The organism is Pseudomonas sp. NFACC14, assembly GCF_900106885.1.
Taxonomy (GTDB): Bacteria; Pseudomonadota; Gammaproteobacteria; order Pseudomonadales; family Pseudomonadaceae; genus Aquipseudomonas; species Aquipseudomonas fluorescens_AA.
This window is the reverse complement of record NZ_FNOA01000017.1, coordinates 1-115343: the sequence shown is the minus strand read 5'-3', so window position 1 is coordinate 115343 and position 115343 is coordinate 1. Positions and strand designations below refer to the sequence as shown.

At 62.7% G+C, this 115343-nt stretch carries 102 protein-coding genes and 3 pseudogenes (1 of these 105 running past the window's edge); 52 read left to right on the top strand and 53 right to left on the bottom strand.

Annotation, left to right across the window (positions count from 1 at the left end; translation table 11 throughout):
- The 3 genes in view from BLU85_RS22355 to selO are tightly spaced (at most 37 nt apart) and all read left to right on the top strand, a layout consistent with a single transcriptional unit that may run on beyond the window.
- On the top strand, positions 1 to 727 hold the final stretch of the coding sequence (locus BLU85_RS22355) for a potassium/proton antiporter (protein WP_092203455.1). The gene continues 1016 nt to the left of window position 1, outside the view; the window shows 727 of its 1743 coding nt (coding positions 1017-1743); the start codon falls outside the window, past its left edge; the stop codon is at positions 725 to 727.
- 34 nt (positions 728 to 761) lie between these two features.
- Positions 762 to 4124 carry a mechanosensitive channel MscK gene (mscK, locus tag BLU85_RS22350; RefSeq protein ID WP_092203453.1) on the top strand — a complete coding sequence of 1121 codons (3363 nt, stop codon included), beginning with the start codon at positions 762 to 764 and terminating at the stop codon, positions 4122 to 4124.
- A gap of 37 nt (positions 4125 to 4161) precedes the next feature.
- Entirely contained in the window at positions 4162 to 5625 is a 1464-nt protein-coding gene (gene selO, locus BLU85_RS22345; protein WP_092203451.1) for a protein adenylyltransferase SelO, read from the top strand.
- 244 nt (positions 5626 to 5869) lie between these two features.
- Here selO and BLU85_RS22340 read toward each other — a convergent pair.
- The 3 genes and pseudogenes from BLU85_RS22340 to BLU85_RS22330 form a co-directional block, all read right to left on the bottom strand.
- A pseudogene (locus BLU85_RS22340) lies at positions 5870 to 6082 on the bottom strand (type II toxin-antitoxin system HigA family antitoxin); the annotation flags it as partial.
- 69 nt (positions 6083 to 6151) lie between these two features.
- Complete coding sequence (locus BLU85_RS22335) at positions 6152 to 6430, bottom strand: hypothetical protein (protein ID WP_092203449.1); 279 nt, start codon at positions 6428 to 6430, stop codon at positions 6152 to 6154.
- Between the two features lie 266 nt (positions 6431 to 6696).
- Complete coding sequence (locus BLU85_RS22330; RefSeq protein WP_218130103.1) at positions 6697 to 7602, bottom strand: LysR family transcriptional regulator; 906 nt, start codon at positions 7600 to 7602, stop codon at positions 6697 to 6699.
- Positions 7603 to 7809: 207 nt separating this feature from the next.
- On the opposite strand from BLU85_RS22330, the gene ycaC reads away from it, so the two are divergent.
- Both ycaC and trxC read left to right on the top strand, forming a co-directional pair.
- On the top strand, positions 7810 to 8436 hold the full coding sequence (ycaC, locus tag BLU85_RS22325) for an isochorismate family cysteine hydrolase YcaC (RefSeq protein ID WP_025211469.1): 627 nt from the start codon (positions 7810 to 7812) through the stop codon (positions 8434 to 8436).
- Between the two features lie 174 nt (positions 8437 to 8610).
- On the top strand, positions 8611 to 9033 hold the full coding sequence (gene trxC, locus BLU85_RS22320; RefSeq protein WP_092203447.1) for a thioredoxin TrxC: 423 nt from the start codon (positions 8611 to 8613) through the stop codon (positions 9031 to 9033).
- Between the two features lie 3 nt (positions 9034 to 9036).
- On the opposite strand, the gene BLU85_RS22315 is transcribed toward trxC, so the two are convergent.
- From BLU85_RS22315 to BLU85_RS22280, 8 genes are all read right to left on the bottom strand, one after another.
- Complete coding sequence (locus BLU85_RS22315; protein ID WP_092203445.1) at positions 9037 to 10233, bottom strand: ABC transporter substrate-binding protein; 1197 nt, start codon at positions 10231 to 10233, stop codon at positions 9037 to 9039.
- Positions 10233 to 11237 (bottom strand): CobW family GTP-binding protein, encoded by a 1005-nt coding sequence (locus BLU85_RS22310; RefSeq protein WP_092203443.1) that lies wholly within the window; start codon positions 11235 to 11237, stop codon positions 10233 to 10235. Before BLU85_RS22310 ends, BLU85_RS22315 begins: the two co-directional genes overlap by 1 nt.
- A complete protein-coding gene (locus BLU85_RS22305; protein WP_092203441.1) occupies positions 11234 to 11533 on the bottom strand; it encodes a hypothetical protein in 300 nt (99 codons plus the stop codon). The genes BLU85_RS22310 and BLU85_RS22305 overlap by 4 nt, the downstream gene beginning before the upstream one ends.
- 14 nt (positions 11534 to 11547) lie before the next feature.
- Positions 11548 to 12297 carry an SDR family NAD(P)-dependent oxidoreductase gene (locus BLU85_RS22300; protein WP_092203439.1) on the bottom strand — a complete coding sequence of 250 codons (750 nt, stop codon included), beginning with the start codon at positions 12295 to 12297 and terminating at the stop codon, positions 11548 to 11550.
- 70 nt (positions 12298 to 12367) lie between these two features.
- Positions 12368 to 13129 (bottom strand): SDR family NAD(P)-dependent oxidoreductase, encoded by a 762-nt coding sequence (locus tag BLU85_RS22295; RefSeq protein WP_092203436.1) that lies wholly within the window; start codon positions 13127 to 13129, stop codon positions 12368 to 12370.
- Positions 13130 to 13140: 11 nt separating this feature from the next.
- Positions 13141 to 14481, bottom strand: coding sequence for an MFS transporter (locus BLU85_RS22290; RefSeq protein ID WP_092203434.1), 1341 nt, complete (start codon positions 14479 to 14481; stop codon positions 13141 to 13143).
- Positions 14482 to 14508: 27 nt separating this feature from the next.
- Complete coding sequence (locus tag BLU85_RS22285; RefSeq protein WP_060739506.1) at positions 14509 to 15390, bottom strand: polysaccharide deacetylase family protein; 882 nt, start codon at positions 15388 to 15390, stop codon at positions 14509 to 14511.
- A 34-nt stretch (positions 15391 to 15424) separates the two neighbouring features.
- Positions 15425 to 16786, bottom strand: coding sequence for an amidase (locus BLU85_RS22280; RefSeq protein ID WP_092203432.1), 1362 nt, complete (start codon positions 16784 to 16786; stop codon positions 15425 to 15427).
- A gap of 347 nt (positions 16787 to 17133) precedes the next feature.
- Here BLU85_RS22280 and BLU85_RS22275 point away from each other — a divergent pair, with 347 nt between their 5' ends.
- A complete protein-coding gene (locus BLU85_RS22275) occupies positions 17134 to 18135 on the top strand; it encodes a GntR family transcriptional regulator (RefSeq protein ID WP_060739507.1) in 1002 nt (333 codons plus the stop codon).
- Positions 18136 to 18159: 24 nt separating this feature from the next.
- Here the strand turns inward: BLU85_RS22275 and BLU85_RS22270 are convergent, their stop codons facing one another.
- The gene (locus BLU85_RS22270) at positions 18160 to 18927 is read right to left on the bottom strand and encodes a ParA family protein (RefSeq protein WP_063323262.1); all 768 of its coding nucleotides are present in this window, start codon (positions 18925 to 18927) and stop codon (positions 18160 to 18162) included.
- A 359-nt stretch (positions 18928 to 19286) separates the two neighbouring features.
- On the opposite strand from BLU85_RS22270, the gene BLU85_RS22265 reads away from it, so the two are divergent.
- From BLU85_RS22265 to BLU85_RS22170, 20 genes are all read left to right on the top strand, one after another.
- On the top strand, positions 19287 to 20006 hold the full coding sequence (locus BLU85_RS22265) for a beta-ketoacyl synthase chain length factor (protein WP_092203430.1): 720 nt from the start codon (positions 19287 to 19289) through the stop codon (positions 20004 to 20006).
- On the top strand, positions 19982 to 20791 hold the full coding sequence (locus BLU85_RS22260) for a lysophospholipid acyltransferase family protein (RefSeq protein ID WP_092203428.1): 810 nt from the start codon (positions 19982 to 19984) through the stop codon (positions 20789 to 20791). Before BLU85_RS22265 ends, BLU85_RS22260 begins: the two co-directional genes overlap by 25 nt.
- Complete coding sequence (locus tag BLU85_RS22255) at positions 20772 to 21029, top strand: phosphopantetheine-binding protein (protein ID WP_014336216.1); 258 nt, start codon at positions 20772 to 20774, stop codon at positions 21027 to 21029. The genes BLU85_RS22260 and BLU85_RS22255 overlap by 20 nt, the downstream gene beginning before the upstream one ends.
- A 9-nt stretch (positions 21030 to 21038) precedes the next feature.
- Positions 21039 to 21293 carry an acyl carrier protein gene (locus BLU85_RS22250; RefSeq protein ID WP_030140951.1) on the top strand — a complete coding sequence of 85 codons (255 nt, stop codon included), beginning with the start codon at positions 21039 to 21041 and terminating at the stop codon, positions 21291 to 21293.
- Positions 21290 to 21835 carry a COG4648 family protein gene (locus BLU85_RS22245; protein ID WP_092203426.1) on the top strand — a complete coding sequence of 182 codons (546 nt, stop codon included), beginning with the start codon at positions 21290 to 21292 and terminating at the stop codon, positions 21833 to 21835. The genes BLU85_RS22250 and BLU85_RS22245 overlap by 4 nt, the downstream gene beginning before the upstream one ends.
- Entirely contained in the window at positions 21832 to 23511 is a 1680-nt protein-coding gene (locus BLU85_RS22240; protein ID WP_092203424.1) for an ApeI family dehydratase, read from the top strand. Before BLU85_RS22245 ends, BLU85_RS22240 begins: the two co-directional genes overlap by 4 nt.
- 206 nt (positions 23512 to 23717) lie before the next feature.
- A complete protein-coding gene (locus tag BLU85_RS22235; RefSeq protein WP_092203422.1) occupies positions 23718 to 24452 on the top strand; it encodes a glycosyltransferase family 2 protein in 735 nt (244 codons plus the stop codon).
- Complete coding sequence (locus BLU85_RS22230; protein WP_092203420.1) at positions 24449 to 25393, top strand: LpxL/LpxP family acyltransferase; 945 nt, start codon at positions 24449 to 24451, stop codon at positions 25391 to 25393. Before BLU85_RS22235 ends, BLU85_RS22230 begins: the two co-directional genes overlap by 4 nt.
- Entirely contained in the window at positions 25374 to 26918 is a 1545-nt protein-coding gene (gene hutH / locus BLU85_RS22225) for an HAL/PAL/TAL family ammonia-lyase (protein ID WP_092203418.1), read from the top strand. The genes BLU85_RS22230 and hutH overlap by 20 nt, the downstream gene beginning before the upstream one ends.
- The gene (locus tag BLU85_RS22220) at positions 26911 to 27336 is read left to right on the top strand and encodes an acyl-CoA thioesterase (protein ID WP_060739517.1); all 426 of its coding nucleotides are present in this window, start codon (positions 26911 to 26913) and stop codon (positions 27334 to 27336) included. The genes hutH and BLU85_RS22220 overlap by 8 nt, the downstream gene beginning before the upstream one ends.
- Entirely contained in the window at positions 27333 to 27926 is a 594-nt protein-coding gene (locus BLU85_RS22215; RefSeq protein WP_092203416.1) for an outer membrane lipoprotein carrier protein LolA, read from the top strand. The genes BLU85_RS22220 and BLU85_RS22215 overlap by 4 nt, the downstream gene beginning before the upstream one ends.
- Positions 27910 to 30249: an MMPL family transporter gene (locus BLU85_RS22210; RefSeq protein ID WP_092203413.1), complete on the top strand. Its 2340-nt coding sequence runs from the start codon at positions 27910 to 27912 to the stop codon at positions 30247 to 30249. Before BLU85_RS22215 ends, BLU85_RS22210 begins: the two co-directional genes overlap by 17 nt.
- A gap of 23 nt (positions 30250 to 30272) precedes the next feature.
- Positions 30273 to 31532, top strand: a complete 1260-nt coding sequence (locus BLU85_RS22205) for an NAD(P)/FAD-dependent oxidoreductase (protein WP_092203410.1) — start codon at positions 30273 to 30275, stop codon at positions 31530 to 31532.
- Complete coding sequence (locus BLU85_RS22200) at positions 31529 to 32257, top strand: class I SAM-dependent methyltransferase (protein WP_092203408.1); 729 nt, start codon at positions 31529 to 31531, stop codon at positions 32255 to 32257. Before BLU85_RS22205 ends, BLU85_RS22200 begins: the two co-directional genes overlap by 4 nt.
- A complete protein-coding gene (locus BLU85_RS22195; protein ID WP_092203406.1) occupies positions 32254 to 32736 on the top strand; it encodes a DUF3261 domain-containing protein in 483 nt (160 codons plus the stop codon). The genes BLU85_RS22200 and BLU85_RS22195 overlap by 4 nt, the downstream gene beginning before the upstream one ends.
- The gene (locus BLU85_RS22190; RefSeq protein WP_092203404.1) at positions 32733 to 33929 is read left to right on the top strand and encodes a beta-ketoacyl-[acyl-carrier-protein] synthase family protein; all 1197 of its coding nucleotides are present in this window, start codon (positions 32733 to 32735) and stop codon (positions 33927 to 33929) included. The genes BLU85_RS22195 and BLU85_RS22190 overlap by 4 nt, the downstream gene beginning before the upstream one ends.
- On the top strand, positions 33926 to 34393 hold the full coding sequence (locus tag BLU85_RS22185; protein WP_092203402.1) for a hotdog family protein: 468 nt from the start codon (positions 33926 to 33928) through the stop codon (positions 34391 to 34393). The genes BLU85_RS22190 and BLU85_RS22185 overlap by 4 nt, the downstream gene beginning before the upstream one ends.
- Positions 34390 to 35118, top strand: a complete 729-nt coding sequence (locus BLU85_RS22180) for a 3-ketoacyl-ACP reductase FabG2 (RefSeq protein WP_072407283.1) — start codon at positions 34390 to 34392, stop codon at positions 35116 to 35118. The genes BLU85_RS22185 and BLU85_RS22180 overlap by 4 nt, the downstream gene beginning before the upstream one ends.
- Positions 35118 to 36344, top strand: a complete 1227-nt coding sequence (locus BLU85_RS22175) for a beta-ketoacyl-ACP synthase (RefSeq protein ID WP_092203400.1) — start codon at positions 35118 to 35120, stop codon at positions 36342 to 36344. The genes BLU85_RS22180 and BLU85_RS22175 overlap by 1 nt, the downstream gene beginning before the upstream one ends.
- Before the next feature lie 42 nt (positions 36345 to 36386).
- Positions 36387 to 36833, top strand: a complete 447-nt coding sequence (locus tag BLU85_RS22170) for a hypothetical protein (protein ID WP_003197008.1) — start codon at positions 36387 to 36389, stop codon at positions 36831 to 36833.
- Positions 36834 to 37146: 313 nt separating this feature from the next.
- On the opposite strand, the gene BLU85_RS22165 is transcribed toward BLU85_RS22170, so the two are convergent.
- The 10 genes from BLU85_RS22165 to BLU85_RS22120 all read right to left on the bottom strand — a co-directional run bounded on the left by BLU85_RS22165 (position 37147) and on the right by BLU85_RS22120 (position 48093).
- Positions 37147 to 37698 carry a hypothetical protein gene (locus BLU85_RS22165; protein WP_256572875.1) on the bottom strand — a complete coding sequence of 184 codons (552 nt, stop codon included), beginning with the start codon at positions 37696 to 37698 and terminating at the stop codon, positions 37147 to 37149.
- 232 nt (positions 37699 to 37930) lie between these two features.
- A complete protein-coding gene (locus BLU85_RS22160; RefSeq protein WP_092203398.1) occupies positions 37931 to 38929 on the bottom strand; it encodes a 4-hydroxyproline epimerase in 999 nt (332 codons plus the stop codon).
- A 12-nt stretch (positions 38930 to 38941) separates the two neighbouring features.
- Positions 38942 to 39793, bottom strand: coding sequence for an ABC transporter permease (locus BLU85_RS22155; protein WP_092203396.1), 852 nt, complete (start codon positions 39791 to 39793; stop codon positions 38942 to 38944).
- The gene (locus BLU85_RS22150; protein ID WP_092203394.1) at positions 39790 to 40638 is read right to left on the bottom strand and encodes an ABC transporter permease; all 849 of its coding nucleotides are present in this window, start codon (positions 40636 to 40638) and stop codon (positions 39790 to 39792) included. The genes BLU85_RS22155 and BLU85_RS22150 overlap by 4 nt, the downstream gene beginning before the upstream one ends.
- Positions 40635 to 41753 carry a quaternary amine ABC transporter ATP-binding protein gene (locus BLU85_RS22145; protein ID WP_092203392.1) on the bottom strand — a complete coding sequence of 373 codons (1119 nt, stop codon included), beginning with the start codon at positions 41751 to 41753 and terminating at the stop codon, positions 40635 to 40637. Before BLU85_RS22145 ends, BLU85_RS22150 begins: the two co-directional genes overlap by 4 nt.
- A 78-nt stretch (positions 41754 to 41831) precedes the next feature.
- Positions 41832 to 42680 carry a glycine betaine ABC transporter substrate-binding protein gene (locus BLU85_RS22140; RefSeq protein WP_092203390.1) on the bottom strand — a complete coding sequence of 283 codons (849 nt, stop codon included), beginning with the start codon at positions 42678 to 42680 and terminating at the stop codon, positions 41832 to 41834.
- Positions 42681 to 42750: 70 nt separating this feature from the next.
- Entirely contained in the window at positions 42751 to 44097 is a 1347-nt protein-coding gene (locus BLU85_RS22135) for an NAD(P)/FAD-dependent oxidoreductase (protein ID WP_092203388.1), read from the bottom strand.
- On the bottom strand, positions 44094 to 45611 hold the full coding sequence (locus BLU85_RS22130) for an aldehyde dehydrogenase (RefSeq protein WP_092203386.1): 1518 nt from the start codon (positions 45609 to 45611) through the stop codon (positions 44094 to 44096). Before BLU85_RS22130 ends, BLU85_RS22135 begins: the two co-directional genes overlap by 4 nt.
- Positions 45604 to 46515, bottom strand: a complete 912-nt coding sequence (locus BLU85_RS22125; RefSeq protein ID WP_092203384.1) for a dihydrodipicolinate synthase family protein — start codon at positions 46513 to 46515, stop codon at positions 45604 to 45606. Before BLU85_RS22125 ends, BLU85_RS22130 begins: the two co-directional genes overlap by 8 nt.
- Positions 46516 to 47139: 624 nt before the next feature.
- Complete coding sequence (locus BLU85_RS22120) at positions 47140 to 48093, bottom strand: LysR family transcriptional regulator (RefSeq protein WP_092203382.1); 954 nt, start codon at positions 48091 to 48093, stop codon at positions 47140 to 47142.
- Between the two features lie 318 nt (positions 48094 to 48411).
- Between BLU85_RS22120 and BLU85_RS22115 the strand changes: the two genes are divergently transcribed.
- Entirely contained in the window at positions 48412 to 49389 is a 978-nt protein-coding gene (locus BLU85_RS22115) for an alpha/beta fold hydrolase (protein WP_256572874.1), read from the top strand.
- Between the two features lie 137 nt (positions 49390 to 49526).
- A complete protein-coding gene (locus BLU85_RS22110; RefSeq protein ID WP_092203380.1) occupies positions 49527 to 53615 on the top strand; it encodes a dermonecrotic toxin domain-containing protein in 4089 nt (1362 codons plus the stop codon).
- Between the two features lie 31 nt (positions 53616 to 53646).
- On the opposite strand, the gene BLU85_RS22105 is transcribed toward BLU85_RS22110, so the two are convergent.
- The gene (locus BLU85_RS22105) at positions 53647 to 54540 is read right to left on the bottom strand and encodes a LysR family transcriptional regulator (RefSeq protein WP_060739538.1); all 894 of its coding nucleotides are present in this window, start codon (positions 54538 to 54540) and stop codon (positions 53647 to 53649) included.
- Positions 54541 to 54761: 221 nt separating this feature from the next.
- Here BLU85_RS22105 and BLU85_RS22100 point away from each other — a divergent pair, with 221 nt between their 5' ends.
- Positions 54762 to 55931, top strand: coding sequence for an MFS transporter (locus tag BLU85_RS22100; protein WP_371914252.1), 1170 nt, complete (start codon positions 54762 to 54764; stop codon positions 55929 to 55931).
- A gap of 209 nt (positions 55932 to 56140) precedes the next feature.
- Here BLU85_RS22100 and gspM read toward each other — a convergent pair whose 3' ends face one another.
- The 24 genes from gspM to BLU85_RS21975 form a co-directional block, all read right to left on the bottom strand.
- Positions 56141 to 56596, bottom strand: coding sequence for a type II secretion system protein GspM (gspM, locus tag BLU85_RS22095; RefSeq protein WP_092203376.1), 456 nt, complete (start codon positions 56594 to 56596; stop codon positions 56141 to 56143).
- A complete protein-coding gene (gspL, locus tag BLU85_RS22090; protein WP_092203374.1) occupies positions 56596 to 57699 on the bottom strand; it encodes a type II secretion system protein GspL in 1104 nt (367 codons plus the stop codon). The genes gspM and gspL overlap by 1 nt, the downstream gene beginning before the upstream one ends.
- Positions 57699 to 58544, bottom strand: a complete 846-nt coding sequence (locus BLU85_RS22085; protein WP_092203372.1) for a type II secretion system protein GspK — start codon at positions 58542 to 58544, stop codon at positions 57699 to 57701. The genes gspL and BLU85_RS22085 overlap by 1 nt, the downstream gene beginning before the upstream one ends.
- Positions 58541 to 59074 carry a type II secretion system protein GspJ gene (locus tag BLU85_RS22080; protein WP_092203370.1) on the bottom strand — a complete coding sequence of 178 codons (534 nt, stop codon included), beginning with the start codon at positions 59072 to 59074 and terminating at the stop codon, positions 58541 to 58543. The genes BLU85_RS22085 and BLU85_RS22080 overlap by 4 nt, the downstream gene beginning before the upstream one ends.
- A complete protein-coding gene (gene gspI, locus BLU85_RS22075; protein ID WP_092203368.1) occupies positions 59067 to 59453 on the bottom strand; it encodes a type II secretion system minor pseudopilin GspI in 387 nt (128 codons plus the stop codon). Before gspI ends, BLU85_RS22080 begins: the two co-directional genes overlap by 8 nt.
- A complete protein-coding gene (gene gspH / locus BLU85_RS22070) occupies positions 59446 to 59913 on the bottom strand; it encodes a type II secretion system minor pseudopilin GspH (protein ID WP_092203366.1) in 468 nt (155 codons plus the stop codon). Before gspH ends, gspI begins: the two co-directional genes overlap by 8 nt.
- A 2-nt stretch (positions 59914 to 59915) precedes the next feature.
- Positions 59916 to 60374, bottom strand: a complete 459-nt coding sequence (gene gspG, locus BLU85_RS22065; protein WP_092203364.1) for a type II secretion system major pseudopilin GspG — start codon at positions 60372 to 60374, stop codon at positions 59916 to 59918.
- A gap of 3 nt (positions 60375 to 60377) precedes the next feature.
- Entirely contained in the window at positions 60378 to 61586 is a 1209-nt protein-coding gene (gene gspF, locus BLU85_RS22060) for a type II secretion system inner membrane protein GspF (protein WP_092203362.1), read from the bottom strand.
- Between the two features lie 4 nt (positions 61587 to 61590).
- Positions 61591 to 63054: a type II secretion system ATPase GspE gene (gspE, locus tag BLU85_RS22055; RefSeq protein ID WP_092203360.1), complete on the bottom strand. Its 1464-nt coding sequence runs from the start codon at positions 63052 to 63054 to the stop codon at positions 61591 to 61593.
- Positions 63051 to 64976, bottom strand: a complete 1926-nt coding sequence (gene gspD / locus BLU85_RS22050; protein ID WP_170847615.1) for a type II secretion system secretin GspD — start codon at positions 64974 to 64976, stop codon at positions 63051 to 63053. The genes gspE and gspD overlap by 4 nt, the downstream gene beginning before the upstream one ends.
- An 8-nt stretch (positions 64977 to 64984) precedes the next feature.
- A complete protein-coding gene (locus BLU85_RS22045; RefSeq protein WP_092203356.1) occupies positions 64985 to 65512 on the bottom strand; it encodes a type II secretion system protein N in 528 nt (175 codons plus the stop codon).
- Positions 65509 to 66054, bottom strand: a complete 546-nt coding sequence (locus BLU85_RS22040; RefSeq protein ID WP_092203354.1) for a cytochrome b — start codon at positions 66052 to 66054, stop codon at positions 65509 to 65511. The genes BLU85_RS22045 and BLU85_RS22040 overlap by 4 nt, the downstream gene beginning before the upstream one ends.
- 66 nt (positions 66055 to 66120) lie before the next feature.
- Positions 66121 to 67587 carry an N-acetylglucosamine-binding protein GbpA gene (gene gbpA / locus BLU85_RS22035; RefSeq protein WP_092203352.1) on the bottom strand — a complete coding sequence of 489 codons (1467 nt, stop codon included), beginning with the start codon at positions 67585 to 67587 and terminating at the stop codon, positions 66121 to 66123.
- 338 nt (positions 67588 to 67925) lie between these two features.
- A complete protein-coding gene (gene hemE / locus BLU85_RS22030) occupies positions 67926 to 68993 on the bottom strand; it encodes a uroporphyrinogen decarboxylase (protein WP_092203350.1) in 1068 nt (355 codons plus the stop codon).
- 253 nt (positions 68994 to 69246) lie between these two features.
- Positions 69247 to 70665, bottom strand: coding sequence for an FAD-dependent oxidoreductase (locus tag BLU85_RS22025; protein WP_003196992.1), 1419 nt, complete (start codon positions 70663 to 70665; stop codon positions 69247 to 69249).
- A 33-nt stretch (positions 70666 to 70698) separates the two neighbouring features.
- The gene (gene gltB, locus BLU85_RS22020) at positions 70699 to 75147 is read right to left on the bottom strand and encodes a glutamate synthase large subunit (protein ID WP_092203348.1); all 4449 of its coding nucleotides are present in this window, start codon (positions 75145 to 75147) and stop codon (positions 70699 to 70701) included.
- A gap of 350 nt (positions 75148 to 75497) precedes the next feature.
- The gene (locus BLU85_RS22010; RefSeq protein ID WP_092203346.1) at positions 75498 to 77081 is read right to left on the bottom strand and encodes an AAA family ATPase; all 1584 of its coding nucleotides are present in this window, start codon (positions 77079 to 77081) and stop codon (positions 75498 to 75500) included.
- 10 nt (positions 77082 to 77091) lie between these two features.
- Positions 77092 to 78192 carry a 3-dehydroquinate synthase gene (aroB, locus tag BLU85_RS22005; protein WP_092203344.1) on the bottom strand — a complete coding sequence of 367 codons (1101 nt, stop codon included), beginning with the start codon at positions 78190 to 78192 and terminating at the stop codon, positions 77092 to 77094.
- 179 nt (positions 78193 to 78371) lie between these two features.
- Positions 78372 to 78890, bottom strand: a complete 519-nt coding sequence (aroK, locus tag BLU85_RS22000; protein WP_060739556.1) for a shikimate kinase AroK — start codon at positions 78888 to 78890, stop codon at positions 78372 to 78374.
- Positions 78891 to 78894: 4 nt separating this feature from the next.
- Positions 78895 to 80982, bottom strand: coding sequence for a type IV pilus secretin PilQ (gene pilQ, locus BLU85_RS21995; protein ID WP_092203342.1), 2088 nt, complete (start codon positions 80980 to 80982; stop codon positions 78895 to 78897).
- Positions 80979 to 81527: a pilus assembly protein PilP gene (locus BLU85_RS21990; protein WP_092203340.1), complete on the bottom strand. Its 549-nt coding sequence runs from the start codon at positions 81525 to 81527 to the stop codon at positions 80979 to 80981. Before BLU85_RS21990 ends, pilQ begins: the two co-directional genes overlap by 4 nt.
- A complete protein-coding gene (gene pilO / locus BLU85_RS21985; protein ID WP_092203338.1) occupies positions 81524 to 82147 on the bottom strand; it encodes a type 4a pilus biogenesis protein PilO in 624 nt (207 codons plus the stop codon). Before pilO ends, BLU85_RS21990 begins: the two co-directional genes overlap by 4 nt.
- Positions 82144 to 82710 (bottom strand): PilN domain-containing protein, encoded by a 567-nt coding sequence (locus BLU85_RS21980; RefSeq protein ID WP_092203336.1) that lies wholly within the window; start codon positions 82708 to 82710, stop codon positions 82144 to 82146. The genes pilO and BLU85_RS21980 overlap by 4 nt, the downstream gene beginning before the upstream one ends.
- Positions 82710 to 83774, bottom strand: coding sequence for a pilus assembly protein PilM (locus BLU85_RS21975; protein WP_092203334.1), 1065 nt, complete (start codon positions 83772 to 83774; stop codon positions 82710 to 82712). The genes BLU85_RS21980 and BLU85_RS21975 overlap by 1 nt, the downstream gene beginning before the upstream one ends.
- A gap of 207 nt (positions 83775 to 83981) precedes the next feature.
- On the opposite strand from BLU85_RS21975, the gene BLU85_RS21970 reads away from it, so the two are divergent.
- Entirely contained in the window at positions 83982 to 86426 is a 2445-nt protein-coding gene (locus BLU85_RS21970) for a penicillin-binding protein 1A (protein ID WP_170847617.1), read from the top strand.
- Between the two features lie 229 nt (positions 86427 to 86655).
- On the opposite strand, the gene BLU85_RS21965 is transcribed toward BLU85_RS21970, so the two are convergent.
- The 3 genes from BLU85_RS21965 to rpmE all read right to left on the bottom strand — a co-directional run bounded on the left by BLU85_RS21965 (position 86656) and on the right by rpmE (position 89159).
- Complete coding sequence (locus BLU85_RS21965) at positions 86656 to 87924, bottom strand: malic enzyme-like NAD(P)-binding protein (protein WP_072407352.1); 1269 nt, start codon at positions 87922 to 87924, stop codon at positions 86656 to 86658.
- A gap of 186 nt (positions 87925 to 88110) precedes the next feature.
- A complete protein-coding gene (locus BLU85_RS21960; RefSeq protein ID WP_092203330.1) occupies positions 88111 to 88893 on the bottom strand; it encodes a thermonuclease family protein in 783 nt (260 codons plus the stop codon).
- Positions 88894 to 88934: 41 nt separating this feature from the next.
- The gene (rpmE, locus tag BLU85_RS21955; RefSeq protein WP_053117645.1) at positions 88935 to 89159 is read right to left on the bottom strand and encodes a 50S ribosomal protein L31; all 225 of its coding nucleotides are present in this window, start codon (positions 89157 to 89159) and stop codon (positions 88935 to 88937) included.
- Between the two features lie 287 nt (positions 89160 to 89446).
- On the opposite strand from rpmE, the gene BLU85_RS21950 reads away from it, so the two are divergent.
- The 10 genes from BLU85_RS21950 (at position 89447) to BLU85_RS21905 (ending at position 102657) form a co-directional block, all read left to right on the top strand.
- Positions 89447 to 91666, top strand: a complete 2220-nt coding sequence (locus BLU85_RS21950; RefSeq protein WP_092203328.1) for a primosomal protein N' — start codon at positions 89447 to 89449, stop codon at positions 91664 to 91666.
- Positions 91667 to 91928: 262 nt separating this feature from the next.
- Entirely contained in the window at positions 91929 to 93665 is a 1737-nt protein-coding gene (argS, locus tag BLU85_RS21945) for an arginine--tRNA ligase (RefSeq protein WP_092203326.1), read from the top strand.
- A gap of 1 nt (position 93666) precedes the next feature.
- Positions 93667 to 94362, top strand: a complete 696-nt coding sequence (locus BLU85_RS21940) for an SPOR domain-containing protein (protein ID WP_092203324.1) — start codon at positions 93667 to 93669, stop codon at positions 94360 to 94362.
- Positions 94363 to 94638: 276 nt separating this feature from the next.
- Positions 94639 to 95169 carry an ATP-dependent protease subunit HslV gene (hslV, locus tag BLU85_RS21935; RefSeq protein WP_003196958.1) on the top strand — a complete coding sequence of 177 codons (531 nt, stop codon included), beginning with the start codon at positions 94639 to 94641 and terminating at the stop codon, positions 95167 to 95169.
- A gap of 50 nt (positions 95170 to 95219) precedes the next feature.
- Entirely contained in the window at positions 95220 to 96557 is a 1338-nt protein-coding gene (gene hslU, locus BLU85_RS21930; protein WP_072407360.1) for an ATP-dependent protease ATPase subunit HslU, read from the top strand.
- Between the two features lie 168 nt (positions 96558 to 96725).
- On the top strand, positions 96726 to 97103 hold the full coding sequence (locus BLU85_RS21925; RefSeq protein ID WP_092203322.1) for a gamma-butyrobetaine hydroxylase family protein: 378 nt from the start codon (positions 96726 to 96728) through the stop codon (positions 97101 to 97103).
- Between the two features lie 278 nt (positions 97104 to 97381).
- Positions 97382 to 99061 carry a class II poly(R)-hydroxyalkanoic acid synthase gene (gene phaC, locus BLU85_RS21920; protein WP_092203320.1) on the top strand — a complete coding sequence of 560 codons (1680 nt, stop codon included), beginning with the start codon at positions 97382 to 97384 and terminating at the stop codon, positions 99059 to 99061.
- A 261-nt stretch (positions 99062 to 99322) separates the two neighbouring features.
- On the top strand, positions 99323 to 100180 hold the full coding sequence (phaZ, locus tag BLU85_RS21915; protein ID WP_003186648.1) for a poly(3-hydroxyalkanoate) depolymerase: 858 nt from the start codon (positions 99323 to 99325) through the stop codon (positions 100178 to 100180).
- A gap of 113 nt (positions 100181 to 100293) precedes the next feature.
- Positions 100294 to 101976 (top strand): class II poly(R)-hydroxyalkanoic acid synthase, encoded by a 1683-nt coding sequence (gene phaC, locus BLU85_RS21910; RefSeq protein ID WP_092203318.1) that lies wholly within the window; start codon positions 100294 to 100296, stop codon positions 101974 to 101976.
- A gap of 60 nt (positions 101977 to 102036) precedes the next feature.
- A complete protein-coding gene (locus BLU85_RS21905) occupies positions 102037 to 102657 on the top strand; it encodes a TetR/AcrR family transcriptional regulator (protein ID WP_092203316.1) in 621 nt (206 codons plus the stop codon).
- Between the two features lie 207 nt (positions 102658 to 102864).
- Here the strand turns inward: BLU85_RS21905 and BLU85_RS21900 are convergent, their stop codons facing one another.
- The 3 genes from BLU85_RS21900 to BLU85_RS21890 form a co-directional block, all read right to left on the bottom strand.
- Positions 102865 to 103764, bottom strand: a complete 900-nt coding sequence (locus BLU85_RS21900) for a phasin family protein (protein WP_092203314.1) — start codon at positions 103762 to 103764, stop codon at positions 102865 to 102867.
- Positions 103765 to 103774: 10 nt separating this feature from the next.
- Entirely contained in the window at positions 103775 to 104197 is a 423-nt protein-coding gene (locus BLU85_RS21895; RefSeq protein WP_092203312.1) for a phasin family protein, read from the bottom strand.
- Positions 104198 to 104463: 266 nt separating this feature from the next.
- Positions 104464 to 104739 (bottom strand): polyhydroxyalkanoic acid system family protein, encoded by a 276-nt coding sequence (locus BLU85_RS21890; RefSeq protein WP_060739573.1) that lies wholly within the window; start codon positions 104737 to 104739, stop codon positions 104464 to 104466.
- Between the two features lie 155 nt (positions 104740 to 104894).
- Here BLU85_RS21890 and ubiE point away from each other — a divergent pair, with 155 nt between their 5' ends.
- From ubiE to BLU85_RS21835, 12 genes and pseudogenes are all read left to right on the top strand, one after another.
- Positions 104895 to 105665, top strand: a complete 771-nt coding sequence (gene ubiE, locus BLU85_RS21885) for a bifunctional demethylmenaquinone methyltransferase/2-methoxy-6-polyprenyl-1,4-benzoquinol methylase UbiE (protein WP_003196937.1) — start codon at positions 104895 to 104897, stop codon at positions 105663 to 105665.
- A pseudogene (locus BLU85_RS21880) lies at positions 105665 to 106289 on the top strand (SCP2 domain-containing protein). The gene ubiE and the pseudogene BLU85_RS21880 overlap by 1 nt, the downstream one beginning before the upstream one ends.
- Positions 106286 to 107890 carry a ubiquinone biosynthesis regulatory protein kinase UbiB gene (gene ubiB, locus BLU85_RS21875; RefSeq protein WP_092203308.1) on the top strand — a complete coding sequence of 535 codons (1605 nt, stop codon included), beginning with the start codon at positions 106286 to 106288 and terminating at the stop codon, positions 107888 to 107890. The pseudogene BLU85_RS21880 and the gene ubiB overlap by 4 nt, the downstream one beginning before the upstream one ends.
- Before the next feature lie 81 nt (positions 107891 to 107971).
- Positions 107972 to 108370, top strand: coding sequence for a phosphoribosyl-AMP cyclohydrolase (gene hisI / locus BLU85_RS21870; protein WP_092203306.1), 399 nt, complete (start codon positions 107972 to 107974; stop codon positions 108368 to 108370).
- Positions 108363 to 108695: a phosphoribosyl-ATP diphosphatase gene (locus tag BLU85_RS21865; protein ID WP_003186671.1), complete on the top strand. Its 333-nt coding sequence runs from the start codon at positions 108363 to 108365 to the stop codon at positions 108693 to 108695. The genes hisI and BLU85_RS21865 overlap by 8 nt, the downstream gene beginning before the upstream one ends.
- 24 nt (positions 108696 to 108719) lie before the next feature.
- Positions 108720 to 109007: a twin-arginine translocase TatA/TatE family subunit gene (locus BLU85_RS21860; RefSeq protein WP_060739575.1), complete on the top strand. Its 288-nt coding sequence runs from the start codon at positions 108720 to 108722 to the stop codon at positions 109005 to 109007.
- Between the two features lie 10 nt (positions 109008 to 109017).
- On the top strand, positions 109018 to 109437 hold the full coding sequence (tatB, locus tag BLU85_RS21855) for a Sec-independent protein translocase protein TatB (RefSeq protein WP_092203304.1): 420 nt from the start codon (positions 109018 to 109020) through the stop codon (positions 109435 to 109437).
- On the top strand, positions 109434 to 110231 hold the full coding sequence (gene tatC / locus BLU85_RS21850) for a twin-arginine translocase subunit TatC (RefSeq protein WP_092203302.1): 798 nt from the start codon (positions 109434 to 109436) through the stop codon (positions 110229 to 110231). Before tatB ends, tatC begins: the two co-directional genes overlap by 4 nt.
- The gene (locus BLU85_RS21845; protein WP_092203300.1) at positions 110228 to 110935 is read left to right on the top strand and encodes a 16S rRNA (uracil(1498)-N(3))-methyltransferase; all 708 of its coding nucleotides are present in this window, start codon (positions 110228 to 110230) and stop codon (positions 110933 to 110935) included. Before tatC ends, BLU85_RS21845 begins: the two co-directional genes overlap by 4 nt.
- 199 nt (positions 110936 to 111134) lie before the next feature.
- Positions 111135 to 112196, top strand: a pseudogene (locus BLU85_RS31830) (methyl-accepting chemotaxis protein); the annotation flags it as partial.
- Positions 112188 to 113051, top strand: coding sequence for a methyl-accepting chemotaxis protein (locus BLU85_RS31825; protein WP_371914251.1), 864 nt, complete (start codon positions 112188 to 112190; stop codon positions 113049 to 113051). The pseudogene BLU85_RS31830 and the gene BLU85_RS31825, both read left to right, overlap by 9 nt.
- Before the next feature lie 134 nt (positions 113052 to 113185).
- Entirely contained in the window at positions 113186 to 115102 is a 1917-nt protein-coding gene (locus tag BLU85_RS21835) for a methyl-accepting chemotaxis protein (protein ID WP_092203296.1), read from the top strand.
- The last annotated feature ends 241 nt before the right edge of the window (positions 115103 to 115343 follow it).

Here is a 115343-nt window from a genome sequence, read left to right as displayed (position 1 = left end):
CCTGCGCGGCGCGGTGCCGATCATCCTGGCCGTGTTCCCGTTGATGGCCGGCCTGCCCCACGCCCAGCTCTACTTCAACCTGGCGTTCTTTATCGTGCTGGTCTCGCTGCTGGTGCAGGGCACGAGCCTGCCGTGGGTCGCCAAGTTGCTGCACGTGACCGTCCCGCCCGAACCGCTGCCGATTTCCCGGGCCGCACTGGAAGTGCACGTCACCAGCGAGTGGGAGCTGTTCATTTATCGCCTGGGCGCGGAAAAGTGGTGCATCGGCTCGCCCCTGCGGGACCTGAAAATGCCCGAAGGCACCCGCATCGCCGCCCTGTTTCGTGGCCAGCAACTGCTCCATCCGTCGGGTAGTACGGTGTTGGAAGTCGATGATTTGCTGTGTGTTATCGGCCACGAACACGATTTGCCGGCCCTTGGAAAACTGTTCAGCCAGGCGCCGCAACGGGGCCTGGATCTGCGCTTCTTCGGCGACTTCGTACTCGAAGGAGACGCCCAGCTGGCCGCGGTTGCCGCGCTGTACGGGTTGAAGCTGGACGGCATCGATCCGGACATGTCCCTGGGCCGCTTCATCGCCCAGAAAGTGGGCGGCGCGCCAGTGGTCGGCGACCAGGTGGACTGGAACAACACCCTGTGGACCGTTGCGGCCATGGACGGGAACAAGATCGGCAAAGTGGGCGTCAGATTCCCCGAAGGAAGTCGCCCGGGTCCCGGCTTGTTCCTCTAAACTGCTCCCACTCTCATTTGCTTGACCGGTCTCTATGCCTACCCTGCGCTCCTTTTTCGCCACCGCCCTGCTGGGCCTGAGTCTCTCCATCTGCACGCTGCAAGCCGCTGATCTTCCCACCAGCGCTTCGGTGCAGGCCAGCCTGGACAAGATCGCCGACCGCAAACTGCCGGAAGCCGACCAGAAAGCCCTGCAGGCCGTCTTGCAGAGCACGCTGACCCAGCTCAACAACAAGGCCGACTACGAACAGAAGCTGCAGGCGCTCAAGCAGCAACTGGCCACTGCGCCCAAGCAGAACATCGAGAACCAGCGCGAACTGGCGCGGCTCAAGGGCACCACGGTGGTGCCGGTGGCGCAGCGCTACGCCAACCTGCCGATTCCCCAGCTCGAGCAAATGCTCACGGATCGCTCCACCCAGCAGGGTGATCTGCAAAAAGCCCTGGCCGATGCCAATAGCCTGGTCATCACCGCCCAGACCCGTCCCGAACGGGCCCAGGCGGAAATTTCCAGCAGCCAGACCCGCATCCAGCAGATCAATGCCATCCTCAAGGCCGGCCGCGACGCCGGCAAGACCCTGAGCGGCGAGCAACGCGACCAGCTCAACGCCGAGTTGGCGGCGCTCAATGCACTGATCCCACTGCGCCGCCAGGAACTGGCCGGCAACAGCCAACTGCAGGACCTGGGCAACGGCCAGCACGATCTGCTGATGGAAAAAATCGCCCGCATGGAGCAGGAAATCCAGGACCTGCAGAACCTGATCAACCAGAAGCGCCTGGCCCAATCCCAGGAGACGGTGACCCAGCAATCCATCGAAGCCCAGAAGGCCGGTGGCAGCAGCTTGCTGGCGACCGAAAGCGCGGCCAACCTGAAGCTCTCCGACTACCTGCTCAAAAGCACCGACCGCCTCAACGAGGTCACCCAGCAGAACCTGCAGACCAAGCAACTGCTGGACAGCGTGACCCAGACCGACGCGGCCCTGGACGAGCAGATCAGCGTGCTCAAGGGCAGCCTGCTACTCTCCAAGATTCTCTACAAGCAGCGCCAGACCTTGCCGCGCCTCAAGCTCGACCAGAACCTGGCCGACCAGATCGCCGACATCCGCCTGTACCAGTTCGAAGTCAGCCAGCAACGTGAGCTACTGAACAACCCCAGCGCCTACGTCGACAGCCTGCTGGCCTCCCAGCCTTCGGAACAAGTCACCCCGCAACTGCGCAAGGCCTTGCTGGAACTGGCCCTGACCCGTGTCGACCTGCTGGAACGGTTGAACCGTGAGTTGAGCGCAGTGCTCAACGAATCGATCACCTTGCAGCTCAACCAGAAACAACTGCTCAGCACCGCCCAGAACCTGCGGGCGACCCTCGAAGAGCAGATGTTCTGGATTCCCAGCAATAAACCGCTGGATTTCGAATGGTTGCGTGCCGTACCGACGCGCCTGGAAAAACAGATCGACTCGTTGCCCTGGGCCTCCAGCCTGAGCGAGCTGGCCGATGGCCTGACCCAGCGACCGCTGCTGTTCCTGCCCCTGGCGCTGCTGATCGGTGCGCTGTTGTGGCGACGCAAGCATCTCTATGCTCGTCTGAACAAGGTTCACCAAGACGTTGGCCACTTCAAGCGCGACAGCCAGTGGCACACACCCCAGGCGATCCTGATCAATATCCTGCTGGCCATGCCGGTGGCCCTGGCGCTGACCCTCTGCGGCTATGCCTTGCAGATCGACGCCCGCGGTCAGAACGCCAACCTCGGCGCGGCGCTGCTGCAGATCGGCCAGGCCTGGCTGGTGTTCTACACCGCCTATCGAGTGTTGTCGCCGGGCGGCGTGGCCGAGTTGCATTTCCGCTGGGAGAAACCCCAGGTCGAATTCCTCCAAGGCTGGATCCGCCGGCTCGGGCTGGTGGTGCTGGCGTTGGTGGCCGTGGTGGCCGTGGCCGAGTTGCAACCCGCGACCCTGGCCGATGACGTACTCGGCATGCCGGTGGTGCTGACCTGCTACGCGCTGATGGCGTGGTTGCTCAGCCGCCTGTTGCTCAGCAGCCCGACGCACAGGAACACTTCGCTGTTCCGCAAGGCCGTCGGGGTGCTGTTCACCGCGCTGCCAATCGCGCTGTTCGTGGCGGTTTGCTTTGGCTACTACTACACCGCGCTGAAACTCAGCGACCGCTTGATCAATACCCTGTACCTGCTGATGTTCTGGCTGGTGATCGAGGCGACCTTCGTCCGCGGCCTGTCGGTGGCGGCACGGCGCCTGGCCTACCAGCGCGCCCTGGCCAAGCGCCAGGCGGCCAAGGAGGCCGGCGATGGCGAAGCGGTGGTCGAGGAGCCGACGCTGGACATCGAGAAGGTCAACGAACAGTCCCTGCGCCTGATCCGCCTGGCCCTGCTGGGTGGTTTCATCGCCGCGCTGTATTGGGTCTGGTCGGACCTGATCAGCGTGTTCTCGTACCTGGACAACATCACCCTCTACGAATACACCAGCGGCACCGGCGCCAACATGAGCATGGTGCCCATCAGCATCGGCGACATGCTCGGGGCGCTGATCATCATCGGCATCACCTTCGCCCTGGCGCGAAACCTGCCAGGCCTGCTGGAAGTGTTCGTGCTGTCGAAGCTGAACCTGGCCCAGGGCAGTGCCTATGCCACCACCACGCTGCTGTCCTATGTGATCGCCGGCGTCGGTTTCGTCACCACCCTGTCCACCCTGGGCGTGAGCTGGGACAAACTGCAATGGCTGGTGGCCGCGCTGTCGGTGGGCCTGGGCTTCGGCATGCAGGAGATCTTCGCCAACTTCATCTCCGGGATCATGATCCTGTTCGAGCGCCCGGTGCGCATCGGCGACACCATCACTATCGGCAATCTGTCGGGCACGGTGAGCAAGATCCGCATTCGCGCGACCACCATCACCGACTTCGACCGCAAGGACATCATTGTCCCGAACAAGACGTTCATCACCGGGCAACTGATCAACTGGTCGCTGACCGACACCGTCACCCGGGTAACCCTGAAACTGGGCGTGGACTATGGCTCGGACCTGGACCGGGTGCGTGAGTTGCTGCTCAAGGCGGCCCGCGAGAACCCACGGGTGCTGAAGGAACCGGAACCGATCGTGTACTTCCTGAACTTCGGTGAAAGCACCCTGGACCACGAGTTGCGCATGCACGTACGCGACCTCGGTGACCGTAACCCGGTGCTGGACGAAATCAACCGCTTCATCAATCGGGAATTCAAGAAGGAGCACATCAACATCTCCTTCCGGCAGATGGAAATCTATCTGAAGAACATGCAAGGCCAGGAATACAAACTGGTGCCTGCCGAGCCCGACAAAAAGACCATCACGCCCGTGCCGTCGGCTGTCGCCAGCATCAAGCCGGTGCCTGAGCCGCCGCAAGGCACACTCGACTGATCGCGGGTTGCCTGCGGGCGTCCCGCCGGAGACGGCCATGAAAACGCTGGAAACCCTGACCTTCGATAACCGCTTCGCCCGCCTGGGCGACGGTTTCTCGACCCACGTGCTGCCCGAGCCCATCGACAACCCAAGGCTGGTGGTCGCCAGCCCGGCGGCCATGGCGTTGCTGGACCTGGACCCGGCGCAAGCCCAGGCACCGCTGTTCGCCGAGATCTTTGGCGGCCACAAGCTCTGGGCCGAAACCGAGCCACGGGCGATGGTGTATTCCGGGCATCAGTTCGGTCACTACAACCCACAACTGGGCGACGGTCGAGGATTGCTGCTGGGCGAGGTGTACAACGAGGCTGGCGAGCACTGGGACCTGCACCTCAAGGGTGCCGGCCAGACGCCGTTCTCACGGATGGGCGACGGGCGCGCGGTGCTGCGCTCCTCGATCCGCGAATTCCTCGCCTCCGAAGCCCTGCACGCCCTCGGCATTCCCACCACCCGGGCCTTGTGCGTGATCGGCTCGGACACCCCGGTGTGGCGGGAAAAGCAGGAGCGCGCCGCCATGGTGCTGCGCCTGGCCCCCAGCCATGTGCGCTTCGGGCATTTCGAATACTTCTACTACACCAAGAAACCCGAACTGCAGGCGGCCCTGGCCGAGCACGTGTTGAACCTGCATTTTGCCGAGTGCCGCGAGCAGCCGGAGCCGTACCTGGCGATGTTCCGCGAAATCGTCGAGCGCAACGCCGAGCTGATTGCCAAATGGCAGGCCTACGGTTTCTGCCATGGCGTGATGAACACCGACAACATGTCGATCCTGGGCATCACCTTCGACTTCGGACCGTTCGCCTTCCTCGACGACTTCGATGCCAACTTCATCTGCAACCACTCCGATGATCAGGGGCGCTATTCCTTCAGCAACCAGGTGCCCATCGGCCAATGGAACCTCAGCGCCCTGGCCCAGGCCCTGACACCCTTCATCAGCGTCGATGCCCTGCGCGAGACCCTCGGGCTGTACTTGCCGCTGTACCAGGCCCATTACCTGGACCTGATGCGCCGCCGCCTCGGCCTGACCCGCGCCGAAGAAGACGACCAGAAACTGGTGGAGCGCTTGCTGCAATTGATGCAGAACAGCGGCGTCGACTACAGCCTGTTCTTCCGCCGACTGGGCGACCAGGCGCCCGAGCAAGCCGTGACCACCCTGCGCGATGACTTCGTCGACCTCAAGGGCTTCGACGCCTGGGGCGAATTGTATGTTGCCCGCGTCAATCGCGAAGGCCCCGTCGATCAAGACCAACGCCGCGCGCGCATGCACGCCGTCAACCCGCTGTACGTGCTGCGCAACTACCTGGCACAGAAAGCCATCGACGCCGCCGAATCAGGCGACTACGAAGAAGTCCGCCGTCTGCACACCGTGCTGAGCAAGCCGTTCGAAGAGCAACCGGGCATGGACAGCTACGCGCAACGTCCGCCGGAGTGGGGCAAGCACCTGGAAATCAGCTGCTCGTCGTAACGCGGCGCCACGGCTGAAATCACCTTCCCGCCCAACACATAACTGTTCGGGGGCATGGTTAACCCTGTGGCGAGGGAGCTTGCTCCCGCTGGGCTGCGTTGTAGGAGCTGTCGAGTGCAACGAGGCTGCGATCTTTCCAAGACACTGGAGTCTCAAGCGAAAGATCAAAAGATCGCAGCCTTCGGCAGCTCCTACAGAACCGAGCGGGAGCAAGCTCCCTCGCCACGATGAGCGTGCCTAGCCATCAAATGAAGGTTTCCACCGATACACCGAAGCGCTCGGCCAACCAGCGGATCTGCCTCAAATTGAGCTGACGCTTACCGCTCAATACCTCCGATACCACCGACTGGGTACCAACGCTTGGCAACTCGCTCTGGCTCATACCATGTTCACGCATTAGGTAACGCAGCGCCTCGACGCCGCTCGCCTTGGGCATTGGCCGGTGCTGCTGGTCCCACGGGCGTTTTAGCCTAGCCAGCCAACCCTTAAGGCTTCGGTAAAAAATGTGAACAGATGTGAGCCCAGCTCACCCCACCTTATCGTTCCCCTGCTCGGGCGTCTCGATGCCCGGCTCCGCTTCGGCAGTGTCCTTGTCAGTCGGTTTTGCCGGTGGTTTTTCCTCGGGATAGCCGGGCATGCCGCGGGCGTCTTCGGGGGTCAGCTCGTCCCGGTCGTGGCGGCGGTCGATGGCGTAGGCCGGGGCGGCGTTGGGGTCTTCGTCGCGGCCGGCGGTGCCGAGGACGAAGCCGTCGTCATTGGGGTTGTCCACCGCCTGTGGGGTGTCTGGGTCTTGAGGATTGCTCATGGGACCTCCGGGTTGCGAACAAGTACGTTGTGATTTTTTTGAGGGCCTGTTGGGCGTTGAGTGCAACGCACCTGATGAATGGCAGCCTGGGTGGCTAATGCCGGTCAGTTAAGGATCAAACGACACAAAACCTGTGGGAGCGAAGCTTGCTCGCGATGGCGGCAGCCCCGTCAATGGCGTAGTCGACTGCTCACCCCAATCGCGAGCAAGCTTTGCTCCCACGGGCTTGAGGCTTAACTGACTCGCATAAACCAACGGGCCCGGCCCTACGCCATGTCGCTGTGACTGAATTCCTCGGCCAGAAAATCGATCAGCGTGCGCACCGACGGCAGCAACCCGCGTCGTGAGGCAAAGATTGCGTGGACGATCCCGCACTTGGGCGTCCAGCCCGGCACCAGTTCCACCAGCCGGCCAGCCGCGATGTCTTCACGTACCACCACGGTGGGCAAATGGGCGACGCCGATGCCGGCCAGCACGGCGTGCCGCAGGGCCAGCAGGTCGTCGGTGACCATGCGCGGTTCATGGCGGATCAATGCGCGGCTGCCGTCCGGGCCGAACAATTCCCACTGGTATTCGCGCTGCGCCCCACCCCAATGCACGCTCGGCAGGCCGTTGAGGTCCGCCGGCGAAGCGGGTGAAGACAAGCGCTCAAGGTAAGCCGGGCTGCCCACCAGGCATTGGGTGCTGTTGCTCAGCACCTTCATGACCATGTCGGTGTTTTCCAGCGGCGGAAAGCGCACCCGCAAGGCGATGTCGAACCCTTCGTGAATCAGGTCGACCCGGCGATTGGTGCTCTCGATGAACAACTCAACCCGGGGATACTTAAGCATGTAGCGGGTCAGCATCGGCCCGACCCAACTATTGAGCAGCGCCGTCGGGCAACTGATACGCACCAGCCCCTGGGGCTCGGAACGGTTGCGCTCGATCACTTCCGCCGCGCTCTCGGCCTCGACCCGCATCGCCAGGCAGCGCTGGTAGTAGGCCTGGCCGATCTCCGTCAGCGTGCAGTGGCGGCTGGTGCGATGGAGCAAGCGCACCCCAAGCCGATCTTCCAACTGGGCGATACGTCGGCTGAGCTTCGACTTGGGCATGTCCAGCGCCCGGCCGGCAGCGGCGAAGCCACGGTGTTCCACGACTTGGGTGAAGTAGTACAGCGTATTGAGGTCTTCGATGATCGTTCTCCAAATAGAACGCTAAGGCGAATTTTTGCAGTCTAGCGCATCAAAGGTGCCAGTTTTAATCTACACCCATCGAAACGCAACACGGATTGACGCCGGAGCGCTTCGACCGGATGAGTCACCCATCAATCGCTACACCGACATTAAAAACCTTGACCACGCCGAAACCTTCGGCAAACAAAACTTAATGAGGGCTACGCCATGACCACTTCCTACAACCGTCTCGACAAAGATAACGCCGCCGTTCTGCTGGTCGATCACCAAGCCGGCCTGCTGTCCCTGGTCCGCGACATCGACCCGGACCGCTTCAAGAACAACGTGCTGGCCCTGGCCGACCTGGCGAAGTACTTCCAACTGCCGACCATCCTCACCACCAGCTTCGAAACCGGCCCCAACGGCCCGTTGATGCCAGAACTCAAGACGCTGTTCCCGGACGCGCCGTACATCGCTCGCCCTGGCCAGATCAACGCCTGGGACAACGAAGATTTCGTCAAGGCGATCAAGGCCACCGGCAAGAAGCAACTGATCATCGCCGGCGTGGTCACCGAAGTCTGCGTAGCCTTCCCGGCACTGTCGGCCCTGGCCGAAGGTTTCGACGTGTTCGTGGTCACCGATGCTTCCGGCACGTTCAACGAACTGACCCGTCAATCGGCCTGGGACCGCATGTCGTCCTCCGGTGCGCAACTGATGACCTGGTTCGGCCTGGCCTGTGAACTGCACCGCGACTGGCGCAACGACGTGGAAGGTCTGGCGACCTTGTTCTCCAACCACATCCCGGACTACCGCAACCTGATGACCAGCTACAACACGTTGACCAACGCCAAGTAACAGCCTCACCGATGTACCCTGTGGGAGCGAGCTTGCTCGCGATAGCGGTCTGACAGTCGATGCAGTATTGACTGATAAACCGCCATCGCGAGCAAGCTCGCTCCCACAGGGTTTTGTGGTGGTTTATGTATAGTGTTCAATCTGTGCCAATGATTTTTCCGGGAGACCGACCTGATGCTGATCCCCTGCCCCCATTGCAACGGGCTCAACCGCATACCCGCCGAGCGCCTGGGCGACCAGCCCAAGTGCGGGCGCTGCAAGGCCCAGGTGTTATTGAGCAAACCGTTCGAACTCAAGCAAGGCGACTACGCCAGCCAGATCAAGGGCGACCTGCCGTTGTTGGTGGACGTCTGGGCCGATTGGTGCGGACCGTGCAAATCCTTCGCCCCGGTGTTCGAACAGGCCGCCGCGCAACTGACGGGCAAATGCCGCTTGGCCAAGCTCGACAGCGAGGCCAACCAGCAACTGTCGGCACAGTTGGGGATCCGCTCGATTCCCAGTCTGATTCTGTTCAAGGAAGGCCGGGAAGTGGCGCGTCAGAGCGGAGCATTGCCGTTGCCGCAATTGATGAGCTGGTTGCGCAGCCAGGGGATTTGATGCTCAGCGGCCTTTGTTGGCCGCACGCAGAAAATCCCCCCAACGCCGCACCAGGTAGTTGTGCTCGTCCATCACCGAGTTCCACACGGCGATATGGCCCATGCGTTGCTCATACGAACCGCCGTCGCGCATTTCGCCGATGTCGATCAGCGGTTCACCATCGCTGCCTGGCAACACTTCCCGGGCCGGTTTGCCGGCGTACCAATAGTCCCATTCGGCATCGCTCAAATGATCACGGCTGCGGGGCGGGTTGCTGATGTAATACCCCTGGCGCGCCATGACCGCGCCGGGCCATCCCGAGAGCCACCAATTAAGGAACGCATAGGCGGCATCCAGCACCGCTCCCCGGGCATGGCGTGACACCGACAACCCACCGAACCAGGCGCGATAACCTTCACGGGGCACGGCAAGGCGGTACTTGATCCCGGCCCGATGCAGGCGCATGAGGGTCGGCGACCAAAGGCTCTCGATGTCGATGGTCGGGCTGAGCATCAGTTGCGCCGCCTGTTCGTCATCCGACCAGAACGCCGCGAAATGACCTTCGCGCTGCTTGCGCACCAACACGTCGGCCAAGTTGTCGATCTCTTCGATGCTGAGATTGCCGATGTCCTTGAACGACGCCAAACCCATGCCCTGTATCGCCAGCGCCGCGTCGATGGCGCCAATCGCCGCGTCGCTTTGCAGCGCGGTACGTCCGCTCCAGGCCGGATCGAGCAGCCAGCCCCAACTCTCGTTGTCACGGGAAAACCCCGTCGGCAAGCGTTCCGGGCGATAGGCAAAACTGTCGGCGTTGTGGGTCAACGGCAACATGCTGATGTAGTCGCTGACGGTGCTGCCCAGGCTGCCGTCGTGTTGCACATACAGGCGCTCATTGGGCACGCTGCCGCTGACCGGGCGATCCGTGGCGGACAACCGGCCGCGCTTGGGCAGGTCGTTGATCTCGTGCCACAGCGCGATGCGCCGGGTATCGATGGGCTGGATCGCTCTCGCCGGCCAGACGAAATCAACGTTGTGAAACCACTGGTCGTACAGGTCATAGCTGTCCGGTTGCATCACCGCGATGCGCTGGGCCTGCTCGACACTGTGGACCTGATAGACCAGGCGAATGCCCAGGTCCTGTTCGGCGCGAACCCGCAGGGATTCGAGCAAGGTGACGGAGGTGCCAAGCACCCGCAACGTGATGGGTGAGCCGCTAGGCATCAGGCACTCACCTCAGCCGCCGGGGCGAAGCAACGGGCGAAGACATCGAACGAATGCCGCAACCGCTCCGGGTCCAGGCCCCTGAGGATAAATACCAAGCGCGATTGGCGCTCGGCACAGGGCCAGTGGGGCAAGTGTACCGGCGCGTGCAGGCAATGCTGCACACCATGGATGACGACTGGGGCCTGGAGGCTGTTCACGTTGAGCAATCCCTTGACGCGAAGAATGCGTTCGCCGTGGCATCTTAGCAGCATCGACAACCAGACCCCGAAGCCGATCCAGTCCAGCGGCTGATCGAAGGTCAGGCAGCACACCTGGGCATCGCCGTGCGGCGTGGCCTGGCCGTGCGGACGATGCAGTTGCCAACGGGCCACCTCGACTTCAGGCGTGGCGCCACGCAGGCCTTCGCCCAACAATAATTGATCGCCACTGAGCACGTCGTGGGTGTCGAGCAGCGGCACCCCCGGGTTCAACGCTTGCAGCCGCTGACGCAACGCGCTGACAGCCGGCGCAGTGGCCTGATCGGTCTTGCTCAGCAGCAGGCGGTCCGCGGCGGCCACCTGGGCCAGCCACTCTGGATGGATGCGCGCCTGCAACTCGGCGTGACAGGCGTCGACCAGCGTCACCACCAAGCCGACATGGAAGCGTCCGCGCAATTGCACGTCGTTGTTGAGTGTCGCCAGGATCGGCGCCGGATCGGCCAGCCCGGTCGTCTCCAGGATCACCCGTCGAAAGGCCGGGATCTCGCCCCGGTCACGCCGCGCCAGCAGATCGAGCAATGCCTCTTTCAACTCGCCGCGGATGGAACAGCAGACGCATCCACTGGGCAACAGCACCGTGTCCGGCGCCACCTCCTGGACCAACAAGTGATCGATGCCGATATCGCCGAACTCATTGATCAGCAGCGCTGTGTCACCGAGGCTTTCGTCTTGCAGCAGACGGTTGAGCAAGGTGGTCTTGCCACTGCCGAGAAACCCGGTCACGACGTTCAGGGCGATGCTCATGAGGCCGACTCCAAAGACTGGAGCAGGGCCGGATCGAGAGGATCCGCCGCGCGGCCCGCCATCGACTCGGCCAGGCTCCACAGCTGGTCGAGCCCACTGGCCAGTTCCTGCCGCCCGGTAGCGCCCAGCAGCAGATACGCCGTGCCCTGGAAGTCTTCGACCTTGAGCCGTAACGGCGCCAGCACCCGGTTAATCGCTGAAATCCGCCGCAATCGCTCGCGACGACGGGGCAGCCCGTCACCCAGCGGATCGCTCCAATGCACGTCTTCGCCCAATAGACCGCACAAGCCACACATGCTTCAGCACTCCTTCATGGCATGACGTCGCCGGCATTCGGTCCCAGGGTTTGCCCCACGAACAGGTTGCCTCCCGGGTCACTGGCCAGCAGCACGGCGGTGGGCGCCACTTCCGTGGCCAGGCCGAAGCGTCGCAAAGGCAGTTCGGCGGACTTGGCCTGTTTCCAGCTTTCACTGATGCCGGCCACCAGCGGTGTTTCGATCGGTCCGGGGGCGATGGTATTGACCAACACGTTGTCGGCAGCCACTTCCAGGGCCAGCGACTTGGTAAAGCCGATCACCCCGGCCTTGGCCGCCGCGTAGTGGCTGAGCTCGGCCCCGCCTTTGATGCCCAATTGCGAGGCGACGTTGATGATCCGCCCCCATCGCTGCGCCAGCATGTGGGGCAAGGCTCGCTGGCTGGCGATGAACACGCTGGTCAAGTCGACCCGGAGCATGTCGTTCCACATGTCGATGCTCAGCTCGGTACAACGCGCCTGGGTCAGCATGCCGGCGTTGTTGACCAGGATATCGATACCGCCGAACCGCTCGACGCACGCATCGACCCCAGCCTGGGCCCCTTCGACCGTGCCGACATCGGCCACGCACTCGTACACCTCGACCGCCAGCGCGCGACAGTCGTTTGCGGTGGCGGACAAGCGCTCGGCATCGCGATCTGCCAGCACCAGGCGCGCACCTTGCGCGGCATAAGCCCGCGCGATGGCGGCACCGATGCCGCTGCCGGCGCCGGTGATCACGGCGCGGCGGTTGAACAGTTGTCGCATGGGACAATCCTCCAGATCCAGGGCAAACAGGGATGGCCGTCACTGAAAACAAAACCCGTGACGCCCGGCGTCAATCCGGCCAACGTACCGTCAGGCCGCCGTCGATGATGATGCTCTGGCCCGTCAGGTAGCTGGACTCATCGCCGGTCAGGAACCGCACCAGCGACGCCACCTCATCGGCGCGGCCGACTCGCCCCAGCGGAATCGCCCGGGCCGCCTTGGCCAGGCCTTCGGGGCCGAGGGAGTTTTTGCTGTCCAAGGACTGCGGCGTCTCGATCAGGCCCGGGATCACCGCATTGCAGCGAATGCCCTGCCCAGCCAGCTCCACCGCCAGCGAACGGCATAGCCCTGGCACACCGGCCTTGGCCGCGGCGTAATGAGAATGGTCCTGCCAGCCATACACGCCGCCGGCGATCGAAGAAATCGCCACCAACGCACCGCCCTCGGTCATGTAGCGAACGCTGGCGCGGAAGGTGCGCATCACCCCGGTCAGATCGACATCGAGCATGGCGTTCCAGGCCTCGTCGCTCATTTCCAACAGCGGCGCACGGCGCAGCAGGCCGGCGTTGGCCACCGCGTAATCAAGGCGCCCGAAAGTGCTGAATGCCTGCTCGGCCAGGTTATCCACCGAACGACTGTCGGTGACGTCCAGTGGCAGCATCAGGCATTCGCCACCCAACGCCTCGATCTGCTGGCGGGTGTCTTGCGGGTCGTGGGGGTCCGCCGGCAAGTAGCCCGCGGCCACGGCCACACCGTGACGGGCATACGCCACGGCCAGCGCTTGGCCGATGCCGCTGGCGGCACCGGTAATCAATGCAACTCTACGGGTCATGAGGGGCCTCCTTATTTCACGGTTTCCGGACGGACGTGGCGCGCCGCGAACATCAGCGCACCGGAGAGGAAACAAGGCAGCGCGCCGAAGTACAGCGCCGAGGTCTGCCAGTTGCCACCTGCCGCCAGCACCTGGGTGGCACCGAACCCGGCCACCACCGCGCCGATCGGCCCCATGGCATGGATAATCGCGCCGCCCGTGGCGCGGATGCTGGTGGGGAAACTCTCGCCGATGAAGAACAGCGCCGCCGAATAGGGCCCGATCAGAAAGAACAGGCCCAGGCTGTAGAGACCGACCACCATCGGCAGGTTGCTCGGCCCGTAGAGCATGCCGGCAAACGACAGCCCACCCAGCATCCAGCCCAACGCGATGACATTGCGCCGGCCGATCTTGTCGCCCATCCAGCCATGGCTCAGGTAACCGCAGTAGCCCACCAGGTTGGAGAGCACCAGGATGATCAACGAGTTTTCGAAGGAAATATGGTGCACGCTGACGATCACCGTCGTGCCGAGCACGCTGAACACCTGGATCGCCGCCCAATTGAGCAGGATCGCCGCGCCGATCACCAGTGTCGCGCGCCGCGACGTGCCGCGAAAGGCCGACGCGAGGCCGGCCTTGCTGTGTTCCTCATAGTCGACGCCGTAGGTGGACGCCACTGCCTGGGCGTCGGCGACCGCGCCGCTTTTGCGCAACTGGCCGATACGCTGGTGGATCTGGAACTGCGGGCTTTCCTTGAGCTTGCGCGCCATGATCGCAATGACGATGGCCGGGATCGCCGCAAAGATAAAACAGCCCTGCCAGCCGACGGTCGGCAGCAACACGGCGGTCAATCCGGCGGCGGTCAGCGCGCCCACCGGCCAGCCACCCTGCACCAGGCTGTAGATGAAACCACGGCGCTTGGCCAGCCTCGGGTCATCGGAGGCAGCGTAGAGCTCGCTCAGATAGGTGGCATTGACGGTTTCTTCCGCGTAACCCAACCCGCCGAGAGAACGGATCAGGATCAACGGGGACTTGCCCCAGGCACCGCCGATGGCCGTCAGCGCCGAACAGATCGCCGCGCCGCTGACGGTGAAGATGATCCCCATGCGCCGGCCCAAGCGGTCCACCAGGGGGCCGATGGCCAACGCCACCACCGCCGTGCCGACCGCCACCCAGGTGGCGATTTCGGCTTGCTCGACTTCGCTCCAATTGAAGTGCCGGCCGATTTCCGGCAACAACGTGCCGAACAGAATGAAGTCGTAGACCGCAAACACCCAGGCAAAAAAAGCGATCCAGGTGGCAAAGCGCACCTGGGCCGAGGTCAATTGCTCGGGCTTCCAACCAGTCAGGTCGAGTTTGTTGTAGATGGACATGAGAACACGCCTCGAATAAATGCCGGATCAGCGGCTGCGGGGGTTGCGGCGAATGAAGTCGTCGGCAATTTCATCGAACGTGACGAAGCGCACGCCGGCATGGCCCTGGATGTGTTCGATCAGGCGCTCCAGCATCAGCAGCACCTGCGGGCGCCCGGAGACGTCGGGGTGGATCGTCATGGTGAACACGGCATGCTCGTGTTCGCGATAGACCCAGTCGAACTGGTCGCGCCACATCTCTTCGAGGTGCCGCGGGTTGACGAAACCGTGGCTGTTGGGCGACTTCTTGATGAACATCATCGGTGGCAGGTCGTCGAGGTACCAATTCGCTGGGATTTCCACCAGATCGGTTTCCTGGCCACGCACCAGCGGTTTCATCCAGGTGTCCGGGTGCTGGCTGTAGTCGATCTTGGTCCAGCTGTCGCCGACGCGAACGTAGTAGGGATGGAAGTCGTTGTGCATCAGGCTGTGGTCGTACTTGATGCCTTTCTTGAGCAGCAGCTCGTTGGTCACTTTGCTGAATTCCCACCAGGGCGCGACATAGCCGGTAGGCCGCTTGCCGGTCACTTGGGTAATCAACTCGATGGATTTATCGAGCACCGCCTCTTCCTGCTGTGGGGTCATCGCGATGGGGTTTTCGTGGCTATAGCCGTGCACGCCGATCTCGTGGCCCGCATCCGCCACGGCTTTCATCTGCTCGGGAAAGGTCTCCAGGGAGTGCCCGGGGATAAACCAGGTGGTACGCAAACCGTAGCGCTCGAACAACTTGAGCAGCCGCGGCGAGCCGACTTCACCGGCAAACAGGCCGCGGGAAATATCGTCGGGTGAGTCTTCACCGCCGTAGGAGCCGAGCCAGCCCGCCACGGCGTCGACATCGACCCCAAATGCACAAAGAATATCTTTAGCCATGATCGGCCTCCGGTTGTGGTGGTTCAAACATCAATCAGGGATTGGCCAGCGTCGCCTCGACCGAGCGCGCGACTCGCAGGAGCCGGGCATCCTCGCCTTGAGGCACGCTGAGCAGCAGGCCGGTGGGCAGCCCCTGGCTGTCACGGCCGCTGGGCAGGTTGACGCCGGGCATGTCGAGCAAACTGCCGGGCATCGTCAGGCTCAGGGTCGCGAGATTGGTACGGACAAACAGTTCGTCGTCAGTCTCCAAAGGCGCCAGCGGCGGGGCGACATGGGCCACGGTCGACGTAATCAGCACCGCGCCGTCGAGTTCCTCGACGAGTTGGCGTTGCAAGGTCGATCCCGCGTCGTAAAGCTTGAGCACCTGGCTGGCGGTCATGGGCCGCGCCGCTTCGAGACGCCGGCGTACCCGCGGGTCGAGACGTTCGGCATCGGCGCTGTCGAGCAAGGCCTCATGCAAGGCGAACGCCTCGGCGGCCCCCAGCCAGCCGTGGTCGCGGATCAGCGCGAGGCTGGCCTGGAAAGCCGGCAATGGCCGAATCTCCACCAGCGCCCCAGCGGTGCGCAGCGCCTGGACACCGGCCAGCAAATTGGCCCGCACCGCGGCCTCGACACGAGCATCCTCCAACACCGCTTGCTCGACCCAGAAACGCTGCCCGGCCAGGCTGCGCACCGGTGGCGCTTGCCGTGGGTCGCGACCCTGAAGCAATTCGTCGATCATCCAGGCGTCACGCACACTGCGAGTCAGCGGGCCGATGCTGTCGATGCTGTGGGCCAGAGGAAATACCCCATCGCGACTGTAACGACGGGAGCTGGCGCGAACCCCCACCAAAGCGTTGAAAGCCGCCGGGATACGGATCGAACCGGCGGTATCGGTGCCCATGGCGATCGGCACGATGCCCGCCGCGACCGCCACCGCCGAGCCGCTGGAGGAGCCGCCGGGGATCCGCGGTTGTGCATCGCTGAACGGGTTGACCGGCGTGCCGAAGTGCGGGTTGAGGCCGAGCCCTGAATAGGCGAACTCGCTGAGGTTGGTCTTGCCCAGGCAGACCATGCCGGCCCGGCTGAGCAGGCTGACACTGGCCGCGTCCAGCAACGCGGGCGGTGCGTTCCGGCGCACCGCCGCTGCCGCGGTGGTGACACTGCCGGCCACATCGAACAAGTCCTTCCAGGCCATCGGCACACCGTCGAAGCCGCTCAACGGTTGCCCGGCACGCCAGCGCGCCGCCGAGGCCTGCGCTTCACGCCGGGCCCGGGCCTCGGTCAACGACACGAACACGTGTTCGGCGCGAGCGGCTTGCTCCAGCGCTTGTTCCAGCACCTGGACCGGATCGGTGCGCCCTGACGCGAAGGCTTCGGCCAGTGCAATGGCATCCAGCGAGGAAAATGGGCTCATGGGCTGCGGCATCCAAAAAACGTATCTATTATTAAAATGTACATTTTGTATGGAGCAGATTCCGTGCCAGCTACGCTTATACAATCCATAGCTGCCGAACGCCAAAACGCCCAGAGGGGCTGGAACCATCGGCTTAGAGCTGCGTGGATGACTTGGATGAGCGGGGCCCTGGCCAACATCCAGATGACAGGCTTATCTAATGTATATTTTTATAAAAGATACATTTAGGTGCATAAAAGTAACGTTTTGATGGAGCGAGCCCCACGAAAGGGCGCGCCAATGTGACCCTCAGTGACACAGGACACTGTGAGAGAATCCCTCCATCGCCGTCATGCCCAGAGGAATCGATGAAAGCAGCGCCAGCCCAAGACCCGCGTACCGCGTCTCGCTACGCAATGATTCATCAGGTATTGCGCGATGCAATCACCGAGGGCACCGCACTGCAGGGCTTGGTATTACTGGAAGCACCGCTGGCGGAGCTGTTCGGCACCAGTCGTGTGCCGGTGCGCAAGGCGCTGGATCTGTTGCACGAGGAGCGGTTGATCAGCCGTTTTGACGGGCGTGGGTACTTGATCAATCCCCTGGGCTTGGACATCGAGCCGCTGCGCCTGCCCTTGAGCCATGTTCACCTTGGCCTGGCGCGTGGCGAAGAACGGGTGGACACGCGACCACTGGGCGAGCGGATCCACGAAGAAATCGGCAGCGCGCTGCTGACCTGTATTACCTTCGGCCACTACCGCCTCGATGAACAAGCCGCCGCCGAGCACTACGGCGTGAGCCGGGCCGTGGTGCGAGAAGCCTTGATGCGCCTGAGGGACCGGGGCTTGCTGGAAAAAGAGCCCTACTCACAGTGGCTGGCCGGCCCGCTCACGGCCCGGGAAGTCACCGAAGATTATGAGTTGCGCGCCTGCCTGGAGCCCGAGGCGCTACGTCAAAGTGCGCCAGGGCTGAGCCGCGAACAACTGCAAGCCATGCTGGAACGGGTAACCCAGGCGCAACAGGCTGAGCATTGCCCGGAAGAGACGATCCAGCGCATCGAGGAAGACCTGCACCAGCACTGCCTCAGCGGCCTGCAGAATCGCAAAATGGCAGCGCTGATTCGCCAGGCCCAAAGCCCGATGATCATCAGCCGGATTTTTTCCCGGCTGCTGGGAATCGGCGCGGACCCCGCCATGCTGGCCGAGCACCGCCTGATCCTGGAACTGTTGCTGCACGGTGCCTTCGACGCCGCCGCGCTGAACCTCAAGGAGCATTTGCAACGCGCCCGGCAACGGATGTTGCAACGCCTCAAGGTGCTATCGGTCGTGCCGGAGCAGGACTTGCCACCCTACCTGAGCAAAATCAGCTGATCGCCCACGGACAGCGACCAGCCCTCAGCTTTCCAGCAATCCATGCAATTCCACGAACTGCTGGGTCAGCTTGTGCCGCGGGTCAAGGTGGATCAGCGGCAGGCTGGCCTGGTGGGATTCGCGCATGCGCACCGAACTGCTCAAGTACACCGGCAATACCGGCAGGCCTTCGGCGATCAGTTCGTCGAGAATCTGCTGCGGCAGGCTGGCACGGGCCTGGAACTGGTTGACCACGATGCCTTCGACTTCCAGGCCTTCGTTATGGTCGTCCTTGAGTTCTTCAATTTCCGCCAGCAGGCCGTACAAGGCCTGACGGGAGAAGCTGTCGCAGTCGAACGGAATCAGCACCCGATCAGCGGCGATCAACGCTGAAACCGCATAGAAATTCAGCGCTGGCGGGGTGTCCAGGTAAATCCGGTCGTAATCCTCCTCCAGTTCTTCGAGCAATTTGCGCAGCTTGTTGATCTTGTGCTTCGCCTCGAGCTTGGGCTGCAGGTCCGTCAGCTCCGCCGTGGCGGTGATCACGTGCAGGTTGTCGAACGGCGTTTCGTAGATATCCACCTTGTTCTTTTTCGAGAAAGGCCCGGACGACAGGGTCTGCTTGAAGAAGTCGGCGATGCCCATGGGGATATCGTCGCCGGTCAGGCCAGTCAGGTATTGAGTGGAATTGGCCTGGGCATCCAGGTCCACCAACAGCGTGCGATAGCCCTCGCTGGCGCTGACTGCCGCCAGATTGCAGGCGATGCTGGACTTGCCCACGCCACCTTTCTGATTGAACACCACACGCCGCATGTCAAAACCTCCGTGTATCAAAGATTCCCGAGTGTAGTAGGCCGCGACACTGCTTAGCTACCTTCTGCGTAGAAGGACTACAGCAACAGTGGCTTTTCCAACGATTCAGACGTCAATCGTGCCCGGATAAAGACAGAAACAACCGACAGACACGCCCGTGACGATCGCGATAATGGTCCAAGCCAGGCATCGAGTGGACCGACTCGTACATTTTGCTGGGCAAAATGTAACCAGTATTTGCTACAAGCCAACCGCACCGGGATAATGCGCGCCACTTGGGTCGCAAGGCCATGCAGGGTAGGACGCGGGTCAAACCACTGAACCGTGACAATAAAAGCCCCGCAGGGGTGGGATGAGTCTTGATCAATTTCAATATCGCCCAATGGCGCGCGTGGGCCCCTGGGCTCGAAAGCGTGGACGACTGGCAGGCCTGGAGCCGACAGCCGGTTGTATTGCCGGCCAGCGATGCCGCCCCCGACGTATCGTTCCTGCCTGCCATGCAGCGTCGTCGCCTCAGCCGCCTGGCGCGGATGGCCTTCAGTGTCGGCTGGCCACTGGCCGAGGGCCAGCCGGGCCTACCGTTGGTCTTTATTTCCCGCCACGGCGAAACCCCGCGCACGTTCGAGATTCTCAAGGACCTGGCGGCCAACCAGCCCTTGTCGCCAACCCAGTTCAGCCTGTCGGTGCACAACGCCGTGATCGGCCTGTGGTCGATCATGCGCGGCGAAACCAGCGAAATGACCGCCCTGGCCGCCACCGGCGACGGCTTGGAGCACGGCGTGCTGGAGGCCGCCGCCTTGTTGAACGAAGGCTCGCCGGCGGTGTTGCTGGTGATCACCGAAGAACAACCGCCGCAGGTCTACGCACCGTGGGTCGATGACGTGCCTTTCCCCTATGCCGTGGGCCTGCTGCTGACGCCCGGCGACGACTGGCGATTGGACCTGTCCGCGCAGGCCGGCCAACGATCCGGCGGCGACTGGCCCCATGCCCTGGACCTGTTGCGTACCCTGCTGAACAACGAAACCACCTGCCAACATGCCTGGAAGAATCGTGTATGGAACTGGCAACGCAACCGGTGACCGGTAAACATCGCGACGCCTATTACTGGCGCCTGGTCGCGACCGCCGCAAGCTTCGCCCTGTTCGGGCTGGGCGGCCTGTGCCTGCGCTTGCTGGTTTTTCCGTTGCTGGCCTGGCTGCCCGGCGATGCCCAGGCCCACCGACAGAGGGCTCGACGCACCGTCGGGCGGTTGTTCCGGTTTTTTATCCGGTTCATGGCCCGTACCGGCGTGCTCACCTACCAGATCGATGGCGCCGAACGGCTCGGGCGCCCCGGGCAGATGATCATTGCCAATCACCCCTCGCTGATCGACGTGGTGTTCCTGATCGGGCTGGTGCCCAACGCCAACTGCGTGGTCAAGCAAAGCCTGTGGGACAACCCCTTTACCCGTGGTCCATTGCGTTCAACCCAGTACATCAGTAATGACGGCAGCATGGACATGCTCGATGCCGCCAGCGATACCCTGCAAGCTGGCCAGACGCTGATCGTGTTTCCCGAAGGAACGCGCACCCAGCCAGGCCAGGTGCCGGCCTTTCATCGGGGGGCCGCGGCCATCGCCCTGCGGGGTGCGAAAATCCTCACGCCCGTCACGATCAAGGTCAACCCCACGACCCTGACCAAAGCCGAACCCTGGTATCGCATCCCCCGGCGCCGCGTGCACTTCAGTTTTCACGTCGGGGCCGATATAGATCCACAGGCGTTCGCCGCGCTCGGCCCGCCGCCCCAGGCTTCGCGCAGGCTCAACGATTTCTTGCATCACTATTTCATCAAGGAGCTCGCCGAAGATGAGCGATCTGCACCGTGACATCAAACAGCTGATCATCGACGCCCTCGGCCTGGAAGACATCGGCATCGACGACATCGGCGACCACCAGACCCTGTTCGGCGAAGGCCTGGGCCTGGATTCGGTGGATGCCCTGGAGCTAGGCCTGGCGATCCAGAAGGAGTACGGCATCAAGATCGACGCCGACGCCAAGGACACTCGTAACCATTTCAGCAATGTGGCAAGCCTTGCGGCCTTCGTCACTGCAAAACGCCCCTGAGACCGGACCATGCAAACTCGTGACGACATTTTCAACACCCTGCGTGACGCCCTGGTCGAGCTCTTCGAGCTGGACCCGGAGCGCGTGACGCTGGAATCGAACCTGTACCAGGACCTGGAAATCGACAGCATCGATGCGGTTGACCTGATCGACCACATCAAGCGCCAGACCGGCAAGAAAATCGCCGCCGAAGAGTTCAAGTCGGTGCGCACCGTCAATGACGTGGTCGAGGCGGTCTATCGACTGGTTCAACCGGCCGCATGACCCGGCTGATTGGCCTCGGCCTGCTGCTGGCGGGCCTGCTGTACCCCTTTGCGGTGTATTTCGGCATGGAGCATTTCGCCCCGTGGCAGTTCGGGCTGCTGCTGGGTAGCCTGTGGCTGGCCCGGGCGTTGCTAGGCAAGGGCGGTGACGGCAGCCGCTGGATGGCGACCACGGCGATCGTGTTCTGCGTGTTGCTCGCGCTGTTCGACAGCCCGCTCCTGCTGCGTTGGTACCCGGTGCTGATCAGCGGGTTCATGCTTGGGCTGTTCGCCCTGAGCCTGAAATACGGCCCGCCAATGATCGAACGCCTGGCCCGCCTGCGCGAACCGCAGCTGCCGGCCAAGGCGGTGGTCTATACGCGTCAGGTCACGGTGGCCTGGAGTGTGTTTTTCCTGTGTAACGGTTTGCTCGCCGCCGCCCTGACCCTCTGGGCGCCGCTGAGCTGGTGGATGTTGTACACCGGCCTGATTTCCTACGGATTGATGGGGCTGCTGTTTGTCATTGAATGGCTCATACGACAACGGGTAAGAGGCCGCCCATGAATTGGATAACACTTGAGCGGATGTTGCTCAGGGCTCAGCCGGAACGCGCCGTCGCGGTCGCTCCGGCGCTGGATCATTCGCAACTGCGGGACGCGGCGTTGCGCCTGGCGGCGGGCCTGCAAGCCCGGGGCGTACGCCAGGTGGCGGTGCACCTGGAAGATGCAGCCGACCTGGCCATCGCCCTGCTCGGTGCCTGGCACGCCGGCACGCGCGTCCTGCTTCCCGCCGACCTGCAAGCGCAGACACGCCAGCGCTGGGCGTCGGAGGTGGACCTGTGGCTGACCGACCAGCCCGGCGACACCCATCCCGACGACTTGCGACACGCGCCGATGGACGCCGCCGAACTGGACCTCGATCACTGCTGGCTGAGCCTGTGCACCTCCGGCTCCAGCGGCGAGCCCAAGCGCATCGAGAAAACCCTGCGGCAGTTGAGTAACGAAGTCCAGGCCCTGGAACAGCTGTGGGGCGCCGACCTGGGCCCGGCCTGCATGATCGGCAGCGTTGCCACCCAACATATCTACGGATTGCTGTTCCGAGTGCTGTGGCCGCTGTGTGCCGGGCGTCCGTTCGGACGCAGGCAATTGGCGTTCCCCGAAGACCTGCAACGCGCCAGCCGCGAGCAACCGGTGTTCGCCTGGGTCGCCAGCCCGGCGTTGCTCAAGCGCATGGGCGATAACCTCGACTGGCCGGCCCTGAGCAGCGTGCGCCGGGTGTTCTCCTCCGGCGGTGCCTTGCCAGCCGAGGCCGCGCAAAGCTTGCAGCGACGGCTGGGACAATGGCCGACGGAAATTTTCGGCAGCTCGGAAACCGGCGGTATCGCCTGGCGCCAGGGTGACTCATGGTGGCAGCCCTTTGCCGACGTCGAGCTGAGCCAGGACAGCGACGGCGCCTTGCTGATCGCTTCGCCCTACCTGCCCGCCGGGCATGTGGAACACACCGCTGACGCAGCGCGAATCGCCGCAGATGGACGCTTCGAGCTGCTCGGGCGACTGGACCGTATCGTCAAGCTCGAAGAGAAGCGCATCTCCCTGCCCATGCTCGAACAGGCGCTGGTGGCCCATGATTGGGTCAGCGAAGCGCGGCTGGGCGTGGTGCAGGAGAATCGCGCCTCCCTCGGCGCGCTGCTGGTGCTGAGCGAAGCTGGCCTGCGAGCCTTGCGCAACCAGGGTCGGCGGGCCGTGACCGAGGGCCTGCGCCGTCACCTGGGCGAACATTGCGAAACCCTGGCCCTGCCACGGCGCTGGCGCTGGCTGCGGCAGTTGCCGCTCAACGCCCAGGGCAAACTGCCCCAGGCCGAAGTCGAGGCGCTGCTGATGGCGCCACGCCCCAAAGCCCCCGAGGTGTTGGAGCAAGTCGAAACCGACGGTGAGTGGAGCCTGCGCCTGGTCGTGCCGCCTGACCTTGCGTACTTCAGCGGTCACTTCCCCACCGCCCCGGTATTACCCGGCGTGGTGCAGGTCGACTGGGCCTTGAGCATAGGTCGCCAACTGCTGGACCTGCCGCCGCGGTTCGTCGGCATGGAGGTGCTGAAATTCCAGCAACTGGTGCGCCCCGGTGACGACATCCAACTGCACCTGCGCTTCGACCGCGAGCGCGGCAAGCTGTACTTTGCCTACCGCAATGCCACGGCGGCCTGTTCCAGCGGGCGGATTGTGTTGGGGATGGCGAATGATTAATGCTCACACTGCCCTCCTGTGGCGAGGGAGCTTGCTCCCGCTGGGCGGCGTAGGAGCTGAGGAGTGCAACGAGGCTGCGATCTTGTCCCAGACAGTTGAGTCGCAAGTGAAAGATCAACATCAAAAGATCGCAGCCTTCGGCAGCTCCTACAGCGGGAGCAAGCGCCCTCGCCACAAAATGCACCTTAGCCACCGAGACATGCCGCATGCATAACCCCTGCGCCGTCATCCCGGTCTACAACCACGAAACCGCCATCTCGGCGGTGGTCCAGGCGTTGCTCGCCAACGGCCTGCCCTGCGTGCTGGTGGATGACGCCAGCAACCCGGCATGTGCCGCCGTACTGGAACGGCTGGCCGAAGGCGAGCAGGTGCATCTGGTCAGGCTCGCCGTCAACCAGGGCAAGGGCGGCGCGGTGATGACCGGCTTGCGCGAAGCGTCGCGCCTGGGTTTCAGCCACGCCTTGCAGGTGGACGCCGACGGGCAGCACGACCTGGACGACGTGAAGACCTTCATCGAGCAATCCCGTGCCCACCCGGACGCAGTGATCTGTGGCTATCCGCACTACGACGCCAGCGTGCCGAAAGGTCGCCTCTACGCGCGCTACCTGACCCACGTCATGGTCTGGATCAACAGCCTGTCCCTGCAAATCCGCGACTCGATGTGCGGCTTTCGGGTCTATCCCTTGGCACCGACCCTGGCGCTGATCGACTCGGCCAATATCGGCAAGCGCATGGATTTCGACTCGGACATCCTGGTGCGCCTGGCCTGGCGCAATCAGCCGATGCACTGGCTGCACACCCGGGTCCATTACCCTCGGGACGGCGTTTCGCATTTTCGCCTGTTCCACGACAACGTGCTGATTTCCAGCATGCACACCCGGCTGTTCTTCGGCATGCTGGTGCGCGCGCCCCTGATTCTCTGGCGACGGTGGCGGGCATGAGTCTTCAGGCAGACAAGCAACATTGGGCCGACCGCCAGGAGCGCGGCAGTTTCTGGCTGATGAAACTCACCGCGCTCGCCGCCAAGGTGCTCGGCCGACGCTTGCTGACCCCGGTGCTGTACGGCATCGTCCTGTACTTTTTCATTTTCGGCCGCAGCGCGCGCCAGGCGGCCTGGCAATACCAGCAGCGCCTGGCCGACTGGAGCGCGCGCCCCGAACTGCGCCCGACCCGCTGGCGGGTGTTCGGGCAGTTCATGGCGTTCGCCGACTCCTTGCTCGACAAGCTCGACGTCTGGAACGGCAAGCTGAGCATCGACCAGATCGAAATCGTCGACCCGGCGCTGCTGCGCAATCACCTGCGCGATACCCGCGGGCAGATGCTGGTGGGCGCGCACCTGGGCAACCTGGAGATGTGCCGGGCCCTGGCCGAACTGGGCGAGAAAGTGACCATGAACGTGCTGGTGCACACCAAGCACGCCGAGCAGTTCAACCGTTTGCTGGGCGAGGCCGGTGCCACGCACTTGCGGCTGATCCAGGTCAGTGAGCTGAACCCGGTGATCATGTTGCAACTGAGCGAACGCCTGGAGCGCGGCGAGTGGCTGGCGATTGCCGGCGACCGCGTGCCACTGCACGGCGGACGCAGCGTGATCGTGGACTTCATGGGCCACCCGGCGGCATTCCCCCAAGGCCCCTGGTTGCTGGCCGGCCTGCTGAAATGCCCGGTCAACCTGCTGATGTGCCTCAAGCACGAGGGGCGCTATCGCGTCACGCTCGAACCCTTCGCCGAGACCGTGGTGTGGAAGCGCAACGAGCGCGAACAAGTGATTGCCCATTGGGCCGGCCATTATGCCGAGCGCCTGGCGCAGTACTGCCTCCAGGGGCCCCAACAGTGGTTCAACTTTTACCCTTTCTGGAAGACCGATGACGATGCCCACTCTTGAGCCGGTAACCTTCGGCGAACGCCCCCTGCGCATCGAGGATGTGCTGGCCCTGGCCAACCGTCAGGCCCCGACGCAGTTGCAGGATGACCCGGCGTTCCGCCAGCGCATCGCCAAGGGTGCGCAATTCCTCGACTCCTTGCTGGACAAGGAAGGCGTGATCTACGGCGTGACCACCGGCTACGGTGACTCTTGCGTGGTGGCGGTGCCGCTGCACCATGTCGAGGCCCTGCCGCGTCACCTGTACACGTTCCACGGCTGCGGCCTGGGCAAGCTGCTGGACGCCCAGGCCACCCGCGCGGTGCTGGCGGCGCGCTTGCAGTCGCTGTGCCACGGCGTGTCCGGGGTGCGGGTGGAACTGCTGGAGCGGCTCCAGGCCTTTCTCGAACACGACATCCTGCCGCTGATCCCGGAAGAAGGCTCGGTGGGCGCCAGCGGTGACCTGACGCCACTGTCCTATGTGGCGGCCACGTTGTCCGGCGAACGGGAAGTGATGTTCCGCGGCGAGCGGCGCCTGGCCGCCGATGTGCACCGTGAGTTGGGCTGGACCCCACTGGTGCTGCGGCCCAAGGAGGCCCTGGCGCTGATGAACGGCACCGCTGTGATGACCGGCCTGGCCTGCCTGGCCTTCGCCCGGGCCGACTACTTGTTGCAATTGGCGACCCGTATCACCGCGTTGAACGTCGTTGCCCTGCAAGGCAACCCGGAACATTTCGACGAGCGCCTGTTCGCCGCCAAGCCACACCCAGGGCAAATGCGGGTCGCCGCGTGGCTGCGCAAGGACCTGGCGATCGACGCGCCGACGGCGCCGCTGCATCGCCTGCAGGATCGCTACTCCCTGCGCTGCGCGCCCCATGTACTCGGCGTGCTGGCCGACAGTCTGGGCTGGCTGCGTTCGTTCATCGAGACCGAACTCAACAGCGCCAACGACAATCCGATCATCGACGCCGAAGCCGAACGCGTGCTCCACGGCGGGCATTTCTACGGTGGGCATATCGCCTTCGCCATGGACAGCCTGAAGAACCTGGTGGCCAACGTCGCCGACCTGCTCGACCGGCAACTTGCCTTGCTGGTGGACGAGCGCTACAACCACGGCCTGCCGAGCAACCTGTCCGGCGCCAGCGCCGAGCGGGCGATGCTCAACCACGGGTTCAAGGCCGTGCAGATCGGCACCAGCGCCTGGACCGCCGAGGCGCTGAAAAACACCATGCCGGCCAGCGTGTTCTCGCGTTCCACCGAATGTCACAACCAGGACAAGGTGAGCATGGGCACCATCGCCGCCCGGGACGCGATCCGTGTGCTGGAACTGACCGAACAGGTCGCCGCCGCCACGTTGCTGGCGGCCAACCAGGGCGTATGGCTGCGCAGTCGTGCCGAAGACGCGCGGCCGTTGCCGCCGGCCCTGGCCGCCATGCACCAGCAACTGGCGGAGGATTTCGCCCCGGTCATCGAAGACCGCGCCCTGGAAGGCGAATTGCGCCTGTGCCTGCAACGCATTGCCGAACAACATTGGAGGCTGCATGCGTAGCCAAGGCGTTCTGCACGTCGACACCCACATCGTGGTGCCGTTTTTCGACGTCGATTCGATGAACGTGGTCTGGCACGGCCACTACGTCAAATACCTGGAAGTGGCTCGCTGTGCGCTGCTCGACCTGATCGGCCACAACTACAACGACATGCTCGAATCCGGCCATGCCTGGCCGGTCATCGACCTGCAACTGCGCTACGTGCGCAGCGCCGTGTTCGGCCAGGCCCTGACCGTGCGTGCCAGCCTGGTGGAGTGGGAGAACCGGCTGAAGATCAATTACCTGATCAGCGACGCAGCCACCGGCGAGCGCCTGACCCGCGCCAGTTCGGTACAAGTGGCCGTGGACATCGCCAGCCGCGAAATGCTGCTGGCCTCGCCCCGGGTCTTTGTCGAAGCCGTCGAAAGGAAACTGCCATGAAACGTTTGTCGATCTGCCTGCTGCTGTGTTGCCTGGCGCCGTTGGCCCAGGCCTTCGACCTGCAGCAATTGAGCGACCAACTGGCCCGTCCGGAGGTGATCCACGGCCAGTTCATCCAGGAAAAACACCTGCGCGCCCTGCCCCAACCCCTCACCAGCAAAGGCCGCTTCGTACTGGCGAAAAACCACGGCCTGCTGTGGCTGCTGCAAACCCCGCTGCAACAGGACTACCGCATCACCGCCCAAGGCATCGCCCGGCGGGACGGCAATGCCTGGCAGATGCTGCCGAACAAGAGCGCCGGCGCCGAGCAGAACCGCCTGTTCCTGGCGGTATTGCAGGGCGACAGCAGTGGCTTGCAACGGGATTTCGAGCTGAGCCTGTCGGGCGAACCGCAGCAGTGGAAACTCACCCTGACCCCGCGCTCGGTGCTGCTCAAGCAGGTCTTCAACCAGATCAACATCGACGGCGGCGAACTGGTCCAGCGCATCGAACTGCTGGAAACCCAGGGCGACAGCACCGTACTGCGCATGCAGGACAGCACCAGCGCACAGCCCTTGAGCGAAGCGGAGCAACATGATTTTGCCGAGTGAACGGATGCTGCCACGGCTGTTCCTGATCCTGCTGCTGGCAGTGCTCGCGCTCGCCGGCTGGCAGTGGCGCAACGGCGCGCCGCTGTCGGCCAATCTCATGGAACTGGTGCCGGGCACGTCGCCCGATGCCCTGGAACTGATCGCCGAACAGCGCATGCAGGAACCGCTCAATCGCGAGGTGCTGGTGCTGGTCGGTCATGCCGATCGCCAGCAAGCCATCGCCCTGGCGCAAACCCTCGGCGAGCAATGGCAGGCCAGCGGTCTGTTCGACAAGGTGCAGTGGACGTTGCAGGCCGACTTGCCGGCGCTGCGTACGCAACTGCTCAACGGGCGGTTGGCGATGCTCTCGGCGGCTGACCGGCAGCAACTGATCGAACAGCCCCAGGCGTTCATCCAACAACGGGTACAGGCCCTGTTCGACCCGTTCAGCGGCTTCAGCCTGGTGCCGAACCAGGACGATTGGCTGGGCCTGACCGGACGCATCCAGAACAGCCAGCCCCAACGCGGCGCGATCAAATTCGACATCGGCAGTGGGGCCCTGATCGCCGATGCCGACGGTAAAAGCTGGGTGATGCTGCGGGCCCGTGCCCAGGGCACCGCCTTCGACATGAACCTGCCGTTGCAAGTGGCCGGGCTGCTGCAACGCAGCCGCGACCAGGCGGGCCAGGCCCAAGGGCAACTGCTGGCGGCCAGCGGCCTGCTGTACGCCGCCAGCGGCCAGCAACAGGCGTCGCGGGAAATCACCTGGGTCGGCGGTGGCGCGACGGTCGGCATCTTACTGCTGCTGTTGCTGGCCTTCCGGCGCCTGCGGGTGTGGCTGGCGTTCGTGCCGGTGCTGGTGGGCATGCTGTTCGGCGCGGTGGCGTGCGTGGCCTTGTTCGGGCGCATGCATGTGATGACCCTGGTTTTGGGGTCCAGCCTGATCGGCGTCGCGGTGGATTACCCCTTGCACTACCTGTCCAAGAGCTGGAGCCTCAAGCCATGGCGCAGTTGGCCGGCCTTGCGCCTGACCCTGCCGGGGCTGAGCCTGAGCCTGGCGACCACGTGCATCGGCTACCTGGCCCTGGCCTGGACGCCGTTTCCGGCCCTGACCCAGATCGCGATATTTTCCGCCGCCGGGCTGGTGGGTGCCTACTTGACCGCGGTGTGCCTGTTGCCGGCGCTGCTCAACGGTGCGGATTTGCGTCCGGCCCAGTGGCCGCTGCGGCTGTGCGAAGGCCTGCTCCAGATCCGCCAGGCGTTGTTGGCACGGGTGCCTACGCCAGTGCTGCTGGTGTTGCTGCTGAGCTTCTGCGCGGGCGGCCTCTGGCACCTGACCACGAAAAACGACATCCGCCAGTGGATCGGCACGCCCCAGCACCTCACCGACGAAGCCCGCGACATCGCGCGCATCACCGGCTTCCAGCCCACCAGCCAGTTCTTCCTGATCCGCGCCGACAATCAGTCTCAACTGCTGGAACGCCAGACCGCCCTCAACGAACGCCTGGACCAGTTGATCGCCCTGGAAAAACTCCAGGGCTACCTGTCGCTGAACCAACTGGTGAGCCCGCCCGCCGACCAGCAGAAAGTGCGTGAGGCCCTGGCCCGGTTGCCGGCTGTCTGGCAGCCGTTGCTGGACCTGGGCGTGCCGGTCGCCGCGCTACAAGCGGAACTGGCGCAATTGCAGGCCTTGCCGGTGACCGACATCGATGCCGCGCTGGCCGGCCCCCTGGCCGAGCCGTACCGCACGCTCTGGCTCGGCCCCACCGCCCAAGGCGTCGCGGCCATGATCAGCCTGCAAGGCTTGAACGATGCCGCGCTCCTGCGGGTGCAAGCCGTGGACCTGCCGGGGGTACAACTGGTGGATCGCCTGGGCGACCTGAACCGGGTGTTCGCCGCCACGCAGGTCAGCGCCGCCGAGTTGAAACTGGCCTCCTGCGTGCTGATCGTGCTGGTACTGATCTGGCCGTTCGGGGTCGGTGCGGCCTTGCGCATCGTCGCCCTGCCATTGCTGGCCGCGCTGTGCAGCCTGGCGAGCCTCGGCTGGCTGGGGCAGCCACTGACCCTGTTCAGCTTGTTCGGCCTGCTGCTGGTGACGGCCATCGGCGTCGATTACGCGATTCTGATGCGCGAGCAGATTGGTGGCGCGGCGGTGAGCCTGCTGGGCACTTTCCTGGCAGCGATCACCACCTGGCTGTCGTTCGGCCTGCTGGCGCTTTCCAGCACACCGGCGGTGAGTAATTTCGGCCTGGCGGTGAGCCTGGGGCTGGCCTTCAGTTTCATGCTGGCGCCGTGGGCCGGGCGTCACGAACACCCCACACCCGCTCAAGAAGACCCACGATGATTACGGATATTCGAGGAATCCCAATGCCTGTGACTGAAACGGAATATCGCCAGGTCGTCGTCATCGGTGCCGGCCCGTCCGGGGCGATTGCCGCCGCGCTGCTCAAGCGCAAGGGCCACGATGTGCTGGTCATCGAGCGCCAGCATTTCCCACGGTTCTCCATCGGTGAGAGCCTGTTGTCCCACTGCCTGGATTTCGTTGAAGAAGCCGGCATGCTCGACGCGGTGAATGCCGCCGGGTTCCAGCGCAAGAACGGCGCCGCGTTCGCCTGGGGCGAGCGCTACAGCGCCTTCGACTTCGGCGATACCTTCAGCAACGGCAAACCCACCACGTTCCAGGTGCAACGGGCCGACTTCGACAAATTGCTGGCCGACCAGGCCGTCCTGCAAGGCGTGGAGATCCGCTACGGCCAAGCGATTGCCAGTGCCGACTTCACCCTCGCCAAACCACGACTGGGCGTGCAGCGTGAAGACGGCAGCGAGTACTGCGTCGAGGCTGACTTCGTGCTCGATGCCAGCGGCTACGGTCGCGTCCTGCCGCGCCTGCTGGACCTTGAGGCGCCGTCGAACTTCCCGCTGCGCCAGGCGGTGTTCACGCACATCGAGGATCGCATCGACGCTCCAGCGTTCGACCGGGAAAAGATCCTCATCACCACCCACCCGAGCAAACGTGACGTGTGGTTCTGGACCATTCCGTTCAGCGGCGGACGCTGCTCGGTGGGCGTGGTCGCGGCGGCGGAACATTTCGCCGGCCGCACCGACGACCTCGATGCCTGCCTGCGCGGTTTCATCGACGAAACCCCGAGCCTGGCCGGCGTACTGCAAAATGCGGAGTGGGATACCCCGGCGCGGACCATCGGCGGCTACTCGGCCAACGTCAAGACTCTGCACGGCCCTGGCTTTGCCCTGTTGGGCAACGCCGCGGAATTCCTCGACCCGGTGTTCTCCTCCGGCGTGACCATTGCCATGCGTTCGGCGAGCATGGCCGCCGATGTACTCCACCGTCAGTTGCAGGGTGAAAGCGTCGATTGGCAAAGCGAGTTTGCCGAGCCGCTCAAGCGTGGCGTCGACACCTTCCGCTGCTATGTCGAGGGCTGGTACGCCGGCACCTTCCAGGACGTGATCTTCTACACCGAAGGCTCGGACGACATCCGACGCATGATCAGTTCGATCCTGGCGGGCTACGCCTGGGATCAGCGCAACCCGTTTGTCAGTGAACCCAAGCGGCGCCTGCGCATGCTCTCGGAAATCTGCGCAAGCCCGGCGCCGAGTCAGCAACCATGAGCTACCTGAGCGACAACTACGTCGAAGAAACCCGCTTCGGCTTCTGGTTCCTGCGCAGCCACACCTGGCAGCACCACGTGTTGCGCGTGGCGATCAACGACCTGCGCAGCCTGTTCGGCACCGCGCTGCCGGCCAATCCGGTGCTGCTGGACGCCGGCTGCGGCCAGGGCAAATCATTCCAATACCTGCGCCAGGTGTTCGCGCCACAACACCTGATCGGCGTGGATGCCGACCCTCACAGCCTGGACCTGAGCCGGGAGGAGGCCGCGCGCCAAGGCATGAGCGTGGAACTGATCGGCAGCGACTGCGCGACCTTGGCGGTGCCCGACGCCAGCGTCGACCTGCTGTTCTGCCACCAGACGTTCCATCACCTGGTGGAGCAGGAAAAAGCCCTCGCCGAGTTCTACCGCGTACTCAAGCCCGGCGGCTATCTGATGTTCGCCGAATCCACCGAAGCCTACATCGATACCTGGGTGATCCGCTGGCTGTTCCGCCACCCCATGCACGTGCAGAAAAGTGCCGCGCAGTACCTGCAGATGATCCGCGATCAAGGGTTCCGGTTCGAAGACCGCAACGTCTCCTACCCGTACCTGTGGTGGAGCCGTGCCACGGATTTCGGCCTGCTGGAGCGCTTTGGCCTGCGCCGGCCCAAGCCATTTGGCGAGCGTGAGGAAACCCTGGTCAATGTGGTGGCGCGCAAGCCTGGCGAAGGGGCTGCCGGATGATCCGTGGCCTGCTGATCGCCTGTGTGTTGCTGCTCAGCGCCTGCGCCAGCCAGGCGCCGCTGCCCGCACGCACGCCGACCCTGGCGTTGCCGATGCAACTGCACATCGAGCGGACCCTGGCCGGCCAACGCCAGGACTGGTTGCTGGTGATCCAGCGCGAAGACACCGGCATCCGTTGGTCGATGATGGACCCGCTGGGCATTCCCGTGGCCCGCCAGCGCCTGGTCGACGGCCAGTGGCAGGCCGACGGTCTGCTGCCACCCAATGCCGAGGCCCGGGAGTTGTTCGCCGCGCTGTTGTTCGCCCTGACCCCCGACGCCGAGCTGTCCGGCAACTATCCGGCGGCCCGGCGACAGGCGTCGCAACGGACCCTCGTTAATCGCTGGCAGGTGCGCTACACGCAGCCTTTGGATTTTGAAATGAGCCTGCCCCAAGGCCCCCGCTACCGCATCACACCGTTGACCGAGAACGCCCCATGACCGCCTACCTGAATGCCCTCGGGGTGATCTGCGTCCTGGGCCGCGACAAGCACACTGTCGCGCGCAACCTGTTTGCCGGCGACTGCTCGGGCGTGCGCAGCGAGGATGGCTGGGTGGCCGAACGGGCCTTGCCGGTCGCCGCGGTACCGGGTGAACTCGCGCCCATCCCCCCTGCCCTGGCGGCGCAACGCAGCCGCAATAATCAACTGCTGCTGGAAGCGGGTCTGCAGATTCGCGCCGAGATCGACCTGGCCATCCAGACCTACGGGCGCGCTCGCATCGGCATCGTCCTGGGCACCAGCACGTCGGGCATCGATGAGGCCAGCCAGGGCATTGCCCACTATCTGCGCGAGCAGCGCTTCCCCGACGGCTACGACTACCAGCAACAGGAACTCAGCGCGCCGGCCAATTTTCTTTCCGACTGGCTCGGCCTGAGCGGCCCGTCCTACGTGATTTCCACGGCCTGTACCTCCAGCGCCCGCGCCTTGATGAGCGCCCGGCGCCTGTTGGACCTGGGCCTGTGCGATGCGGTGCTGTGCGGCGGCGTGGACAGCCTGTGCACACTGACCCTCAACGGTTTTTCCGCGTTGGAGGCGGTGTCGAACGAACGCTGCAATCCGTTCTCGGTGAACCGCAGCGGCATCAACATCGGCGAAGCGGCGGTGCTGTTTCTCATGAGCAAGACGCCAGGCGAGGGCACACCGATTGCCTTGCTCGGCGACGGCGCCAGTTCCGATGCCCACCATATCTCCGCGCCCGAACCCAGCGGTCGCGGCGCACGCCAGGCCATGGAAAAAGCCCTGCGCTGCGCCGGCCTCGACGCCCACCAGATCGACTACCTGAACCTGCATGGCACCGCTACGCAACACAATGACGCCATGGAAAGCCAGGCCGTGGCCGGACTGTTCCCGGCGGGCGTGCCCTGCTCGTCCACCAAGCCCATGACCGGCCATACCCTCGGCGCGGCCGGGGCGCTGGAAGCGGCGTTCTGCTGGCTGGCCCTGAGCACACAGAACACCGCCCAGGCCTTGCCGCCGCACATCTGGGACGGCCAGGCCGATCCTGCCCTGCCAGCGCTCGACTGGGTCACCGCCGACACCCGCCTGAAACCCGCCACTACGCGCCGCCTGATGAGCAATTCATTTGCCTTCGGCGGCAACAACGTCAGCCTGATTATCGGAGACGCCCCATGACTGACTGGCCGCTCGCCGAACTGCTGCCCCATGCCGGCGACATGATCCTCATCGACCGGATCCTGTCGTTCGATGACGAACAGATCCACACCCACGCCACCGTCAAGCCCGGCGGCTTGTTCAACCGCGACGACGGCGCACTGCCGGCCTGGGTCGGCATCGAGCTGATGGCCCAGAGTGTCGCGGCGTTTGCCGGTTGCCACGCCCGCCGACGCGGCGATGCCGTGGAGTTGGGCTTTTTGCTCGGCACCCGCAAGTTCGAATGCAACGTCGACTGCTTTCCCGTCGGCACCGAGCTGAGCATCCATGGCGTGCGCTCCCTGGAAGACGACAACGGCATGGGCGTGTTCGAATGCCACATCCACGCCCCCGGCATCCATGCCACGGCCCGGCTCAATGTCTTCCGTCCGCCCCAGGCTGCCCATTACCTTCATGAACCGTCCGCAACAGGAACCCCGCCATGACTGAATCCGTACTGGTCACCGGCTCCAGCCGTGGCATCGGCCGCGCCATCGCCCTGCGCCTGGCCCAGGCCGGGCACGACATCGTGCTGCACTGCCGCAGCGGCCGCGCCGAGGCCGAGGCGGTCCAGGCACAAATCCAGGCCCTGGGCCGCAACGTCCGGGTGCTGCAATTCGACGTGGCCGACCGCGCCGCCTGCAAGGCCATTCTCGAAGCCGATGTCGAGGCCCACGGCGCCTACTACGGCGTGGTACTCAATGCCGGCCTGACCCGCGATGGCGCCTTCCCGGCCCTGAGCGAAGACGACTGGGATGTGGTGATGCGCACCAACCTCGACGGTTTCTACAACGTGCTGCACCCGGTGATGATGCCGATGATCCGTCGTCGCGCCGCCGGAAGGATCGTCTGCATCACTTCGGTTTCCGGGCTGATCGGTAATCGCGGCCAGGTCAACTACAGTGCTTCGAAGGCCGGGTTGATCGGCGCGGCCAAGGCGTTGGCAATCGAGCTGGGCAAGCGCAAGATCACCGTCAATTGCGTCGCGCCGGGGTTGATCGACACCGCCATGCTCGATGAAAACGTACCCGTGGAAGAACTGATGAAAATGATCCCCGCCCAGCGCATGGGCACTCCGGAAGAAGTGGCCGGCGCGGTGAACTTCCTGATGTCCGCCGAAGCCGGCTACATCACCCGGCAGGTCCTGGCCGTCAACGGAGGCTTGTGCTGATGAAGCGCGTCGTCGTCACCGGCATGGCCGGTATCACCTCCGTGGGCAGCGACTGGGAAACCATCGCCAGCAACTTCGCCGCCAACCGCAGCGGCATCCGGCGCATGGATGAGTGGGACCGCTTCACCGAACTGAACACGCGCCTGGCCGGCCCCATCGACGACTTCCAGGTCCCGGCCCACTGGACCCGCAAGCAATTGCGCAGCATGGGGCGGGTCTCGCGCCTGGCGGTCGCGTCGGCGGAACAGGCCCTGGCCGACGCTGGCCTGCTGGGCGACGAATCGATCAAGGACGGGCGCATGGGCGTGTCCTGCGGTTCATCCACCGGTAGTACCGACGAGATCAAGGCATTCGGCAACATGCTGCTCAACAGCGTGGCCGAAGGCCTGAACGCCAACTCCTATGTGCGCATGATGCCCCACACCACGGCGGCCAACATCAGCATCTTCTTCGGACTGACCGGACGCCTGATCCCCACTTCCAGTGCCTGCACCAGCGGCAGCCACGGCATCGGCTATGCCTACGAGGCCATCAAGTTCGGGCGCCTGCCGTTGATGCTGGCCGGCGGCGCGGAAGAACTGTGCCCGACCGAAGCGATGGTCTTCGATGCGCTCTACGCCACCAGCCTGAAAAACGATGCGCCGCAAACCAGCCCTCGCCCCTACGACAAAGGCCGCGATGGCCTGGTGATCGGCGAAGGCGCCGGCATGCTCGTGCTCGAGGAACTGGAACACGCCCTGGCCCGTGGCGCACGGATTCATGCCGAGATCGTTGGCTTCGGCAGCAACGCCGACGGCCAGCACGCCACCCGCCCCGAACTGGTCACCATGCGCCGGGCCATGGAACTGGCCCTGGAAGATGCCGGCCTCGAACCCTCGGCCATCGGCTACGTCAATGGCCATGGCACCGCCACCGAACAGGGCGACATCGCCGAAACCCTGGCCACCAGCAGCCTGTTTGGCGAGCACATGCCCATCAGCTCGCAGAAGAGCTTCCTCGGCCACACCCTGGGTGCCTGCGGGGCGCTGGAATCCTGGTTCAGCATCGAAATGCTGAACAGCGACCAGTACGTGCACACCTTCAACCTCGATGAAGTCGATCCCCAGTGTGGCCAGCTCGACTACCTGCGCAGCGAGTTCAGGTCGATGAGCAACGAATACGTGATGAACAACAACTTCGCCTTCGGTGGGGTCAACACCTCGTTGATCTTCCGCCGCTGGCGCTGAATCGGATTCAAAACCCGCTATCCCTACGTCAAGGAGACCATGATGTCGTTGAAGAAAATCGCAGTGACCGCCGCCCTGTTGCTCAGCACCCTGCCAAGCCTCAGCCAGGCCCGTGATACCGCGCTGTTCCTGCCGTTCGACAAGGTTGTCGCCGAAGCCATCCGCACCGGCAAGATCGACGGCAGCGTGAAGTTCTACCTGGCCGGCAACAAACCGGCTGGCAACGTCACCGTGGTCAGCCCCGGCGCCGTGACCAACAAGAAAACCAACGCCTTCAACAAGTCCGATGAAGTGGCCTGCGAATGGGTGCTGCAATCAGCCCTGATCAGCCTGCACCAGGCCGCCAAGAACGCCGGCGCCAACGCCGTCACCAATATCGTCAGCTTCTACAAGAGCAACGAACGCAAAGACCCTACCACCTACGAATGCCACGCCGGCGCGATCATGGCCGGTGTTGCGCTGAAAGGGGATTTGGCGAAGGTGCAATAAAAAGCGCCTTTGGGGGCATTGGAGAAGCCTGGCGAACGATGCCAGGCCATCCCACAGGGTTTGGTGGCGCACCCGGATATCGCGAGCACCACACTTCCACTGTGGGAGCGAGCTTGCTCGCGATAGCGATGGGTCAGTACCCGAAATGCTGGCTGTGCTGCCGCCATCGCGAGCAAGCTCGCTCCCACAGGGTTTGGTGACATAGCCGGATATTGCCGGCACCCTGTTTGGAGCCCACCAGCCGTCCGAGAGCCCAGCACGAACCTTGTGGCGAGGGAGCTTGCTCCCGCTGGGCTGCGCAGCAGACCCTCGTTCATTGGATGTCTTGCTTCATCCCATTCGAGTGCAGGCGATGAACATCCGCCCGTTTAAGAGCGGGCAGGAAATCCTCCGCCATCGGCACGCCTTCACGCACGATGATCAGGAAACGTTTCTGAAGCGTATTGATGATTTCGTCGCCATTGCTCAAACGACTGCCGACCAGCGCGATATTGCTATTGGCTTCTCCGGCGCCAGTGATGATCCGCGCCGTGCTGCCATCGGCATACACCACCTGGTCGCCTTTCTGCGCGGCGCATACTTTCCAGCCGTTATCCAAGGTGAACGTCAACGAAGATGACACCTGCTGGATCGTTCCGCCGTAACGCGTCTGGCTGCCCTCGGTGGCCACTCGATAAATGGCGATTGGCGGATGCGCTTGGACGAATGTTTTTTGTCGATTGACGAATGCCGCGACTTCTTCACCGTAACCCTCCAGGTGGCCTTGCTCCAAGTACAAGTCATCCAAATGACGGAGAGATTCAAGGGAGATTTCGTTGGTGTAGGGAGCATCCAAAGATGAGTGCATTTCCAGGGCCTTATTCATGGGCTTCTGGCTGTGCCCCTTGCCGCTGGGAAGGAGCACTGAGCCGGACGATTCGGAATGATGAATAAGACGACGCAGCACAGGCGAGTGGCAATCCCAACGGCGTGGTACCTGGAACGAATAGGAAGTGTCGCAACTAGAAATGCGCGTTTTCCTACAGCACAGAACGCTTATCTGGCGATTCGTTACGCTTGGCTTCAATCGCCCGAAGAGATGCACCCTGGAGAAGCGCTTACGCGAGCTGGAAACCGTGGGCGAGCGGGTCTCTGTCATCGACAAAAAGAGTGTTGTGGCCTATCACCTGGGCCCAGCCGGTGATGCTCGGGCGTATGCCGGCGAATTCGCCAACCTTTATCGCCGCCTCGACCTTGCCTTCGTAAAGCGTGCCAATCGGACTCTCGTGTCGATAGGTGTCGCCGACTCTCAGCCGCCCCTTGCCAAACAACTGCGCCATCCTGGCGGAAGTTCCGGTGCCACCCGGAGAACGATCAATGGCCTTGTCACCGTAAAACACCGCGCAACGACCATCCGCCGTGCTGCTCTGCGGTTTGTCGCACCAGATGACGTGATGCACGCCAGTGATCCGGTCATTTTCCGGGTGCGACGGATTGCAGATTCCGGCCAGCGCCGCGCGCAGTTTCACACTCAGACCGACGATATCGGCGGTGCTGTGTCCATCAAGGCCTGGCCAGCATTGCTGCGGTTCGACCACCGCGTAAAAGTTACCGCCGTAGGCGATGTCGACCGTCAGTTGGCCGATGCCAGGCACCTGCACCACGACATCCGCGCGGTGCAGGTAGCTGGCGACGTTGAACAGTTTGATCGACTCGACGTATTCACCGTCCAGGGTGTACGCGACATCGACACGGCCGGCCGGGGTTTCGATCGCCAGCTTGCCCGCTTCTTTCGGCGTCACCAGCCCCTCTTCGATGACCACCGTCGAAAGCCCGATGGTCCCCGCGCCGCACATCGGCAGGCAGCCGCTGACTTCGATGAACAACGCGCCAAAGTCGCAATCTTCGCGAATCGAGGGGTAGATGATCACGCCGGACATGATGTCGTGACCGCGAGGCTCGAACATCAGCGCGGTGCGTACCCAGTCGTGATCGCGGACGAATATCTCTCGTCGCTCGGCCATGGAAACCGACGGTAACAACGGACCGCCACCTGCGACAACGCGCACCGGATTGCCGCAGGCGTGGGAATCGATACAGAAAAAACTGCGTCTCATGGTGCCGTCCTGTTAAACCATTTTGCTGGGAGAATGGCGCTGCAGCGCGCCGCGAGACAGGCGATCGAGCAGCAACGCGATGGCGACGATGGCAAGACCGGCGCGCAGGCCCAGGCCCATTTCCATCCGCGACAGCCCCCTGGTGACTTCAGCCCCCAGGCCACCCGCCCCCACCAGACCGGCGAGTACCACCATGGCCAGCGACATCAGGATGCACTGGTTCAGGCCCACCAGCAGCGTGGGTGCGGCGGTCGGCAATTCGATCTTTAACAGAATATCCTTCGGCGACGCACCGGACGCTTGCCCCAGTTCCAGCAAGTCTTTGGGCAGTTGTTTGAACGCCAGCGTGGTCAGGCGCAGCATCGGCGGAATGCCGTAGACGATGGTGGCGATGATCGCCGGAACACGACCCAGGCTGAACAGGATCACCGCCGGGATCAGATACACCCAAGGCGGCACGGTCTGCATGATGTTGAGGATTGGCAGAAACGCATCGTCAACGCGCTTGACCCGAGCGGCCAGAACGCCCAGCGGGAAGGCAATCGCCACCGAAATCAGCACCGACACGGACACCAGCGCGATGGTCTGCATCGACGCGACCCACAGGCCAGAGAACAGGCAGAACGCCAACATCAGCACCGCGAACACCGCCACACGCTTGGTGGCGAAGATGAACGCGGCAACAAAGACAACGGCGATCGTTACGTAGGGATGAGGCGCCAGCAATAGGCGCTCGACCAGCCCCAGCACAGCCTCTACCCCTTGGCTGATGACGACGAACAAGCCATGCAGATTGGCGTTGAGCCAGTCCACCACGGGGGCTAGAAACTCACCGGGGGAAAAACGCAGGTCGGCGATGCTCATTGGCTTTCTCCCATACGAGGCCGCGCTGCACTCTGCGCCAGGCGGTCGAGGATCATGGTCAGGATGACGATGGCGATGGCCGCGTTGATCGACTTGGCGATGTCCAGCGTGCGCACCGCGCCGTAGATCGACTCACCCAGGCCGCCGGAACCGACGATCCCGGCGATCACGACCATACCGAACGCCATCATCAGGCTCTGGTTGACGCCGGCCATGATGCTGGGCATCGCGAATGGCAAGCGGATCTTGAAGAACATCTGCATCCCGGTCACGCCGCTGGCGTCGCCCAGTTCGATGAACGCCTTGGGGGTCATGCGAATGCCCAGCGAAGTCAGGCGCAAGGCCGGTGGCAGCGCGACAATGAACGTCGCCAACAGCGCAGTGGCAGGGCCGTATCCCAACAGCGCGATGGCGGGCAGCAGATAAATGTAGGGCGGCATGGTCTGCACCAGATCCAGACACGGATCGACCACCCGGTCGAATGCAGGCGCGAGCCCCGCGACCACGCCCAACGGGATTGCAACCAACAGCGCCAGAATGGTCGCGGTGAGGACAAGAGCCAGCGTGCTCACGGTCTCCGGCCACAGCCCGATAAAGGCGCAAAACACCAGTGCCAGCCCCGACAGAATCGCGAAACGAAGGCCGATCAAGCGCCAGCCGATCAACGCGAACAGCAGCGCAATGACGTAAAACGGCGGCAAGGCGATGCACCAGAGCACGCCTTTGTAGACCGCTGTCAGCGCATCGTTGGCCGCGCTGAACAGGAATTCGCCGTGGTCGGCCAGCCACTCCAGGCTGGAATCGATGGCCGAATCGAACTGACTGGAAAAGTCGGGAGTGCTCATGCCGAAGCCTCCAGCGCAGCGGTCGCTGACGCGGCTGAGAATTCGTTCGCAATTCCCTGCACGCCGCGCAGCAGATCACGAGGCGTGATGATTCCTACGACCACGTGGTTATCGACCACCGCCAACGCATCGCGCTCGGCGTTCATGGTCAGGCCGATCAGCTCGTTGATGTCCGCATCGAGCCTGGCCTTGATCAGTCGCGAAATATCACAGCCGGGGTTGGCCGCCTTGAACGGCTCGACCGGGGTCATCACCGAGTGGGCCTTGACCAGATGCAGGCGCGAGATGCCCGCGACGAACTCGGCCACGTAATCATCGGCCGGGTTGAGGACGATTTCTTCGGCGGTACCCACCTGAATGATCACCCCGTCCTTCATGATCGCGATGCGGTCGCCGATGCGGATGGCTTCGTCCAGGTCGTGGGTAATGAACACCGCAGACTTGCCGAGCTCTTTCGTCAGTTGGCGGAACTCGTCCTGTAGCTGGCGGCGGATCAACGGGTCGAGGGCGCTGAACGGTTCGTCCATCAGAATCACTTCGGGGTCGGCCGTGATCGCCCGGGCCAAGCCGACCCGTTGCTGCATGCCCCCGGACAACTCGCTGGGGTAACGCTGCGACCATTCGCTCAGGCCCACTTTCGCCAGCGCATGCTCGGCCACCTTGTAGCGCTCGGCCTTGCCGATGCCCTGCACTTCCAGACCGAACGCGGTGTTTTCCAGCACCGTGCGGTTGGGCAGCAGGGCCACGCTCTGGAAGACCATGCCGATGTGCCGGGCGCGGACTTCGCGCAATTGTGCCGCTGAAAGCGTGGAAAGATCCTTGCCCTTGACCAGGACCTTTCCGGAACTTGGGGTGATCAGCCTGTTGAGCAACCTGATCAGGGTGGATTTGCCACTGCCGGACAATCCCATGATGCAAAAGATCTCTCCACGGCGGACCTGGAGACTGACGTCCGAGACCCCGACCACGCAGCTGTAATCTTGCAGAATCCGGGTCTTGGTAAGCCCCTGCCGAACGACAGCTTGCATCGCGGCAGGTGCGCTGTTCCCAAAGATTTTCCAGACGTTCTGGCAATCTACCAGCACTTCGTTAGTGTCAATTTTAGCCGTTGTCATGTCGTAACCCGTGGAGTCAGTTTTGGCTGACTTCTCTCATTGATCAAAAGGCGGCAGTGGCAAAAAAAGCGTTGCGTTTCAGTTCTTGACGTTTCCCCAGCGCTTCAACAAATCGGCGTGGCTGTCGGTCCACCCCTTGACGGCCTCATCCATGGTCTTGCCGTCCTTGACCTCGGCGTTCATGGCAGTGATGTCGGCGATGGGCACGTAAACACTGGCCATCAGCTCACGGGCACGTGGATTGCCCTCGGCGAAACCTTTATGGCCGATCCAGTAATAGCCTTGCAGCGGCGGGAAGATGCCTTTGGGGTCTTTCAGAAACTTCAGGTCGAATTTCTTGGTCATCCAGGACGGATCCCACACCGTGACCGCCATCCACTCTTTGCGGTCCACAGCGGACTTCAGCGCGGCGGTCATCGCAGCGGTACTGCCTTCGACCAGTTTCAGCTTGAGGTCATAGGCCTTGACCACGTTGTTGGCATCGCTCATCAAGCCTGACCCTGGCTCGATACCAATGATCTTGCCGCCGAGCTTGTCTGCGTTGGCATTGAGTTGATCGATAGAATCGATGTCGACATAGCTGGGCACCGCCAGCCCCTGGTACAGACCGAACGAGACCGGCGACAGTTTTTCGAGCCTGTTTTTATTCTTGTTCCAGTAATCGGAGGCGGCGTAATCGGTCTGGGACGCCAGAACCTGAACATCACCCTTGGTCAGGGCCGCATAGGCAATGCCCCACTCCGAAAACTCCACCACTTTGACCGTGTAACCAGAGTTCTCGAGCACCTTCTTGGTGATGCCGGTGATGGGGGTCAGGTCCTCCCAGTTCATGGTGCCCATGGTGATGGTTTTCTCTTCGGCGTGAACCGGCAGACTCATCATGCCTGCTACCGCAACCGCACAGACTGCCTTCCAGATTTTCTTCATGGCGTTCCCCGATCTACGTTTATAAAACTGGTTATGGATGTTTCACGAACCTCGGTCTTGCGACTCGACCTCAACCTTCCCGACCGGCCCGAAGTGCCTGCCAGCGAATGACTGAACTGACGCCCAACTGAGTCAACAACTTCGGTGGCAACTTGCTCGGCCCTGGGGCCTGGCTGTAGCGCTGCAAAAACTCCGACTGCGTACCGCTTGCCAACTCGGCGGCCATGACCCCGGCCAGGGTGCTCTTCACCGTGCCCAGACCGTTCTCGCAGCACGCGGCGTAGAGGTTTTCTTCCACTTCGCCGAAGGCTGGCGCGCTGTTGCGGCTCAGGCACAGGCGCCCTGCCCAGCTGAATTCGATGGGTGTCGATTTCAACTCCGGGAAACGTGCGTCGAGCGAGTGCCGTTGTTCTTCGGCCACCGCCGCAACACGCATTGGCGTCACGGTGATGTTCGGGTCGTAGGTGAATTTGGTGCGGATGACGATGCGCGATTGCCCGTTCGAGGTGATCTTGCGCACCGTCGCGCCCATCGGATCGGCGGGCAGCAGCGCCCAGCGGTCGTGACCGGTCACGTTGCGTTTGAATTCGTCGTGGCTGAATCCGGCGGTCATCGAGGCGTAGGTGAAGACGTGCAGCAGCCGCCCCTTGAAATGCCCGAAGTCTTCGATGTGGCCATTGACCGCAAGGATGACTTTCGGCGCCGAGACCCGGCCCTTGTGGGATTTCGCCACCCAGCCCGCTCCGGACTTCGACAGCTCGACAATCGGCGAGCGCTCGTAGAGGCTGATCTTCTGCCCCAGGCCCTGGGCCAAGTCGCGGATGTACTGTGCCGGCTGAATCATCACCGCGCCGGGGGTATACAACCCACCGTGGTAGTAATTCGAACCGGTGATTTCCAGCATCTGTTTTGCGTCGTACAACTCATGCCGCTCGCCGATCCTCGCCAGGGATTTCGCGTACTTGAGGTTCAGCTTCAAGCCGCGCTCGGTGGCTGCCGCATTGATCTTCCCGGAGGGGTCGAAGGTTTGCCGCGACATGCCGTACTCAACCGCAGCCTGAGCCGCAAAGTCGATGGCAAAGCGATTCTGGGCGATCTCCTGCGCAGTGGCGGCCTCACCGGCCACCGAGTATTCGCCGGAAGACAGGCTGTGGGGCACATCGATCATGAAACCGGAGTTGCGCCCCGCAGGGCCTTTGGCGATTTCATGGGCGTCGACCACCACGATGATGTCGTCGGGACGTAGCTGGGACAGCCGACGCGCCGCCGACAGACCCGCGAATCCCGCACCGATGATCAGCCAGTCCGCCGACACGTTCCCATCAAGCATTCGCACAGGGGCGGAACGCGTGGAGATCGCCTCCCAGCCTGAGACACCGGTGTCTACCGGCAGCCGCTTGATGGTGTGCTCGCTCATTTTACGGTCCCGTCAACCGACCGATCAGACACATCGATCCAGATGGTTTTGATTTCGGTGTACTGGTCGTGGGCGAACACCGACTTGTCGCGACCACCGAAACCGGACTCCTTGTAACCGCCGAACGGCGTCGAGGCATCGCCCTCGCCGAAGCAGTTGACGGTGACGATCCCGGCGCGGATTTCGCGAGCCAGCGTGATCGCCCGACGCAGATTGCTCGTGTACACCGAAGCGGCCAGCCCGTAGTGGGTGTCGTTGGCCAGGGCAATGGCTTCAGAGATCGAGTTGAAGGTCGTGACCGACAGCACTGGGCCGAAAATCTCTTCCTGGAACAGGCGGCTGTCGCGATCCACACCGTCGATTACGGTGGGCTGAATAAAGGCGCCGTCATGAGTGTCGCCGCCATACACGGCTTCCAGATTGCTCGCGCTGGCGTAATCCAGGTAGGACTTCACTTTCTCGAAATGGTCGCTGCTGACCAGTGCGCCCACGCGATTCTGCGGGTCCAGCGGGTCGCCCATTTTCCACTCGCGGAGATAGGCGCCCATGCGCTTGAGCAATTCGTCTTTGACCGATGCGTGAACCAGCAGACGCGAAGTCGCCGAGCAGTTCTCGCCCATGTTCCAGAACGCGCCGTTGACCACCTGTTCGGCGACCAGGTCGAGATCCTCGGCGTCGTCCATGACCACGGCCGGGTTCTTGCCGCCACACTCGAGCACTACACGCTTGAGATTGGAATCGGCGGCGTAGTGCAGGAAACGGCGACCGGTTGCGGTTGAGCCGGTAAAGCTCACCATGTCGACATCTTTGTGCAGGCCGAGGGGTTCGCCCACGTCCTTGCCGGTACCCGTGACGATGTTCAGCACGCCAGCGGGCACACCCGCTTCGAAGGCCAGCTCGGCGACACGCAGTGTGGTCAAGGTGGTTTGTTCAGCGGGTTTGACGATCACCGAACAACCGGCGGCCAGCGCAGGGCCGATCTTCCAGGCGAGCATCAACAGCGGGAAGTTCCACGGCAGCACACAGCCCACAACGCCAATCGGCTCGCGCACCACCATGGTCAAGGCATCGTTGCCCACAGGCGCGATGTGGTCGTAAAGCTTGTCGATTACCTCGGCATGCCAGCGCAAGGTGTGAATGGTGTCTGGCACGTCGACCAGTTGGCATTCACGCACCGGTTTACCGCTGTCCAGGCTTTCCAGCACCGCCAGTTCATGACGATTCTTTTCCAGCAGCTTGGCGAACTTCAGGAGCACGGCTTTGCGCTCGCCAGGGGGCAGTAGCCTCCAGCGACCATCTTCGAAGGCTTCTCTGGCTTTGCTGACGGCATAGTCCACGTCTTCGGCGGCACAGGCCGAAACCTCGGTCAAAAGCTCGCCGGTAGCCGGATTGACGGTGGCAAAGGTATTGCCGGAAATCGCAGGCTTGAAGGCGCCATTGATGAAGGCGGTGTTCGGAAACGACATCGACTTTGCGATGGCGGCATATTCGGCCGCAGTCAGAAGATCACGCATTGTTGGCTCCCGAAGTGATGTGGGCGACGGTACGTTTCACGTTGGTGATGACGGTCTGCAGGCTGCGCTTGTCGTCCGAATTGAGCGGACGCAACGGCGCACGTACGTCGCCGACCTTGAGCCCGTTCAACTCACAACCGAATTTGATGCACTGCACGAACTTGCCGCCGTCCAGCGCATTCATCAGCGGCATCATCGCGGACATGATCTGGCGGCCCTTGTCGAAGTTCTTCTCGACAACACAGGCTTCATATAACGCAACATGCTCTTTCGGCAGGAAGTTGGAACCGGCACACACCCAACTCCTGGCGCCCCAGGCAAAGAACTCAAGTGCCTGGTCATCCCAACCACAAGACAAGGCGATATGGGGAAATTCACGGGCCAGTAAATGAACACGGCCCATATCGCCGGAACTTTCTTTAATGGCTTTTACGTTTTTGGACTTGCCGACCCGAGCGAGGTATTCCTCGTTCATTTGCACGCACATGCGACCCGGATAGTTGTACAACATGATCGGCATATTGGCCGCGCGGTCGATGGTCAGCGCGTGAATGGCGTTTTCCTGATCGGTCGGCAGCGCGTAAGGCGGTGTGGTCACCAGGATCGCGTCGGCCTTGATCCGCTTGGCATCTTCGGCAAACAACACCGCGTCTTCGGTGCGAATGGCGCCGGTGCCGATGATCAACTGCACGCGGGTGCCGATGACTTCCCTGGCATGTGCGGCGAGCTTGAGGCGCTCCTCGGCAGTCTGCGCATAATATTCGCCGGTGGAACCGCCAATGATGATCCCGTGCACTTTCGCTTCGATCAGAGATTCGAGAACCTCGGAAAAAACGCTCCAGTCGATTTCACCATCAGGCGTATGCGGCGTAACCGCCGGTGTGTAAATGCCTTCGAATTTCAAGACGATATTCTCCGAATAGGAATGGCCGTGGCGTTTAAAAAGAAACGACCAATAAACAACAGCAAAACTTGCGCGGCCGAAGCCCTGGAACAGAAATAAAGTCCCGCTGGTTTCCGGGACGAGGCCCGATGTAAAAACAAATAACCCAGGTGTGAAGCTGCCGTTGACTCAGGATTTAACCCTGAGCTTTTATCAACGCAAAGAACTTCAATGTCCTTTCGCAATCGCGCAACGAAACATATTTGCGGGCCGATTCACGTACATCGAGCAGGCCGCAGAAAACGCTGAAACTTTAGAATACGTTCGGTCGAGATACGGCCTTTACATCAGGCAGGCACTGTTCGACACAAGGCAGATGAGCAATCGCTTTAATCAACATGGTCAGACCGTATCTATCCCAATTGGCAGTGACGACGGTTTCTTATTTTCAGCACGTATGGAAGGTTTCCATCGGCTTTTTGCACGCCTCGAATCCTCTTGCATCGACCCGAGGATTATTGGCGGCTTGTGTGAAGATTACGTGTCGGACGCGCTTGCCAACAAGAAACCTTTTCACTGGGCAATGCATAAAAAAATGTTATCGATTGGCCGGCCAGGATGTCGTTCGCGCAGGTTGTGCCCGATTCATTCGAACTGCGACAGCACCCAGTCCCTGAACCGGCAACAGGCCTCGTCGTGCTCGCGGTCTTCCCTGAACGTCAGGTAGTGCTGGCTTTCCTTGAGCACCACTTCTTCAGCGACCGGCCGCACCAGCAATCCGTCGTCAATCAGCTTTGTCACCAAGTGGTTCCAGCCAAGAGACACGCCCTGATGGGTCAGCACCATGCTGATGATGAGGTTGTAGTCGTTGGCATTGAGCACGTGAGGGCTGTCATGTGGACGCTCGTCAAGATTGACGTTGTGGAAGGCGAACCACACATTCCAGTCCACATGTTCCGCCACCTGCGAACGGCCGTAGGGGCTGAGATTGAGCAGCACGCCATTGCGCAGCCCTTCCAGGCTCGACAACTCCGGGTGAGCGTCTCGGTATTGCGGGGTACAGACCGGATAGATCACGTCGTGAAACAGCGGATAGCTGCGGTAGCCATCCTGGATCCGTGCCATCTTGGTGATGAAAATATCCGGGCGAATGCCAGGCTCCATCGACAGAAAGTTCTGGGTGGTGATCAGGTTGAGATCAATCTCAGGATTCTGACTGAAAAAGGCAGGCAGTTTCGCCGCCAGCCAGAGCGCCGAAAATGCCGGAGAGCAGCACAGGGTCAGCACGCGCTTCCCGGCGTTATGGGTGCGGATGCGCTCAGCCGCCTGGGAGATATTCACGAATGACATTTGCGCTGCGTCGAAGAAAATGGCGCCAGCTTCGGTCAACTCGACCGCACGACCGACTCGCCTGAACAGCTCTACGCCAAGATACATTTCAAGCTCGCGAATTTGCCGGCTGATCGCTGCCTGGGTCACGCACAGTGCCTCTGCGGCGCGGGTGAAGCTTTGATATTTGGCGGCTGCCACGAAGGACTTGACTGCCTTGAGAGAAGGCATTTTCAGCAACGTCAAATCTGGATCGATGTGCTTGACCATAGCGTTAACGAGTCATCCATTTTGAGAAATAGGCAAATACTGGAACTGAGAGATGGATCTTTAGCAGGTTGCAGATGTAAGTACGATGCGTTTTTACACAGTCTCAGCCGAAAGGAGCCTGGCGCCACGTCCGCCCCCCGCCTTTCTTCTGCCGCCCTCAATCGAAGCAGCACTTTTCGCCTGTTGTCGGAACTGTCAGCTCTGACAGTAGCGAAAGTGCCCGGGGTAGCTTCAGGCTTCCAGACGTCGATGCTCAATCAAGCCGTTCGACCTTATGAGCTGTGATTCGTAGCTCATGAAATTAATCTGGCTCCAAACATGGACAAAAAATTGTTGAACACAATCGCCTGGTCGGGCCGCGCAGCCATGTCCCCCAAACACCACGCCACCTCGCCTTCAACGGAACAAAGCAGCGTCGTTGTCGACGGTGCGACATTTACACATGCCTATGCATCCGTGAACGGTATTCGCCTTCACTACCTCATGGGCGGTGACGGCAAGCAACCGGTTCTGCTGGTGCACGGGTTCCCAGGCAGCTGGCGTAGCTGGGAGCCTTTGATGGGTGCATTGGTACGGGCCGGTTTCAGCCCCATCGTTCCTGATTATCGCGGCGCCGGCGAAACGGATATTTCCGTCGATGGCTACGCCAAAAAAAGTATGGCGCATGATCTGCACGAACTGATCACCCTCTTGAACATCAAGCAGGTCGATATCATTGGCCATGACATGGGCTTGATCATTGCCTACGCCTACGGGGCGCTTTATCCGCTTGAAACCGGGCGCATTGTATTGATGGATGGATTCATTCCGGGCGTTCCCGGGTGGGAGGTTGCCTATAACGGGGATGCTGCAGCCGGCATTGCCAGCAAATGGCACTTTCGTTTCTTTGGCAAAGCGGCCCTCACCCTGATTCAAGGGCAAGAGAAAACCTACCTGGACATGTTCTTCGATGACTTCGTATTCGCCGGCAATACTCAAGTCAGTCGTGAGGTGCGACAGGCGCTGGTGCAAGACTACTCCCGGCCTGGACGCATGGAAGCGGCCTTCAAGCTCTATTCAGCCTGGGTAGAACATGACGCGAACGACAACCTGGAATTCTCCAAGAACAAATTGGTTGTCCCACTGCTCACCATCGGCGGGGACCACTCGAGAGGAAAAACCTTGGCCGAACAGGCCTTGTACATTGCGACGCAGCCGCACTCATTGATACTGGTCGATACCGGGCATTGGGTGCTGGAAGAACAAACGCAGGCGACTCGCGAAGCTATCCTGGCATTCTTCACGATCACTCAATGATCCGTCAGCGCCCACGTCATAGCGCTCATTGATGGTGCTTACCCTATCGCCCTTCCCCCCATGCGGTACCTATATACCACCCACCCGAGTTTTTCCTGAATAGGTTGTGCTGCCAACATTCCTCCAGGAAGAAAGCAGTGGAACACACCCCCCTTGCAACATCTCATGACTTGCCGCTCGCCGACAGCGCCGCGCTGGCGGATGCCCCGCTGATCAGCCAGCTCAAGGCGTCGCAGCAACACATGATCCGCCTGAACGACGCCGTCCCGCGGCCTTCCAAGGTGATGAGGCAACACCTGGATTATTGGTTCAGGAGAACCTTTCCTGCCTTGGCGGGCAGCATGACGGTACACGAGCTGTCCGTGCGCACGCTGCGAGAAGAGACGATCCCGCCTGCGCAGCGCACAGCCGATGCCCCGGCAACCGGCAAGACGGTGACGGGCACCCTCTTGCTCGAAACGCTTTTGCTGCAAGTCGTCGCCGGCAGGATCGATCCGCGTGCGTTCTTCCGTGACCTGGACAACATCGAGATTGTCACCCGCCAGGACAACACCGCCGCAGCGCCCGCCGTCCTGAACGAGCGCGCCGTGAAAACTGAAATCAAGCGGCTGATCAGCGCCACGCCAGCGCTTTATGCACGACTGCTCACCCGTGCACTGGATGAGTTCTGGAACAAACCGGCCGACTTCAGCCAGGACCGCAACGTCGGCGACTGGCTGGCGGACGAACTCGCCAGGCAACTCAAGGCCCAGGCCGATCTGCATCGGCTGGACACGACATTGAGCCCGCAGATGCATCAGGCGCTGACCGACCATGCGTTGTCGGCGCCGGACGCAGCGTCTCGTGCACAGTTGGCGGAACGGGTCCGACCCGGGGTGTTCAGCCTGGGGATCACCCCCCGCCGGTGGGGCTTCAGCGTACCGGTGTCGGGCGCCGTGGCCTTGTCGCGGCATGACAACACCAGCGATTCGGGACATGCCGTGCTGTACCGCCCGGGCCAGCCGTTGCAACTGTATGACACGCTGGTGGCACTCAAGGCTGGCCTGGCGCAAGACGGCAACGCTGGTGATGAAGTCGATACCGCGCCTGTGGCCGAGCACTTCCTCACTCGCCTGGTCACGGAACTGCGGAAGGAACAGAAAACCGCCGTGTGCGATGCCGTGCTGGACGGTCCCGCGGCGTCGGAAGAAATCAGCGCCTGGATGAACCGGGTCGATGTGGCCGCGGATATCGGCCACAAGCTGGACCTGGCGAACGTCATGGGCGAGCGCGAATTGCGGTTAAACCTCAAGAGACTCAACGACTGGCTGCACGGCAACCCGCACGTTACCGCCAGCGATCGCCTGGCATGGTGGGCGGCGACGCGGGCCCTGCACAAAACCCTGACGGATCTGCCCCCGCCGCCAGACCCAGTGACGCTGGCCACCATGGACGCTCTTCGAGACCGGACCCGTCAGTTGCTCGCCGATGTCATCAAGGCGAAATACCCGCCGGTCGACCCTGAGGACGTGTCCCTGAGCATCAGAAGAACCGTGGTCGATCCCCACGCACCGATGGGAAGCTCGCCGTTTGGTTCCGGGGTCTCGCAAGGCAGCGTGAAGGGAATCGTCGATGACCGTCGCTCCCTGACGCAGTGGGCGATGTCCAACCTGACCCAGGACGAACGCCATGCCTCCCACCCAACCGTGGAAGGGCCGCTGAGCTTCGCGCAAATTGTGGACGTCATTGAAAGGGCGAACATCGGCGCCCGGCTTCCGGCCGAGCTGCAACGCGTGGCCCGGGCACAGCAGGCGCAGTGGATGGCCTTGAAAGCGCAACAGATGCGCGCCCAAGTATGGGCCGCGCATCTTTCGGGAGACTTGCGACACGACCGGGACAATACCGGCTTGAAGCTGGTGCTGGCGGCACTGGACGGCCCGACCGCGACGGCGCGCGACAAGGTCAACGGGCACGAGGTGGTGGTCCGCCAACTGCAATGGGGCGACAGCGTGCTGAAGGAATTGCTGGCGTTTGGGGTGAAGGCGACGGCGAGCCGCCCCTCGTTGACGCTGTACACACCAGGCGCCCCCGACGGCAAGACGTTCAGGGACGTGGATGCGCCAAGCGCGCGGGCGTTGGAAATGACGTTGGCGCACACACTCACTGCCACGCCGGAGATGACCCGCTGGCTCATTTCGCACCTGCCGCTGCTCGAACAGGCCAAGCAACTTGCCAGCATGGTACCGACCTCGGAGGACCTGGCGCTCGAGGAAAAAATCAAGAAAGTCACACAGTCTGTCTTCGCGTGGGCCAAGGACCGGGCACAGGAGGATTTCGCGAAGACCATCGCTTCGCCCATCGTCGAGGGGGATGTGTTCAAAGCGTTGCATGAGACGCAAATCGCCCATGGGATCAAGACGGTGGACATGTTGACGGTGACCCATGCCGAGCGCGACAGCACCTACGCCCAAGAGGGACGCCGCAGCGCCGTCATGCTGCTGACGGGAGCGATGTCGATGTTCCCGGCAGGCCGGCTGGGCGGCCTGCTGGGACGAGCGATCCTGCCGACCATGGCCGGCGGTGCCGCGGTGTCGGCGATAGACGATGAGAACGGCAGCCTGCAGCAATGGACCCTTGATTTTATCGGCGGGCTGGGGGAAGTCATCGCCGAGGCGGGGCAGGACTTGATCATGGCCCGCGCCGGACGCCGTCGCAGACAAGCACGCCCGGCGCTATCGGCGCTCCCCGCCATGACGGACCCGGAACTGGAGCCGTACCGGCTCAAAGGGTTCGACGGCCACGGGTTGATCCACGAGGGTCGCCACCGGTACAGGGATGCAAGCGGACAAGGCTACCTGATGCTGGAGAACGGCTATTACAAGACGGCGGTCCAGGCAGGCGAGCAAATCATCTACGCGCCCGACAACCGCTCGAACCAACGGACTGTCATTTGGGAGAATGATCGTTGGCAGGTTGAAGAACGGCAGCGCCTACGCGGAGGCGGCGCGCTCCAGAGCCTGTTAAGACGAGCCCCGCAGACACCGCGAGAGCGCAATTTCAATGCATTGGTGGAAGGGGTGCTGGTCAACAATCGCTACCCCACCCTCGAAGCCGTCAACACGGCAAAGGAGATTTTCCACTCCATGCCCGACGCGCTGCTCGAACGCATACTCGACGAAAGCATGGCCGACATAGGTGCGCTCGACCTCAACGCCTATCTCTCGAAAATAAGGGACCTGACCCAGGGCCGGGGCAACCTCTCTCGGCATCAGGCCGCCCACGACGATCTGCTGGACAAGATGAACACATGGCGAATCGTGACCCTTAGCTATAAAGACATCGAAGCTAACGTGCCTGACGTCGAACTGAGCGAAACACAGAAAATAAAAATATATGACACGATCATTTCACACAAAAACGTGTTCTTTACCGAAGATCGGATCCAGGTGCACACCACCCTCATCACGGACAACCTGACCGGCGCGGTCTTCATGACCTTCACGCCTCATAAGGGCAGGAAAAGAGTGGCCATGGACAAGATATCCAAAGACACCCGGGCCATGTTGCACGCCGTGGAAGCCAAGTTGAATGCCAAGGCCCAGGCGTTATATCCGGGGGACAGGCCGCAAGAGCAGGCCGCCCGAGAAAACTACATGGCTTCGGAAGATTATTACAACGAGATGATCACTGCGCTTCGGGAAGAGAAGCAGCGTCTGCACAAGCCTGGCCTGTTGACGGAAATCAGGAACAATCGCGTGCCTTATCTCATTGTCAACAAAGGCAAGACCCAGCGAAATACCATGCTGCTCACCGGCGAAGACGTTACAAACTTCACCCGTTCGCTCGCAAACTATGAACCCTTCGACATCGAAATCGTTACACAGGCCAAGTCCAACAAAGTGACAGGGACACCCTCACCCACCGTCCCCATGGTTTTACCCGCTCCAGAGCCTGTACCGGATAAATTCCAGACCCGCACCAGCCCATTGGCCGAAACACAGATGTCATACGCCAGCTTTCCCAAGGAGGCTGAAGCCAAGGTCGGGGAAATCCTGACAGATATCCGCGCCGGCAGGATAACCACCAAGCGAATCTATCGGTACTACTGGTACACCATGGCCCAACTGTCCCCCGGCGGTGGCAAAGGCGCATGGCGCGCCGCGTTCGAACGCCAGGGCGACACCTGGATACTCCAGGGTTTTTATGATTACCACGGCAATAAGCCCGCGACGGTCTGGGAAGGCTAGGCCGATCGAATCGAGGTCGAGTGGTTGGGGATCAACAGCCAGTGCCTTGCGTCAATAAATCCACAAACGCCTTCGCCATCGGCGAACGCTGTTCTTTGCGCTGCACCAGCCACACGGCCGAGACCGCCGCCGGATCGAGCAGCGGTCGATAGACCACGCCATCGATGCGCATACGTTGGTAGGACGCCGGCAATACCGAGACCCCCAGCCCTGCCGCGACCAGGCCGATGATGGTCATGGCCTCACCGGCTTCCTGGGCGAAGTGCGGGCTGAAGCCGGCGTCGCGGGCCAGGCTCAGCAATTGCGCGTAGAGGCCGCTGCCGTAGCTGCGCGGGAAAAACACGAACGGTTCCTGGGCCAACGCCGAGAGGAACAGGCCTTTTTCATCGCCCTGGGCCAGGGGATGCTTGGCGCTGAGCACGGCCACCAGGGGTTCGCGGCTGAGTTCGATTTCCCTCAGGGCGTCGGGCAGCGGCAACGGCCGCATGATACCGACCTCGATCGCCTCATCCAGCAATGCGTCGGCCACTTGGGTGCTGCTCATTTCCCGCAGGTTCAGATGCACTGCGGGAAAACGCTGACGGAACGAGAAAATCGCCTGGGGAATGGTGGAGTTGAACGGCGCCGAGGAGGTGAAGCCGATCTTCAGCTCGCCCAGTTCCCCCAGTTGGGCACGGCGGGCCACGTCGGCGGCCTTGTCGACCTGGACCAACACCCGTCGCGCTTCTTCAAGGAACAGCCGCCCAGCCTCGCTCAATTCGACTCGACGATTGGTGCGCTCGAACAACCGTGCGCCAATCTCCTGTTCCAATGCCTGGATCTGCTGGCTCAACGGTGGCTGGGAGATGCCCAGGGCCAGCGCGGCGCGGCCGAAATGCAGCTCTTCGGCAACGGCGATGAAGTAACGCAGATGTCGCAGTTCCATGGGCCACCCAATAGGTCGTAAAACGTCTTAAACAGGTCGAATAATATATTGGATAGAAACATTAGCTGGCTATATGCTTTTTTCATTGCCTGCCTGATCGTGTCCTTGCGAGGTCCACCGTGAAAATTGCTGTCGTTCCATTGGCCCATGAAATCCCGCCGCGTGCGCAGGACGATGTCGTCGCCGAACTCACGGACATCTACATCGAGAAAGGCACGCCGATGTTCATGCGCACGGTGCTGGCGCTGTTCTGCGGTGGCTTTGCAACCTTTGCCCTGCTGTATTGCGTGCAGCCGATGATGCCGCTGCTGTCCAAGGAATTTTCCATCAACGCGGCGCAGAGCAGCCTGATCCTGTCGGTGGCGACCGGCATGCTCGCCATCGGCCTGTTGATCACTGGCCCGGTTTCCGACCGCATCGGCCGTAAATCGGTGATGGTCACGGCGCTGTTCGCCGCGTCGGTGTGCACGATCGCCAGCGCCATGATGCCGACCTGGCAAGGCGTCCTGCTGCTGCGCGCCTTGGTCGGGCTGTCGTTGAGCGGGTTGGCGGCGGTCGCGATGACGTATCTGAGCGAAGAGATTCATCCCAAGCACATCGGCCTGGCGATGGGGCTGTATATCGCCGGCAACGCCATCGGCGGCATGTGCGGGCGCCTGATCACCGGGGTCTTGATCGACTTCGTCAGTTGGCACACCGCGATGCTGGTGATTGGCGGCCTGGCGTTGATCGCGGCGGCGGTGTTCTGGCGGATTCTTCCCGAGTCACGCAACTTCCGTCCCCGTTCGCTGCACCCACGCAGTCTGCTGGAGGGTTTCACCCTGCACTTTCGCGACGCCGGGTTGCCGCTGCTGTTTCTCGAAGCCTTCGTGCTGATGGGCGCCTTCGTGACGCTGTTCAACTACATCGGCTACCGCCTGCTGGCCGAGCCTTATCACCTGGACCAGGCTTTCGTCGGGTTGCTGTCGGTGGTGTACCTGTCGGGCATCTACAGCTCGGCCAAAGTCGGCGCACTGGCGGACAGACTCGGTCGCCGCAAAATGCTCTGGGCGACCATCGCGCTGATGCTGGCCGGCCTCGTGCTGACCATGGCCGCCCCGCTGTGGCTGGTGGTCCTGGGCATGTTGGTGTTCACCTTCGGTTTCTTCGGCGCCCATTCGGTCGCCAGCAGTTGGATCGGCCGCCGCGCCCTCAGGGCCAAGGGCCAGGCTTCGTCGCTTTATCTGTTCAGCTACTACGCCGGATCCAGCGTGGCGGGTACGGCCGGCGGCGTGGCCTGGCACCTGGGCGGTTGGAACGGGATCGGCCTGTTCATCGGTGGCTTGCTGGTGATCGCGTTGTGGGTGGCGGTGAAGCTGGCGAAATTGCCGTTGCTGCCGGGGAATATGTAGGTCTAGCCATCGCTATCCACATTGGAAACAAAGTGGACACTTTGTGGCGAGGGAGCTTGCTCCCGCTGGGTGGCGCAGCCGCCCCAAAACCAGCCACCGCGGTGCAACAGGTAAACCCTGTAAACCCGTTTACGACTGCTGCGCAGCCGAGCGGGAGTAAGCTCCCTCGCCACAAAGGCCACTCGTGCCCTGATCAAAACTGCCGTGTGTCATTGGCGCAAAACCACTCGCGCGCCCAACACACCATTCTCCACTTCCAACGTCAGCGACCGCAGCACCGCGCCCTCTCGTTCCTGTTGATCCAACCAATGGAGCAACGCACTCGCGTCACCACTGACGGCGAGTCGCAACGAGTCGCCGTCGACCTCCATTTCCGCCATGTCCAACCCCGCCGCTGCCGCACTTTCATTGACGCGCACCGACAAGGGCCGCGTGGCGACGGTCATATCCCGGGTGGGTTCGGCACGCTGGATCCGGGTGTTCAGTTCGGCCTGTTGTTGATACTGGCGTTCGGCAACCTCCCGTCGTTGCCAGGTTGGTTGCCAAATCGCGGTGTAGGCCAGCGCCACCGACAACACCCCGGCAAGCCCCAGCAACAGCCCTTGTTCTCGGCGCGACAGGTTTCCCCATGTCTGTTTCAAGACCCGCCATCCATCGGTGTTCATCAACTGTTCTCCAGTGTGAGGATGGCCTGCACCCGATTGTTCTGTTTGCTCGCGCTGCCCAGGGTGACGGGCAAGCCGTTCTGCTGCCCGCGTTCACGCAGTTGTTCAAGCTCGACGAAACTGTTCGCCGTCAACTGGATCTTCCAGCCTTCGCCTTCACGAAAATCGATGCGCTGCACCTCGACGTTGCTGGCGCCAATGACCTGCTCGGTCAGACGGGTCAGACGCACGACCTGAGTGTCGTGGCTTTGCCCGCGTCGGCTCTGCAATGCCTGGAACTGCGCCGCCAGGTCGACGATCCGCTCCTGCCCGGGATACAGCGACCTGAACCGCTGTTCGCTTTGGGCATGCAAAAACCGGGTTTCGCGTTCAAGAAAACGTACGCGGGCGTCGCAGAAAGCCCAGGTGAGCACCAACATGCCCAGTACCACCGCCGAAACGCCACGCCATGGCAGCGCTCGACCACGTCGACGGAACTCACCTTGCAACAGGTCGATAGGGCGTCCACCCGCGCTCAGCAGCCATTCATCGATGCCAGGGCAATCGCGCTCTTCGTCCAGCCAGTGAATGTCCTCGGGCAAGCCGGGCTTGAGCGTCGCCAGGGCCCGTACCGACAACGCCACCCGCGCCGGCAGCCCTGCGCCCAACAACCAACGCCCGAACCAACGCACGCCCAATGCCTGCTCATCGGCAAGCAGGTCGGCGTCGACATGCACCGCCCGTGTATCGATGCCTTGTTCGGCGAGCAGCGCCAGCAGCGCCTGGAACCGGGCGCGCTCCGTCACCATCAGCGGATAGCGGTGCTGACGGTCCCGCGGGCCGACGCTGATGTGCAGCGCCTCCAGGTTTTCACTCAGTTGTTCTTCGATGGCGAATGCCAGGGCCTGGGGCCGGGGCTGGCGTCGGGAGGGCCACGGATCGCTGCGCAACCAGCTGCACATTTCCATCGGCAACAGCACATCGACGGGCCGTCCGCTCAACTCGCCGGCCGCCTCGTGCAACGGCAGCCGACGACGCTCGCCGGTGGACGACCACACGCAGCACGGCCAGTTGGCGCAAGGCGCGGTCAGGCCCTCGGCAGTCAGGTAAAGCCAGGTTTTCATCAAGGAAGCTCACTGGGGCTGAAGGGTAAGAAACGTCGCTGACGAACCGTCCAGCGCCCGCTGACAGCATCACGCTCGATATCCGAGGCCAGGCGCAGACGGCTGTCGGCATGGGTCACGCTCACGGTGATTCGAAACCAGCGACTGCCCACCCCCAGGCCATGGCTGCTCAGGCCCATGCCGGACAGCAACGGGTCGTTGGTGAACGCCTGCACGCTGGGGTATGGCGCGTGGCGACGCTGGTTGACCAACGCCTGGGCGGCCCCGGCCTCCATGCCATCGAGGGTCATCAGCACGCGCTGCGGGGCGGTATTGATGTTCATCCGCGCGTCCTTGGGAAGCAACGCCACCCAGGGCTCCAGGCGCTGTAGCGTCGGGCCATCGATGCCCGGCAACAGCCGCAGTTGACTCAACTCCTGTATCGGTCCGACCTGGGGCAACGACAGCGGCGGCAGATCCAGCGAGGCCAGCAAGCGGGCCCAGCGACCGAGGGTGACCTGATCGATTTGCCCCTGGGCCAGCAGCCCATTGAGGTTCAGGCGCCCGGACAAATCCTCGATAGCGATGCGCAGCTCGGCGCCGTCCATTTCCATGGCAGGCCCGAGCCGGGCCCAATCCTGGCTCAGGTCAACGGGCCCGGACGGCGTTATCCCACTGTTTTCCAACACCACCCGCGCCCAGTCTTCCCCAGCCAAGCCCAATTGCCGCAACTGGACCTGTTGCAGTTGCTGCGCGCTGCTGTGCAACAGCAGGCGATGGCTGCGCAACAGCCCACCGACCAGCAGCAATGCCAGGCTCAACACCAGCAGCACGCTGATCAGCGCCACGCCGCGTTGGCGCTTCACGGCAACGCCTCCGGCAACAGCAGCACCCGGCGGATCTGTTCGAAACGCCCCGCAGACACGATCAACTCCAACGCCAACGGCGCGGTGCCGCTCGCGGTTTCACTGTGCCAGCCCCGTTGCCGGTCGAACACGCGCCAGTTCAGGCTGCGGACGTCGTCGAGCAATATCTGCCGCTGCACAAGCGTCATGCCTTCGCCGACACTCTCGCGCCATAACGTGTCGCCCTTGAGCTGATAGCTCACGGTCTGCCGTTCGCTGCGAGGCTGGTCCAGTGGGTTGCGCCAATGGCTGCGCTGCAACTGCAAATGCCCGGGCGCAAGCACGACCGAGTCGGCAACCGCCTGCCACACATCCCGTTCGATCACGCCGACAGCACGCTGCAAGGTCCTGATGTCGCGCTCATGCTGACCGACTCCCTGCTGGGTCCGCACGACCCCGTCGAACAACCGCCAACTGGCCAGGCCGAGCAAGGTAAAAATGGCGATGGCGATGACCAGCTCCAACAAGGTGAAGCCCGATTGCTTATTCATGATGGCCGCGGACCCAGCCGATGGTGCGGTGCGCGACGGTCGCGCTGTCGTCGCGGCGGACCTGGATCTCGACCTGCAACAGGCGCCCATCGCGGGCCGGGGCGATACGTTGTTGCAAGACCCAATCGCGGCGATCCAGGTGCCGGTTCAGTCGCTGTTGTCCAGGCGACGTGACGACTTCCAGGCGCAGTTCGCTCAGTTGATTGTCCGCCAGCCAGGCGCCGAACAGACGTTCCTCAAGCCCGGCGCTTTGCTTGAGTACGAACTGGCTGGCCGAAAGTACGGCCGCCGCCAGCGTCGCGAAAATCGCCAGGGCGATCATGACTTCCAACAGCGTGAACCCCTGGCAACCAGCGGCCTGCCTGCGCGCGTTAATCATCGATCAGCGGCTCCGCCAGGCCATCGCTCGATACCCGGGCAACCGTATGCCCAGCGACGTTGATGAACAGCTTGAACGGACTGGTCTCGTCACTGCTGAGCATCAGCAACTGGGGTGAGCCTTGAACGGCATCGAGCGACAGGACATGACCGTCCAGCTCCAACCCGAGCGTCAAGTCCTCGGGCAATCGATGGGGCACCGACACGGCCGTCCAGCCCTGGACTCCGAGTCGCAACGCCTGATAACCGCCCGGCTGCACGTGCACGCCATATTCCTGCCCGTCCAGTACCGCCCGCTCGCGCAACTGCTGCACCAGCGCCACGAAGTCTCGGGCTTGCTGGCGGGCTTCACGCGCCGGGCCTGGCCCCGTGGCGAAGCGGACCATGCCCGCCAGGACGCCGATCAAGACGATAACGACCATCAGCTCCAACAAGGTGAAGCCCCGGCAACGACGCGGCATGTTCACTCGGACCAATTGCCGATGTCGGCCGCCATCCCTTCACCACCCGACACGCCATCGGCGCCCAGGGAGTAGAGGTCATAGCCGCCATCGAGGGATTTGTGCCCGGGGTTGAGGTACTGGTAGGGCGTACCCCAAGGGTCGACCGGCAAGCTTTTCAGATAACCCTGGGGGTTCCAGTTCCTGGCCGCTGGGGTACCGGACGGGCGTTTGCTCAACGCCTCCAGGCCTTGTTGGGTCGAGGGGTAATGGAAGTTGTCGAGGCGGTACATTTCCAGGGCCGTGGCGATCGCCTGGATATCGGTGCGGGCGGCCGTGACCTTGGCCTGGTCGGGTCGGCTCATGAACTGCGGCACGACGATGGCGCCCAGCACGCCAATGATGACCACCACCACCATGATTTCGATCAGGGTAAAACCGCGTTGTTGATGATGTGCGGGTCGGTTGCTTTGAAGTTTCATCGGTCAGTTCACCAATTGGTTGAGGCTCAGGATCGGTAGGAGGATGGCCATGACGATCAGCAGCACGACGCCGCCCATCAGCACCAACATGGCCGGTTCGAAAAGGCTCACCACCAGCGCGATGCGCGCCGCGAGGCTGGCTTCCTGTTGTTCGGCGGCCCGGGCCAGCATGTTGTCGAGTTCGCCGACCCGTTCGCCGCTGGCGATCATGTGCAGCATCAGCGGCGGAATATCACCGCCCTGCTCCAGGCCACGGGTCAGGGTCCCGCCCTCACGTACCGAACGGGCGACATCGGCCATGCGGGCGCGGATTGTCAGGTTGCCGATCACCTGGGCGGCGATGTGCAAGGCCTCCACCAGCGGCACCGCGCTTTTGCTCAGGATCGCCAAGGTGCTGGCGAATCGCGCCGCTTCCATCGCCCGCAGCACTTCGCCCAGCAGCGGCAGCCGCAGCAACAAGCGATGCCAGCGCAGGCGCCACGCCGGTTGGCGCACGCTCCAGCGCCACACCCCGAACAGCCCGGCCAGGGCACCGAGCAGCAGCAGGCCATGGCGACGCAAGCCGTCACTCACGGCGATCAGCGCCTGGGTCAGCCAGGGCAACGGCTGACCGCTGTCGATGAAAATTTTCACCACATCCGGCACCACATACCCCAACAGGAACGCGACAATCGCGACACAGGCCAGCATCAGGATCAGCGGGTACACCAACGCCAGTTGAATGCGCTGGCGCGAGGCCTGGCGCGCCTGGGTGTAGCTCGCCAGTTGCTCCAACACCTGGCCCAGGTGACCCGACTGCTCGCCCGCCGCGACCGTGGCGCAGAACAGTTCGGGGAACGCTTGAGGGAAGGCCCTCAGTGCCGTCGCCAGCGCATGGCCTTCCATCACCCGGCTGCGCACCGCCGCCAGCAGGTGGGCGACGCGGCGTTTCTGGCTCTGTTGCGCCACCGCCCCCAGGGATTCCTCAAGGGGCAGGCCGGCCTGGATCAAGGTGGACAGCTGCAACGTCAGTAACGCCAGATCCGCCGGGCCCAGGCGCCCCCCGGCATGGCGCCCGCCCAGGACTCGCTGTTCCTTGGCTTCCGCCAGTTCGCTGGGCAGCAAGCCGCGCTCGCGCAACAGCTGTCGAGCATGGCGGGGGCTGTCGGCTTCCACGCGCCCCTTGCAGCGTCGGCCCTGGGGGTTTTCGGCCCGATAATCGAAGGTCGGCATGGCGCTAATCCTCCTGGGTAATGCGCAGCAGTTCGTCGACACTGGTCAGGCCTTCCAGCACGCGCTGGCGACCGTCCTGGAACAGGCTGCGGGAGGTCTTGCGGGCCTCGGCGGCGAGCGCCTGCTCGGTGGCGCCCTGGTGAATCAGCTGCGACAGCGCAGCGTTGACATGCACCAGCTCATAGATGCCGAAGCGCCCGCGATAGCCTTTCTGGCATTGCTCGCAGCCCTGGGCCTTGAACAACCTGGGTGCGGCATCGGCGTCGAGGCCCAGGCGCCGACACGTGGCGGCGTCGGCCATATAAGGGGCTTTGCAGGAAGGGCACAGACAGCGCAACAAACGCTGGGCGACGATGCCGGCCAGGGACGACGCCAACAGATACGCATCCACGCCCATGTCCACCAGCCGCGTGACCGCGCCGACGGCGGTGTTGGTGTGCAGGGTCGAGAGCACCAGGTGCCCGGTCAGCGATGCCTGGACGGCGATTTCGGCGGTCTCGCGGTCGCGTATTTCGCCAACCATCACCACGTCCGGGTCCTGGCGCAAAATGGCCCGTAAACCGCGGGCGAAGGTCATGTCGACTTTCGGGTTGACCGGCATCTGGCCGATGCCCGGCAGGTGATATTCGATGGGGTCTTCGACCGTGAGGATGTTGCGGCTCTGGTCGTTGATGCTGCTCAACGCCGCGTACAGGCTGGTGGTCTTCCCCGACCCCGTGGGCCCGGTGACCAACACGATGCCGTGGGGCTTGCCGAGCAACTGGCGCAGGCTCGCCAGGGTGTCGCCGGGCAGGCCCAGGCGTTGCAGTTCCAGGCGCCCGGCCTGCTTGTCGAGCAGGCGCAACACCACCCGCTCGCCATGGGCCGAAGGCAGGGTCGAGACCCGCACATCGACCTCGTGCCCGGCCAGGCGCAACGCCATCCGGCCGTCCTGAGGCACGCGTTTTTCAGCGATGTCCAGGCGCGCCATGACCTTGATCCGCGACACCAGCAGGTTCGCCAGTTCCCGGCGCGGGCGCAGCATTTCCCGCAGCTGCCCGTCGATGCGCATGCGCACCGACAGGTATTGCTCGAACGTTTCCAGGTGCACATCCGAGGCGTGCTCGCGGACCGCCTCGCTGAGCAATGCATTGATCAGGCGAATGATCGGCGCATCACCCTGCTGCTCCAGCAGGTCGGTAGTCTGCGGCATCTGGTCGGCCAGGCTGAGCAGGTCCAGTTCCTCGTCCAGGCCTTGGGCCACCTGCTCGGCGGCGCTCTGGCCCTGGCGATAGACGCTGGCCAGGCGCGCGGCGAACTGCGCCGGCTCCAGGACCTGGATAGGCAGATCCCGCCCACACAGGCGCCGGACTTCCGCCACGGCAGTCAGGGGCGTGTCGCTGCGCATCGCCAGGCTCAAGGTCGGCCCCGCGCCTTCCAGCAGCACGCCCAGGCGCCTGGCGAAACCAAAGGGCAACGGCTCGCTCACAGGCCCTCCGGCTGCGGTGGACGCCTGTCGACCGCCGGCTCCCGCGCGGACGATTCGAACAACTGGCGGGCGTCCCGGGGCAGCAGCAGCGAATTGTTTTTCCGCGAACCGGGTTTGCTCAACTCCCGGAGCGCGTCGTAGCGTTGCCGGCTCACATCGGCCAGGTCTTCGCTGCTGCGCACGATGGTCGGGCGCAGGAACACCATCAAGTTGCTTTTGGTCTGGGTGTCGCGGTTCCAGCGAAACAACGCGCCCAGGTAGGGAATACTGCGCAGCAGCGGCACACCGCTTTGCTGGCTGCGGACACTGTCGCGGATCAGGCCGCCGATCACGATGATCTCGCCATCGTCCGCCAGGATCGTGCTCTTCAAGGCGCGCTTGTTGGTGATCAGGTCCGAGGAGTCCACACCGGAGACGGACGGCGCGATGTCCGATACCTCCTGCTCGACTTCGAGGCGCAAGGTCGAGCCTTCGTTGATGTAAGGCTTGACCTTGAGGCTGATACCCACGTCCTTGCGCTCCACAGTGGTGAACGGATTGTCCGCGCCGTTGCCGCTGGTGGCGTAGGAGCCCGTCTTGAACGGAACGTTCTGGCCCACGATGATTTCCGCCTCCTGGTTATCCAGGGTCAGCAGGCTGGGGGTGGACAGCAGGTTGCTATGGGCGTTGCTCGCCAGCGCCGAGACCAGCGCACTGAAGCGATCGCCACCCAGCCGCAGGAATGCGCTTTCCTTGGTTTTATCCAACTTGCTGAAGTCCAGGCCGATGATCGGGATGTCGGTTCCCGGGAAGTTGATGCTCCCTGCCGCGCTGCCGCTCTTGAGTCCCCACTGCACCCCCAGCGCTTCGGAAATATCTCCGCTCACCTCGACGATGGCCGCATGAATGAGCACCTGGGCCCGGGGTTGGTCCAGCTCCCGGACGATGTTTTCAATGATGCGGACCTGGGCCGGCTCGGCGATCAGGACCAAGGCATTCTGGCTCTCATCGGCCTTGATCCTGAATGGGCTGGCTCCCGCGGTTTCCCGCTGGCCAGCGAGGACCGGTGTGGTTTTCCTATCCTGCCCGACACCTTCCAGGACCTCGGCCAACTGTTTGGCATCGCTGTGACGCAGACGGATGACCCGCGCGTTGTCCTGGGAAGCGGCTGCCGGTACGTCCAGGGTCCGGGCCAGGTCGACCAGGCGTTGACGCACCGCTGGCGCGCCGATGATCACCAGCCGATTGCTGCGGGCATCGGCGATCACCACCCCCGCCGTATCCCCCTCGCGCTTGCCGCCGGAGGCTTCCACCAGGGGGGCGATGTCCCCGGCCTGGGCGTGCTTCAAGCGCACCACCACGTGATTGCGGTTGCGTCCTGAATCCAACCGTTGCACCACGCCGGCGATGCGCTGGACGTTGGCCGCTGTGTCGGTGACCACCAAGGCGTTGGACGAGACCGAAGGGCCGACGTAACCATTGGCCGATACCAAGGGGCGGATCAGCCCGGCGACATCGGCAGCGATGCTCGATTGCAGGTCGAGGACCCGGGTGACGAACTGCGACGGTGTGGCGCTTTGTTCGTCGGCGACACCGGCACGCGTCTTGGCATCGCTGACCGGCGTGATCAGGATCCGCTCGCCTTCGTCGATCACGGTGAAGTTATGGGCATCGAGTACCGAATAGAACAACCGCCGCACCCCTTCGCGGTCCAGCGCCTCCCGGGACATGACCGTGATGCGCCCCGACACCCGGGGATCGAGCACCACGGTCTTGCCCAGGATCGCTGAGAACTCTTCGACCACATCGCGCAGTTCCGCGTTGTTCATCGCCAGTTGCCACTGGGCTTCTTCGGCCTGCAGCCAACCGGCGGGCATCAGCAGGCAAGACGCGGCGAAGCAGAACAGGACACGCGAAACACGCTCCCGGATAAAGCTGTTCATGAATTCGATCACTCTGATTGCCCGGCCACCGGGCGTAGGTATTGCGAGGAATGCGGCGCGGCATGGCCCCCGTCTTCGAGGCTCAGCCGGCGCAGCAGGGGCTTGGCTGTGGGTTGCAGGGCCAAGCGTTCTTCACGTCCATTGCGCCACAACGTCACATGGCTGGCCTCGACCCGGCGCAGCACGCTGCCACCCGGCAAACGCTCGCCCACCTGGTAAATGCGCGGGCCGGCGGCGTCCGCCAGCAAGGCCCGCGACAAGCCTTGGCCAGCGACAAAACTGGCCTGCAACGTGATCGGTTCGGTGCTAGGGACATGGGCACCTTCGGGCGTCAGGCCGAACACCGTCGCGACGGCTTGTACGTTGGGCAGGGCGCGCACCGGAACGGTCGGCGAGCCGCCAACCACGGGCACATCACGGGCCACTGCCTGGCGATAACGCCACTCGTGCCCGGCCAGCAACACCCCATACAACAGCGGTACGAGCATCAGGATTGTCGTGGGCAAACGACTGCCAACCTTGAAAGAAACACTCACTTTTGCGCCCGCCGGATCATCGCGCCCGAGGGCTTGGCGAAGGTCATTCGCCGCACCACCCTGCGTCCGGAGCACTCATGCCAGGCCACTGCGCAAAGATGCAGCGCCACGAGCACGGAAAGCACCACGCAAGCCGAGGTATGGATCGTGCTGGCCCGTTCGATCAGCGCCGGATCGCTCAGTGGCTGGGGGAAGTGAACGAGTCCGAAGACACTGATCGCGCTTTTCATCATCAGAACGCCGGTCACCAGGACGACAGCAATGACCAGGTAGACCATGGCGTGTACCGCAAAGGCCAGCGTCTTGATCGGCGCAGGCGCCGTTCCATGGGGTTCCAATGCACGGACAAACAGGCAGGCTCGCCACACGAACAGCGGAATGAACAGCGTCGTCAGCGACACATTGAATGACCCGATCCAGTGTTCGGTCGCAGCCGACACCGGGTTGTAAGCCACATAAAACCCGGACACCAACGTCCACAAGATAATGACCGCCGACAACCAGTGCAGCAGCACACGTGGCCGGGAATAATTGGAATGCATCACGCGCCCTCCTTCGAAGGCTCCAGGCAATCCCTGCGGATCGCCCGAAGCCGTGCCTGTCAGGACTTACAACTTGTCCCAGGCGCTTTGCCAGGAGGCACCGACACCCGGTTCAAAGCCGTTGGAAGCCGGGGTGTATTGCTTGCAGTAGCCGGACGCAGGGAACGGCTTGCACTCGAATACTTCCTCGGTCTTGGGTTGCAGCACTTTCGTGCCGGCGGCGTAGTCGCTGATGCCTTCAGGGAATACGAAGTCGTACTCGATGCCTGCACCCTCGCCGGTCAGGGTGACCGTCTTGGTTTCCTGGCGAGTGGTGCGGCCGTCTTCGGTGGTCCCCACCAGTGTCAGGGTGTGCGCACCTGGAGCGCTGCGCACGTCCAGGTTCAGGCCGGTGCTGCCTGCGCCCACGGTCTGGCTCACGACACCCACCTGCTTGTTCTTTTCATCGAACAAAGTGGCTTCGAGATTCATGCTGCGGTTTGTCTGTGCAGTGAACGCCATGCTGGTCCGACCTTTGTCGAGCACGTACTCCGGTTGCAGGGAAGAAATCTCCATGCTGGCGCTGGCGTCTTCGCGCATATCCAGTTGCACTTCATAGCGCTTCACGCCGCTTTCTTTCTGGGCGTACAGCTTGTTGGTGCCCTTGATCGGCGTGATATTGCCCTCGTCATCACGGATACCGGCACGAATCAGAGGATGGGCCTTGTTGATGGCGTCGGCGAGTTTGAACGACCAATTTTCAGGCTTGCCTTCTTCAGCGTTATCGATGCTGATTTGCACGCTGTACTCGGCGTTTTCACCGCTGGCAGAGAACGCCCGAGCCTTGACCTTGTCGCCCGCCAGCAACTGCGTCGATGGTGCGATGCTGCCCACCGGCGACCATCCGCCCGGCAACGCGGCTTCGGCGAGGATGTTCACATCCGCCGGGTTATAGAACGCATTGTCGGTGTCGCCGACCGTCCAGACCGCCAGGATGACATGGTGGCCTGTCTTCTCGTCGGGAATCACGCAATCGTGCTTGGCACCACTGGCTGGAAGTTGATTACCGCCATCGATCGTGCAGAACGGTGCGCTATCGAACGATGCGCGCTTGAGCGGCTCGTTTGGGTTCCAACCGTCACGGGTGATGAAATATTCGTGTTTGGTCGCCGGATGCGGGGCGATGTATTGCCATTGGAAGGTGATGTTGCGATCCCGGATTTCAGTCAGTTGCCAGCGAGTGGCCGACTGCGCATCCAGGGCGGAAAACAGCGAGTTACCGCCGCTGGCGATCTTGCCGTCGTAGGGGCCCTGCAGAGGAGCGCCACCGGCACCATTCGGGAATCCCTTGAAGGTTTCGCCGGTACTATGAGGTTCGTATTGCGCACCACCGCAGTTTTTGTTTTCGCCTTTCTGGCATAAAAATGCCCGCGAGGGCGGCACTTCGAGGTATCCGTGGGCGAATACACCCTGGGATGTCAGCATGGCCGACAACAGAACTAACGACGATGCGCATCCCGTTAATACGCCATTCTTGTTGAAGTTGTTTTTCATATAAGTTCCAGACTATCCATCGAGATTGAAAGACGTTTTACCGTCATCTTGCAAGGCCCGCCGGATCGTTCAGCGCACGGCCTGCAAGCACCGGAACCTTATAGAAAGTTTAAGCCCCCCTATGTAGGAAAAATCTCTCAAAACAGAAGGAATGATCTGTTAATCTATTTCCCTTACATAGAAAGAGAAACTTCTTATAAATGGCAACAACTATTAAACACTGACAAACAGTAACACCAGGCCAACTACAATCAGGCGTTAAATTGAAAGTTATAGGGCAGACAATAAAAAAGCCTGTCCGGCACAGGACCGGACAGGCTGGGTGACAGAGGTCGCAATCAGACGTGATATTGCGCCGACAACTCATGCACCGCCCGCAGGAAGGCGCCGGCGTGTTCCGGGTCGACTTCCGGGGTGATGCCATGGCCCAGGTTGAACACATGGCCGCTGCCGCTGCCATAGCTCGCCAAAATACGCCCGACTTCGGCGCGAATGGCTTCAGGCTTGGCGTAGAGCACGGTCGGGTCCATGTTGCCTTGCAGGGCGACCTTGTGACCGACACGTTCGCGGGCGTTGCCAATGTCGCAGGTCCAATCCAGGCCCAAGGCGTCGGCGCCGGCCTCGGCGATGCTTTCCAGCCACAGGCCGCCGTTCTTGGTGAACAGGATCACCGGGACTTTGCGACCTTCGTGTTCGCGGATCAAGCCGCTGACGATCTTGCGCATGTAGGCCAGGGAAAATTCCTGGTATGCCGCCGCCGACAGGTTGCCGCCCCAGGTATCGAAGATCTGCACCGCTTGCGCGCCGGCCAGGATCTGGCCGTTGAGGTAGGACGTGACCGATTGGGCCAGCTTGTCCAGCAACAGGTGCATGGCTTGCGGGTTGTCGTAGAGCATGGCCTTGGTCTTGCGGAAGTCCTTCGACGAACCGCCTTCGACCATGTAGGTGGCCAGGGTCCAGGGGCTGCCGGAGAAACCGATCAGCGGCACGCGACCGTTGAGTTCACGGCGAATGGTGCTGACCGCGTCCATGACGTAGCCCAGGTCCTTTTGCGGATCGGGAATCGGCAAGGCCTCGATGTCGGCCAGGGTGCTGACGACTTTCCTGAAACGCGGGCCTTCGCCGGTCTCGAAGTACAAGCCCTGCCCCATGGCGTCGGGAATGGTGAGAATGTCGGAGAACAGGATCGCCGCGTCCAACTGCGGATAACGGTCCAGCGGCTGCATCGTGACTTCGCAGGCGAACTGGGGGTTCATGCACAGGCTCATGAAGTCACCCGCCTTGGCGCGGCTGGCGCGGTACTCCGGCAGGTAGCGACCGGCCTGGCGCATCATCCAGACAGGGGTGACGTCCACGGGTTGCTTGAGCAGGGCGCGAAGGAAACGGTCGTTCTTCAGGGCAGTCATGTCGGCATCCGGAAAAAAAGTGCGGGCATTTTCTCAGAGCGCGACGCAAAAGGCACGGCAAGAGCCGTGCCTTTTATCTATCGGGGCAATTTGTCGCGGTGCCATGCAATGTTCAGCAACACCACAAAACAATTGTGGGAGCGAGCTTGCTCGCGATGAGGGCGTCCCATTCAACAGGTTCGTCGACTGATCCACCGCGATCGCGAGCAAGCTCGCTCCCACATTTTGATCGCATTCCAGCATTGGGAAGCGATCAGACTTGCAGGTAATCCAGGATCCCTTCCGCCGCATTGCGGCCTTCGAAGATCGCCGTCACCACCAGGTCGGAACCCCGGACCATGTCGCCACCGGCGAAGATCTTCGGGTTGCTGGTCTGGTGCTTGTACTGGCCCTGCTCCGGAGCCACGACGCGGCCCTGGCTGTCGGTCTGGATGCTGAACTGCTCGAACCACGGCGCCGGGCTCGGGCGGAAGCCGAAGGCGATGACCACGGCGTCGGCCGGGATGATCTCTTCGGAACCGGGGATCGGCTCGGGGCTGCGACGGCCGCGGGCGTCCGGCTCGCCGAGACGGGTCTCGACCACCTTCACGCCTTCGACCTTGTCTTCACCGACAATGGCGATCGGCTGGCGGTTGTAGAGGAATTTCACGCCTTCTTCCTTGGCGTTCTTCACCTCTTTGCGCGAGCCGGGCATGTTCGCTTCGTCGCGACGATAGGCGCAGGTCACCGACTTGGCGCCCTGGCGGATCGACGTGCGGTTGCAGTCCATCGCCGTGTCGCCACCACCAAGCACCACGACCTTCTTGCCTTTCATGTCGACGAAATCTTCCGGCGACTTTTCAAAGCCCAGGTTGCGGTTGACGTTGGCGATCAGGAAGTCGAGTGCGTCGTAGACGCCCGGCAGGTCCTCACCGGCAAAGCCACCCTTCATGTAGGTGTAGGTGCCCATGCCCATGAAGACCGCATCGTATTCCTCGAGCAGTTGCTCCATGGTCACGTCCTTGCCCACCTCGGTGTTCAGGCGGAACTCGATGCCCATGCCGGTGAAGACTTCGCGACGATTGCTCAGCACGGTCTTTTCCAGCTTGAACTCGGGAATGCCAAAGGTCAGCAGGCCGCCGATTTCCGGATTCTTGTCGAACACCACCGGGGTCACGCCACCGCGTACCAGCACGTCGGCACAGCCCAGGCCCGCCGGGCCGGCACCGATGATCGCCACGCGCTTGCCGGTCGGTTTGACCTTGGACATGTCCGGGCGCCAGCCCATGGCGAACGCGGTGTCGGTGATGTACTTCTCCACCGAACCGATGGTCACCGCGCCAAAACCGTCGTTGAGGGTGCAGGCACCTTCACACAGGCGATCCTGCGGGCACACCCGGCCGCAGACTTCCGGCAGGGTGTTGGTCTGGTGGGACAGCTCGGCGGCCTGGAGGATATTGCCCTCGGCCACCAGTTTCAGCCAGTTGGGAATGAAGTTGTGCACCGGGCACTTCCATTCGCAATACGGGTTGCCACAACCCAGGCAGCGGTGGGCCTGGTCGGCCGACTGCTGGGGTTTGAAAGGTTCGTAGATTTCCACGAACTCTTTCTTGCGTTGACGCAACAGTTTCTTCTTCGGATCCTTGCGCCCGACATCGATGAACTGGAAGTCGTTATTCAGACGTTCAGCCATTGTTAAAACCTCATCAAACTCTTCAGGCGCATATCACTGCGGGTTGGCACGAGTGCTGGAAAGCAACGATTTCAGGTTGGCAGCCTTGGGCTTGACCAGCCAGAAACGACGCACGTAGTCATCGAGGTTCTCGGCGAGTTCACGACCCCACTCGCTGTCGGTTTCCTCGACGTACTCATCCAGTACACGCTGCAAATGGCTGCGGTAGGCTTCCATCGCCTCGCCGCTGATCCGCTGGATTTCCACCAGTTCGTGGTTGACCCGGTCAACGAAGGTGTTGTCCTGGTCGAGCACGTAGGCGAAACCGCCGGTCATGCCAGAGCCGAAGTTATAACCGGTCTTGCCCAGCACGCAGACAAAACCACCGGTCATGTACTCGCAGCAGTGATCGCCGGTGCCTTCCACCACGGTGTGGGCCCCGGAGTTACGCACGGCGAAACGCTCGCCCGCGGTGCCGGCGGCGAACAGCTTGCCGCCCGTGGCGCCATAAAGGCAGGTGTTGCCGATGATGGCACTGTCCTGGGTCTTGTAGACGCTACCCTTGGGCGGAACGATGACCAGCTTGCCGCCGGTCATGCCCTTGCCCACGTAGTCGTTGGCATCGCCTTCCAGGTACATGTTCAGGCCACCGGCGTTCCAGACGCCGAAGCTCTGGCCCGCGGTGCCCTTGAAGCGGAAGGTGATCGGCGCCTTGGCCATGCCCTGGTTGCCGTGCTTGCGGGCGATCTCGCCGGAGATCCGCGCGCCGATGGAGCGGTCGCAGTTGCAGATATCCAGGTCGAACTCGGCACCGCTCAGGTCGTTGATCGCCGAAGCGGCCATGTCGACCATCTTTTCGGCCAGCTCGCCCTTGTCGAACGGCGGGTTGCGGTCGACCTGGCAGAACTGTGGCTTGTCCGCCGGGATGAGATCGCTGCCCAGCAACGGGGTCAGGTCCAGGTGCTGCTGCTTGGCGGTCTGGCCCTCGATCACGTCCAGCAGGTCGGTGCGGCCGATCAGCTCTTCAAGCGAGCGAACGCCCAGCTTGGCCAGCCACTCACGGGTCTCTTCGGCCACGTAGGTGAAGAAATTCACCACCATGTCGACGGTACCGATGTAGTGGTCCTTGCGCAGCTTGTCGTTCTGGGTCGCCACGCCGGTGGCGCAGTTGTTCAGGTGGCAGATGCGCAGGTATTTGCAGCCCAGGGCGATCATCGGCGCGGTGCCGAAGCCGAAGCTCTCGGCGCCGAGGATGGCCGCCTTGATCACGTCCAGGCCAGTTTTCAGGCCACCGTCGGTCTGCACCCGGACCTTGCCGCGCAAATCGTTGCCGCGCAGGGTCTGGTGGGTTTCGGCCAGGCCCAGCTCCCATGGCGCCCCCGCGTACTTGATCGAGGTCAGCGGCGATGCGCCGGTGCCGCCGTCGTAGCCGGAGATGGTGATCAGGTCGGCATAGGCCTTGGCCACGCCGGCCGCAATGGTGCCGACGCCGGCTTCCGCCACCAGCTTCACCGAGACCAGCGCCTTGGGGTTCACCTGCTTGAGGTCGAAGATCAGTTGCGACAAGTCTTCGATCGAGTAGATGTCGTGGTGCGGCGGCGGCGAGATCAGGGTCACGCCGGGGACCGCATAACGCAGCTTGGCGATCAGGCCGTTGACCTTGCCACCGGGCAACTGGCCGCCTTCGCCAGGCTTGGCGCCTTGGGCGACCTTGATCTGCAGCACTTCAGCGTTGACCAGGTATTCCGGCGTCACACCGAAGCGGCCGGTGGCCACCTGCTTGATTTTCGAACTCTTGATGGTGCCGTATCGCGCCGGGTCTTCGCCGCCTTCGCCGGAGTTGGAACGCGCACCGAGGCGGTTCATGGCTTCGGCCAGGGCTTCGTGGGCTTCCGGGGATAAGGCGCCGAGGGAAATACCGGCCGAATCGAAGCGCTTGAGCACCGATTCCAGCGGTTCCACTTCACTGATGTCCAGCGGCGTGTCGAGGGTCTTGACCTTGAGCAGGTCGCGGATCATCGACACCGGACGGTTGTCCACCAGCGAGGTGTATTCCTTGAACTTGCTGTAGTCGCCCTGCTGCACGGCCGCTTGCAGGGTGTTGACCACGTCGGGGTTGTAGGCGTGGTATTCACCACCGTGGACAAACTTCAGCAGGCCGCCCTGCTGGATCGGCTTGCGCGGGCTCCAGGCTTCGGCGGCCAGGGCTTTCTGTTCGGCTTCGATGTCGACGAAACGCGCACCCTTGATGCGGCTCGGCACGCCACGGAAGCTCAGTTCGCAGACCTCTTCGGACAGGCCGATGGCCTCGAACAGTTGCGCGCCACGGTACGAGGCGATGGTCGAGATGCCCATCTTCGACAGGATCTTGAGCAGGCCCTTGGTGATGCCCTTGCGGTAGTTCTTGAACACCTCGTAGAGGTCGCCCAGTACTTCGCCCGTGCGGATCAGGTCGCCCAGCACTTCATAGGCCAGGAACGGATACACCGCCGAGGCACCAAAACCGATCAGCACCGCGAAGTGATGCGGATCGCGGGCGGTGGCGGTTTCCACCAGGATATTGGAATCGCAGCGCAGGCCTTTTTCGGTCAGGCGATGGTGCACCGCGCCGGTGGCCAACGAGGCGTGGATCGGCAGCTTGCCCGGAGCGATATGACGGTCGCTGAGGACGATCTGGGTGCGCCCGGCGCGCGCGGCTTCTTCAGCCTGATCGGCCACGTTGCGGATCGCCGCTTCCAGGCCGACGCTTTCGTCGTAGTTCAGGTCGATGACCTGGCGCGCGAAGCCCGGACGGTCGAGGTTGGTCAACGAACGCCACTTGGCCGGGGAAATGACCGGCGAGCTGAGGATCACCCGCGAGGCATGTTCCGGCGACTCCTGGAAAATGTTGCGCTCGGCACCGAGACAGATTTCCAGGGACATCACGATCGCTTCGCGCAGCGGGTCGATCGGTGGGTTGGTCACCTGGGCGAACTGCTGGCGGAAATAGTCGTACGGCGTGCGCACGCGCTGCGACAGCACGGCCATCGGCGTGTCGTCGCCCATGGAGCCGACCGCCTCGTAGCCCTGCTCGCCCAGCGGACGCAGCACCTGGTCACGTTCTTCGAACGTCACCTGGTACATCTTCATGTACTGCTTGAGCTGGTCGACGTCGTAGAAAGCCGAGCCATGGTCGTTGTCTTCCATGGTCGCCTGGATGCGCAGGGCATTCTTGCGCAGCCATTGCTTGTACGGATGACGGGACTTGAGACGGTTGTCGATGGCGTCGGTGTCGAGGATCTGGCCAGTCTCGGTGTCCACGGCAAAGATCTGGCCCGGACCTACGCGGCCCTTGGCGATGACGTCTTCGGGCTGGTAGTTCCAGACGCCGATTTCCGACGCCAGGGTGATGAACCCGTTGCTGGTGGTGACCCAGCGCGCCGGACGCAGACCGTTCCGGTCCAGCAGGCACACGGCGTAGCGACCGTCGGTCATGACGATACCGGCCGGGCCGTCCCACGGTTCCATGTGCATGGAGTTGTATTCGTAGAAGGCGCGCAGGTCCGGATCCATGGTCTCGACGTTCTGCCACGCCGGCGGCACCAGCATGCGCACGCCGCGGAACAGGTCGATGCCACCGGTCACCATCAGTTCCAGCATGTTGTCCATGCTCGAGGAGTCCGAACCCACGCGGTTGACCAGTGGGCCGAGCTCTTCGAGGTCCGGCATCAGGTCGTTGGCGAACTTGGTGCGACGGGCCACGGCCCAGTTGCGGTTGCCGGTGATGGTGTTGATCTCGCCGTTGTGGGCGAGGAAGCGGAATGGCTGGGCCAGCGGCCACTTCGGCAGGGTGTTGGTGGAGAAGCGCTGGTGGAACACGCAGATCGCGGTTTTCAGGCGCTCGTCGCTCAGGTCCGGATAGAAGGCGGTGAGGTCCGCCGGCATCATCAGGCCTTTATAGATAATGGTCTTGTGGGAAAAGCTGCAGATGTAGTGATCGGTGTCGGCAGCGTTGGCCACGGACGAACGACGACGGGAGCTGAACAGCTTGATCGACATGTCCTGGTCGCTCAGGCCTTCGCCGGCGATGAACACCTGTTCGATCTGCGGCAGGCGCTCGAGCGCCAGGCGGCCGAGGACGCTGGTGTCGATCGGCACTTTGCGCCAGCCCACCAGTTGCAGGCCGGCGGCCAGGATCTCGCGGTTCATGTTTTCGCGAGCCGCCTCAGCCTTCACCGGGTCCTGGTTGAAGAACACCATGCCCACGGCGTACTGCTTGGGCAGGGTCACGCCGAACGTTTCCTGGGCTACGGCACGCAGGAACTCGTCGGGCTTTTGAATCAGCAAGCCACAACCGTCGCCGGTCTTGCCGTCGGCGTTGATCCCACCGCGGTGGGTCATGCAGGTCAGGGCCTCAATGGCCGTTTGCAAAAGGGTATGGCTGGGCTCGCCCTGCATATGAGCTATCAGGCCGAAACCGCAGTTATCCTTGAATTCATCTGGTTGGTACAGACCTGCTTTCATAGACACTTTCTCACCAGGCTGCCTCTAATCGAGGCAAATTTCTTTTCAATTCAACCGGTTGCATGCCGCGCCGAACGTACGCCAGCTTTGCGGGGGCAAAAGGGAGGTCATTGTACACACCGACACAGAGGCTCACAAATTTGACGACGAACTGTCGCAAATCCATGTCGCATTTGTGAAAGGTTTAAAGCTATATGCTGTGCTAGTCAAAACTTTTTTGGGTTTGACCGCTACGACTCAAACGCTACTGTGACGCAGACACCACAAGGCGCGCGGCCTGAAAGGTCGCCCGCCCTTGCGGAAATTTTGAGGTTGCCGGGAGAGGCGGCCTGGGTAAGGCCGCCGAATCTTCAGCGAGTTGCAGCCAGTTCCTGTTGGACGCTGGCGACAGTGCGAGGCCAAGGTTTACCAGCCTGAACCTTCGCTGGCAAGGCCTTGATGGCGGAAACAGCCGCATCACGGTTGGCAAAGCTGCCGTAGGTGATGACATACAGCGGCTTGCCGTTGAGCACTTTCTTGAAATAACGGTACTCGCCGCCCTGCTCCTTGACGAAGTTCTGCGCCGCGGCTTCGGAACTGGTGCCGAGGATCTGCACCACGTAGTTGCCCGGCGCCTGGCCGGCGTACCAGCTACCGCCCGCGGCCTTGGCTGGGGCAGCGGCAGGCTTGGCCGCCGGTGCTGCTGGCGTCGCTGGCTTGGCCGCAGGCGCCGGAACCGGTACCGGCTTGGCGGTAGCCACCTGGGTCGGCGCCGGGGTCGGCTTGGCGGTCGGGGCAGGGGTTGGCGCCGGGCCAGCCGGCACGCCCACAGGCGGTGCGGTGGTGGTCACGGTCGGCGGCGTGTCGCTGCTGTCGTCGATCGGTGGCGCTGCGCCGTCGTCGCCTTCGGTGATACCGCCGGCCGCTTCGGCCAGCGGGCCGCGCATGACCGGCTGCGACTGGCCGACCAGCGGCAGCGGCATCGGCTGGGTGTTACCGGCGAATTCCACGGCCGGCGCGCCACCGTTGGGTTGCGGCTTACCTTGACCAAGGGGCAGTTGCGCCTGTTCGTTGGCAGGGGCACCCGTGGCAGGTGCCTTGGTGCGACCCGGCATCAGCCAGGCGGCGGCAACCGCGACCACGACGACGGCGGAAATTGCCAATACGTGTTTCTTCGGCATGTTGAACCCCATACTTGGACGCTTCACCGCTGAGCGGCTGGCAATCATGACTTCGATCAGAGCATCGCGGGCGACCTGGTTGATGTTGCCAGGCCAGCCGTCGGAGCTTTCGTGAATCTCAGAGATCTGATCGGCGGTGAAAAGTTCGATACCCCGGCCCGCGCCCTCGAGACGCTGGGCCAGGTATTCACGGGTTTCTTCCTCGGTGTAGGGCGCCAGCTCGATGACGTGGAAGCGCTCTTCCTCGAGGTTCAATTGGTCCAGGTCGGCGATCAGCGACGACTCGCCGAACAGGAACACGTGAGGCCGGCCCTCCGGGGCACCGGCCGCCAAGGCCAGCAGGGCTTCGAGGGCCGACTCGTCGAGTTGCTCGGCATCGTCCACCAGCAGATAGACTTCCTGCCCGGTCAGCGCCAGTTGCACGATCTGATCGAGGATTGCACCGATTTCGGCCTGGGCGACGTTCAGCGCCTGGGCCACCTGGCGCAACACACCGGCGGCATCGCCAGCGCCACGGGCCGACACCACCACGCTTTGCACAGACTGTTTGTTGGTACTGGCCACCAGGGCCTGGCGCAGCAAGGTCTTGCCGCTGCCCTGGGGGCCGGTGACCACCAACAGCAACTGGCTGTAGCGCGCTAGGTGATGCAACTGGCCCAGCACCGGCTTGCGCTGGGCGGGGAAGAACTTGAAGCCCGGGACCCGTGGGGCAAAAGGGTCATGACTCAATTGGAAATGGCCGAGGAAAGCCTCGTCGGCATGCAAACTAGTCATCGGAATCTCATTAACCTTTAAGCTGAGCCAGGGCGCGGTAGTCCGCTCCCAGCGTGGCCTGTAGAACTTCTTTCGGATAATCGTCGGTCACCACCGCTTCGCCCATGTGGCGCAGCAGCACCAGGCGCAGACGACCGTCGATCACTTTTTTGTCGATTGCCATGTGTTCAAGAAAATCCGCCTCGCTCATTTCCTCGGGCGGAACCACCGGCAGCCCGGCGCGCTGGAACAGACGAATACCGCGATCGCGTTCCTGTTCGCTGATCCAGCCCAGGCGCGCAGACATCTCCAGGGCCATGACCGTACCGGCCGCAACCGCTTCACCGTGCAGCCAGACACCATAGCCCATGTGCGTTTCGATGGCATGGCCGAAGGTGTGGCCCAGGTTGAGCGTGGCGCGCACCCCCGACTCACGTTCATCGGCACCGACCACCGCGGCCTTGGCGGCGCAGGAGCGCTCGATGGCGTAGGTCAGCGCCGCTTGATCCAGCGCACGCAGGCGGTCGACGTGCTCTTCGAGCCAGCCCAGGAACGGTTCGTCGCAGATCAGCCCGTACTTGATGACTTCCGCCAGCCCCGCGGACAGTTCGCGGGCCGGCAGGGTAGTGAGGGTGGCGGTGTCGATCAGCACCACGTTGGGCTGATAGAACGCACCGACCATGTTCTTGCCCAGCGGATGGTTGATCCCGGTCTTGCCGCCCACCGACGAGTCGACCTGCGACAGCAGCGTCGTGGGGATCTGGATGAAGTCGACGCCACGCTGATAACAAGCGGCGGCAAAACCGGCCATGTCGCCGATCACGCCACCGCCCAGGGCAACCACCGTGGTGCGGCGATCATGCCGTGCGGTCAGCAGGCCGTCGAAGATGAGTTGAAGGGTTTCCCAGTTCTTGAAGGCTTCGCCGTCGGGCAACACCACGGAAATGACCGAGAAAGCCGACAGGCTGCGGGTCAGACGTTCCAGATACAGAGGCGCGACGGTTTCATTGGAAATGATCGCCACTTGCCGCCCGGCGATGTGCGGCGCCAGCAGTTCGGGCTGGTCCAGCAAGCCTTCGCCAATATGAATCGGGTAGCTGCGCTCGCCCAGGTCGACCTTAAGTGTCTGCATGTGTCCCCACAGTGAAGATGGAATCAGGCGTCCTGCCTGCAATTAACGATAGTGCCCAACGGGGATAAATCCCCTCGCCACAGGTCCCAGTGCTTGCCATGACACCATGGGATGGCCATCCGCCACGCCCCAGGCGGGCCATGACGGGACGTCGAGGATAGCGCATTTCGCCAGGCGCATTAACGGGGTGGCAGTTGCTGCAGGCGATCGAGAATGTCCAGCACCACCATCCGCGGCGGCCGCTCGTCGGTTTCCACCACCAGGTCGGCGATCTCCCGATACAGCGGATCACGCAGTTCCAGCAGGTCCCGCAGGGTCTTGGCGGGGTCGGCGGTGCGCAACAGCGGCCGGTTGCGATCCCGGGCGGTGCGGCCGACCTGCTGCTCGACAGAGGCGTGCAGATAGACCACTCGTCCGCCGGCATGCAGCGCCCGACGATTGGCTTCGCGCATCACCGCGCCGCCGCCGGTGGCCAACACCACGCCCTCGAACGCGCACAGCTCGGCGATCATCGCCTGCTCACGGTCACGAAAGCCCGGCTCGCCTTCCTTGTCGAAGATCCATGGGATATTGGCACCCGTGCGCAATTCAATTTCCTTGTCGGAATCTTTGAACGGCAGGCGCAGCTCTTTGGCCAGCAAACGGCCGATGGTGCTTTTTCCAGCGCCCATCGGCCCAACAAGAATCAAATTTCGCACAGAATCAACGACTCACAGCAATCGCCTGGTTATTCATGATACGCGGAGTGAGGAACACCAGCAGCTCGGATTTTTTCTCCGAAACCACATCACGCCGGAAAAGGCGGCCAAGATACGGCACATCGCCAAGAAATGGCACCTTATCTACGACCTTGCTCTGAGTATTTGAGAAAACTCCGCCAATCACAATGGTCTCGCCATCATTGACCAGGACCTTGGCGTTGACTTCGTTTTTCTTGATCGGCGGCACTTCCTGCACCTTGTTCAGGTAGTCCGGCTCATCCTTGGTGACCTTGACCTCCATGATGATGCGGTTGTCCGGGGTGATCTGTGGGGTCACCTCCAGCGACAGCGAGGCCTCCTTGAACGACACCGAGGTGGCACCGCTGGAGCTGGCTTCCTGATAAGGAATCTCCGTGCCCTTGAGGATCTTTGCCGTCTCCTTGTCGGACGTCACCACCTTGGGCTGGGAGACGATTTCGCCGTTGCCGGTCTTCTCCATGGCCGTCAGCTCAAGGTCCAGCAAGACGTTGTCGGTGATGAACGCAATACCGATCCCCGACGTATTGCCCGAGGCACCCAGGTCGACGAACGGCTGGTTGGTACCGGTACTGCCCGGCGTGCCAATGGTGGTGGAGGTGCCGCTGGTCACCCCCGAGGAGTTCCAGTTGCCCTTGTTCTGGATCGACCCTCCCCAGCGCACGCCCAGGCTTTTGTCGTAGTCGACGTTGGCCTCGACAATCCGTGCCTCGATCATCACCTGGCGCACCGGAATATCCAGCTGCGCCACGATCCGGCGCAGTTCGTCGAGCCGGTCCTGGGTCTGGTAGGCGATGATGTTGTTGGTCCGCTCATCCACCGTGATCGTGCCGCGCTCGTCGGCTTTGGCCTCGGCACTGGTCACTGACTGGAACAGCTTGGCGATGTCCGCCGCCTTCGCATAGTTGACCTGCAACAGCTCACGGCGCAGCGGCGCCAGGTCGGCGATCTGCTTCTGCGACTCCAGCTCCTGGCGTTCGCGCGCGGCGATTTCATCGGCCGGGGCCACCAGCAGCACGTTACCGACCTTGCGCTTGTCCAGGCCCTTGGTCTTGAGCACCAGGTCCAGCGCCTGGTCCCAGGGCACATTCTGCAAGCGCAGGGTGATGCCGCCCTGCACCGTGTCGCTGGCCACCAGGTTCAGGTTGGTGAAATCGGCAATCAGTTGCAGGACCGAACGCACTTCGATGTCCTGGAAGTTGAGCGAGAGCTTCTCGCCGCTGTAGGCCGCGCGGTCGGCATTGCGTTTTTGCAGGTCGTCGACGGTCATGGGCCGGACGCTGACGGTGAGCTTGTTGTCGGTCTGGTAGGTCGAGTAGTCGAAGGTGCCACTGGGCTCGATGCTGATGGTCGCCCGGTCGCTGCCGGCGCTGGCATTGACGAATTGCACCGGGGTGGCGAAGTCCTTGACGTCCAGGCGCACCCGCAGCGGCTCGGGCAATTGGGTCCTGGCGAAATTGAGGATGATCTTGCCTTCGCGCTCCTGGATGTCCGGGGCGATGGAAGGATCGGACAAATCGATCACCACATTGCCTTCGCCCTGGGTCCCCCGCTGGAAATCCACCCCACGAATCGCCTTGCCCACCGGCGCACCGGCCCTCGCGGGCGCAGCGCTGGCCAGCGCCGGGCGCGGGGCCTGGGCGGCGTTCTTCGGAACATGACTCTTCGCAGCGGCGCCCTTGCCAACCACCACGAACAGGCTATTGCCTTCGACCCGGGTGTCGTACGGCGCCAGCTGGGTCAGGCCGATGATCAACCGGGTGCGATCACCTGCCTCGACCACGGTGGCGCTGCGCGCATTGCCCCCGCCCAAGTCGCGGTGCTTGCTGGCCAATTGGTTGGTCACGCCTGGCAGGTCCAGGGCAATCCGGGCCGGTTGTTCGGTGGTGTAGCCCCGGGGGGGCGGCGGCGGCCCGTCGAAGGTGAGCTTCAACTCGACGCGGTCGCCCGGCAACGCCGCGACATCCAGCGTCTTCAGACTGGCCGCGTGAACCATCGGCGACAACAGCGCTATCCATAGCGAAATACCGAAGGCTGACAAAAACCTGTTCATTGTTGGGGTTCCACTATTGAGTGCTCTTTCAAAGGAATGGTCCGAGGTCGTTCCAGCCAGGCACCCTCGCCATCGGGAACGATTTCGATCACATCGACCTGGGTGGCGCCGATGGCGATGATTCGCCCGTCGTTGCGCCCCAGATAGTCACCGACCTTGAGCCGATGCACCCCGCCCGCGCCCCGCAGGAGCGCGAAGGAGCCACTGGCGTTGGAGATCGTACCGACCATTTCAAACTGCTCGATGTTGAAGCCTTCCAGGTATTGCTTGACCCGGTTGGGGTCGGGCCGCACGTTGTGCGAGCCGCGCTGCCGGTCGGCCTGGTCCACGCGGACCTGCCGGGAAAACGGGCTGCGCAGGTTCGCGGCGCTGTAGGTAAAGGTCTCGTAGGGCCTGAACGTCGGCGTCGGCTCGATCTTGCCCGGTGGACGCAGGCGCACTTCATTCATGTAAGCGTCCAGGTCGCTGAAACCGTTGTCGTCGTTGCAACCCGCCAGCGCGACCAGGCCCGCCAGCAGGCAGAGGCGACACACCAGCGGCCTCATGGCTGCGCCTCCTGCTCGTTGTAGCGGTAGGTCTTGGCCTGGATGCTCATGCGCAGCTTCGTGCCTGCCTCGGGCTCCATCGGGGCGATTTCGAAATCGTGCAGCGTGACGATCCGGGGCAGTCCGGCCACTCCACTGACGAATGTCGCCAGGTCGTGGTAGCCGCCGGTCACGGTGATCTGGATCGGCAGCTCGATGTAGAACGGTTGGGTGACTTCCGGCAGCAGCTTGATTTCCTCGAACTCCAGGCCACTGCCCAGGCCGGTGCGGGTAATGTCTTCCAGCAGGCCCGGCACCTCGGTATCACTGGGCAATTGCCGCAACAGTACACCGAAAGACGTTTCCATCTGCTTCATCTGCTCGGTGTAGCGTTCCAGGTTCGCGGCCATGTGGGCCTTGCCCGCGAATTGTGCCTTGAGGGTATTTTCTTCCTCGCGCACCTGCTGCAACTGGTTTTCCAGGTCGCTCAAGGCAAAGTTATAGCCCAGCCCCAGCACCAGGGCCACCAGCAGGATGCCCGCCAGCCATTTGATGGGCGCTGGCCAGGAACCGATGTTGTTGGTGTCCAGGTCACTGACGTCGATCTTGCGCAACGCGTCGAGCCATTCCCCAGGCCTCATTGGGCGTCCCCCTCATCGGCCGGCCGGGTCTGGCGAACCGTCAGCTGGAAAACGTTGGCCTGGTCGAGCTGACCGGCGGTGGTGGCCTTGACCTCCGTCAGGCTGGGCGCATCGAACAGGTCCGACGAGTCCAGGTTGCGCATCAGGTCCGAGACCCGGTTGTTCGATTCCGCGGCCCCTTTGATGAAGAGCGTCCGGTCCTCCATCTTCACTTCGGTGAAATACACCCCGTCCGGCAAAGTCCTCACCAACTGGTCGAAGATACGCCCGCTGACCGGTCGATTCCCTTGCAAGTCCTGGATGATGCGCATGCGCTCCAGCAATTGCTGGCGACGGGCTTTCAATTCGCTGATCTGCTTGATGCGCTCGTCCAGCACGGCGATCTGCTCGGAGAGGTGGCTATTGCGGGCGACCTGGTGATCGATGGCGCCGTCGATGTAGCGGATGGCGACCAGGACCACGCCGACCGCCCCGACCAGCGCCGCCACCAAGGCCAGCAGAAAGCGCTTGCGCCGCTCTTCGCGCAGCTCTTCGCGCCAGGGAAGCAGGTTGATCCGCGCCATCAGTCGAAACTCCTGAGGGCCAGCCCACAGGCAATCATCAGCGCCGGTGCGTCACTGGCCAGGGCACCGGCATTGACCTTGCTGCTCAGGGCCATGTTGGTAAACGGGTTGGCCACCTGGGTCGGCGTACCCAGGCGCTGTTCGATCAGCCGATCCAGCCCAGCGACCGAAGCCGTGCCCCCGGCCAGCAGGATGTGGTCCACCGCGCTGTACTGGCCCGAGGCGAAGAAGAATTGCAGGGACCGCGAGACCTGCTGCACCAGGGCCTCGCGGAAAGGCTGCAGCACCTCGCTGAGATAATCGTCCGGCAACCCACCCTGCTTCTTTGCCAGGCCGGCCTGCTCGGGTGTCAGGCCGTAGCGGCGCTGGATCTCCTCGGTCAACTGGCGACCGCCGAACAACTGTTCGCGGGTATAGATGATGCGTCCGTTGTGCAACACGCTGAGGGTGGTCATGGTGGCGCCGATGTCGATGACCGCTACCGTCAGCCGTTCCTGGGACGCGGCCAATTGCGTGGCGAGCAGGCCAAACGCCCGCTCCAGCGCATAAGCCTCCACATCGACCACCCGGGCCGTCAGCCCGGCGAGCGCCAACGCGGCCTCGCGAACCTCGACGTTTTCCTTGCGACAGGCGGCCAGCAGCACTTCGACGCGCTCGGCGCTGCGCGGCGAAACGCCCACCACCTCGAAATCGATGGCCACCTCATCCAGCGGATAGGGAATGTACTGATCGGCTTCGATCTTGAGCTGGTTCTCCATGTCGTCGTCGGACAGGCCCGCGTCCATCTCGATGATCTTGGTGATCACCGCCGAACCCGCCACGGCCACCGCCACGCTGCGCAACGGCGTCCTGGCCTTGGCCAACAGCCGCGACAACGCCTGGCCCACCCCTTCGAGCTCGGCGATGTTCTTCTCGATCACGGCGTTGGCCGGCAACGGTTCGACCGCGTAGGACTCGACGCGGTATCGCTCGCCCTGGCGACTCAACTCGAGCAGCTTCACCGACGTCGAACTGATGTCGATCCCCAGAAGCGCATGGGCTTTTTTATTGAAGAGTCGTAGCACTACCAATTCCCTATGACTATCCGTGAGTTACGGACTCTCTAATATGCATTGCGTTCAATCACGGCCGTCCGACGGACGTCCGGATGGCATTCCCGACGAAAAAAAATGCTTATAATGCCCAGCGTTTTTTTCGCTTTGTTGCAAGCTCGGGTTCTTCCCTGCACCTGGCGCCTTTTTCATTCTTTGCCTGGATATCCAAAAGCCTTGATTCGTCTGCTGAAATTCTTCGGATGGTCCATTGTCGCCGTTTTCTGCGGACTGCTCCTGGGCCTGAGCGGTGCCTTTCTTTACCTTAGTCCGGGATTGCCGTCCGTGGAGGCGCTGAGAAGTATTCAGTTGCAGATTCCTCTGCGGGTGTACAGCAGCGATAACAAGCTGATCGCCGAATTTGGCGAAATGCGCCGCACACCGATCCGTTTCGCCGACATTCCCCCCAATTTCATCAATGCGTTACTAAGTGCTGAAGACGATAACTTCGCCAACCACTATGGTGTCGATCCCGGCAGCCTGATGCGCGCCGCCAGCCAATTGGTCAAGAGCGGACACATCCAGTCCGGCGGCAGCACCATCACCATGCAGGTGGCCAAGAACTTCTTCCTGACCAGCGAGCGCAGCTTCTCGCGCAAGACCACCGAGATCCTCCTGGCCCTGCAGATCGAGCGGCAGCTGACCAAGGATGAAATCCTCGAGCTGTACGTGAACAAGATTTACCTGGGCAACCGCGCCTATGGCATCGAGGCGGCGGCACAGGTGTATTACGGCAAGTCGATCCGCGACGTGAGCCTGGCGCAGATGGCGATGATCGCCGGCCTGCCCAAGGCACCGTCGCGCTTCAACCCGCTCGCCAACCCGGCGCGCAGCAAGGAGCGTCGCGACTGGATCCTGGGGCGCATGTACAAGCTCGGCAAGATCAGCGAGGCCGACTACACCACAGCGATCAATGAGCCGCTGAACGCCAGCTATCACGTGCCGACCCCGGAAGTGAACGCCCCGTACATCGCCGAAATGGCCCGTGCCGAGATGGTCGGGCGCTATGGCAGCGACGCCTACACCGAAGGTTTCCGCGTCACCACCACGGTGCCGAGCAACCTGCAGGAAATGGCCAACACCGCGCTGCACGAGGGCCTGATGACCTACGACCAGCGCCACGGCTACCGTGGCCCTGAATCGCGCCTGCCGGGCAAGACCAAGGAAGCCTGGGCCCTGGAGTTGACCAAGCAGCGCACCATCAGCAGCCTGGAGCCGGCGATCGTCACCTCGGTGGACAAGGACGGCATCAAGGTGCTGACCCGCAACGGCGAGCTGGAAGAACACGTGGCCTGGGACACCATGAAATGGGCCCGTCCGTTCCTCAATACCAACAGCATGGGCGCCGCCCCACGGCAGCCGTCGGATGTTGCCCAGGTCGGTGACCTGATCCGCGTCCAGCGCCAGGCGGACAACACGCTCAAGTTCAGCCAGATCCCGGCGGCCCAGGGCGCCCTGGTGTCCCTCGACCCGCAGGACGGCGCCATCCGCTCGCTGGTGGGAGGTTTCGCCTTCGAGCAAAGCAATTACAACCGTGCACTGCAGGCCAAGCGCCAGCCGGGCTCGAGCTTCAAGCCGTTCGTCTACAGCGCCGCCCTGGACAACGGCTACACCGCCGCCAGCCTGGTGAACGATGCGCCGATCGTGTTCGTCGATGAGTACCTGGACAAGGTCTGGCGGCCGAAGAACGACACCAATACGTTCCTCGGCCCGATTCGCCTGCGCGAGGCGCTGTACAAATCCCGCAACCTGGTATCGATCCGCCTGTTGCAGGCGCTGGGCGTGGATCGCACCATCGACTACATCAGCAAGTTCGGCTTCAACAAGCAGGACCTGCCGCGCAACCTGTCCCTGGCCCTGGGTACCGCAACCCTGACGCCGATGGAAATCGCCACGGGCTGGAGCACATTCGCCAATGGCGGCTACAAGATCACCCCGTACATCATCGACAAGATCGAAAGCCGCAACGGCGAGACATTGTTCGTTGCCAACCCGCCACGGGTCCCCACGGGCGAGCAGGCCAGCGACGGTCTTGCGGCCCCGGCCTCGGAGACGTTCACGGTCAATGCAACGCCGGGGGAAGCCGCGACCGCCCCGGCGGTACCGCAAGCGCCAGCCATTGCCGAGCGCATCATCGACGGCCGGACCACCTACATCCTCAACAGCATGTTGCAGGACGTGATCAAGCTTGGCACCGGTCGTCGCGCCCTGGCCCTGGGCCGTACCGACCTGGCGGGCAAGACCGGTACCACCAACGAATCCAAGGACGCCTGGTTCTCCGGCTACAACGCCGATTACGTGACCACGGTCTGGACCGGTTTCGACCAGCCCGAAAGCCTGGGTCGCCGTGAGTTCGGCGGCACCGTGGCGCTGCCGATCTGGATGACCTACATGGGCGCCGCCCTCAAGGACAAGCCGCCGCACACCCAGCCGGAACCGGAAGGCATTCTCAGCCTGCGGGTCGACCCGGTCAGCGGCCGCGCAGCCACGCCGGGCACCCCGGGTGCGTACTTCGAGCTGTTCAAGAGCGAAGACACGCCACCGTCGGTCAATGAGCTGGGCAACGGTGTCGCACCGGGCAGCCCGCTGCCAGCGGACGAAGCGGCGCCGATCGATCTGTTCTGACCGGTCTCATCCAAAAGCCCCGCCTTCGAAAGAAGTGCGGGGCTTTTGTTCTCAATGACACCAATACCCGTGGGAGCGAGCTTGCTCGCGATAGCGTCGGATCAGCTTGCATCGATGTTGAATGCCAGGCCGTCATCGCGAGCAAGCTCGCTCCCACAGGGGCTGTGGCGGCCAACAAAAAGCCCCGACTCTCAGGAGCCGGGGCTTTTTGTTGAAGCGCTACAACGGCTTAGCCGTTGAACACGTCATCCACGCTCTTGAGCGGGTAGTTCTTCGGGTACGGCAGGGTGGCCACGCCCGTCTCGATGGCAGCCTTGGCCACGGCGTCGGAGATCAGGGTGATCAGGCGGGCGTCCATGGGTTTCGGGATGATGTATTCACGACCGAATTCCAGCTTGATGCCGCCGTAGGCGTCGCACACTTCCTGGGGCACCGGCAGCTTGGCCAGTTCGCGCAGGGCGTTGGCGGCCGCGACTTTCATCTCTTCGTTGATGCGCTTGGCGCGAACGTCCAGGGCACCGCGGAAGATGAACGGGAAGCCCAGTACGTTGTTGACCTGGTTCGGGTAGTCCGAACGGCCGGTGGCCATGATCACGTCGCTGCGAGTCGCGTGAGCCAGTTCCGGGGAGATTTCCGGGTCCGGGTTCGAGCAGGCGAACACGATCGGGTTCGGCGCCATGCGCAGCAGGTTTTCCGGGCTCAGCAGGTTCGGACCCGACAGGCCGACGAACACGTCGGCACCGTCCAGCGCGTCCGCCAGGGAGCGCTTGTCGGTCGCGTGGGCGAAGACAGCCTTGTACTGGTTCAGGTCGTCACGGCCGGAGTGGATCACGCCGGTACGGTCGACCATGAAGATGTTTTCGATCTTGGCGCCCATGCTCACCAGCAACTTCATGCAGGAGATGGCCGCAGCGCCGGCACCCAGGCAGACGATCTTGGCTTCCGGCAGGGTCTTGCCGGCGATTTCCAGGGCGTTGATCATGCCGGCCGCGGTGACGATGGCGGTGCCGTGCTGGTCATCGTGGAACACCGGGATGTCGCACTGTTCGATCAGGGCGCGCTCGATCTCGAAGCACTCAGGTGCCTTGATGTCTTCCAGGTTGATGCCACCAAAGGTGATGGAGATGCGCTTGACGGTGTCGATGAAGGCTTGCGGGCTCTCGGAATCGACTTCGATGTCGAATACGTCGATACCGGCGAAGCGCTTGAACAGTACGCCCTTGCCTTCCATGACGGGCTTGGAAGCCAATGGGCCGAGGTTACCCAGGCCGAGAATCGCGGTGCCATCGGAAATGACTGCAACCAGGTTGCCTTTACCGGTGTATTTGTAGGCCAGTTCAGGGTCGCGAGCGATTTCGCGGACTGGTTCGGCTACGCCGGGGCTGTAGGCCAGCGACAAGTCGCGAGCAGTAGCGGTGGCCTTGGTGAGCTCGACACTCAGCTTTCCTGGACGAGGATGCGCGTGATATTCGAGAGCGGCAGTTTTCAGATCAGACATGTGGGCATTCCGCTTTTTTACTGTGTTGGACAGACGGACCGCCGAGGATACGCGCCTCGCAAAGTCCCTACAAGACTGACCAGTCACCACTGTCAAGCGCCCTACTCTACGACTTTGGACCAAGAGCCGCGAAACACAAGGGCTACATGCATACAATCAGGCCGAATAATGTCTACAATTATTTTCCTACAGGACTGCTTCCAACATGGCCGGATCGGTCAGCGGCAGCATCCATCGCGCCTGGCCAGCCTTGTTCCCGCCACGCCGGGCGCGGTCGACGATCCAGCCCCGGGCCTCGATTTTCCGCCCCTTGAGCCGCTCCAGGGCCGAAGCGTCGAAGCGCCTCCGCAACCCCGGCGCAATGTGCAGGACAACCGGCCCCTGCAATTCAATCCAGATGCCACCGCGATTGCGCCGCACGTTTTCCACCCGCCCGCTCATCAGCACGAAACCCGGGGCATCGATCTGTTCCGCCCGGACGACAGGGGATTTCTTCCAGAGGCCTGCCCCGGCTTGCCGCGCATGACGCTCAGCCACTTGCTGGCAACTGACCAGGTCGACGTTCGGCGCGACCGCCACCAGAAACCCCAGCCCCTCGGCAATCAACCGCTCCTCGAGGTTCTCGCCCCGGGCGTTGTAGACGTGGGCCAGGGTACGACCGTAATCATCGCGGTCGTCCTTGCCAGGCAATACACCCACCCGGCCATCGTTGGCGGCCACCAGGGCTTCGAGTCGCTGGCGCGCCGCCACGGCGAAGGGTTCGTCGGCGCGGCCGCGCTTGCCCAGCTCGGGGCTGTTGAGACCGATCATCCGAATGCGGCGCCCATCCTCCAGGTACAAGGTGTCGCCGTCCACCACGCGCTGCACCGCCACCTGGGGCAGGCTGCCCGGCGAAGGACAGGCCCCCTGGGCACCACCGAGCCAAATCGCAGACACAAAAAAGGCGCCCGCAAGGGACGCCTTCTTCATCAATCTGGAGCAGTCGAGACGACCATCCAAAATGATCAGCCTCAGGCTTTTGGAGTAACTTTGCCGAAAGCACCGAAACGATCGGCGAACTTCTGAACGCGGCCGCCGGTATCCAGAGTCTTTTGCTTACCGGTGTAGAACGGGTGGCATTCGTTGCAAACGTCGATCGCCAGGGCTTTGCCGTAGGTCGAACGCGTTTCGAACTTGTTGCCGCAGCTGCAGGTTACGGCAATTTCTGGGTATTCCGGATGGATATCGGTTTTCATGCTGTTTTCCTCAGGCTAGCGTGCCGCCACCCAACACTATTGTTGAATACCGCACGTAATTAGGCCGCGGATTCTACCAGACATCGTCATTCGCGCAAGCTATGACTTGTACCAACCGTCTGCTAGGCTCGCGCCCTCAAGCACAATCCTGTGGGAGCGAGCTTGCTCGCGATAGCGGTGGGTCAGTGGCGGTGATGTTGGCTGTGCCGCCGCCTTCGCGAGCAAGCTCGCTCCCACATTGAATCGCGCTCAGCCTTGCGAACTTGTCCGCTTATCGAGATCCCCGCGTGCCCAACGCCATCCTGCGCCTCGCCCTGCCCTCGCCCCTGCGCCGCCTGTTCGACTACCGCGCCCCCGCCGGAGTCCTGCGCGCCCAGTTGCAGCCGGGCATGCGCCTGCGGGTGCCGTTCGGCCGGCGAGAAATGATCGGCATCCTGGTGGAGGTCACCGATCACAGCGAGGTCCCGGTCGACAAGCTCAAACCAGCCCTGGCCCTGCTCGATGCCACGCCGCCGCTGCCCGCAGCGCTGTTCAAGTTGTGCCTGTGGACGTCCCAGTATTACCAGCACAGCCTCGGCGACACCCTGAGCTGGGCGCTGCCGGTGCTGCTGCGCCAGGGCGAGCTGGCCGAGGCGCGCCAGGAACGGTTCTGGTCGGTGGCCCCGGGGGCCTCGCTGGACGATCCGCGCATCGCCCGCGCGCCGCGCCAGCGCGAGGCCCTGGCGACCCTCGCCCAACACCCCCATGGCGTGGCCCACCAACTGCTGAGCAAACTGATGCTCAGCAAGGACAGCCTCGACCTGTTGCTGGCCAAGGACCTGGTCCGGGTGGAGATCCGCCGGCACGCCCCCGGCGCCCGCCACGAACATTGGCTGGCCCAGCCGGAACTGCCGCTCAACGCCGAACAGCGCGCCGCTTGCGAAGCGATTCGCGCAGGTTTCGACAGTTACCACGCCTTTCTGCTGGCGGGCGTCACCGGCAGCGGCAAGACCGAGGTCTACCTGCAACTGATCCGCCAGACCCTGGAGGCCGGCAAGCAGGCCCTGGTGCTGATTCCGGAAATCAACCTCGGCCCCCAGACCCTGGCGCGTTTCGAGCAACGCTTCAATGCACGGATCGCCCTGGTGCACTCGGCAGTCAACGACCGCGAACGCCTGGAAGCCTGGCTCGCCGCCCGCGACGGCGAGGCCGATATCATCATCGGCACCCGCTCGGCCCTGTTCACGCCGATGAAAAACCCCGGGCTGATCATCATCGACGAAGAACACGACGGCTCTTATAAACAGCAGGAAGGCCTGCGCTATCACGCCCGCGACCTGGCGCTGGTGCGAGCCCGCCAGGAAAACATCCCGATCGTCCTCGGCTCGGCCACGCCCTCGCTGGAAAGCCTGCACAACGCCTACACCGGCCGCTACGGCCTGCTGCGCCTCAACGAACGGGCCGGCGGCGCCAAGCAACCGCGGTTCCTGCGCCTGGACGTGAAAAGTCGTCCACTGGACAGCGGTATTTCCGGGCCGATGCAACAAGCCATCGGCCAGACCCTGGCCGCCGGGCAACAGGTCCTGGTGTTCCTCAATCGCCGCGGTTTTGCCCCGACCCTGCTGTGCCACGACTGCGGCTGGATGTCTGGCTGCGAACGTTGCGATGCGCGGATGACCGTGCATCAACGCCATGGCGAGCTGCGTTGCCACCATTGCGGCCACGTCGAACGCGTGCCAAGGCATTGCCCGCAGTGCGGCAAAGTGGACTTGCGCCCGGTCGGCGCCGGCACCGAACGCGCCGAGGAACGGCTGGGCATCCTGTTTCCGGACTACCCGGTCTTGCGGGTGGATCGCGACAGCACCTCGCGCAAGGACGCGATGAACCAGCTGTTCGCGACGATCCAGAAGGGCCAGCCGTGCATATTGGTGGGCACGCAGATGCTCGCCAAGGGGCATCACTTCCCGCGGGTCACGCTGGTGTCGATCCTCGATGCCGATGGCGGACTGTTCTCCGGCGACTTCCGCGCCAGCGAGCGCATGGCGCAGCTGATCGTCCAGGTCGCAGGCCGGGCCGGACGGGCCGAGGAGCCGGGCAAAGTGATTATCCAGACGCACCTGGCCGATCACCCGCTGTTGATCCAACTGACCGAGCAGGGTTATTTCGCCTTCGCCGAACAGGCCCTGAGCGAACGCCGCAGCGCCGGCCTGCCGCCCTTTTCCCACCTGGCGCTGCTGCGGGCCGAAGCCCACAAGCCGGGGCAGGCCGAAGGCTTCCTCGATGAGGCCTGTAGCGAGGCGGAGCGTTTGCTGGCAGAGCAGAACCTCACCGGGATCGAACTATTGGGTCCGGTCCCGGCTCCGATGGAACGGCGGGCCGGGCGCTATCGCGCGCAGCTTTTATTGCAGGCCAACGCCCGGGCGCCGCTGCATCGACTGCTCAGTGCCTGGCTGCTGGCGCTGGAACAGATGCCCAGCGGACGGGCGGTGCGCTGGTCGCTGGATGTGGATCCGGTGGATTTGTATTGAATGGACCGCAAGCCTGCCCCTGTGGGAGCGAGCCTGCTCGCGATTGCGACGGCACAGCCGACATCACCGTCACTGCCCCACCGCTATCGCGAGCGAGCTCGCTCCCACAGGGGATCGCATACATCCAGGCCCGCAAGAATAGTCACCGCACATCCCCAACCGACCCGCTACAGTTGGCAAGCTCGTCCGGGCCACGGATAATGCCCAGTTTTTCCACCAGCGCATCGAAGCGCCGCCGCGCCTGCGGTTGAAAGAGAAGACCATGAAAGACACCATTCGCCAGCTCATCCAGCAAGCCATCGCCCAACTCGTCGCTGAAGGTGTGCTGCCAGAAGGCCTGTCGCCGGCGATTCAGGTCGAGAACACCCGCGACAAGACCCACGGCGACTTCGCCAGCAACATCGCGATGATGCTCGCCAAGCCGGCCGGCATGAAACCTCGCGACCTGGCGGAAAAAATCATCGCCGCGCTGCCGGCCGACGAAAACGTCAGCAAGGCTGACATCGCCGGCCCCGGGTTCATCAATTTCTTCCAGAACACCCAGGCCCTGGCTTCGCGCCTGGATGCGGCCCTGGCCGACGAACGCATCGGCGTGCGCAAGGCCGGCCCGCTGCAGCGCACCGTGGTCGACCTCTCGGCCCCCAACCTCGCCAAGGAAATGCACGTCGGCCACCTGCGCTCGACCATCATCGGCGACGGCGTGGCCCGGGTCCTGGAGTTTCTTGGCGACACCGTGATCCGCCAGAACCACGTTGGCGACTGGGGCACCCAGTTCGGCATGCTGATGGCCTACCTGCAGGAAAACCCGATTACCAGCGACGAACTGGCGGACCTGGAGAATTTCTACCGCGCCGCCAAGCAACGCTTCGACGAGTCGCCCGAGTTCGCCGACCGTGCCCGTGGCCTGGTGGTCAAGCTGCAGGCCGGCGATGCCGAGTGCCTGGCGCTGTGGAGCAAGTTCAAGGACATCTCCCTGTCCCACTGCCAGAAAATCTACGAGCTGCTGAACGTCAAACTGACCATGGCCGACGTGATGGGCGAAAGCGCCTACAACGACGACCTGGTCAACGTGGTCAACGACCTCAGGGCCAAGGGCCTGCTGGTGGAAAGCAACGGCGCCCAGTGCGTGTTCCTCGACCAGTTCAAGACCGCCGACGGCGAGCCGCTGCCGGTGATCATCGTCAAGGCCGATGGTGGCTACCTCTACGCCACCACCGACCTGGCGGCCGTGCGCTACCGCAACAGCGTGCTCAAGGCCGATCGAGTGCTGTATTTCGTCGACCAGCGCCAGGCCCTGCACTTCCAGCAAGTGTTCGAAGTGGCGCGCCTGGCCGGCTTCGTGACCCGTCCGATGGAAATGGAACACATGGGCTTCGGCACCATGAACGGCGCCGACGGCCGCCCGTTCAAGACCCGCGATGGCGGCACGGTGAAGCTGATCGACCTGCTGACCGAAGCCCAGGACCGCGCCTACACCCTGGTCAAGGGCAAGAACCCGGACCTGGCCGAGGACGAATTGCGCAAGATCGCCAAGGTGGTGGGCATCGACGCGGTGAAATACGCCGACCTCTCCAAGCACCGCACCAGCGACTACAGCTTCAACTTCGACCTGATGCTCAACTTCGAAGGCAATACCGCGCCGTACCTGCTGTACGCCTACACCCGCGTGGCGGGGGTGTTCCGCAAGCTCGGCAAGGGTTTTAACGAAGTGGACGGCCAGATTGTGCTCGAGGCCCCTCTGGAACAGGAACTGGCGGCGAAGCTGGCGCAGTTCGGCGAGGTCCTGAACAACGTCGCCGACAAGGGCACGCCGCACACCCTGTGCGCCTACCTGTACGATGTGGCCGGCCTGTTCTCCAGCTTCTACGAGAACTGCCCGATCCTCAATGCGCAAACCCCGGAGCAAATGCAGAGCCGCCTGCGCCTCGCCGCGCTGACCGGGCGCACGCTTAAGCAAGGCCTGGAATTGCTGGGCCTGGAAACCCTGGAGCGCATGTAAGTTGGCCGCCAAGAAAAAACCTGCACCCAAGCGCGGCGCCAGTCGTTACCAGCCTCCAGCCAAAAAACCGATTCCAGGTTGGTTGTGGATGGCCATCGGCCTGACCGTCGGCGCGTTCATTGTGTTCTTGATGAAGCTGGAGCCGGGCCAGGGCGATGACGTCAAGCGCGTCCGGCAGGAGCAGCAGAAAGCCACCCGTATCGCCGAGGCCAACAAGACCCCGCCGAGCCCGACACAACCGGTGAAGCCGAAGTACGACTTCTACACGTTGCTGCCGGAATCGGAAGTCATCGTGCCGCCCGATGCCGTGCCGGAGAAAACCCTGCCGACCCCGCAAGTGCCCACCACACCGGTGACCCCGGCCGAAGCGGCGAAGATCGACGCCGCTCGCGCCCAGGCGGCCCTGGCCGGCATCACGCCGCCACCCGCCCCTCCGGTACAGAAAGCCGCGCCGGTGACGAAGTTCTTCCTGCAGGCCGGTTCGTTCCGCAAGGAAGCCGACGCCGACAAGGTCCGCGCGCAGATCATTCTGCTGGGCCAATCCGTGTCCGTGGAATCCGGGACGGTGAAGGACGAAACCTGGTACCGGGTATTGGTCGGCCCGTTCAGCAACCGCGAGGAACTGACCAAGGCCCAGAAACAATTGGCGGGCAGTGGTTTCAGCAACCTGTTGTTACAACAACGCCAGAGCCGCTGATTTCCACCGATAACGCCTGTGGCTATGGCTTTTGTGGCGAGGGAGCTTGCTCCCGCTGGGTCCGTAGGAGCTGCCGAGCAGAGCGAGGCTGCGATCTTTCCCCAGACAATTGAGTCTCAAGCGAAAGATCAAAAGATCGCAGCCTCGCTCTGCTCGACAGCTCCTACGTGACTCGCACCGCTCGTCCCCTCCCCCACCCCACAGTTGAAAAACCCCACGCCACCCCCATATGAGTTCCATCCGGGCATTTTCGCCCCGCTGCGTGGAGACTCTCCCTTGACCACCATCGTTTCAGTCCGCCGTCATGGCAAAGTCGTCATGGGCGGCGACGGCCAGGTTTCACTGGGCAACACCGTGATGAAAGGCAATGCGAAGAAAGTGCGCCGCCTGTATCACGGCGAGGTCATCGCCGGGTTCGCCGGCGCCACCGCCGATGCTTTCACCCTGTTCGAACGATTCGAAGGCCAGCTTGAAAAACACCAGGGCCATCTGGTCCGCGCCGCCGTGGAGCTGGCCAAGGAATGGCGGACCGACCGCTCCCTGAGCCGCCTCGAGGCCATGCTCGCGGTCGCCAACAAGGACGCTTCGCTGATCATCACCGGCAACGGCGACGTCGTTGAGCCCGAGGATGGCTTGATCGCCATGGGTTCCGGCGGTGCCTACGCCCAGGCCGCGGCCAGCGCCCTGCTGAAAAAAACCGACCTGTCGGCCCGTGAGATCGTCGAGACTGCCTTGGGCATCGCCGGCGACATCTGCGTCTTCACCAACCACACCCAGACCATTGAGGAGCAGGACCTCGCCGAATAAGCCTGCCACCTGCGCACCGGCTCATTCTTGCTTGAGGACCGCCAATTATTATGTCCATGACTCCCCGCGAAATCGTCCACGAACTCAACCGCCATATCATCGGCCAGGACGATGCCAAGCGCGCCGTCGCCATCGCCCTGCGTAACCGCTGGCGCCGGATGCAGTTGCCCGAAGAGCTGCGCGTCGAAGTGACCCCCAAGAACATCCTGATGATCGGCCCGACCGGTGTCGGCAAGACCGAAATCGCCCGGCGCCTGGCCAAGCTCGCCAACGCGCCGTTCATCAAGGTCGAAGCCACCAAGTTCACCGAAGTCGGGTATGTCGGCCGCGACGTCGAGTCGATCATCCGTGACCTGGCCGATGCCGCCATCAAGCTGCTGCGCGAACAGGAAATCACCAAGGTCCGCCACCGCGCCGAAGACGCCGCCGAAGAGCGCATCCTCGACGCCCTGCTGCCACCGGCGCGCATGGGCTTCAACGCCGACGCCGCCGCGACCCAGGACACCAACACCCGCCAGCTGTTCCGCAAGCGCCTGCGCGAAGGCCAGTTGGACGACAAGGAAATCGAGATCGAAGTGGCCGAAATGGCCGGCGTCGACATTTCCGCGCCGCCGGGCATGGAAGAAATGACCAACCAGTTGCAGAGCCTGTTCGCCAACATGGGCAAGGGCAAGAAGAAAAGCCGCAAGCTCAAGGTCAAGGAAGCGCTGAAGCTGGTGCGCGACGAAGAAGCCGGCCGCCTGGTCAACGAAGAAGAATTGAAGGCCAAGGCCCTGGAAGCGGTCGAGCAGCATGGCATCGTGTTCATCGACGAAATCGACAAGGTCGCCAAGCGCGGCAATGTCGGCGGTGCCGATGTGTCCCGCGAAGGTGTACAACGCGACCTGCTGCCGCTGATCGAGGGCTGCACGGTCAACACCAAGCTGGGCATGGTCAAGACCGACCACATCCTGTTCATCGCCTCCGGCGCGTTCCACCTGAGCAAGCCGAGCGACCTGGTGCCGGAGCTGCAAGGCCGCCTGCCGATCCGCGTCGAACTCAAGGCGCTGACGCCGGAAGACTTCGAGCGCATCCTCAGCGAGCCCCATGCGTCCCTGACCGAACAGTACTGCGCGCTGCTCAAGACCGAAGGCTTGAGCATCGAGTTCACGCCAGAAGGTATCAAGCGCCTGGCCCAGATCGCCTGGCAGGTCAACGAGAAGACCGAGAACATCGGTGCCCGTCGCCTGCACACGCTGCTCGAACGCTTGCTCGAGGAAGTGTCGTTCAGCGCCGGCGACCTGGCCAGCGCCCACAACGAAGCGCCGATCCTCATCGACGCCGAGTACGTCAACAGCCACTTGGGTGAATTGGCGCAGAACGAAGACCTGTCGCGGTATATCCTGTAACCCACCGACAAATTTCCCGGTACCTGTGGGAGCGAGCTTGCTCGCGATGGCGGCATGACATTCAACCCATGTGTTGACTGTCAACTCCTCATCGCGAGCAAGCTCGCTCCCACATGGGCCGTGTCGTTTTTGCAGATCAAGGCATCCTTCAGAGACGGATCACAGGCCATGACCAAACTCCCCACCGCCATCAACCTGCACAAAGCCTCCAAGACCCTGACGCTCAAATACGCACCGGGCGAGGAGTACCACCTGCCCGCCGAATTTCTGCGGGTGCACTCGCCTTCCGCCGAGGTCCAGGGCCATGGCAAACCCATCCTGCAATACGGCAAGCTCAACGTTGCCCTGACCAAGGTCGAACCGGCCGGCCAGTACGCACTGAAACTGACCTTCGACGACGGCCACGACAGCGGATTGTTCACCTGGGACTATCTCTACCAGTTGGCGGTGCGCCAGCAAGACCTGTGGAACGATTATCTTGGCGAACTCAAGGCCGCCGGAAAAACCCGCGATCCGAACGCGTCCGTCGTCAAGCTGATGCTCTAGCTCAAGGGCTGGCGCTTTAGGGCGATTTTTCTAGACTCATCTGCTTGAATGCCCGCGCAGCAACGTCAATGACTGGCCTGCTTGCGAAAAAAATTAAACTCGGGTAACCAATGGAGCTGGCAAGTTCCCTGCAAAGGAACCGGCGAGTTCCTGGCATACGTTTCCTCATTGGCCCTCGATGCGGAATTAATGGTCACCCGAGCAGCGTACCTGGTATCGGATGTGTGGCTTCATGGCACCAACCGGGTACTCGTCTGAAGGACAATGGAGCGTCGTAGATGAGCAACAAGAACAACGATGACCTGAAGTACCAGGCCTCGGAAAACACCCTGGGGTTGAATCCCGTCGTCGGCTTGCGCAGGAAAGACCTGCTGGCCTCTGCCCGCATGGTGCTGAAGCAGGCCATCAGGCAACCGCTGCACAGCGTCAAGCATGTCGCCCATTTCAGCGTCGAACTCAAGAATGTCCTGTTCGGCAAATCCGAACTGCAACCGGCCGGCGACGACCGTCGCTTCGCCGACCCGGCGTGGAGCCAGAACCCGCTCTACAAACGCTACCTGCAAACCTACCTGGCGTGGCGCAAGGAGCTGCACGCCTGGATCGACGACAGCAGCCTCTCGCCCGCGGACATCAGCCGTGGGCATTTCGTGATCAACCTGATGACCGAAGCCATGGCCCCGACCAATTCGGCGGCCAACCCGGCGGCGGTCAAGCGCTTCTTCGAAACCGGCGGCAAGAGCCTGCTGGACGGCCTGTCCCACCTGGCCAAGGACCTGGTGCACAACGGCGGAATGCCGAGCCAGGTGAACATGGGCGCGTTCGAGGTCGGCAAGAGCCTGGGCGTGACCGAAGGCGCCGTGGTGTTTCGCAACGACGTGCTGGAGCTGATCCAGTACCGGCCTATCACCGAGCAGGTCCACGAGCGACCGCTGCTGGTGGTACCGCCACAGATCAACAAGTTCTACGTGTTCGACCTGAGCCCGGACAAGAGCCTGGCGCGCTTCTGCCTGCGCAGCAACGTGCAGACCTTCATCGTCAGCTGGCGCAACCCCACCAAGGAGCAGCGCGAGTGGGGCCTGTCGACCTACATCGAGGCGCTCAAGGAAGCGGTGGACGTGGTCACGGCCATCACCGGCAGCAAGGACGTGAACATGCTCGGCGCCTGCTCGGGCGGCATCACCTGCACCGCGCTGCTGGGCCATTACGCCGCCCTCGGCGAAAAAAAGGTCAACGCCCTGACCTTGCTGGTGAGCGTGCTCGACACCACCCTGGACACCGACGTGGCACTGTTCGTCGACGAACAGACCCTGGAAGCGGCCAAGCGCCACTCCTACCAGGCCGGCGTACTCGAAGGCCGCGACATGGCCAAGGTCTTCGCCTGGATGCGCCCCAACGACCTGATCTGGAACTACTGGGTCAACAATTACCTGTTGGGCAACGAACCGCCCGTGTTCGACATCCTGTTCTGGAACAACGACACCACGCGGCTGCCGGCGGCGTTCCACGGCGACCTCATCGAAATGTTCAAGAACAATCCACTGATCCGCCCCAACGCACTGGAAGTGTGCGGCACCCCCATCGATCTCAAGCAGGTCACCGCCGACATCTACTCCCTGGCCGGCACCAACGACCACATCACGCCGTGGAAGTCCTGCTACAAGTCGGCGCAGTTGTTTGGCGGCAAGGTGGAGTTCGTGCTGTCGAGCAGCGGCCATATCCAGAGCATCCTCAACCCCCCAGGCAACCCCAAGTCGCGCTACATGACCAGTGATGACATGCCGGCCAAGGCCGAAGACTGGCAGGAGAATTCAACCAAGCACACCGACTCCTGGTGGCTGCACTGGCAAGCCTGGCAGGCCGAGCGCTCGGGCAAACTGAAAAAAGCCCCTACCGTGTTGGGCAACAAGGCCTACCCGGCCGGTGAAGCGGCGCCCGGCACCTATGTGCATGAGCGGTAAGGGATGCAACTCGTCTGCTGCGGGGGTGGGCTTGCTCACGAATACATCCCGCCAGCCGACACTGAATGCAAGGCCCACAGCGCTGGCGAACATAAAATCCATGTTCACAGCAGATCCCCCTGTGGGAGCGAGCTTGCTCGCGATGACGGCGGTACATCCAACATCAATGTAGGCTGACACACCGTCATCGCGAGCAAGCTCGCTCCCACAGGGGATCGGGGAAAAATGAAAGACAGCGACCCAACCCACAGGGCTTGAAGCATGCCGCAACCGTACATCTTCCGTACCGTCGATCTGGATGGCCAGACCTTGCGCACCGCGGTACGTCCCGGCAAGCCTCACTTGACGCCCTTGCTGATTTTCAACGGCATCGGCGCCAACCTCGAGCTGGTGTTTCCGTTCATCCAGGCCCTGGACCCGGACCTGGAAGTCATCGCCTTTGACGTGCCCGGCGTCGGCGGTTCATCGACGCCCAACCGGCCGTATCGCTTTCCGGGCCTAGCCAAGCTCACCGCGCGGATGCTCGATTACCTCGACTACGGGCAGGTCAACGTGATCGGCGTGTCCTGGGGGGGCGCCCTGGCCCAGCAGTTTGCCTATGACTACCCGGAGCGCTGCAAGAAGCTGGTGCTGGCGGCCACGGCTGCCGGGGCGGTGATGGTGCCGGGCAAACCGAAGGTGTTGTGGATGATGGCCAGCCCCCGGCGCTACGTTCAGCCTTCCCATGTGATGCGTATCGCACCGCTGATCTATGGCGGTTCGTTCCGTCGTGACCCGAGCCTGGCGGCCAGCCACGCGGCCAAGGTTCGTTCGGCAGGCAAGCTCGGTTATTACTGGCAACTGTTCGCCGGCCTCGGCTGGACCAGCATCCATTGGCTGCACAAGATCCACCAGCCCACGCTGGTGCTGGCCGGCGATGACGACCCGCTGATTCCCCTGATCAATATGCGCATGCTGGCCTGGCGCATCCCCAACGCCCAATTGCACATCATCGATGACGGCCATCTGTTCCTGATCACCCGGGCCGAGGCGGTGGCGCCGATCATCATGAAGTTTTTGGAGGAAGAACGTCAGCGTGCCGTGATGCATCCGCATCCCTCGCCGCTGGGCGGCGGCTGAAACCCGCCCATTAGCGCCTGGCAGGACGCCTGATCGCGCAACGACCCGAAACAGCGACTATGTTGTCTGGTTCGGTGTGTTTGTTTTTAGCCTGATGACGAAGGAGTTGACTCATGCGCGACAAACCGGCGAAGGGCTCCATGCCCGCCCCTGCCAGTTTCATCAACGCACAAAGTGCGGTCACCGGCCTGCGCGGCAGGGACCTGCTGTCCACTTTGCGCAGTGTGGCCACACACGGCTTGCGCAACCCGATGCACAGCGCCCGGCATGCGTTGAAACTGGGCGGTCAATTGGGCCGTGTGTTGCTGGGCGAAACCCTGCACCCCACCAACCCCAACGACCCGCGCTTCGCCGACCCCACCTGGCAGCTCAATCCGTTCTATCGCCGCAGCCTGCAGGCTTACCTGAGCTGGCAAAAACAGGTCAAGAGCTGGATTGACGAAAGCGACATGAACGAGGATGACCGCGCCCGCGCCCACTTCGCCTTCGCCCTGCTCAACGACGCCGTATCGCCCTCCAATACCTTGCTCAACCCACTGGCGGTCAAGGAGCTGTTCAACTCCGGCGGCGCCAGCCTGGTTCGAGGCATCAGCCACCTGGTGGACGACCTGCTGCACAACGACGGCTTGCCGCGCCAAACCACGCCCCATGCCTTTGAAGTCGGCAAGACCCTGGCGACCACACCCGGCGCGGTGGTGTTTCGCAACGAATTGCTCGAACTGATCCAGTACCGGCCCATGAGCGAAAAGCAGTACGCCAAGCCATTGCTGATCGTGCCCCCTCAGATCAACAAGTTCTACATTTTCGACCTCAGCCCCTCCAACAGCTTCGTCCAGTACGCCCTGAAAAACGGTTTGCAGGTGTTCATCATCAGCTGGCGCAACCCTGACGTACGCCACCGCGAATGGGGCCTGTCCAGCTATGTCGAGGCCACGGAAGAGGCCATGAACGTCTGCAGGGCGATCACCGGCGCCCGTGAGGTCAACCTGATGGGCGCCTGTGCCGGTGGCATGACCATCGCCGCCCTGCAAGGCCATCTGCAAGCCAAGCGCCAGTTGCGCCGAGTCGCCAGCGCCACCTACCTGGTGAGCCTGCTGGACAGCCAGATCGACAGCCCGGCCACGCTGTTCATCGACGAGCAGACCCTCGAGGCCGCCAAGCGCCGCTCCTACCAGAAGGGCGTTCTCGATGGTCGCGACATGGCCCGGGTGTTCGCCTGGATGCGTCCCAACGACCTGATCTGGACCTACTTCATCAACAACTACCTGCTGGGCAAAGAGCCGCCGGCTTTCGACATTCTCTACTGGAACAACGACTGCACCCGGCTGCCGGCGGCTTACCACGGCGATCTGTTGGATTTCTTCAAGCACAACCCACTGACCCACCCCGGCGGCCTGGAAGTGTGCGGCACGCCCATCGACCTGCAGAAAGTGACGGTGGACAGCTTCAGCGTGGCCGGCATCAACGATCACATCACGCCCTGGGACGCCGTCTATCGCTCGACGCTGTTGCTCGGTGGCGACAAACGCTTCGTGCTTTCCAACAGTGGCCATGTCCAGAGCATTCTCAACCCGCCGGGCAATCCCAAGGCCAACTACATCGAAAGCGCAAAAATGAGCAGCGACCCACGGGCCTGGTACTACGACGCCGCCCACGTCGAAGGGAGTTGGTGGACGCAATGGCTGGGCTGGATCCAGGAACGCTCCGGTGCCCAGCACGAAACCCAGATGACCTTGGGCAACGCGAACTACCCACCTCTGGACGCCGCCCCCGGCACCTATGTTCGCGTGCGCTGAAGCCCCTAGCCCACGGCCAGGCGATTGGCCGTGGCACGACTCGATCATTAAGAAGACCGGATGAAAACCCGCGACCGCATCCTTGAATGTGCCCTGCAATTATTCAACGAAAAGGGCGAACCGAACGTATCCACGATGGAGATTGCCAACGAAATGGGCATCAGCCCAGGCAACCTCTACTACCACTTCCATGGCAAGGAACCGCTGATCCTCGGGTTGTTCGAGCGCTTCCAGAGCGAACTGGCACCGCTGCTGGACCCACCGGCGGATGCGCAGTTGGCGCCGGAAGACTACTGGCTGTTCCTGCACTTGATCGTCGAGCGCCTGGCCCAGTACCGGTTTCTGTTCCAGGACCTGTCGAACCTGGCCGGGCGCCTGCCGAAGCTGGCCAAGGGCATCCGTCAATTGCTCAACGCCCTGAAACGAACCCTCGCCTCACTGCTGGCGCAGCTCAAGGCCCAGGATTTTCTGGTCAGCGATACCCAGGCCCTGGGGCAACTGGTGGAGCAGATCACCATGACGTTGCTGTTCTCCCTGGACTACCAGCGGATCCTGGACCGCGAGGGCGAGGTTCGTCTGGTGGTCTACCAGATCATGATGCTGGTGGCGCCGCACCTGCCGCCCGCGACCAAGGTGGCGACGGAGCGGCTGGCGTTGCGGTACCTGGAAGAGCATGACTGACGACCAGCAGTGGAAGATCCATTGTGGGAGCGAGCTTGCTCGCGATTGCGGTGTACCAGTCAAGATCAATACTGCTGACCCGCCGCTATCGCGAGCAAGCTCGCTCCCACATTGTTTTCCGGGTGATTTCAAGGTTTGAGATTGACCTGCGTACAAACAAAAACGCCCGACCTTCACAGGCCGGGCGTTTTTGCATGTCCCGCAGAATCAGGACTGGGTGGAAGGCGTCGTTGGCGCCGCCGTTGGTGCTGGAGTGGCGACCGGAGTCGGAGCGGCGGCGGAGTTCGTCGTGCTCGCCGGGGTTGCCGGTTTGGCGGCCGCGGTTGGCGCCTTGGGCGCGGCGGCTTTTGGCGCGGCCGGTTTTTTCACGGCGGGCTTTTTCGCCGCAGCGGGTTTGGCCGCCGCTTTTGCCGCCGGCTTGGCTGCAGGCTTAGCCGCTGGCTTGGCCGCTGCGGGTTTAGCGGCAGCAGTCTTGGTCGCCGGCTTGGCTGCCGGTTTGGCGGCGGGCTTGGCGGCCGCTTTCGCCGCTACCGGTTTGGCCGCAGTCTTGGCAGCAGGTTTGGCCGCAGCGGTTTTAGCCGCGGGTTTGGCCGCTGCTTTCGCCGCTGGTTTTGCCGCAGCCTTGACCAGTGGTTTGGCTGCCGTTTTAGCGGCCGGTTTGGCCGCCGCTGTCTTGGTCGCCACGGGTGCGACTTTGGCGCCGGTGAGTTTTTCGATCTGCTTGGTCAGGGTGTCGACCTTGCTGTGCAGCGCCTTGACTTCATTACGGCTCGGCACGCCCAGGCGCGAGATCGCGCTGTTCAGGCGCTTGTCGAAAGCCCCTTCCAGTTCGTCCCATTTACCCAGCGCCCGATCCTTCACGCCGCCGATGCGCGACTTGGCGGACTCGGCAGAGTCCTTGGCGGCTTCGACTTGTTTGCCGACTGCCGTCTTGGTGAGTTTTTCGGCCTTTTCGCCGTCCTTAACCAGGGACTCGAAGAGCTTGCTGCCGTCAGTGTCGATCTTCGAGTACACGCCTAAACCAGCAAGCCAGATTTTGCGGGAATATTTTTCAATCTTCCCGGCCCACGAGCTGCCCTCTTTTTCTGTGATTTTTTTGCCAGCCATCCCGTTCTCCTTAATGTTTACGCGCGACACGTTCGAGCAATGCTGTCAGCTCATCGAGCTTAGCAGAGAGTGTCTCAACGTCATGTTTAGACGGAATGCCGATACGATTCAAGGCACTTGCAACACGCGCATCGAATACCTTCTCGACTTTATCGAGTTGTACTTCAACCCGGGCCTTGAAAGTATTGACGTCACTCTTGGCTTCAATCAATTCGCTGTTGGCCGCTTCAAGTTTCCCGGCAATTTTCTTTTTGCCTTTGGTTTCAATAACTTCGCCAGCCTTAATCAACTCCTGGAAGTACCCGCTGCCTTCCTGGCCGACCTTCGTGTAGGCGCCCAGGCCAGCCAGCCAGATCTTGCGCGCGTACGTTTTCACGTCGCTGAGCGTGGAAGATTCAACGTCGGTTTTTTTCTTCAGAACAACTTTGGCCATGGTGCACCTCACTCGAAAAAAGGTTTGAGGAACTGCCCGCACATGGACGGGCTCAGGCACAAAGTAGTGACAATAATTAGAAACGGCACCCTAACAACTGACACAAAACCTGAGGGCGATGACCTCCCCTGTGGGAGCGAGCTTGCTCGCGATGGCGGAGTGTCAGCCAACCTTGATGTGACTCAAACAATGCAATCGCGAGCAAGCTCGCTCCCACAGGGTGGGGTGGTGAACTTCAACTTTGCGTTCACCTCCCTTTCGGTCGATCAAGCCAACGCCTTATCCAACGCCTTTTCAATTTCCGTCTTGATCGTGCCGCTCATGGCCGACATCAACATGCCCAGTTCCACGTCGACGCGGATCGAATCCTCGCCCACATGCACTTCGCCCTTGACCCCGGAACGCTTGAGTTTCAGGGTGTCGCCCACCCACTGCGGCTCCAGGCCATAGCTGTCGGACAACTTCTGCGCCAGCTTGTCGGCTTTCTCTCGCGCCGCTTCCTTGCCCAGGCCATGGGCACGCTCAACAGTTATACGGGCCATCGGGTGACTCCTGTTTTATCGGGACTTGCCTGAACGTTTCAGACCCTGGCTGCGTCAAAACGTCCCGGCGGTCGCCCATCTTACCTTCAGCCTTGCCAAGACAAAGCCCTCCACCGGGATTAGAATGTCCCGCATTCTTTTTTGGTGACCGCGATATGACTGATCAGCGCAAAGGCAGCGATGCCGAACCCACCACTCACTTCGGCTTCAAGAACGTGCCGGAAAGCCAGAAAGCGGAAAAAGTCGCTGAGGTTTTCCACTCGGTAGCCGCCAAGTACGACTTGATGAACGACCTGCTCTCGGGCGGCATGCACCGCCTGTGGAAGCGTTTCGCGATCGAGCTGTCGGGCGTGCGCAGCGGCAATCGTGTGCTGGACATCGCTGGCGGCACGGGTGACCTGACGAAGAAGTTTTCCCACATCGTCGGGCCGACCGGCCAGGTGGTGCTGGCCGACATCAATGAGTCCATGCTCAAGGTCGGCCGCGACCGCCTGCTGGACCTGGGGGTGGCCGGCAATGTCGAGTTCGTCCAGGCCGACGCCGAAAAGCTGCCGTTCCCCGACAACCATTTCGACTGCGTGACCATCGCCTTCGGCCTGCGCAACGTCACCCACAAGGAAGACGCCCTGCGCTCGATGCTGCGCGTGCTCAAGCCCGGCGGCCGCCTGCTGGTGCTGGAGTTCTCCAAGCCGACCAACGCGCTGATGTCCAAGGCCTATGACGCCTATTCGTTCGCCTTCATGCCGCTGATGGGCAAGCTGATCACCAATGACTCGGAAAGCTATCGCTACCTGGCCGAATCGATCCGCATGCACCCGAACCAGGAAACCCTGAAGTCGATGATGGTCGAGGCCGGTTTCGACCGCGTGACCTACCACAACATGACCGCGGGCATCGTCGCCCTGCACCGCGGTATCAAGCCCTGATGTTGCTCACCGGCCTGCTCGCCAGCGTCGAACTCGGCATCAACCGGGTGCTGCGCCTGGACAGCACGGCGCTCGCGCGCCTGGCGCACTTGAGCGGCAAGGTGATCGCCGTCGACTGCCGCAACCCGACGTTGCAGCTGTTCATCCTGCCCAGCGACGAAGGCCTGATGCTCGCCGCCCACTGGGAAGCCGAGGCGGATTGCACCCTGCGCGCCCCAGCCTCGAGCCTGCTGAACCTGGCCCTGGGCAAGGACAAGACCGCGGTGCTGCACAGCCCCGAAGTCGAACTCGACGGCGACAGTGGCGTGCTGCTGGAGCTGGCGGCGATTCTCCAGGACCTGGAACTGGACTGGGAATACGAAGTGTCCCGCTGGATCGGCCCGGTGGCGACCCAGTTGCTCAGCGGCCATCTGCACAGTCGCCGCCGCTGGTATCGCCAGGGCTTCGCCAGCCTGGGACAGAATCTGAGTGAATACCTGGCCGAAGAATCGCGTACCCTCGTAGGCCAACGCGAGGCCCAGGCCCGTTTTGATGAACTGGACCAGGTCAAGCTTGACCTGGAACGTCTCGAGGCGCGTTTCGAGCGCCTTTCCCGATCCCTTGAAACCAAGCGATAACGCATGAAGCTGCTTGCCGTCCGCCGTTTGTTGCGCATCCAGCGCGTCGTGATCCGCTACCGCCTCGATGACCTGCTGTTCGCCCTGCCGCTGCCCTGGTTTCTCCTGGCGCTGCGCTTCGTGCTGCCGTGGCGCTGGTTCCCCCGACGAACCCTGGACCTGACGCGTGGCGCGCGCCTGCGCCTGGCCTTGCAGGACCTGGGACCGATCTTCATCAAGTTCGGGCAGATCCTCTCGACCCGGCGCGACCTGCTGCCCGAAGACATCGCCGATGAACTGATGCTGTTGCAAGACCGCGTGCCGCCGTTCGATTCCAAGCTGTCGGTGGCGCTGATCGAGGAACAACTGGGCAAGAAGATCAGCGAAGTGTTCAGCCGTTTCGACGTCGAGCCCCTGGCCTCGGCCTCCGTGGCCCAGGTGCACGCCGCCCAGCTCAAGAGCGGCGAAGAGGTGGTGGTCAAGGTCATCCGTCCGGGCCTCAAGCCCATCATCGCCCAGGACCTGGCGTGGCTGTTCATCCTCGCCCGCGCCGCCGAGCGGCTGTCGGCCGATGCGCGCCTGCTGCACCCGGTGGACGTGGTCCAGGACTACGAAAAAACCATCTACGACGAACTCGACCTGCTGCGCGAGGCCGCCAACGCCAGCCAGTTGCGCCGCAACTTCGAAGGCTCGCCGCTGCTTTATGTGCCGCAGGTCTATTGGGACTGGTGCCGGCCGAAAGTACTGGTGATGGAGCGCATCTACGGTATCCAGGTCACCGACCTGGCGACCCTGGCCGACCAGCGCACCGACATGAAACTGCTGGCCGAGCGCGGCGTGGAGATCTTCTTCACCCAAGTGTTCCGCGACAGTTTCTTCCACGCCGACATGCACCCGGGCAACATCTTCGTCAGCACCGTGCAACCGTGGAGCCCGCAATACATCGCCATCGACTGCGGCATCGTCGGCAGCCTGACCCCCGAGGACCAGGACTACCTGGCCCGCAACCTGTTCGCCTTCTTCAAGCGTGATTACCGCCGTGTCGCCCAACTGCACATCGATTCGGGCTGGGTGCCGGCCGAGACCAAGCTCAACGAATTCGAAGCGGCGATCCGAACCGTGTGCGAACCGATCTTCGAAAAACCGTTAAAAGATATTTCCTTCGGCCAGGTACTGATGCGCCTGTTCCAGACCGCGCGACGCTTCAACATGGAGGTCCAGCCCCAGTTGGTGCTGCTGCAGAAAACCCTGTTGAACATCGAAGGCCTCGGTCGCCAGCTGTACCCGGACCTCGACCTGTGGAACACCGCCCAACCGTTCCTCGAACGCTGGATGCGCGAGCGCGTCAGCCCGCGCGCCTTGCTGGGCAACGTGCAGAGCCAGTTCGAGCAGATCCCGCACCTGGCCAACATGACCCGCGACCTGCTCGAACGCATGTCCCAACCCCACGCCCACGACCCGGCGCCACCGTGGCACCGACGCAAGGACGACTGGCTGTTGCGCCTGCTGGGCGCGGCTCACCTGGGCGGCGGCGCGGTGCTGGCGACCGGCGGGCCGTTGAGCGAACTGGGTCACTGGCCGGCCGGTATCATGATGGCGGTGGGTCTGTATCTGGTCGTTCGCCGATAGCCAGCACCGGTTCGCGCTGGCACACTGTTTCAACGCTGGGCCCGCCGACGTCAGGTGCGCGGCCCATGGTCGGAGTCAACGATGAAAAACTGGCAGGACGAGATCAAGTGGGACGCTGACGGCCTGGTGCCGGCCATCGCCCAGGACCACAAGACCGGGCGCGTATTGATGATGGCCTGGATGAACCGTGAAGCACTGGCCCTGACCGCCGCCGAGAACCGAGCCATCTATTGGTCACGTTCCCGTGGCAAGCTGTGGCGCAAGGGTGAAGAGTCCGGGCATATGCAGCACCTGCATGAGATGCGCCTGGATTGCGACGGCGACGTCATCATCCTGATGGTCGAGCAAGTCGGTGAGATTGCTTGCCACACCGGCCGTCAAAGCTGCTTCTATCGCGTCTTCGAGAACGGCGACTGGAAAACCGTCGACCCGGTGCTCAAGGACCCGCATGCCATTTATTCAGGACATACCCATGAGTGACACCCTGACCCGCCTGGCCCAGGTGCTGGAAGAGCGCAAGGGCGCCGCGGCCGACAGCTCCTATGTCGCCAGCCTGTACCACAAGGGCTTGAACAAGATTCTGGAAAAAGTCGGCGAAGAATCCGTCGAGACCATCATCGCCGCCAAGGACGCCGCCATCAGCGGCGACTGCAGCGACGTGATCTACGAGACCGCCGACCTGTGGTTCCACAGCCTGGTCATGCTGGCCCAACTGGGGCAGCATCCGCAGGCCGTACTGGATGAACTGGACCGTCGCTTCGGTCTGTCCGGGCACGTCGAGAAAGCCTCGCGCCCGTCCGCCTGATCCATTTTTGAGAGGAGTAGCCACATGGGTATCTTTGACTGGAAACACTGGGTCGTCATCCTGGTCGTCGTGGTGCTGGTGTTCGGCACCAAGAAACTGAAGAACCTCGGCACCGATGTCGGCGAGTCGATCAAGGGTTTTCGCAAGGCCATGAACGATGACGAGAAACCGGCCGATCCGACGACAAACCAGGCTCAGCCCGCACAACCGACCCAACCGGTACATCCACAGGCCACTCAGCCTGTGAATGCGCCGAATACCATCGATGTGCAGGCCCAAAAAGTCGAAGAGCCCATCCGCAAAGACTCGTGAGCACTGACTAATGTTTGGGATCAGCTTCACTGAACTGCTGCTCGTCGGCCTCGTCGCCCTGCTGGTACTGGGCCCCGAGCGCCTGCCGGGTGCTGCGCGCACCGCCGGTCTCTGGATCGGGCGCCTGAAGCGCAGCTTCAATGCGATCAAACAGGAAGTTGAACGTGAAATCGGTGCAGACGACATCCGTCGGCAACTGCACAACGAACACATTCTGTCCCTGGAGCAGGAGGCGCGGAAAATCTTCACGCCCACCCAGCAGGAACCGACGCCAGTCCAGCCTGAGGCCGAGCCGACGGTGGCTCCCCAAGTGCCGGAAGGTGGCGCGCCGGTGACTGAACCGGCGCCAGTGACACCGACGGTCGCGGACATAGCGCCCCCGGCTGTCCCTGCGCCTAACGATCCTACTTTGCCGCCGCGAGCCCCATGAGCGATATTCCTGAAAACGACCAGCCGATGCCGCTGGTATCGCACCTCACCGAGTTGCGCACCCGCCTGCTGCGTTGCGTCGCGTCGGTGTTCATCATCTTCGCCGGGCTGTTTTCCTTCACCCAGCAGATCTACACCTTCGTCTCCACGCCACTGCGCCAGTACCTGCCGGTAGGCGCGACAATGATCGCCACCGACGTGTCGTCGCCGTTCCTGACGCCATTGAAGCTGACGATGATGGTCTCGCTGTTCCTGGCGATCCCGGTGATCCTGCACCAGATCTGGGGCTTCATCGCACCGGGCCTGTACAAGCATGAAAAGCGCATCGCCGTGCCGCTGTTGGTGTCCAGCATCCTGCTGTTCTACACCGGCATGGCCTTCGCTTATTACCTGGTGTTCCCGCTGATCTTCAAGTTCTTCGCCGCCGCCACCCCGGCGGGCGTGGAAATGATGACCGACATCAGCAGCTACCTGGATTTCGTCATGACGCTGTTCTTCGCCTTCGGCGTGGCGTTCGAAATCCCCGTGGCCGTGGTGCTGCTGGTGTGGATCGGCGTGGTCGACGTGGCCTACCTGAAGAAGATCCGCCCCTACGTGATCATCGGCTGCTTCGTGGTCGGCATGATCCTGACCCCGCCGGACATTTTCTCCCAGACCCTGCTGGCGGTGCCGATGTGGCTGCTGTTCGAGATCGGCATCCTGTTCGGCAGCCTGGTGCGCAAGCGCCGGGAAGAAGAACCCGAGGACCAGCCGGTCGATGACCACAACGACCAGCCGCCAGCGACCCAAGCGTGAACCTGCTGCTGCTCGAAGAGGCCGACTTCATCGGGCCTGACCGCGTCATCCTGAGCGATCGCCGGTTGACCCATATGCAGGAAGTCCATCGCAGTGCCGTCGGTGACAGCCTGCGGGTCGGGCGCATCGGAGGGTTGATGGGCTCGGCCCAGGTGCTGCGCCTGGAGGCTCGCGAGGCCGAACTGCAAGTGACCCTCGACCAGCCGCCGCCGGCCAAGTTGCCGTTGACCCTGGTGCTGGCGCTGCCGCGTCCGAAAATGCTCCGGCGAGTGTTCCAGACGGTCGCCACCATGGGCGTACCGCGGGTGGTGCTGGTCAACAGCTATCGCGTGGAAAAGAGCTTCTGGCAGACGCCGTTCCTCGAGCCCGAGGCCATCCGCGAGCAACTGATCCTGGGCCTGGAACAAGCCCGGGACAGCGTGCTGCCGGACATCATCATCGAAAAACGCTTCAAACCCTTCGTCGAGGACCGCCTGCCGGCCATCACGAACGGCACCCTCGGCCTGGTCGGCCACCCTGGCAACCACCCGCCCTGCCCGCGAGCGCTAACGGAACCGGTGACCTTGGCCATCGGCCCCGAAGGCGGTTGGATTCCCTACGAGATCGACCTGCTGGGCAAGGCCGGCCTGCAACCGGTTCAACTGGGCGAACGAATCCTGCGGGTCGAGACCGCGGTTACGGCACTGCTCGCACGACTGTTCTGATCCCTGGGTTTGCCAGGGCATTCCAAACGCATCTAACTCATTTCTCCTGCTTCCCCTTCATTCGCCAATTTGACCCCGCGCCATCGCCAGTCGTGAGGATGCACGCAGCAAACCGGACGCCAGCTATTTTCTACAGATCCCCCTGACATGGTCGATACTCTTATCACAAGAACTATCGAAGGTTCGAAGGAGTATCAGCATGTTCAGTTGGCTAACCGAAAAGCTGGGAAACGTAAGTGTCAATCGCAAACTGGGTTTCGGTTTTGGCCTGGTCCTGCTCATGACCCTCCTGAGCACTTTCGCGGGCTGGAACAGCCTGGGCAGCGTGATCAGCCGCGCGGATAAACAGGCGTCTATCGCAAGTCTCAATGAGTTGGCCAAGGATTTGCGAGTCGCCAGTCTCGACTATGAGATGCGGCGCGGCGAACAAGGGCCGGCAGTCGTCAGCGAGTTCCTGGGCAAGCTTCAGGAAAGCATACAAGCCGCTCTCAAACGGTTTGTACGTCCGGCAGACCAGGAGTTGCTCAATCAGCAACTGGCTATCCTCGATGAGTACAAACGCGCCTTTGCCGACCTGACCCAAGCGACGCAGAACCGCGAATCGGCCCGATCCAAGCTGGGCGCCAACGCCGACAATGCCGTGGCCAAGGTGAAAGAGGTCGAAAACGCCTTGCGCCAAGGCGACAGTGTTGCGCAATTCGACAGCGTGATTGAGCTGAGCAAACTGCTCCAGCAAGCGCGCTACCAGGTCCGCGGCTACACCTACAGTGGCAAGGCCGATGCCGAGCAACCGGCGCTGGATGCCATCGACAGTGTCTTGAAAAATCTTGAAAGCCTGCCGGGCAAACTGCCGGAACAGCACGCCGCCAACCTGCAACAAGCCACCGAGTCGATGAAGGCTTATCGTGCCGCCGTCAGCCAGTTCCGCGATTCGCAGGTGAGCAGCGCCTCAGCCCTCAAAAAAATGGCCGACCAAGACACCCGTTTGAACGCTCTGAATGATCAATTGACTACTTCGCAGATCGAGAAACGCGACCAGGAAACGGCTCAAGCGAAAGAAACGCTGATCATTGTCACCATCCTGGCATTGGCGTTTGGCCTGCTGGCTGCATGGATCATCACCCGGCAGATCGTCGTGCCACTGCAACAGACCCTGGTTGCCCTCGAACGTGTCGCCTCCGGTGACTTGAGTCATAACCTGGTGGTCACCCGCCGTGACGACATGGGCCAATTGCAGGGCAGCCTGCAGCGAATGGTGATCAGCTTGCGGCAACTGATCGGTGGTATCAGCGACGGCGTCACGCAGATCGCCAGCGCCGCCGAACAGCTTTCAGCCGTGACCGAACAGACCAGCGCCGGGGTCAACAGCCAGAAAGTGGAAACCGATCAGGTCGCCACCGCCATGCACGAAATGACCGCCACGGTGCAGGAAGTGGCGCGCAACGCCGAGGAAGCTTCCGAAGCGGCCGTCGCCGCGGACCAGCAGGCGCGCGAAGGCGAAAAAGTCGTGGGCGAAGCCATTGCCCAGATCGAACGCCTGTCCAAGGAAGTGGGCAATTCCACCGAAGCCATGGGCCATCTCAAGCGCGAGAGCGACAAGATCGGTAGTGTGCTGGATGTGATCAAGTCCGTGGCCCAGCAAACCAACCTGCTGGCCCTCAACGCGGCGATCGAGGCGGCCCGGGCCGGTGAAGCCGGACGTGGTTTCGCGGTGGTGGCCGATGAAGTTCGCAGCCTGGCCCAGCGCACCCAGAAGTCCACCGAAGAAATCGAGGGGCTTATCCTCGGCCTGCAATCGGGCACCGAACAGGTCGCGACCACCCTGGACAACAGCCGCAACCTGACCGACAGCAGCGTCGAATTGACCCGCCGCGCCGGCGGCTCATTGGAAAACATCACCCGCACCGTCTCGGCAATCCAGTCGATGAACCAACAGATCGCCGCCGCCGCCGAGCAGCAGAGTGCTGTGGCCGAAGAGATCAACCGCAGCGTCGTGAACGTTCGCGATGTGTCCGAACAAACGGCTTCTTCCAGTGAAGAAACCGCGGCCTCCAGCGCCGAACTGGCACGGCTGGGGGTGCATTTGCAGACGCTGGTGGGGCGCTTCAAGGTCTAGAAATATACCCCACCGTGGCGAGGGAGCTTGCTCCCTCGCCACGGAAACGCATTACGTCTATTTTTCTACAGATTCTGCCCGAACCGCCGATACAGCCCTGATAAAACCAATCAGCGCTACAAGGGAGTATCAGCATGTTCCGGTGGCTTGCCCAGGGTCTGGGAAACGTAGGCGTTAATCGCAAACTCGGCGCAGGCTTCGGCCTGGTGCTGTTCCTCACCTTGATGATTGCATTCACCGGTTGGTCCGGCCTGGGCAATGTCATCAGTCGGGGCGACAAACTGGGGTTCATTGCCAGTCTCAACGAATTGAGCAAAGACTTGAACCTGGCCAGTATCGACTACAACACCACGCGGGGCGAGAAAGGACCGCAAGCGGTCAACGATCTGCTTGGCAAGCTCGAGGCCGGGCTGAAAACCGCTCGCGAATTGATCGAACAGCCGGCCGACGTCGCGCTGATCGACAAGCAACTGGCCGCCGTCGCCGAATACAAGGGCGCCTTCGCCCAGATGACCCGCGCCACCGCCAGCCGCGAAGATGCACGCGGCAAACTCGGCGCCAGCGCCGACAACGCCGTGGCCCGCGTCGCCGAAGTTGAAACGTCGATGCTGCAAGCCGGCGACGTCACCCCGTTCAACAGCGTGGTCACCCTGAGCAAGGCCATCCAGCAAGCCCGCTACCAGGTTCGCGGCTACACCTACAGCGGCAAGAGCGACGCCCAGCAACCCGCCCTCGATGCCATCGACGCCGTCCTCAAACTGCTTGCGCGCCTGCCAGACCAATTGCCCCAGGAACACGCCGCCAACCTGCAGCAGGCCAGCGACTCGTTCAACCTCTATCGCGCGGCGGTCGCCCAGTTCCGCGACTCGCAGATCGACAACGCCGCCGCCCTCCAGCGCATGAGCGAGCAGGGTCAGATACTGATGGACGCCAGCCAGAAGCTGACCGTGTCCCAGACAGCCGTGCGTGACCACGACGCCGCCCAAGCCAAGATGGTCCTGATCGTAGCGGCCGCCCTGGCGCTGCTGTTTGGCGTGATCGCCGCGCTGTTCATCACCCGGCAGATCGTAGGCCCGCTCGGCCAGACCTTGAAGGTTGCCGAACGCGTGGCCGCCGGCGACCTGACCCACAACCTCACCTCCGACCGTCGCGACGAACTGGGCCAACTGCAACGCGCCATGCAAAGCATGACCGTGGGCCTGCGACAATTGATCGGTGGCATCAGCGAAGGTGTGACCCAGATCTCCAGCGCCGCCGAACAACTCTCGGCCGTGACCGAGCAGACCAGCGCCGGGGTCAACAGCCAGAAAGTGGAAACCGATCAGGTCGCCACCGCCATGCACGAAATGACCGCCACGGTGCAAGAAGTCGCCCGCAACGCCGAGGAAGCCTCCGAAGCCGCCGTCGCAGCCGACCAACAGGCCCGCGAAGGTGACAAAGTGGTGGGCGAGGCCATTGCCCAGATCGAGCGGCTGGCCAAGGAAGTGGGCAACTCCACCGCCGCCATGGGGGATTTGAAGCGCGAAAGCGACAAGATCGGCAGCGTCCTGGACGTGATCAAGTCCGTGGCCCAGCAGACCAACCTGCTGGCGCTCAACGCAGCCATCGAGGCAGCCCGTGCCGGCGAGGCAGGACGAGGCTTCGCCGTGGTGGCCGATGAAGTCCGCAGCCTGGCCCAGCGCACCCAGAAGTCCACCGAAGAAATCGCAGAACTGATTGTTGGCCTGCAAAGCGGCACCGAACAGGTCGCGACCATCATGGACAACAGCCGCAGCCTGACCGACAGCAGCGTCGAACTGACCCGCCGCGCGGGAGGCTCGTTGGAGAACATTACTCGCACGGTTTCGGCGATCCAATCGATGAACCAGCAGATCGCGGCGGCGGCCGAGCAACAAAGTGCGGTGGCTGAGGAGATCAACCGTAGCGTACTGAATGTGCGTGATGTGTCGGAGCAGACGGCGTCGTCCAGTGAAGAGACTGCGGCGTCCAGTGCCGAGCTGGCGCGGTTGGGGGTTCATTTGCAGACGTTGGTTGGGCGGTTCCGGGTTTAACTTGGGTGTGGGCATACCCGTGCTCTTCAGTGGACACAGTATTCATGCCCACCGCCGAGCCCTGTGGGAGCCGAGCTTGCTCGCGATCGCGGTGGGTCTGCTTGCATCCATGCTGAATGTACCGCCGTCTTCGCGAGCAGGCTCGCTCCCACAATTGGATTGGGTACACCCGTAAGAGCAAGTCGGCTATCAGGCCGCCTCGCGAGCAAGCTTTGCTCCCACACAGGTTTTTGGTCGTTTA

Coding starts and splice junctions, on each gene's coding strand:
- BLU85_RS22210 (WP_092203413.1), top strand. CDS start 27,910: ATGATTTTGCCGAGTGAACGGATGCTGCCACGGCTGTTCCTGATCCTG.
- pilO (WP_092203338.1), bottom strand. CDS start 82,147: ATGAGGCCTGGGGAATGGCTCGACGCGTTGCGCAAGATCGACGTCAGT.
- BLU85_RS21860 (WP_060739575.1), top strand. CDS start 108,720: ATGGGTATCTTTGACTGGAAACACTGGGTCGTCATCCTGGTCGTCGTG.
- BLU85_RS22285 (WP_060739506.1), bottom strand. CDS start 15,390: ATGGCTAAAGATATTCTTTGTGCATTTGGGGTCGATGTCGACGCCGTG.
- BLU85_RS21980 (WP_092203336.1), bottom strand. CDS start 82,710: ATGGCGCGGATCAACCTGCTTCCCTGGCGCGAAGAGCTGCGCGAAGAG.
- BLU85_RS22170 (WP_003197008.1), top strand. CDS start 36,387: ATGTCGTTGAAGAAAATCGCAGTGACCGCCGCCCTGTTGCTCAGCACC.
- BLU85_RS22335 (WP_092203449.1), bottom strand. CDS start 6,430: ATGAGCAATCCTCAAGACCCAGACACCCCACAGGCGGTGGACAACCCC.
- phaC (WP_092203318.1), top strand. CDS start 100,294: ATGCGCGACAAACCGGCGAAGGGCTCCATGCCCGCCCCTGCCAGTTTC.
- pilQ (WP_092203342.1), bottom strand. CDS start 80,982: ATGAACAGGTTTTTGTCAGCCTTCGGTATTTCGCTATGGATAGCGCTG.
- BLU85_RS22250 (WP_030140951.1), top strand. CDS start 21,039: ATGCAAACTCGTGACGACATTTTCAACACCCTGCGTGACGCCCTGGTC.
- BLU85_RS22315 (WP_092203445.1), bottom strand. CDS start 10,233: ATGCCTAGCGGCTCACCCATCACGTTGCGGGTGCTTGGCACCTCCGTC.
- BLU85_RS21905 (WP_092203316.1), top strand. CDS start 102,037: ATGAAAACCCGCGACCGCATCCTTGAATGTGCCCTGCAATTATTCAAC.
- gspM (WP_092203376.1), bottom strand. CDS start 56,596: ATGAACACCGATGGATGGCGGGTCTTGAAACAGACATGGGGAAACCTG.
- gspI (WP_092203368.1), bottom strand. CDS start 59,453: ATGATTAACGCGCGCAGGCAGGCCGCTGGTTGCCAGGGGTTCACGCTG.
- gspF (WP_092203362.1), bottom strand. CDS start 61,586: ATGCCGACCTTCGATTATCGGGCCGAAAACCCCCAGGGCCGACGCTGC.
- gspH (WP_092203366.1), bottom strand. CDS start 59,913: ATGCCGCGTCGTTGCCGGGGCTTCACCTTGTTGGAGCTGATGGTCGTT.
- ubiB (WP_092203308.1), top strand. CDS start 106,286: ATGAAGCTGCTTGCCGTCCGCCGTTTGTTGCGCATCCAGCGCGTCGTG.
- phaZ (WP_003186648.1), top strand. CDS start 99,323: ATGCCGCAACCGTACATCTTCCGTACCGTCGATCTGGATGGCCAGACC.
- hemE (WP_092203350.1), bottom strand. CDS start 68,993: ATGACTGCCCTGAAGAACGACCGTTTCCTTCGCGCCCTGCTCAAGCAA.
- gspL (WP_092203374.1), bottom strand. CDS start 57,699: ATGAAAACCTGGCTTTACCTGACTGCCGAGGGCCTGACCGCGCCTTGC.
- phaC (WP_092203320.1), top strand. CDS start 97,382: ATGAGCAACAAGAACAACGATGACCTGAAGTACCAGGCCTCGGAAAAC.
- BLU85_RS22100 (WP_371914252.1), top strand. CDS start 54,762: ATGTTCATGCGCACGGTGCTGGCGCTGTTCTGCGGTGGCTTTGCAACC.
- BLU85_RS22180 (WP_072407283.1), top strand. CDS start 34,390: ATGACTGAATCCGTACTGGTCACCGGCTCCAGCCGTGGCATCGGCCGC.
- BLU85_RS22155 (WP_092203396.1), bottom strand. CDS start 39,793: ATGAGCATCGCCGACCTGCGTTTTTCCCCCGGTGAGTTTCTAGCCCCC.
- aroB (WP_092203344.1), bottom strand. CDS start 78,192: ATGCAGACACTTAAGGTCGACCTGGGCGAGCGCAGCTACCCGATTCAT.
- ycaC (WP_025211469.1), top strand. CDS start 7,810: ATGACCACTTCCTACAACCGTCTCGACAAAGATAACGCCGCCGTTCTG.
- BLU85_RS22040 (WP_092203354.1), bottom strand. CDS start 66,054: ATGCATTCCAATTATTCCCGGCCACGTGTGCTGCTGCACTGGTTGTCG.
- tatB (WP_092203304.1), top strand. CDS start 109,018: ATGTTTGGGATCAGCTTCACTGAACTGCTGCTCGTCGGCCTCGTCGCC.
- BLU85_RS22160 (WP_092203398.1), bottom strand. CDS start 38,929: ATGAGACGCAGTTTTTTCTGTATCGATTCCCACGCCTGCGGCAATCCG.
- rpmE (WP_053117645.1), bottom strand. CDS start 89,159: ATGAAAACCGATATCCATCCGGAATACCCAGAAATTGCCGTAACCTGC.
- BLU85_RS21925 (WP_092203322.1), top strand. CDS start 96,726: ATGACCAAACTCCCCACCGCCATCAACCTGCACAAAGCCTCCAAGACC.
- hutH (WP_092203418.1), top strand. CDS start 25,374: ATGACGATGCCCACTCTTGAGCCGGTAACCTTCGGCGAACGCCCCCTG.
- argS (WP_092203326.1), top strand. CDS start 91,929: ATGAAAGACACCATTCGCCAGCTCATCCAGCAAGCCATCGCCCAACTC.
- BLU85_RS22145 (WP_092203392.1), bottom strand. CDS start 41,753: ATGACAACGGCTAAAATTGACACTAACGAAGTGCTGGTAGATTGCCAG.
- BLU85_RS22195 (WP_092203406.1), top strand. CDS start 32,254: ATGATCCGTGGCCTGCTGATCGCCTGTGTGTTGCTGCTCAGCGCCTGC.
- BLU85_RS22140 (WP_092203390.1), bottom strand. CDS start 42,680: ATGAAGAAAATCTGGAAGGCAGTCTGTGCGGTTGCGGTAGCAGGCATG.
- BLU85_RS22270 (WP_063323262.1), bottom strand. CDS start 18,927: ATGCGGCGTGTGGTGTTCAATCAGAAAGGTGGCGTGGGCAAGTCCAGC.
- BLU85_RS22245 (WP_092203426.1), top strand. CDS start 21,290: ATGACCCGGCTGATTGGCCTCGGCCTGCTGCTGGCGGGCCTGCTGTAC.
- BLU85_RS21865 (WP_003186671.1), top strand. CDS start 108,363: ATGAGTGACACCCTGACCCGCCTGGCCCAGGTGCTGGAAGAGCGCAAG.
- BLU85_RS21835 (WP_092203296.1), top strand. CDS start 113,186: ATGTTCCGGTGGCTTGCCCAGGGTCTGGGAAACGTAGGCGTTAATCGC.
- BLU85_RS31825 (WP_371914251.1), top strand. CDS start 112,188: ATGGTGATCAGCTTGCGGCAACTGATCGGTGGTATCAGCGACGGCGTC.
- BLU85_RS21895 (WP_092203312.1), bottom strand. CDS start 104,197: ATGGCCAAAGTTGTTCTGAAGAAAAAAACCGACGTTGAATCTTCCACG.
- BLU85_RS21900 (WP_092203314.1), bottom strand. CDS start 103,764: ATGGCTGGCAAAAAAATCACAGAAAAAGAGGGCAGCTCGTGGGCCGGG.
- BLU85_RS22200 (WP_092203408.1), top strand. CDS start 31,529: ATGAGCTACCTGAGCGACAACTACGTCGAAGAAACCCGCTTCGGCTTC.
- BLU85_RS22275 (WP_060739507.1), top strand. CDS start 17,134: ATGAAAGCAGCGCCAGCCCAAGACCCGCGTACCGCGTCTCGCTACGCA.
- BLU85_RS21890 (WP_060739573.1), bottom strand. CDS start 104,739: ATGGCCCGTATAACTGTTGAGCGTGCCCATGGCCTGGGCAAGGAAGCG.
- mscK (WP_092203453.1), top strand. CDS start 762: ATGCCTACCCTGCGCTCCTTTTTCGCCACCGCCCTGCTGGGCCTGAGT.
- trxC (WP_092203447.1), top strand. CDS start 8,611: ATGCTGATCCCCTGCCCCCATTGCAACGGGCTCAACCGCATACCCGCC.
- BLU85_RS22185 (WP_092203402.1), top strand. CDS start 33,926: ATGACTGACTGGCCGCTCGCCGAACTGCTGCCCCATGCCGGCGACATG.
- hslU (WP_072407360.1), top strand. CDS start 95,220: ATGTCCATGACTCCCCGCGAAATCGTCCACGAACTCAACCGCCATATC.
- gspD (WP_170847615.1), bottom strand. CDS start 64,976: ATGAACAGCTTTATCCGGGAGCGTGTTTCGCGTGTCCTGTTCTGCTTC.
- BLU85_RS22255 (WP_014336216.1), top strand. CDS start 20,772: ATGAGCGATCTGCACCGTGACATCAAACAGCTGATCATCGACGCCCTC.
- BLU85_RS22295 (WP_092203436.1), bottom strand. CDS start 13,129: ATGACCCGTAGAGTTGCATTGATTACCGGTGCCGCCAGCGGCATCGGC.
- BLU85_RS22230 (WP_092203420.1), top strand. CDS start 24,449: ATGAGTCTTCAGGCAGACAAGCAACATTGGGCCGACCGCCAGGAGCGC.
- BLU85_RS22310 (WP_092203443.1), bottom strand. CDS start 11,237: ATGAGCATCGCCCTGAACGTCGTGACCGGGTTTCTCGGCAGTGGCAAG.
- BLU85_RS21965 (WP_072407352.1), bottom strand. CDS start 87,924: ATGTCTGATCTGAAAACTGCCGCTCTCGAATATCACGCGCATCCTCGT.
- BLU85_RS22115 (WP_256572874.1), top strand. CDS start 48,412: ATGGACAAAAAATTGTTGAACACAATCGCCTGGTCGGGCCGCGCAGCC.
- BLU85_RS21990 (WP_092203340.1), bottom strand. CDS start 81,527: ATGAGGCCGCTGGTGTGTCGCCTCTGCCTGCTGGCGGGCCTGGTCGCG.
- BLU85_RS22215 (WP_092203416.1), top strand. CDS start 27,333: ATGAAACGTTTGTCGATCTGCCTGCTGCTGTGTTGCCTGGCGCCGTTG.
- gbpA (WP_092203352.1), bottom strand. CDS start 67,587: ATGAAAAACAACTTCAACAAGAATGGCGTATTAACGGGATGCGCATCG.
- BLU85_RS22130 (WP_092203386.1), bottom strand. CDS start 45,611: ATGCGTGATCTTCTGACTGCGGCCGAATATGCCGCCATCGCAAAGTCG.
- BLU85_RS22135 (WP_092203388.1), bottom strand. CDS start 44,097: ATGAGCGAGCACACCATCAAGCGGCTGCCGGTAGACACCGGTGTCTCA.
- tatC (WP_092203302.1), top strand. CDS start 109,434: ATGAGCGATATTCCTGAAAACGACCAGCCGATGCCGCTGGTATCGCAC.
- BLU85_RS22150 (WP_092203394.1), bottom strand. CDS start 40,638: ATGAGCACTCCCGACTTTTCCAGTCAGTTCGATTCGGCCATCGATTCC.
- BLU85_RS22260 (WP_092203428.1), top strand. CDS start 19,982: ATGGAACTGGCAACGCAACCGGTGACCGGTAAACATCGCGACGCCTAT.
- BLU85_RS22010 (WP_092203346.1), bottom strand. CDS start 77,081: ATGACTAGTTTGCATGCCGACGAGGCTTTCCTCGGCCATTTCCAATTG.
- BLU85_RS22205 (WP_092203410.1), top strand. CDS start 30,273: ATGCCTGTGACTGAAACGGAATATCGCCAGGTCGTCGTCATCGGTGCC.
- BLU85_RS22290 (WP_092203434.1), bottom strand. CDS start 14,481: ATGTCCATCTACAACAAACTCGACCTGACTGGTTGGAAGCCCGAGCAA.
- BLU85_RS22305 (WP_092203441.1), bottom strand. CDS start 11,533: ATGTGTGGCTTGTGCGGTCTATTGGGCGAAGACGTGCATTGGAGCGAT.
- BLU85_RS22165 (WP_256572875.1), bottom strand. CDS start 37,698: ATGAATAAGGCCCTGGAAATGCACTCATCTTTGGATGCTCCCTACACC.
- hisI (WP_092203306.1), top strand. CDS start 107,972: ATGAAAAACTGGCAGGACGAGATCAAGTGGGACGCTGACGGCCTGGTG.
- ubiE (WP_003196937.1), top strand. CDS start 104,895: ATGACTGATCAGCGCAAAGGCAGCGATGCCGAACCCACCACTCACTTC.
- gspG (WP_092203364.1), bottom strand. CDS start 60,374: ATGAAACTTCAAAGCAACCGACCCGCACATCATCAACAACGCGGTTTT.
- gltB (WP_092203348.1), bottom strand. CDS start 75,147: ATGAAAGCAGGTCTGTACCAACCAGATGAATTCAAGGATAACTGCGGT.
- BLU85_RS22175 (WP_092203400.1), top strand. CDS start 35,118: ATGAAGCGCGTCGTCGTCACCGGCATGGCCGGTATCACCTCCGTGGGC.
- BLU85_RS22220 (WP_060739517.1), top strand. CDS start 26,911: ATGCGTAGCCAAGGCGTTCTGCACGTCGACACCCACATCGTGGTGCCG.
- BLU85_RS22080 (WP_092203370.1), bottom strand. CDS start 59,074: ATGAATAAGCAATCGGGCTTCACCTTGTTGGAGCTGGTCATCGCCATC.
- BLU85_RS22120 (WP_092203382.1), bottom strand. CDS start 48,093: ATGGTCAAGCACATCGATCCAGATTTGACGTTGCTGAAAATGCCTTCT.
- BLU85_RS21960 (WP_092203330.1), bottom strand. CDS start 88,893: ATGAAGAAGGCGTCCCTTGCGGGCGCCTTTTTTGTGTCTGCGATTTGG.
- BLU85_RS22300 (WP_092203439.1), bottom strand. CDS start 12,297: ATGCGACAACTGTTCAACCGCCGCGCCGTGATCACCGGCGCCGGCAGC.
- BLU85_RS22280 (WP_092203432.1), bottom strand. CDS start 16,786: ATGAGCCCATTTTCCTCGCTGGATGCCATTGCACTGGCCGAAGCCTTC.
- selO (WP_092203451.1), top strand. CDS start 4,162: ATGAAAACGCTGGAAACCCTGACCTTCGATAACCGCTTCGCCCGCCTG.
- BLU85_RS22025 (WP_003196992.1), bottom strand. CDS start 70,665: ATGGCTGAACGTCTGAATAACGACTTCCAGTTCATCGATGTCGGGCGC.
- BLU85_RS22105 (WP_060739538.1), bottom strand. CDS start 54,540: ATGGAACTGCGACATCTGCGTTACTTCATCGCCGTTGCCGAAGAGCTG.
- BLU85_RS22240 (WP_092203424.1), top strand. CDS start 21,832: ATGAATTGGATAACACTTGAGCGGATGTTGCTCAGGGCTCAGCCGGAA.
- BLU85_RS22190 (WP_092203404.1), top strand. CDS start 32,733: ATGACCGCCTACCTGAATGCCCTCGGGGTGATCTGCGTCCTGGGCCGC.
- BLU85_RS22235 (WP_092203422.1), top strand. CDS start 23,718: ATGCATAACCCCTGCGCCGTCATCCCGGTCTACAACCACGAAACCGCC.